This window comes from Paenibacillus sp. FSL H8-0537 (assembly GCF_038051995.1).
Lineage (GTDB): Bacteria > Bacillota > Bacilli > Paenibacillales > Paenibacillaceae > Pristimantibacillus.
This window is the reverse complement of sequence record NZ_CP150290.1, coordinates 4,810,980-4,926,322: the sequence shown is the minus strand read 5'-3', so window position 1 is coordinate 4,926,322 and position 115,343 is coordinate 4,810,980. Positions and strand designations below refer to the sequence as shown.

Below are 115,343 nucleotides of genomic sequence, written 5' to 3'. Positions count from 1 at the left end.
TGTCGGCTCTTGCTTTTTCGCCAATCGTTGGACGGAGCGGCAGCATCAGCAAGCAGCAATTTGGGTTATGCCCGTACAGCTTTCCGCCTGAGAAACAGCAGTTAGAGCAGGTTATTCTTTTTGACGAACCGTTCGCAAGCAATCAATATGTGCTGACAGCAACGAGCGATCATCCGGCCTGCTATGTATGCATTCAAGCGAAGGAGCCGGGGCATGTCATCCTATCCATTAATCGCCGGTTTTTCAGCGAAGCTTTCACCGGTGCCATCAACTGGATTGCAATCGGGCAATAATGGTTGCTTCGAAATGCTATTAACGATTTGCTGATTAGAGTCAATATTTCAACATGGAAAGAGTTCCTCTTGCGCAGGTCGCGAGGGGAGCTTCTTTTTTTCAAAATATAGATAAAGGATATGATGTTCCCATCCTTTATCTATATTTCTCGGATTGAAACGTGCTGCGCCGCCAGAGGATGGCTTTCGGCCGTTTCACCTTGAATTCTAAGCATTTATAAGTTTCATCCTTATATCCGCTTAAAATTCTAAGGCAAAGCTCTTCGCACGTCTCAGAAGGACGACGAAGTCGTTTTTGCTCGGTTAGCAGCCTACTGCTTTTGATATGGGTGCGGGACAGACATCATGGGAGTTGTACATTTGCCGTTGCGCAGATGATGGAGGTACATACAATGAGGTGTAATTACTAAGCAGCACTATTTTGAAATATAGGCGTATACCGAGGTGAACAAAGCGGATGAAGAAAGCGAAGGGTGCGAAGGGGAAAAAAGCCCGGAATTTCCGTGCTGCGAAAAAGCCGCGTTATGCCCAGAGCGGCATGGCCGCAGACGATTATGCCGGAGAAGCGCAGCCGCTGCAGTCTCCAGTCGTCTCCGTTATTATTCCCGTTATGAATGAACGGGCTACCATTCGAAAAATCATTAGGGAAGCAGCAGGCGTCCATCCTCGGACTGAGGTTATCGTCATTGCAAACGGCTCGACGGATGGTTCAGCCGAAATCGCCAGGCGTGCGGGAGCGCGAGTGCTCCGCTATGAGAAGGCGCTAGGTCATGATGTTGGACGAAGCATTGGAGCGCGGGCTGCTTTAGGTCAAGTGCTGCTGTTTGTAGATGGAGATATGGTGATAAGCACCGCACAATTGCGGCATTTTGTCTATGCCGTGCTGCATCGAGGTGTAGATGCTGCTTTAAATGATTATACCGGCCCGGTAGACAAAACCGCTGTGCACAGCGTCGTGCTCGCGAAGCATGCGCTCAATATTGTGCTGGAGCGACCGGAGCTGAAAGGGGCTTCCTTCACAGCGGTCCCCCATGCGATAAGCAGACAGGGTCTATCTTTAATCGGAGCGGAGGCGCTGTGCGTTCCACCGCTTGCCCATGCGAGAGCGATTCGGCTTGGACTGAAGGTTGAGGCGGTGCATACGGTCAATGTTGGCAAAATGAACCGGCGCAGGCCACAGCGCGAACGGCGAAGCCCGCTTGAGCATCTTATTGTTGGGGATCATTTGGAAGCGATCCACTGGCTGATTACACAATCGAATGAACGTGGCGGCTTTGAGGATTACCGTCGCTGCCGCGAGTTTGCGCTTTAAGCTAAGGCTTAAGCGGCATGGAGGTTGAACCGTGAAAGCAGTCATATTGGCAGGAGGGACAGGGACGCGGCTAAGGCCGCTGACCACTTTAATGAACAAGCATATGCTTCCTGTAGGCAAGCATCCCATGATCTTTTATGGCATCGATAAGCTGCATCAGGCAGGCATTCAAGAAATGCTGATAGTGACAGGACGACAGTCGATAGGTTTGTTTGCAGAGTATTTAGGAAGCGGCCGTGAGCTAGGTGTCTCGCTGACTTACCGCATTCAGGAGGAAGCGGGCGGCATTGCGGAAGCGCTGGAGCTGGCGCGCGATTTTATTCGAAATGATGAGAAGTTTATCGTACTGCTTGGCGATAATTTGTTCGAGGATAATTTGGCTCCGTATGTAAGGAAATTTGCTCGGCAGCAGGAGGGCGCGATGGTACTGCTCAAGCAGGTGCCAGATCCCCATCGCTATGGCATAGCCGTGTTTCAGGAAGCGGGACAAATCGCTTATATAGATGAAAAACCGGCAGAGCCGCAATCGGATTTATGCGTAACGGGCATATATATGTACGATTCCAGCGTTTTTGCAGCGATTGATCGGCTGGAGCCATCAGGGCGTGGGGAACTGGAAATTACCGACCTGAACAATATGTATGCGCGGGCGGGAACGCTTGCTTCCCATACGCTTGCAGGATGGTGGACGGATGCGGGAACGTTCGAATCCTTGCATGAAGCCGCGGCGAGGCTGTTGAAGGAGACGGGAGAATGAGGAGAATAGCGGCAAAAAAACGACCCCGCAATACTAGGCAATCCCGCGTACGGCAGCAGGCATCGTATGCGCAGGGTGTCGAGCAAGGCTATCAGGATGGGCGGCAAGCGGGATTTACTAGCTATAATGAGAAGTTTCAAGGAACGAGCATCATTATTCCTAGCTATAATCAGCTCCAGTATTTGAAGATGTGCATTGAAAGCATTATGGACCATACGGATCTTGCCTATGAAATTATCGTCATTGACAACGCTTCGACCGATGGGACGGGGAGCTATTTGGCCCAGCTTGATGGTCAGGTGCGCTACCGGATTTTAAGCGAAAACTTTGGCTTCGCTGGAGCGGTCAACAGAGGCATGATGATGGCTAAAGGCACGATGATGCTTATTTTGAACAATGATACGCTCGTAACCGACAATTGGCTGGACAATATGATGGCCTGCTTGAACAGCAATCCGCAAATTGGCATGGTCGGGCCTGTCACGAATTATATCGGCGGCGAGCAGCTGATAGAGGTTCCTTATACGAATGTTGCGGATATGCCAGACTTTGCAAGGCTGAATAATGTGCCGGATTCTAGACGCTGGCAGCAGGTTGATCGGCTGACGGGTTTCTGCCTTCTGCTAAGGCGGGAGCTGTGGGAGAAAATCGGTTATTTTGATGAAGGCTTTGAAATCGGCAATTTTGAAGACGATGACTATAACATTCGGGTGAAGCTGCTAGGGTATTCGCTTGTCATTGCCCGCGATTCGTTTATTCATCATTTTGGCAGCGTCAGCATCAAAGCGCTAGGTGCGCAGCTTGAGGAAGTTAATAACCGAAACCTGCAGCATTATATGAATAAATGGGGCAATCCGCATGAGCTGGTCAGCGTCATGAAGCATCGCTTCACCGAGCAGCCTGCACTAAAGGCTGAGATCGCTGTGCTTGGGGAAGCAGCCTATTACCCAGACAGCATTGCTGTTACTTCAATAAAAGGTTCAGTGTATTGGATTGAAGGCGGCGTCAGGCGCCCTGTTGAAGGCGAATTTGCTGGAGAAGCCAGTCACATCGGGCAGATTGATATCAGACGATGGGCAATCGGACCGCCAATTTCAAGCGAGGAAGTTCATGCAAGGCGGCAGCAAATGCTGGCGATGGAAGGCAGTGAACTTCATGGCAAAATCGTTAGCGGACTTGATGGTTTTCATTATTATATGCAGCAGGGCTTGAAGCGGAAAATGATAACGGAAGCCGCTTATGAGGGCTGGGCGCTTACGGCAAGGCCGTCAGTCCAGCTCACAATGGAGCAGCTGCAAGCCATTCCGGAAGGCTTGCCGATTATTCCCGCTGTCAAGCTCCGCCAACAACTTTAGAATGGTTATCAAGCCACTGTTCGGCGCCAAGTATCACTGTGTATCGCCGTGCATATGCTGTAAATAGCTGCACCTATTCAAGTGGCGGCACAGGGCCAAGCCATAGCCCGAAGGAGGATTGTTGGCCATGCAGCATATCGTAACCGAAATTATTGAGCATTTATCCCATTCCAACAGCCAGATGGCACGTGTGCTGGAAGCAAAGCGCCATGTCACGGTACGAATGGCCGAAATTGTGAAAAGCCTCCCTGATCATGGGCCGAATTTGGGCGGCGTGGACGATCTGCTTGGGGAATCGCAAGCGCTGCTGGGCAGCGTGATTGCTTATTTAAACAGCATGGCTGAGCTGCAGGAGACGCTGGCATCTCAGCTGTCTTATACGATAAAAGAGCTGAACCCAAGCGAGGAAGAATGACGAAGCGAAAAGGGGAGCGCATGTCATGGACCGAGAGCAAGCCTATATGCGCATGTTGGGCGCTACAGCCAATATGCAGTGGAACGTGGCGCTAATTCTGGAGGCGAAGGCGGAGGAAGCGGAGAAGGCCCGCAACTGGATATGCAATCATATTCATACGGGCACTTTTCCAGGCGACCAGACGCAGCTTAAGCAGACGCTAGGTGTACATGACCAGATGGTCGAGACGATTGAAGGCATTAACAAAATGAGCCAAGGCATCGTATCCGTACTCAAAGCCGTATTGCAGAAAGATGGGGAGGAAGGCCATTCCTCCGGCTCGGATTTCCACTTTGGCGGCGGATTCGGAGGCGGGAATTGAGGGAAATGGTGCGCCGCGAGCGCGAGGTTAAATTGGAGGTGCTGGCTTCGATTGCGCGCAGCCAGCTCGCGCTTGCCCGCATTTTGAACAGCGTGGCTGATGTTGCCGAGCTCGCCCCTCAAACAGCCAAGCGAATTGGCGAAAATGTACGACTATTGACGAACATGCAGGAGCAGTTAGCTGAGAGCGTGACAGGCTGGCCTGTGCGCAGTTACCGGGTAAGGACGGGCAAGCCGCCCGAGCCTTGGCTCCGTAACGAGCTGCGAGGAAAGCAGGTGCGGTGGCACCCGCAAGTGAACAGGAGGAATTGGAATTGAGAATAAAAAAACGCGTGTCCGTCCGCAAGCGGGCGACGAAACGCTCCGCCAGCAAAGCTGTATCGCGTCGCTCAAAAAGCACGCGAACGCGCAAGGCAACAGGGAAAAAGAGAGGGAGCAGCTCATCGCTGCGCCGTCGCAGGAAGGTGATCAGAAAGCGTGTGATCGGGACGGAAACCTTTAATGAGGGCTTCAACCAGACGTATAATACCGGTTATAATGCAGGTTTTGCGAAAGGCTTCGAAGATGGACATCAGCTCGCGTATGAGCAAACGCCGTAGCGGTCATCTTCGTCATGCTTTAGTGAAAAATGCGGATATTATTTTTAAATTAGCTCGGCCTGCTTGATGGTTTATTCAGCCACCCGGCAGGCCAGGGCTATTTTTAAAATAGAGAGGACAAGCTGTGTCCGTATCACGATATGGCAAAAATCTTGGCGGAAACAGCAGGTTAAACGCCAATTTTTGCGATGCAGGGATAAGTGCCGCTTAGACTTGCTGCTTAATGTCATATACATAATGAAAGCGTGTTGTGCAGCGATTGATAACGAAGCAAGGCGGTGCAGCAAATGATGGCCAGAAAAGATAATTCCCGCAAGCAAGTCAGGCAAAGTGGGTATGAAACCGGCTTTCATACCGGCTGGCGAGATGGAGCTTGCGAAGCGGTAAGCGGACTTTTGCCCCCGCCGGAGCTGACACCCGTTCCGCTGCGAATGCTCTATATTCCGCAAGGTTTTGAGGCAATTGACGCAGGCCTCATTGAGGCGCTGCAGGCGAGTGTAACCGAGCTTCATGTTGGAAGCGCAGAACAGCTTGCCGAGCAAGCGGCAGCCATTTCCCCCGACATCGTGCTAGTGATGAATGGGCTGCATACTTTTCCAGCCAATCATCTGCAGCAGATCGCCGCGGTCAGGCAGCAGGGCATCCGCACAGCGGTGTGGTTTGTAGATGATCCTTATATGACGGAGAAGACGGCTATAGCGGCGCCGCATTATGATGTGGTGCTAACGCATGAGCTTGGGACGCTTGAGCTGTATCGCAGTGCAGGCTGCGCAAATGTGCATTATTTGCCGCTGGCAGTGCATACCGGCTTATATCGGCCGCAGCGAACGGATTCAGCTTTTGCCAGCGATGTTTGCTTCATAGGGCAAGGATTTTGGAACCGGATCGGTCTCCTTGATGCCATTAGCGAGCGGCTGCTGGCTAAGAGGCGCAAAATCTTTTTGTCCGGAGGGCTGTGGGAGCGTTTATCGGCCTATAAGCGGCTGCAGCCGTTTATCCATACCGACTGGTTAAGCGCAAAGCAGACAATCCCCTATTATAACAGCGCCAAAATCGTCATCAACATGCATCGAACAACAGAGATAGGCTCAGACAATTTTAATGCTTTTCAAAGCCCAGGGCTCTCTATCAATCCGCGAACATATGAAATTGCCGCTTGTGGCGCCTTTCAGCTAACGGATATTCGTGAGGATTTGCCGCATTATTACACCTTAGGCCAGGAAATTGAAACGTTTCAGCATGCGGAGGAGCTTGCGGCAAAAATCGATTTTTATTTGGAAAATGAGGAAGCGCGCAGCCGGATCGCAGTGAATGGGCTGCGCCGCACGCTGCGGGACCATACTTTCAGATCGCGTGCTGTGCAGCTATTGCAGCTTATTATGAAGGAGGAGGAGCCTAATGGCTAAACGATCGGTTTTGCGAAAAAGGGAGCGGCCGCCTACTGAAGTGGAGCTAGGGAGAGCCGCAGGCTACCATGCTGGCTGGGGGGATGGTTATTGGTTTGGCCAATGCGAATCGGTTATTAGCCGTATTCCACCAGTAGCAGGAGTATGGCCTGTTCATGTCATGTATGTGTCTACGGGAAAGGGATTTCCTTATTCGCCGCTTGATGAGGCGGTTGCCGCCACGTTAACGGGAATGGTAGCTCAGCTAACGGTCGTGCAAACGGGGGAGCCTGTAGCAGAAGTCGCTGCACGGGTGCGGCCGGATTACGTGATTGTGCTGGATGGGCTGCAGTTTGATGTGGCGCAGATTGATGCTATGCGGGCTTTGGATATTCGGACTGCCATATGGTTTACAGATGATCCTTATTATGCGGATATTACAACAACGCTTGCCCCGCACTATGACACCGTGTTTACGCTTGATCGAAATAGCGTGGCGCTTTATCAGCAGCTAGGCTGTGCCAATGTGCATTATTTGCCGTTCTGTGTGATGCCTGCCCAATTCAGGCCGATGAACCCGCAGCGCAGCAAACGCAAGGAAATCAGCTTCATCGGCTCAGGCTACATGAACAGAGTGCACTATTTTAATGAGGTAGCCTCTTATTTAGCTTCCAAGGATACTCTCATATCGGGAATATGGTGGGATCGTCTGGAAAAATTCGACATGCTTAAATCTAAAATCAATCTGGGAGACTGGCTGAGCCCGCAGGATACGGCGCTTGCTTATAATGCTTCAAAAATTGTCATCAACATGCATCGAGCTCACGATGATGTCTTATTCAATAGCAACAGTCTTGGCGTAGCAGCTTCCTCTCCAAATCCGCGAACGTTTGAAATTTCAGCCTGCGCCGTGCTCCAGCTAACGGATGTGCGGGAGGATTTGGCTTCCTTTTACACACCTGGTGTGGAAATTGTTACGTATGAATCGCCGCAGGAAATGGTGGAAAAGCTGGACTATTATTTGAATCATGAAAATGAACGCAAGGAAATTGCGATTCGCGGCATGCATCGCACGCTGAGCGAGCATACTTATGCCCATAGGCTGCATGCGATGCTGTCCATATTATTTGCTTAATGAGGCATGAGGCAAGCTGCTTTGGCTGCGGAGGCTTAAATGGACCAGCGCATAATAACGCCAGATTGCGTAAGTCCGCCGCCAAAGCCGTACAACAGCAGCAGTTGACCCGGCTGCACTCTGCCGTCTTTGACGGCTGCATCGAGCGCTAGCGGAATGGAAGCGGCAGAGGTGTTGCCATAATGCTCAATGCTGGACAGCGCCTGCTGCGCTTCAAATCCGATACGCTCGCATAAAGCATCAATTATACGCTGATTGGCATTGTGTGGAACGAACCAATCAATCGTCTGAGCGGTGTAGCCGCTGCCGTCCAGCAGCTCTTGAACGCCTGCTGCTACGCGGCTTAATGCCCAGCGGTACACTTCCCGGCCGTTTTGGACGAGCATGCTGTTCTGGGAAAGCTCGAAGCTGCCGATGTGCGGCGCCAGGCTGCTGCGGTATACATGATGGCCCTGCTCGCCATCGGTGCTTGCATTCGAAGCCAGTATGTCGCCAGCAGAAAGTATTGAATCAGAGTTAGTCGTGCTAATATCTACTCCTACTCCCGTATCGGTCGATTCAACGAGCATGGCACCTGCGCCATCGCCGAATAAAATGCAGGTCGTCCGGTCTGTATAATCTGTAGCACGCGAAAGGGTTTCAGTGCCAATAATTAAAATTTTGCGGCATAGCTTGGAAAGCAAAAGGCCGTTTGCCATTTGCAGGGCGGAAGTGAAGCCGGCGCATGCAGCCTGCAAATCAGCATTTCCGCAGCCTTTCATGCCGAATGCGGCCTGCACTCGTGAGGCTACACTTGGGACGAAAGTATCCGGTGTAGAGGTCGCGACAATGATGTAGTCGACATCATGAACGTTTTTTTCATATCTATGGATCAAATCATGGACGGCTTCAATGGCCAAATCGCTTGCATATTGCCTTTCTCCCGCAATACGGCGTTCGCGAATGCCTGTGCGTTGAAAAATCCATTCATCCGAAGTATCTACAAGCTTCTCCAAATCTTGATTGCTTAAAATGCGTTCAGGTACATAAGTGCCGATAGCGGTTACTGCTGCATGGGAATGAACGAGAGTGGAAATAGTCATTGAAAACAACTCCTTCACAATTTAGTACCAGATGCTAATACCTGATATTAAATTACTCCTCTCCATACAATTTGTCAAGTCCAACTCGTGCATAGTCTGAATCCCGGACGCCCATCCTAATAACGGGTCATGAGGCCTGTAAACAACAAGGGAGGAATACGGCACATGCGTAAAAAGAATTTTCTTGCTGTCTTGTCCGCAGGCGCCTTGCTTAGCGCTATGCTGACAGGCTGTGCAGCCAATCAAGGGGATTTAGGTAATAAGAACATTCGCACCAAAATGGTAAGGGAAGATGCAAATGGCAACAAAATGTTAAAGGATCGTTTTGCCAACGATCATATGAATGAAAAAAACTACGTAAACGGCAAAAACATTCGGGGCAACAATATTGTCGGGAGTCATAAAAATTATAAAATGGAAATGAGCGAAGAAATTGCGAAGCGCATTGCCAATAAGCATAATGTTAGATCAGCAAATGTTTTGCTGACCGATAACAATGCCTATGTGGCCGTATCCTTTGAGGACAATTTAAATAATGGCGATAAAAAACTGATGAGCCGCACAAACTCCAGCTACATGGGCCGAGATGGCTCCAATTACCAACGCCGCATGAATACGATGAGCACAGGCGAAAATGCGCTGACCTCTCAAATTAAAGCCGACATCGCCAAGGAAGTCAGAAGGGTGAAGCCAGGTGTGGACAATGTGTACGTATCGGCAAACCCGGATTTTGTCGGCCGAATGACCAGCTATATGACAGATGTCCGCAATGGCCATCCGATCCAAGGCTTCTTGGTTGAATTTAATGCCATGGCGGAGCGTCTGTTCCCGGCCAACGCTAACAAAATTGAAACGCGCAATTATGGTGGCGACATGAACTATCGCAGCATGACCGACCGTACAGACCGCGATAATTACACAAATGCGCACAGAAGCAGTCCGATGATTTACGACTAACGTTTAGTGAAAAATAGGGCATGAAGCATTCAGCGTGATTCACGCTAAAGCATCAAAATGATAGCAGCAGCCGGCGAAGTAGAGCCGGCTGCTTTTGTTTGTGTTTATTTAATTTGTCTTTTCTGCATCACTATTATTTGCTATAATAATTCTAAATTTTAGGAGGTGTCTTTCTTGACCCATTCCATGCGTTTACGTTAATTTAAGGTGCATATGTCATAGTCAAAATGAATGAAGGAGACTATATCCATGCAGCTTAAATGGCAAAAAACGTTCGCGATTATTTTCAGCGGACAAATCTTTTCCATATTGACGAGTTCGATGGTACAATTTTCGGTTATTTGGCATCTGACGCAAACGACCGGGTCCGCTTCGGTTTTAATGATCGCGGGCTTGGCTGGATTTTTGCCACAGGCGATTTTAGGGCCTTTTATTGGCGTATGGCTGGATCGCTGGAACCGTAAATTGACGATGATTATAGCCGATAGTGCAATTGCCTTTTTTAGTTTGATTTTAGGCTTGTATTTCTTTTTTGGCGAGCCGAGTCTAGCGTTTGTATACGTTATTTTAATGGTTCGCTCTGCTGCCTCTGCATTCCATGCGCCTGCTTTTCAAGCTGCGATCCCATTAATGGCACCTGAGGATCAGTTGACGCGTGTGGCGGGCTGGCAGCAGATGGTTTATTCCTTTTCCAGTGTAATCGGACCGGCGCTTGGCATTGCTATTTATTCAGCAACTTCGCTCGGAGCGTTGTTGTTCCTTGATGTGGCAGGGGCATTAATTGCCAATGTTATGCTATTGTTCGTGAGGATTCATCAGCCAAAGTCGGAGACAACACAAGCGCCATCCTTTTTCAAGGAGTTTAAGCTGGGCTGGGATGCATTCATTAAAGTAAAGCCAATTGTCGTAATTACGGTAGCTACAGCTATTTTCAGCATCGTATTTATGCCTTTGGCGACATTGTTTCCTTACATGACGTTGTCTCATTTCGGGCGTGGGGGATATAGTGCAAGCCTCGTTGAAGCGATTTTTGGCATTGGCATGATTGCGGGTGGTGTACTGCTTTCGGTCGTCGCTTCAAAATGGAAGGACATTACGTATATGAGCCTGAGCTTGGCCATGATTGGTCTGACCTGTGTGCTGAGCGGTGTGATCAGCAAGGAGGCTTTTGTGCTGTTCGTGATCGTATCTTTCTTTATGGGAGCGGCAGCACCTTTCTTCAATGGGCCTTATATGGCCATGATTCAAAGGGCGTTTGAGCCTTCAATGCTGGGACGCGTTATTTCGCTCGTCACCAGCGTGATGATGCTCTCCTCCCCGATTGGGCTAGCATTAGCAGGACCTATTGTCGATAAGTATGGCGTACAGGTGTGGTTTTTTTGGTCGGGGATAGTCATTATTTTGGCCAGTATTGTCATATTTGCTTTGTTCCAGCGCATGAAGGTGGAATTGCCGGAGGTTTCGGAGGGGTAGTAGCAACATAATGAACCTGTTTTTCAATTCCAATTTCCTACCAATCTCAGCAATATGGTATAATAATTGAAACAAATCAGAGCGAGGTGAAGCCAATGAAATGGGAAGAGATTACTCATTCACTTCCGGAACGTTTTGTTTTGGTGGAAGCGATTAAAGCTAGCTCTAGCAACCGAATTCGCAAACTTCAAGATATGGCGATCATTCAGGATTATGATAACCCTCAGGAAGCGTGGGACGGTTATAAACATTTTCATAAACAATATCCAATGCGTGAATTATATGTATTTCATACTAGCCGGACTGATGTGGAAGAGGTTGAAGAGTTTTTCACAGGAATAAGGCAGCGTTCATGAAGATTCAACTTATAAATGGTCTGCCCATTGTCTCCTTGGCTTTGAAGCATCAAGATCAATTTATCACCTTGTCTAATGTTTTATTCGATTCAGGATGTGCTGCAACTGTTTTTGATACGGATGTGCTTTCTCAAATTGGAATTCACATTGATTTTATGAATGGGAAAGCCAAGCGGATGTATGGGGTGGGCGGAACAAGCGAAATCTGCTACGAGCAGACCATTCCTGATTTGAAAATAGAGCATATTCCCTTGGATTCATTTTCTGTCCAGCTTGGGTCTATTCAGGAAACGTACGGTTTTGATGGCATCTTAGGAATTGATTTTATGATAAAAGCAAAGCTGAAAGCTGACTTTGGAACGATGCAGATTCATCATTAAGCTGGATCTATTACTACTAGAATTGGATAAACAGCAACAAGCAGAAGCCATAAGGACAAGCTGCTTGCTGCTGTTTTTTTAATCACAAAAAAATAAAGACAGCATAGCGCACTATGCTGCCTCGCGAAATACCATAAATGGTAACAACCTATTAGCAAATGGCTTTTGCCAAAGCAATGAAGAAGGGAGAGCCGTGAATTAAATCTGCAGCTCCCCGAGCTTGATTAGCTCGACAACCGCTTGCGAACGACCTTTAACGTTTAATTTTTGCATCACATTAGAGATATGGTTGCGGACGGTCTTCTCGCTAATGAACAGCTGTTGCGCAATATCTCGTGTTGTTTTGTCTTGGACTAGAAGCTCGAATACCTCGCGTTCACGATGTGTCAGTAAAAACTTGCTCTTATGGTCGCTACCTTTCACCTTTTCAGTCACCCCTCCTTGCTTGGGTTTTTATGGTTTAACAAGGTTAAGGGATACAGTCAAAATATAGTATGAATGACAGGTGCCAATGGTGCTGTTGGCGGAGAAAATGGGCGCAATCGGCGGATTTTATGGTATGATAGATGAAAAAATTAACCAATTGACGCCGAAGCTGTTCCACTGAACGCTTGCGGTGTTATTCAGGCATGGGAGGAACGAATGAGTAAAATCTTTTTATTTTTCTTCTTGACTTGGCTCACGGGAAATCCGTTTATTGCGATTATCGTACTGCTGCTTATTTTGTATGCGCTGGATCGCCGATTTGTCGGCTTGACGCCAAGCTTTGTACGGCCTTTGCGCAGATCGAGCCAGCTTAGGAAGCTAAGACGTCATGTTGACATGGCGCCTAACGATGTGTCCTCCAAACAGGAAATCGCGAGAATTTTAATCGAGAAGAAAAAATATAACGAAGCGCTAGGCTGGCTTTCTCCAATGGAGCATACGCTTGAGGATTCCGCTGAATATTGGGATGATCTAGGCCTTTGCTTGCTGCAGGCGAGGCAGATGGAACGCGGCGAAGAGGCCATTAAACGGGCGCTTGCGCTAAACGAACGGGTGAAATACGGCGCGCCGTATTTGCGTTTGGCTGCGCTGTATGCAGGCAAAGATGCATCTCAGGCTATTTACTATATTGAAGCGTTTCAGCGCATTCAATCGTCTTCCTGTGAGGCTTATGAACGTCTGGCGGGCATATATAAGGCGATGGGTAAGGAACAGGATGCGAAAGAGGCAATCGAGGAAGGATTGCGCATTTATCGAACGCTGCCGAAATACAAAAAACGCGGAGAGCGTAAATGGGCGCTTCGCCTATGGTTCAGAAGATGGAGCAAGTAATGGCAAAGATTACAAAGCGGCGTATGAAAAACGTTTATTGTCGTTTGCCTAAAAATCGTACATAATCTAGTTAATAGCGTAGAAGATAGAGGAGCAATACATGCAGCGGAATATATGGTTTATGGCGATTTCAGTTATTGTAGTCATTATTTTATTGAACAACACAGCTTATTATTTTTTAACGAAAGAATCATTGGAGGATGCACTGAATCGGGAAGTTGCCGCCGTAGCCAGGCAAATTGAATTTTCAGTGGAGCAATCGCGATTAGGGGCGGAGCGTTATCAGGATTTAATCGGCGATGAGCTTCGGGTCGTATCGATTGCTGCCCAATATGCCCTTGATCCCGACGTTGATAAAGTCACGAACGAGCAGCTTGTGGAGCTAAGCGAGAAGCTTGGCGTCAATCATATTACGCTGCTTAAGCGCGTGAAGGACGATATTTTACTGTATAAATCGTCCGATGAGACGCAGCTTGGCAAAAGCACGAAATCATGGGATCCTTGGTTTGTCGTGTTTAACCAGCTGTTCGATCAGCGAAATGTGAAAATTGACTGGCTAGGCAAATCGCTGCCCAACTTTTGGAGCGGTCCCTTCGAGGTGGCTTCTACCGACCCAGGTAGCATTTATAAATGGGGCTATTATTTTGACGGGACGACGAATTACATAACCGATCCTTATGTCAGCTACACGAAGCTGGCGGAATATGAGGAGCTGACGGGTGTAGATTCGTTGATTAAGAAGACGATTGAAAGCAATAAGGCGCTGCTAGAGGTCACGGTGCTTAATCCGGAGACGTTTGCGAAAGGGCCCTTCGAGACGGTTCACCCGAACGGCGACGTGCAGGAGCATATTTTGCAGCAGCCGATCTTGTATGGAAGCTACAATTATGTTGCGGACGGCGACGTAGCTAACGTATCGAAGGCCTTCAATACGAAACAAAGAGTAACCGTGGATGAAGTAGTGGGCGGCAAGCATGTTTTCAAAATGTTCATTCCCGTCTTTACCGAGGACAAAGGACTGAATATTGTAGATGAGAACGGCGTGCCTATGGACAGCTATGTGCTGACGCTGGTATCCGATTATCAGGTTATTCGCGACCAGATGTCTACGCAGCTGTTGAATATTGCCATCATCATTGTTCTTGTAACAGCACTAAGTCTGGTGACGGCAGGTGTCGTGATGAACTATTACCGCCGTTCCCGCGAAAATGCGGTGCAGGTCACCCAGCAAACGTACGTCGATGAAATCAATCAGATGTTTCAATCGATTCGGGCTCAGCGACATGATTTTCTTAATCATGTGCAGACCATTCATTCGCTTGCGGAATTAAACAAGCATCAGGAGCTCATTGCCTATACGAAGGAGCTGACGGGTGAAATTCGGCAAATGAACGACATTATTAATATTGGCAATCCCGCGATTGCCGCGCTTATTCGCTCGAAAACATCGCAGGCGGAAAGCTACCGCATTATGTTAGAGTGCACCTTTACGAGCTTTGACAAGCTGGAAATGGGCGTCAAGACGCTCGATTTGAATCGTATACTTGGCAATCTCATTGACAATGCTTTTGATGAGACGATGAGATATCCGGAGAGCATGCGAGTAGTGGAGCTGCAAGGCTTGCAGCGAAATGGCATGCTTGAGTTCACGATTACGAATACTTGCGAGGACGCCGAGAAGGTGGCGGCGATGCCGCTCTTCCAATCGGGCTATTCCACGAAGGATCAGCAGGATCACCAAGGGCTTGGCTTGTCCATTGTGAAGTCGATTGTAGACAAATATAAAGGCACCATACACATTTATGCTGATGGACCAGACCGTCTGACCTTTTTTATCACGATTCCTCATAAAATATAATCGTTTTGCGGCGCTGCAGCTCCTGCTTTCCTTATGAAAGCCGGGAGCTGCTTTATTTTATAAATAAGCCACTTATAAAGAGTATTTGGAGCGAAACGGGGGAAATGCTAACAGTGAAAAATAAGTGCTTGAAAATACATAGACATCTATGTATAATCGCATTATGATAAAACATAACGCCTTATCATTAGTTGCTAAAATTCGAGACAAAGCGAATAAGCTGATTGTCAGAGAGCTGGAAGCCAATCAGATTACAGGAATTGTGCCTTCCCATGGTGATATACTCATGTTTCTCTATCGGGAGAAGCAGCCGCTGTCTGTCAAGGCATTAGCGGAGAAAATCCATCGCACACAGCCGACGACCACCGTGCTCATCAACAAGCTGGAGCAGCTTGGCTTTGTAGATCGGACAAAGGACGAGAAAGACAGCCGCGTATCGCTGATCCTTTTGACCGAGAAGGGCCGGGGACTGGAACCGATTTTTGTAGCTATTTCCCAGCAGGTTAATGACACGATTTATGGCAGCTTAAGCGAAGAACAGAGCTTGCAGCTAGAGCAGCTGTTGGAGCAAGTACACACCCAGTTTTAAAAAATATAATGATTATTTAGGAGGATTTCCCCATGAAACATCTTATCGTATTTGCCCATCCGAATGAAGATAGCTACAACCGTGCCATTTTGAACACAGCGGTGCAAAGCTTGAAGGCAGAAGGCCATGAAGTAACGGTGCGTGACCTGTATGAGCTGAAGTTTCAGCCGGTGCTGACGCCGGAAGACACAGCAGCCATGCGTGCTGGCCAGACGCCGGAAGATATTTTGACAGAGCAGAAGTACCTTACTGAAGCTGATACGGTTACTTTTATTTATCCGATTTGGTGGACGGGTCTTCCTGCTATTTTGAAAGGTTATGTTGATCGCGTATTTGCATACGGTTACGCTTATGCTTACGGAGAAACTGGCATTGACAAGCTGCTTACCGGCAAAAAAGGCTTCATCATTAACACGCACGGCACGCCAAGTGAAATTTATGATCAGATCGGCATGACCGCTGGTATGAAAATCACTTCCGATACAGGCATTTTTGATTTTGTCGGCATTGAGTCTGTTGGACATTTGTTCTTTGGCAGCATTGGCCAAATCGGCGAAGCTGAGCTGAAGGCGAACCTGCAGCAGGTGGAGCAGACGGTTAAAACGGTATTTCAGGGTTAATAAATGGTAGTGAGTATTACCTAAAGGTCTCTGGCACGACTGCTGATTAAGCAGCTCGGCTGGAGGCTTTTTTTATAAGCAATTTCTGAAAATTCGTTCACAAAATCGAAACAATTACAAAATTGTAATTGATGATATATTTAATTTAATATGGTAAAATTTATTTGTTATTTAAGGAAAAATTATGAATATAAAAGGAGATGTTATTTTGAAAAGTTTGTTTAGAAATATTGCCCTTTCATTGTCGTTGGTAATAATGGTTAATTTACTATTGACGGCTGGAGTGTCTGCACAAAACGTAGAGGATCGAACTGTCAAACTAAATAATTCTGCTTTACATGATGAGTTCGAACGGGAAATGCTGCGTGCGCTTCAAGCCAATGCTCTGGAAAATCAAATGAATGCTGAAACTTCCTTTTATCAAAAATCTAATGCAGAGCCTATGGTTGTCGGTGTTATTCTTCATCTACTTAAACTGGTGTTTAAAGATGCAATTAAGACAACAGCATCTGTTACGGTCAAAACAACTGCTAAAAATATTACGACCAAATTAACCTACCATTCTATGGTTAGAGCTGTCGAACGCAACGTTACTAGTGCCGCACTGGATAATTTACTAAGTGAAATTTCCTCAGGTATTAAATTAGTACAGAAATATGACGATCTTGATTTTGACTCTCGTGTCATGTACGATCCTAACAACAAACTGGTTGTTATTTTAGAGAAAAATAGTAATACAGTCATTTCGACTTACACTGAAACAGGTAATGCTATCGAAACAAGAATCTCCAACGGTAGATTGAAAAAGGCAACATGGATTTTCAAGTAAGGGAGGTAACCCGTTGATGAAAGATGTACTTAGGGATGAACAAGAACAAGGGACATGGATTGAGCTTCGTTTTTTGAGTCATGATGCCGAGCCTGACGAGGGAAGCTGGCTATTTGTTGCGTTTGGGCGTCATGACAAAACGGAGCGAGAAAGTCGTTTTGGCTGGACGAATAGAGTCGTACATGCATTTATACATTTGCTAAAGCATTTTCCAGAAGAAAAATATAACAGTTATTTTCTGCATATTGAGGAGGATTTTTTTCTACGATGGGTGCATGAACGGGCTACAGACCGCTATTTGTTGATTTTTGAATATCAGGGTCAGCTTTTCCCTCTAAAAACGTCAAAGAGTGCTCTGTTAAGTTGGGCGGAAGGGCTTGAACTGAGCTTGCTGGAAGCTTCTTCAAAATAGGGATTGGAAAATATACGCTGATTGAAACAGCTATATAAATTAAAACAAGGCGATTCTCCGGCATTGAATGCGGGGTGTTGCCTTGTTTTTTTTCTGTTCGGCATAATCCTACTCTCAGTATCCTCGATTGGAATAGCTGCCTTGTCTAAATGAGATTAAATGGCTAACAAAAGCTGATGAGGGCTTGCAGCTTTTCACAGATGTTGATTGTCTCTTCTCGCTAGGGCTATAGACTTCTCGGAAAGTCGTCTTCTCATGTGTTATAATGGAAAGAATGTTACTTGAGCGGAAGGAAGCGGGTGAACAAAGCTTTGACTAGAAATGACGGTCAGCTATTGAAGCTGTTAGAGGGCAATATCAGGGAGCATATGCAGCAGGTTATTGTCGAGCGAGGCTGGGAATATTTTCGTAAAGGCAATGTTCGAAAAGTAGAGGTGCACGATCAGCATTTGCTGACAGGCGTCGTTGCAGGGTCGGAGCTGTATGCGGTAAGCATTGATGTGATGGATTATGCCTATAGCAGATGTACGTGTCCATATGGCGGTTTCTGCAAGCATATGGCAGCTGTATTTTTTGCTTTTTGCGACCATAACCAGGCGCTGCATGGTACGCCGGAGTCTGCGTATCGCCGCCTGACAGGGCTTCAGCCGGAGCCTGCGCCGCGGGCGGCTGTCGTTGTGGAGCAGCGGGGAAAAACAGCCTCCACCCCAGGCGTGGATGCGTCTCCAGCAGATTGGCAGGCGTGGATGGAGCAGGAGTATGGCGATTCATGGCGCGTATGCCGCCACTCGCTGCATTCCTTGCAGCCCGTGCTGTCTGCACTTAAAGGCACATCCAAGGACTGGGATAAAAAAAAGCAGCGGCTGCACTGGATGAATGTCATATTATTCGTGCTGGATCAGGCAGAGCAAGCAATTAAAGCGGTAGATTCATTCAGCCGCTATTATCACGAAATGTCGTTCGTCCGTATGGCTGAGCCATGGCTGGAGCATTATTATACGCTCGTTCTGGAGCTGGCCCCTGCCGAAATGCTGGAGGACGAACGTGACTGGGCTGATGCGGTTGTTGGATATGCCTATAACCGGGCTCTGCGGAAGGAGCAGCAGCTATTCGACTGGCCTTATATTTATTTGGCGCTGTGCGGGAAGATGTCGGAAAATCGGGACTGGCAGCAGCGCGAGCTGGCCTCGATGCTTGCATCGGCAGGTGAGCAGACGGAAACTGCTGATGAGCAAATAAACGATACGTTTATTCATACGGCGATTGCGATGATGTATTTTTTTGATGGGCAGGATAAGGAAGCTTTGGCCCATTTCGGAGAAACGGATTTTCGCGGTTCGCAAAAAATGGTCTATACATGCGCTGCTCAGCGGCTGGAAGAAGGAGATTGGGAGCCGTTTGAGGCTTGGATGACCTATCTTTACAAGCATATTTATGCGATTCGAAGCGGAAGGACGGTGGGACCGTTCCTGACCTTATGCCGCCGTGCAGATACGGATCAACCGGAGAATTTGAAATGGACGTCCTATATGACGTCACTGCTGCCGCATTCTTATTCGGAGCTTACGGATCACTGGTTTGCGCAGAAAAAATACGAGGAATGGGCTGAGCTGCAAATGCTGATTGGCGCCTTGCCCGATGATTTGCCGATTCAGGATGTACGTGAGGTGTCAAAGGTGAACCCGCGCGTCATGATGCCGCTCTATCATCAGGCGATCGACAGCTGGATCAGCTCGCGCAATCGCCAGGGCTACCGGATGGCGGTAAAGCAGCTTAAAAAGCTGGAGCGTATTTATAAAGCCGAGAAGGAAATGGATAGATGGCAGGTTTATATTACGGGCATCGGTCGTAAATACCAGCGGCTGCGCGCGTTCCAAGAGGAGCTGTGGAAAGGAAAAATTGTGACATGAGAGCATCTATTGGCACTGGAATTTTAACGATGGACGCCTGTTGGTTGAAGGCGGAGAGCGGCGAATACCGGATTGCTCTGCTTGCTGGCGACCAGCAGGAGTCGGCGACGCGTCTGCGTTCCGTGCTATTCGCTTGGCACAAAGCATCCTGGTACGGCACGGAAGTGGAGGACGTCCAGCATGGCGATCGCAAAGCCTTGCTGCTGTCGCCGCTGCTGGCAGTTGATTATTTGTCGCAGCCTAAGTATGCACGGCTGCTGCAGGTGGAGTGGACGCAGCGGGCACAGCGGCTGAGAGAGCTAGCTTCCCTGATCCGGGAGGCGCTTCTGCAAGGCTGGTTTATGCCAGATTGGGGCGGCTGGTCGGAGGAGCAGCGGGCATGGAAGCTGAATGTGCCGGATACAGAAGCAGGCGTCAAGGCAGGCGCACTGTGGGATCGGCTTATTCAGGAAGCGGGAGCTGCGGGAGATGTTGAGCTGCAGCAATGGCTAAGCCTCGCGGTAGAGGAGGTTTTGCAGCAGCCGGATAGCTTGGCTGCGGAAGCATGGCAGAAGGTCGGCACAGCTGCTGGCGGCGAAATCGTCATTCTGCGCAAAGCAGCCGAGGAGGAAGATTGGCTGATTGCGCTTGGGCTGCGGAAAGATTCGCTGCCGTTCAGGGTGGCTTTGCAGCTCGTTGAGCCGGGCGAGCAGCCGCAGTGGACGCTGCGGCCGGCTCTGCAAAGCCGCAGCGGAGGCGGAGAGTGGCTGCCGCTCGTGCGCAGCGCTGCAGGAGAGTGGGAGCTGGCTGCGGACGGAGAGCCTGAAAGGCAGCCGCCGTGGAAGGCGGAGCTGGATGGTTCGGTGCTCACTGAGGCGAGCCTGCCCGAAGAGTGGCTGCCCTTGCTGCCCGCGAAGCTTGCGAAAGAGGAAGCGAAGTGGGTTAGCGCTTTGCCAGATTGGCAGGAGCCTGAGACGGCTGGCCAAATTAAGCTTCGGCTGTCGGACAATGAAGCATGGAGCTTCATGGAATCGGCAAGCTTGACGCTGCTGGAGGCAGGCTGCCCCGTGCTGCTGCCGAGCTGGTGGGAAGCTGTTAGATCGCGCAAGCTGCGGCTGAAGGCGAAGGTGAAATCATCGGTTGGCTCGGATGCGCAGCCGATGTTCGGTCTCGACCAAATCGTGCAATTCGATTGGAAAATGGCGCTCGGCAATGTCGATTTGTCGGAGGCGGAGTTTATGCGCCTGGCCGAGGAAAACCGGCGGCTAATGAAGATTGGCGGCGAATGGGTGCATCTAGATCCGCAGGATGTGGCGCAGATCCGCAGCTGGGTTTCGAAAATTGGCAAGAAGAGCGGCTTGTCCTTCCGCGATGTGATGGAAATGCACCTGTTGGGCGGAGCTGTACTGGAGGATGAGGAGGAGCAGGCACACGACCTTCGGGCCGAAGTAGAGCTCAATGAGCATCTGACCAGATGGCTGGAGCAGCTTCAGCATACGTCGGAAATTCCGCTTATCGAAAAGCCGGAGGCTTTCCTTGGGGAGCTTCGTCCTTACCAGCTGCAAGGGGTCTCTTGGCTGTTGTTTTTGCGGAGGTTCGGCTTTGGCGGCTGTCTGGCAGACGATATGGGTCTGGGAAAGACGATTCAGTTCATGGCCTATCTCGTTTACGTCAAGGAACAGCGCGAGGAGCAGCTTAAGCTGGGAAATTCCCCGGCGCTCGCTCATGCGCCTTCGCTGCTTGTATGCCCGACTTCGGTTATCGGCAACTGGGAGAAGGAGCTGGAGAAATTTGCTCCGCAGCTTAAGGTTCATCTTCATTACGGCCCTAAGCGGGAGAAGGGGGAAGCATTCGAGGACGCAGTCCGTGACATGGATCTGGTTATTACCTCGTATTCGCTGGCCCAATTGGATGAAGAAGACTTAGGTGCAGTAGCCTGGGATGCATTATGCTTGGATGAGGCGCAAAATATAAAAAATATTTACACGAAGCAGTCGGCGGCCATTCGCAAGCTGCCTGCCCGCCACCGAGTGGCGCTGACAGGCACACCGATGGAAAACCGGTTGACGGAGCTGTGGTCCATCTATGATTTTATCAATCCCGGCTATTTGGGCGGGGTGAACGAGTTCCGCAAGGAAGTAGTCGCTCCCATCGAGCGGACGCGGGATGAGAAAATGATTGCAGGCTTGCAGCGCTGGGTGAAGCCGTTCATGCTTCGCCGCATTAAGAAAGACCCAGCCATTCAGCTATCGTTGCCAGAGAAATTCGAAGGGAAGACGTATATTACACTCACGGCAGAGCAAGGCGCGATGTATGAAAATATTGTCTCGGACCTGCTGGAGAAGCTCGATACGTTAGGAGCGATGCAGCGGCGCGGTCTTATTCTGGCTTCCTTGACCCGGCTTAAGCAGCTTTGCAATCATCCCGGCTTGATGGAAGGGGATAATGGCGGAGCGAAGCAGTGGGAAGAAGAACGTTCGAACAAGGTCGCCCGCCTGATGGATATGGTGGAGGAGGTCGCTGCCGAAGGGGAGCGCTGCCTGATTTTTACCCAATTCGTTGAGATGGGCCATCAGCTCAAGAAGCTGCTGGAAGAGCGGCTGGGCACGAGCGTTCCTTATTTGCACGGCGGAGTGCCGAAAATAAAGCGCGACGAGATGATCGAAGGCTTTCAAAATCCCGAGCAGCCTTGCAGCGCTTTCGTTCTATCGCTTAAGGCAGGCGGAACGGGACTTAATCTTACAGCGGCCAATCATGTGTTTCATTTTGACCGTTGGTGGAATCCGGCAGTGGAAAATCAAGCGACGGATCGTGCCTTCCGAATTGGGCAGACGCGCGAGGTGCAGGTTCATAAGTTCATTACGCTAGGCACGCTTGAGGAGAAAATCGATGAGATGATTGAACGCAAGCAGTCATTGAATGACCAAGTCGTCGGCCAGTCTGAGCAGTGGATTACCGAGCTGTCGACAGACGAGCTGAAAGAGCTGTTTGAGCTGCGGAAAAACTGGCTGAAAGGGTGAGTGCCAGATGGCAGAAGAGAAGCTGAGGGATCAGCTAACGAAAGTAATGGCCCAGCGCCGCAAACGAAGCGGCGAAGGGACAGTCGAGACCGAAGAAGGCCAGGGTCAGACAACGGCTCAGGTGCTGGGGGCGGCAGCTAGCGAAGCATGGGATACAGCTTCAAATGCAGTTGGAGGCGAAGCGCCAAACGGAGCGCTACGTGCCAAGGAGCATGAGGAGCTTAGCCCTATGCAGCCATTAGCCGATCAGCTAACGCCATTGCCTGAGGCTAGTTCAGCTGAACAACCGAGTGAAGAATGGAAAGCTTTCTATGAAGCCGTTAGTACTTATGTTTCAAAGATGCGTGACTGAGCTAAGGTTGTTTAGCGGAAAAGAAAAATGGAAGAAAGGACGGGATTTATTCCGTCCTTTCTTCCATTCAGGCTGTCGAGAAAGTCTCGACAGCCATCTTTATAAGCATTTGGTTTAACACGACACCGCGTTACTATGGTATAATAAAGATAACTTATACGAACGGAAGGTGTCGCCCTATGCTGCGTTCTAATCGAGATAAACAACAAAGTTACGAGTTCGTTTCCATAGAAGACTTAGTGCCTGCTGATCATATGCTTCGCAAGATCGACAAGTATATTGATTTTTCCTTTATTGATGAAAAGGTTCGACATCTGTATTCACAAGATAACGGGCGTCCAGCCATTGATCCGCTTGTTCTTTTCAAGATGATCTTTCTGGGCTATTTCTACGGGATTCGTTCCGAACGTCAGCTTGAACGCGAAGTGCAAACGAATCTCGCGTATCGTTGGTTTTTAGGACTGGGATTAACGGATCGTGTGCCTGACCATACAACGATTAGTTGGAACCGGCGTACCCGGTTTAAAGATACTTCTGTTTTTCAAGACATCTTTGATGAGATTGTGCTGCAAGCCGTCTCGCATCGCATGGTTGGCGGCCGTGTGCTGGTTTCGGATTCGACCCATGTCAAAGCGAACGCGAACAAAAACAAATACACGAAAGAACAAGTCAAGCAAAACACAAGAGATTATCTCGATGAGCTAAATGCAGCCGTTGAAACGGATCGTCAAACCCAAGGAAAAAAGCACTAAAACCACGGGAGGAGGTGAACGAGGACAAGGAAGTGAAGGTGAGCACAACGGATCCGGACAGCGGATATATGTTTCGGGAAGGCAAGCCAGAAGGCTTCTTTTATTTGGATCATCGCACCGTTGATGTGAAGTACAACCTCATTACCGATGTTTTCGTAACCGCAGGCAACGTCCATGATTCCGTCCCGTATCTCTCTCGATTAGACCGTCAGCGTAAACGTTTTGGTTTTGAGGTAGAAGCCGTTGCTTTAGATTCAGGCTACATGACCACGCCCATTTGCAAAGGGCTGGAAGAACGTAAAATCTTTGGTGTCATCGCGCATCGCAGATTTCATCCCACGCAAGGGTTGTACCCGAAGTGGAAATTCACGTATGAGGCCGAGCGAAACGTGTACCGCTGTCCCGAGCAGCAGGAACTGGTGTACCGCACGACGGATCGTCACGGGTACCGACATTATGCTTCGGATCCGAAGAGGTGTGCCGCTTGTCCTGTCCTGGAAAAATGTACGCGATCTCGCAACAAGCGAAAGATCGTCACGCGGCACATCTGGGAGAATAGTAAGGAGCAAGTGCGATTAAACCGCCTCAGCAAGTCAGGCAAAAGGCTATACCGAAAACGAAAAGAGACGATTGAGCGAAGCTTCGCGGATGCTAAACAGCTCCATGGGTTTCGCTATTGCCGGTTGCGGGGACTGCGCAATGCTACGGAGCAAGCGCTGATGACCGCAGCCGTGCAAAACATGAAGAAGATCGCCCTCTATCTTGAAAGGAGGGCGCAATAGAGGAATCCTCCTCCTTTAGCTTCGTTTGGATCCCCAAAACAAAGAGAAACCCAAGCGTCTTGGAACAAGACGTAGGGTTTCTCGACAATCTGAATGGAAGAAAGGACGGGATTTATTCCGTCCTTTCTTCCATTTCAGGTATGGAGCAGCCAGGATGAATACGCTTGGATAAGTGTCTCCAGCACGACACAGCCTAGCCCTGCTTAGCTTCAGTCAGACAGCTCATCAAGCGTCATGCCGAGGCTTGGCGCCATATGGGTGAGAAACCATTCAACCTCGGGCATATTTAATGCAGCCAGCGCTTGCTCAGTTTGACCCCGTGCCACGAGAAATTCGCGATTGCCTGCCGATAGTTCATTGAGGCATTTCAAGTAAGCGTCGAGCAAATCAGCGGCCTTCACCATCGCTTGAAGCGTCTGCTCCTCAGAAGAAATGCTGCCGTGGTGCTTGCCCAGCAGCGGGGCATAGGTTTTCTGCATCGGCTCAGGAACCATGGCAAGCAGCCGCTCAGCGGCGAGCGCTTCAAGCTCGCGAAAGCTGGCGAGCATTTTAGGATTATGATGCTTGACCGGCGTAGGAATGTCGCCAGTAAACACCTCCGTCGCATCGTGGAACAAAGCGAGCGTCACCGCGCGATCAGCATTATATTGCTTTTCAAAAAGCGAATTGCCGATTTCGCAAAGCATATGCACGAGCAGGGCGACATGGAAGGAGTGCTCGGCGACGTTTTCCTTTGTCGTATTGCGCATGAGACTCCAGCGCTCAATATAGTTGAGGCGGTACATGTAAGCAAAAAAATGACTATCCATAAGATGCGGACTCCTTTGTGCGATAAAATGGAAATGAAAGCAAAAGACGCTTGCTGTTCTATGCTATTATAAAGGCTGAATGCAAGTGCAGCTAGGCTGCCCCTAGCATCTTGATTTTATTTTTATTGAAAACACCGCTTGTATAGACTTCTAGAACCTAACAAAAGAGGGATGGCTTACGAAAGCATTTGGACTAGCTTTTAACCGTTATTTTGAGCAATGGATGTTTGTTATTATTCCCTTTTCGTTAATTGCTGGCTTTATATTCGCCGATAGGCTTAGCAGCATGGTGGCTGCCGTGCCTTATTTGTTCGCTTATGTGACGCTGACAATGGCGCTTGGCTGCGGGGTGAAGGAGCTTGGAGCGGTTATGAAGAGGCCGGGCGTGCTTGCCTGGACGTTTCTGCTCGCGCATGTGTTCTGTCCAATTATCGCCTATGGCCTTGGCACGCTGCTGTTTGGCGCATCGTCGCCCTATGTGGTGGGGCTTGTGCTGTTTACCATTATTCCGCTGGGCGTGTCTACGGTTCTGTGGGTAGGCATGTCAGGCGGCAGCGTGCCGCTCATGCTTGCGATGGTCGTTATCGATTCGGCATTATGCCCGTTCGTCGTGCCTGCGGGGCTCCATTTATTTTTTCAAACGGCAGTAGAGATCGAGAGCGCACCGCTCATGCTGGATTTGCTGCTCATCATCGTGCTGCCAACGCTGCTCGGCGTGCTGCTTCATCAATTGAGCCGAGGGCGGCTGCAGGAGCAGGTTAAACCGGTAGCAGCGCCGCTTTCAAAGCTGTGCTTTGTGGCGGTAGTTGCGCTGAATGCGGCGGCAATTGCTCCCTATACCGAGCAGCTTAAGGGCGATCTGTTCAAGCTGCTGCCGCTCGTTGTGCTGCTCGTCTCGCTATGCTACGCTGTCGGCTTTATCGGAACGATGCGTGCAGTAAGCAAAGAAGTGCAAATTACGGTATCGTTTGCGACAGGCATGCGCAACATTTCCTTAGGCATGGTGCTGGCGCTCGGCTATTTCAGCCCTCTGGCCGCCGTACCCGTTGTTCTGTCTATTATGGTGCAGCAGCCACTGGCGACGCTCCATCATTTTATTTTGCAAAAGATGCAAAAAAGGAGAGAACACTTAAGGATATAGGAGCACTTGAAAGATTGCATCATGACGCAATTTTTAACCGTTAGTTGTCAGAATTCTCCCTCTTCTAAAGTGGGGGGATGAATGGCAACGGTCTGATTTACATTGACCCTTACAACTTGAAATACTATAATTGTAGTATTCAGTCGTATACAATAAAAGGTTGTAATATCAATGAAATTAGACTCAAATAAGCATTCAGTGTTTTTACTCCATTATCACCTGATTCTAGTCATTCGCGTCCTTATCCCTGGCGACGAGTCGGTGCTAATTGGTCTCCAATCTTGGAAGGTATTTGGTTATTAAAGGTATGAAAAGGCTTTGTAAATCGAATTTACAATAATAATATATTTGCTTTAGAATAGCCATTGCCTTTGCGGAAAAGCGGAGCATAATCCCTATAGGGCTTGCAGTGGGCGAGTTTATCTGTAAAGATAAGCTGTCCGCTGCATCCTTATAGGGTTTTTTTTATGAAAAATGCAGGTGCCATTTTTCTATACCTGTATGATAAGATGTTCAGGATGGACAAGGTTTTTTTAGAAAACAGGTGGACGGTGCGAGCGGAGTGAAAGGTTGGTCTGGAGAAACGAAGTGTTCGTTTAAAGCTTTCCGTAGGAAAGCAGCTTCGTAAGCATCTACTTTTGGTGTTGTTTTTCTTCCGATAGAGTATCTATTGTTCAGGAAAATCAACACCAATGGCGATCGGAAGACCAACCTTTCGCGCAGCGAAGCACCAGTCCCCTGATTTTATAATAAACGAGTGCAATGAACACGAGGAGTGGTTGGTGTGAACAGCTTTCGAAATCGGCTGACGATTATTATGATTTTAATGATTGCTTTATCCGTTACGGCGGCCGGACTTATTATGGCAAATACGTTCAAGCAAAATCATATTAGTGCTTTGGAAGACAATATGGTACGGGAAATGCACATCATTTTGGCGAAAATGGAATGGAAGCAGGGCACGCTGAGCGAGGTGGAGCCTTATTTTACCGAGGAAGCAAAAAGTCTGAAAGGCTTCACCGGCGCACGGGTCACCTTTATTTCCGGTGATGGTATCGTAGTGGGCGACTCGGATCATGAAGTGTCCACGATGGACAATCACAACAGCCGCTCGGAGGTAGCCGAAGCGCGCGAGGACGGCGTCGGCCGCACGATCAGGGAAAGCGATACGCTGCACCAGAATCTGCTGTATGTGGCGATATTGAGCGATAGCAGCAACCCGAACTCCAATGTTATCCGATTGGCGATGAGCCTCAGTGATGTAGAGCAGAGCATCCGCAACGTATGGACGGTGATTGGCGGCGGACTGCTGCTGCTGTTTTTGGCTGCTGCCTTTGTCAGCTACCGTATTGCGCTCAGTCTGACGCGGCCGCTTGAGCAAATTACAAGCGTTGCGAAGCGGATTAAAAATATGGATTATCAGGCGCGCGTGGTGGTAGCCAAGCAGGATGAGATTGGCGAGCTTGGCAATGCGATTAACGCCATGGCAGACAGCCTGCAGGTGCAAATGACGCAGATCCGCCAAAATGAAAGCCAGCTGGAAAGCGTGCTGGACAACATGATCAACGGCGTCGTCATGATTGATCGTACCGGCCGCTTCGTGCTGATGAACAGGCACGCAGAGGAATTGCTTGGCTTCTCGGCACGCGAGCTCGTTGGGCGCCATTACGCCGAAGGCAAACAGCAATTTGAGCTGGCTCAAATGATTCAGGAGGGGCTGGAAACTCGCGAGCATATCCGCGAGGAGGTTACGTTCTATTTTCCCGAGGAGCGGCTGCTGGAGCTGAATCTGGTGCCGATCGAGCAAGAGGGAGAAGAATATGAGGGAATGCTGCTCGTGCTGCAGGATGTGACAGCTATTCGCCGCTTGGAGCGGATGCGCAGCGAATTCGTTGCGAATGTATCGCATGAGCTGAAAACGCCGATTACGGCGATTAAAGGCTTTGCGGAGACGCTGATCGCAGGAGCTGTAGATGATGCGGAAACTTCGCGCTCGTTTTTGCAAATTATTTTTGATGAGAGCGATCGGCTGAATCGGTTGATCGGGGATATACTGGAGCTGTCGAAAATCGAGTCGCGGCGGGTTCCGCTTTATTTTTCACCAGTCAATATGGATATATTTATGGATAAAACGCTCAAGCTGCTGGAGGCGGAGGCATCGCGCAAGGTAATTGAGCTGAAGATGGACCTGGAAGCAGGCCTATATATGGAAGCGGATGAGGATCGGCTGCGGCAAATTGTGATGAATTTGCTTTCGAACGGCATCAACTATACGCCAGAGGGCGGGCGGGTGACCGTGAAAATGGAAGGCATAAACGAGGACCATATCCGCATACGTATCAGCGACACGGGAATCGGCATTCCGAAGAAGGATTTGCCGCGCATCTTTGAGCGCTTCTACCGGGTGGACAAGGCGCGTTCGCGCAGTTCAGGCGGCACGGGACTTGGCTTGTCGATCGTGAAGCATTTGATTGAGCTGCACAAAGGAACGATATCGGTAACGAGCGAAGTGGGCCGTGGAACGACATTTATTATTGAGCTGCCCGTGCTTCAGCAGTAGCGGTTTCACGTTTAGCGCAAAAGGTTTACCACTTCTATATAATTTCATGTTAGAATAGGGATGAATAAATGTAATAATGCTGGAGGTTACCATGTCGCATAAAGTGCTTGTCATTGAAGACGAACCGACACTCGCTAGACTTCTGTCATACAATTTGACGCAGGAAGGCTACGAAATTACGGTCGCCGATCATGGTGGAGAAGGTTTGCAAACTGCGCTGCAGCGCAGTTTTGATCTCATTATTTTGGATATTATGCTGCCGGGAATGAACGGCTTCGACATTTTAAATCGCCTGCGTCAAAATGGCCTGCGGACACCGGTCATTATTTTGACAGCCCGCAATGCCGAGGAAGAAGTCGTGCAAGGTCTGAAGCATGGTGCGGATGACTATATTACTAAGCCGTTCGGCGTTGCCGAGCTGCTGGCGCGCGTATCTGCGGTGCTGCGCCGGACTCAGCTTCAGGACGATAACATGATGCCTGAAACGACAGAGAAGATCATTACAGCGGGCGAGCTGTCGATCTATCCGGATAAATATGAGGTCGTGCTGAATGGGGAATCGATCCCGCTGCGTCCGAAGGAATTTGAAGTGCTGTTGTATCTTGTGCAGCGGCCAGGCATGGTTATTACGCGCGACGATCTCATGAATGTCGTGTGGGGCTTCGATTACATTGGCGGTCAGCGTACCGTAGATGTGCATGTCAGCTCGCTTCGCAAAAAGCTGGAGCTGGGACAGCAGTCGGTGCAAATCGAATCGATTCGCGGCGTCGGCTATAAGCTCGTTATGCACAAAAAGCTTGTCACACCTAAAAGTTAAGGTGGACAAGCTTTTTTTATGGGTTGTTAGGGGTGCGTGTACGCGCGCGGCGGCTCGGTGAGGAAGGGCTGTGCTGCGCTGCGTGAAAGGTTTGGCCTACGATCGCCATTGCTGCCCAATTTCTCTGAACTATGCTCCGCATCGTAGAAATTGGACAGCAAAAGCGAACGCTTCGCTTCTCCAGCTCAAACCTTTCACTCCTCTCCACACCAGCCCCTCCTCTCCTCGCTCCTCCTAAAAAACAATAAAAAAAGCAAAGTCTGAAGAGCAGGAAGAACAAAAGTACAAAAGTACAAAAGACAAAGAACAAAGATTAAGAGCTTAACAACCAAAGACGAAAATGGGAACCTAAATCAGAGGAGCTATTAGCTTTAGCTGCGGTCCCATTCCAGCATTTTGCGCTGGAACTGCTTGGGGGAGCAGTCGTTGTATTTTTTGAAGGTTTTATAAAAATGGGCCATATTCGGCATGCCAATCCGCTCGCCTACGTCGGCAATGCTTAAGTCCTTCGTGAGCAAAATCCGCTCCGCCCATTTAATTTTGCGATAATTAACGTATTCGGTAAAGGAAAGGCCAATCGTTTTTTTGAAAAACTTAACGAAATAATAGTAGCTCATATTTACAATTCGGCACATGTCCTCCACCTGAATGCGTTCGCCTAGATTGTTCTCGACATAATCAAGGACGGGCTTGAGCCGGATATGGTCAAAATCATCCTGCCTGGCCAGGATGCGCTGGCTGTCGCCGCGCAGCATGAGCAGCAGCAGCTGCTTGATCTGGATACTGACGGCAATTTCATAGCCGGTTTCTTTGTGGGTTGCTTCATGCAGCAGCTCAGTAATAGCTTGGCTTGCCTGCTGCCGAATTGCTTGATTTTCACGAAAAATATAGTTGGCGCGGCTCAGCGGATTTTCCGTCTCGGAAAAATAGCGGATATAAGGAATGGTGCTGTTATCGAAAAAATCCTCGAGATTGAATTGCAGCACAATATAGTCCAGCTTGCCAACATTACGGTCGCGATGCAGCTGGCTTGAGCCGAGGACAACGATGTCTCCGCTTTCAAGATCAAGGCTGTCATCCTCAATATCGATCTTGAGACTGCCTTTTATAATATAGATGAGCTCCAGCTGTTTGTGATAATGCCATTTGATCAATTCGCTGGTCGAGCGCTGTGTTCGAAAAATTCGGATAGAAAGCAACGGGTTCTCGTAGGGAACCTGCTCGTTAAAGGCTTCCAAGGCTGCTCCTCCTTCAGGGAACGAAATCGATTGTTGGTACCGGGAGGCAATATGATTTATTGTAGAGTGGATAGGGCTTAAAGGCAAGAGCAGGAAAGCAGGAACATCATGAAATCTGGAAAATGGAGGTTTATAACATGAAACCAAAAGTATTTATTTCGAGCAAAATACCCCCAGAGGTGAAAAACTACCTCGATGAGCATTGCGATACCCGGATGTGGGAGGGCGAGCAGGGGATTACCGGCGCGCAGCTGGCGGAAGAAATTAGCGAAGTGGAAGGGCTGCTTGCTGCGGGCAATGCGATCAGCGAGCGTCTGCTGTCGGCGGCACCGAAGCTGAAAGTAGTCAGCAACATTTCCGTTGGCTACAATAATAATGATCTGGATGCGATGAAAAAACGCGGCATTATCGGTACGCACACGCCTTACGTGCTCGATGATACGGTGGCAGATTTGACGATGGCGCTTATGCTCGCTGCTGCCCGCCGGGTGGCGGAGCTTGACAAGCTCGTTCGCGCAGGAGAGTGGAAGCGCGGCATCGGCACATCCTTGTTCGGCATTGATGTGCATCACGCCAAGCTTGGCATCATTGGTATGGGCCGCATTGGCGAAACCATTGCCAGACGCGCAAAATACGGGTTTGATATGGAAGTCAGCTATTATAATCGTTCGCGCAAGCCAGACGTTGAGCAGCAGCTTGGCGTTCAGTACAGCCCGCTTGATCAACTGCTCCAAGAGTCTGATTTCATCGTGCTGATGACGCCGCTAACGCCGGAGACCAAGCATATGATTGGCAAGGCGCAGTTTGCTATGATGAAGCGCAGCGCCATCTTTATTAACTGCTCGCGAGGGGAGACGGTTGATGAGGCGGCGCTCGTAGAGGCACTGCGAAGCGGTACGATACGGGGCGCAGGGCTGGATGTTTTTGAAAAAGAGCCAGTTACGCCGGATAATCCGCTGCTCCAGCTTGACAATGCGGTGCTGCTGCCGCATATTGGCTCGGCTACTCATCAGACGAGATTCAATATGGCGATGCTTGCCGCCCGCAATCTGGTGGACGGCCTATATGGACGCGAGCCACAATATGTAATTCCGGAGCTGAAGGAGTCATTTTAGTGAAGGATTTATATGCCGAAATGTAAAAGGAATTCATCCACATCATGAAGAAATAGTTATAACAAAGCATATTTTATGGGAAACGAGGGATATCGATATGAAGGATGTTAGTCAAACCATGCTTCGTGAAGGCTTACCGATGCGAAGTTGCGAGACTCGCTCCATGCAAAGTCTATATGACAGTGACGCGGTTGTTTGCATGGAGCCTATTATTACCGTATAACAAGACGTTAACGAAAAAAGGCTGCTAAAACATCGTAAGTCATGTAGGCTTTGCAACTTTCCATCGCTAATTATGAGGAAGGGGCGAAGCCAATGAAAAACTATGTTTCAGCAAGTGACGTTTTACCAGAAAATTTACTATGTGAAATTCAAAAATATATACAAGGCAAGACGCTGTATATCCCCGCACCCAAAGGAAGTAGAAAAAAGTGGGGACATGTTTCAGGACATCGTGAATTTCTTATGAACCGAAACGCAGAGATTCGGAAGCTTTTCCAACAGCGCATAACGGTGGATGAGCTCGCGAGCTCCTTTTGTCTATCCCATGAGAGCATTAAGAAAATTGTTTATAATACGAAAGCCTAACAAAAGGCTCGTGTTGGATAAAACCAACACGAGCCTTTTGTTAGGTAAGAAATGATTGGACGAATACTCTGCCTATAAAGGTTTCGATAGCCACTCTATACTGAGGCTAGGAAAGAATCATGGTATTAGTCATACCAGTGATTTCACTAATATCAATCATTGAGAGTATCGAAACCGGAGGGGTTGCAAAATGGATCGCGTTAATCATGAAATCAATCAATTAAAGGTTACCGTTCGACTATGCGGTATAGAGGAGAAGTTTATTATCAATAACATTTACCCTCTATATTTGCATGATTTATCCGAAGTGTGGAGACACAAAATTAATCGTTATGGAGTGTTTGAAAATGATGATACCCGTACCTTGACTGAACAAAATCGCGTTTTTGATATTTGGTGGGAGCACCCAAACGTATTATTCCCGTATCTTATCACAGTGGATGATCTGCCTGCGGGTCTTGCCTTTGTGGCGACTCCGCCTTTCATACCATGTCCTCCCTCTATTCATTATTACATGAATGAATTTTTCCTATTACGTAATTATCGAGGCAAGGGCATCGGAGAAGAAGCATTTCGGCAGATTATTAAAATAATGCCAGGAAATTGGGAGCTGCAAACGAATTGCACCGACCGAAACGAACGCGCCAAACATTTCTGGCGCAACACCCTTAACACTTGTACCAATGGGAATTACTCCGAAGAGCTTGGACATCATCCTGAAGATGGCGATAAGCTAATCTTTCGCTTCAGTACGAGTTCTAACCAAGTTATCTGATTATGCGAAGATTCAACAGCATTTTGGTGGCAAGCCTGAGTAGGCGGTTTCGATTATTAGGCTATCAGAGAACGTAAATGAATTGACAGCAGCGGTAGTCTAAGACTTACTTTCAAGTCTTAGACTACCGCTGCTTATATTACCGATTTAATTCAAATTTAACGATTGCTGCTCAAACTCCGTTCTAATCCGTGCTAGCAAAGCCGGGTCATTGAACACATCCGCAGCCGTTCCGGCAAGCATTTTCGCGCCGAAAATCATGCGCTCCAGCGCCTGCTCTGTAATGGCTGCATCACGGAACCCTTCCGTATGCAGCAGCAGACGCTCCTCGACGATTTTCACATAAGGATGAATGGCTGGGCAGTGTGTGGACACATTGCCGAGATCGACCGAGCCATGGTCCTTGCCGATTTGAATTTCTTCCGGCTGAATGCCGGAGGCAAGCAGGTTGGCGGAAAATTGCTCCGACAGCGCCTCATTCGTGCGCAGCTCATCATAAGACAGCTCATAATGGTTCGTGCGCAGCTCGCAGCCTGTTTGCAGGGCTGCACCTTCGGCGCAGCGAAGCACCTTCGCTGTCAGCTCGTTCGTATACGTGCGCGAAGCCGAGCGAATATAAAATTTCGCCGAGGCATAGTCAGGGATAATGTTGGGCGCCTTGCCGCCATTATCAATAATGCCATGAATGCGCGTATCACTGCGGGTTTGCTGGCGCAAGGCATTGACGCTGTTGAACAGCTGGATAACCGCATCGAGCGCATTAATGCCCTCATATGGGCTTGCTGCTGCATGTGCTGCCGCTCCAGTAAATTCGAACTGCACAGCGTCCATCGCCAGCGATTCGCCGGATTTTTCAAACGTATGATAAGGATGCGCCATCAGGGCGAAATCGCAATCATCGAACAAGCCGGCTTCTGCCATCGGCACCTTGGCGCCCTTCGTTTCTTCCGCAGGCGTACCGTAGACGCGAATGCTTCCCGCCTCTAAAACCGATTTCAAGCCAACCGCGGCTCCAATGCTCATCATGCAGATAAGATGATGGCCGCAGGCATGGCCGATTTCCGGCAAAGCGTCGTATTCACAAAGAAAAGCGGCGACAGGGCCAGGCTTGCCTGTATCATAGGTAGCGATGAAAGCAGTAGCCAGCCCTAGCGTGCCCCGTTCAACGCTAAATCCTTGACGCACCAGCTCCGCACACAGCGCCGCTGAGGCTTTAAATTCCTCATGCCCAAGCTCCGGATTTGCAAAAATCGAACGGGAAATTGCCTTGAATTCCTCGCTATGACGATCGATTTCCTCAAAAATCGTAGGTTTATTCAATATTCTCTTCATTCCTTTCTAAACAACCACTTGTTACGACATATTAAATAAAGCAGATGCTGGCATTATAACATGACGTGCAGTCCACTAGAAAGCTAGCTGCATTAGTGGGCATGCAAGGCGAACAAGCCAATTAGGCGCAGTACCGAGTGTCTAATAAGCGTCTAGTCTCAGCGAGCGTTATGCGAATAGTTGGGTTAACGCATGCCGTGCATTTTTTTAAACTGTTCGGGACCGACGCCTTCCAGCCGTTTGAAGACGGAGCTGAAATAGCTTGCGCTGTCGAAGCCGGACAGCTTGGCAATTTCCTGCATTTTCAGCGTGCTCTCGCGGAACATCAGCTGCTTGCTGCGGCTGATACGCTCGCGGTTGACGTATTCCATCGGCCGCATGCGCATCGCTTTTTTGAATAGTAGGCATAAGTATTGCGGCGTCACATGAATCGCACCTGCTAAATCCTCAATCGTAATGAGGCTGCCAGCATGTGCTTCAATGTACTGAATGACGGGATGGAGCCGCGATAAGCTTTGATGCGCCGAATGAGAGCTGACACGAACGACCTTCATCAGATCGAGCAGCATCGCATAGAGCAGCTTCGAGCATTCCAGCCCGAGGAAAGGGCGGTCCGACTGCGACATGGCGTAGATGCTGCGCATATGTGAAATCAATACCTCTCCATCTGCTGTTGAATAGACGCCAGATTCAGTAATGCCTGCCTGCTCGAACAGCGTTTCGCATAGGCTGCCGCCAAAGCTTACAAAATGTACATCCCACGGCTCGCGGGTGGCATAATACCGATGCGGTACACCGGGGAACAGACAAAAGCCTTGGCCATTTTTTACCGAATAGCTTTTTTCCCCGATAATAAGCTCGCCTTCACCAGAAGCAACCTGCAGCCATTGATAGTGAGGAAAGCCGTTCATGCGATCGATTGTCTCCTGATTGCCCCAATGTCCGATAATGTCGACGAAAAGCGGCAGCGCAAGCTCGGTATCTGTTACAAGCGGGAATGCAATTGTATCCATTTGCCGCACATCCTGTTTCATATTTTTATAGAGATAAGAATATTGTTAGATTTAGTTTCGATAAATCGAATTATATAATATGAATATAGTTAAAGAATGGGCGTTCGTCAAACGAGAGCCGCTATTACAGGAGGTTAAACAGATGAGCAGCAAATTTCCACCAATCAGCTCGAAAATTCCCCAAATGCTTCATGGCGCGGATTATAATCCGGACCAGTGGCTTAAATATCCTCATATTTTAGAGGAAGATATTCGTTTAATGAAATTATCGCACAGCAATGTCATGTCGGTGGGTATTTTCGGCTGGGTTGCCCTTGAGCCAGAGGAAGGCGTCTTTACCTTTGAATGGATGGATCAATTACTCGACCGCTTTGCGGCTAATGGCATTTATGCACTGCTTGCAACGCCTAGCGGAGCAAGACCGGCATGGATGTCCACCAAATACCCGGAAGTGCTCCGTGTAGATGAAAATGGCATTCGCAATCTGCATGGTGCACGTCATAATCATTGCTTCTCCTCTCCGGTGTACCGCGAGAAAGTGAAAATTATGAATACGAAGCTTGCGGAGCGTTATTCGAGCCATCCAGCTGTTATTGGCTGGCATATTTCCAATGAGTTCGGCGGCGAATGTCACTGCGACCTGTGCGCCGCGGCGTTCCGCGGCTGGCTGCAGCAGCGTTATGGCACACTTGATGCATTGAATGATGCTTGGTGGACGACGTTCTGGAGTCACACCTATACCGATTGGAGCCAAGTCGATACACCAACGCGCCGCGGAGAAAGAGCTGTTCACGGCATGAATGTGGACTGGATGCGTTTTGTTACTGATCAGACGGTGGACTTCTGCCGTAAGGAAATGGAGCCGCTTCGTGCCATTAATCCGGAGCTGCCGATTACAACTAATTTTATGCTCGACTTCGAAGGGCTGAATTATTGGAAGTTTGCGGATATGCTCGATATGATTTCGTGGGATGCTTACCCAACTTGGCACAGCTTGGAAAGCGATAGCGAGCTGGCGGCTTGGATCGGCTTCAACCATGACATTTTCCGCTCACTCAAAGGCGGCAAGCCATTTATGCTGATGGAAAGCACGCCAAGCATGACGAACTGGCAGCCGGTCAGCAAGCTGAAGAAGCCGGGCATGCATTTGCTGTCTTCCATGCAGGCCGTAGCCCATGGCTCGGATACCGTGCAATATTTCCAATGGCGCAAAAGCCGCGGCTCCAGCGAAAAGCTGCATGGCTCGGTCGTTGACCATGTCGGACATGAGCATACCCGCGTATTTAAAGATGTGACCGACGTAGGCCATGCGCTTACGAAGCTTGAAGATGTGGTCGGCACAACGGTTAAGCCGGAAGTCGCGATCATTTACGATTGGGAAAACCGCTGGGCGGTCAAAGATTCGCAAGGCCCGCGCAACTGCGGCATTCATTACGAGGAAACAGCGCGCAAGCATTACCGTCCATTCTGGGAGCTCGGCATCCCGGTAGACATTATTGATTCTGAATGCGCATTGGATTCATATAAAATCGTGATCGCGCCTATGCTGTACATGGTGCGTCCAGGTGTTGGCGAGGCTATTGAGAAGTTTGTTGAAAATGGCGGCACGTTTATTGCGACTTACTGGACTGGCATCGTTAACGAAAGCGATCTTTGCTTCTTGACGGGCTTCCCAGGGCCGCTTCGCAAAACGCTCGGCATTTGGTCAGAGGAGATTGATTCCCTTCATGACGGCGAGACGAATCGCGTAGTCATGTCGGAAGGCAATGCTCTTGGCTTGTCCGGAGAGTACGAAGCGCATGAGCTTTGCGACCTTATCCATCTTGAAGGCGCAGAGGCGCTGGCCGTATACGGAGAAGATTTCTATGCTGGCCGTCCGGCATTGACGGTAAACCGCTTGGGCAAGGGGAAAGCGTATTATGTAGCTTCCCGCAATAAAGAACCATTTTTCACAGATTTCTTCAAGACGCTAGTGGAGCAGGAAGGCATTCGCAAAGTGCTGGATACCGAGCTGCCTGAAGGCGTGACCGCGCAGCTGCGCGGCGATGGGGAGTCAGACTATGTATTCGTATCCAACTTCACACCGCAAGAGCAACAAGTGGCGCTCGATGACCACTCTTATGAGGATGTATTGAATGGTGGTCAAGTGGGGGCTGCACTGGCGCTTGCTGCGTATGATGTTCGGATTTTAAAACGTAAATCTCGTTAATTATTCCAACGTTTGTGCAGGAACCGCGAATGAAATTCGCGGTTCTTTGCATTGAAAAATGCTTTAAATTATACATTAGATACAAAGAATTAATGATATGGTTCTATATACCTATAAATAAATGTGGATTTATTGTCGATTAACGATTCATGTTGTTTTGGAGGGGAGCGGGTAGCATGAGAAAGAAACATCTACATTTATCTTTGACGGTTAAATTGGTATCCAGTGTCATCGTGTGCTTGCTTGCCATCTTCAGTGTCATGATTACACTGAACTTGAATCAGCTGCGGACGCTTGCCGTTACGAAAGGCGAGCAGGAGGGGCAAATTGCTGGAACGGATTTTATGATGATGATTCAAAAGGAAATGACAGCAGTGGAGTCGAAGCTTGAGACTTTGAAGTTTACTCTTCAGGATACACGCAGCGAACAGCAGCTGTCGCGGGAAAACGTCGTGGAGCTGTTGGGAACAATGGTCGAAAATGATCCGCGAGTGCTCGCCTATTATACACTCTGGGAGCCAAATGCTTTTGACCAGAAAGATGAAGTCAACATTAATTTTAAGTCATACGATGATATAACGGGCCGCTTTATCCCTTATGTTTTCCGGAATGGAAGTAGTACAGCAGTTAGTCCACTAACGGATTATACGGTACAAGGGGCTGGCGACTATTATTTACTGCCTAAGGAGTCTAAAAAAACCACCTATGTTGACCCTTATTTTTATGAAATAGCTGGTCAGCAGGTGCTTATTACATCAATCGTTATTCCTATAATGGATCAAAGCGGCGCCTTTCTAGGCATCGTTGGGGCTGACATATCGATTGAAAGCTTTCAAAATGCAGCAGCCGAATATGCTCCGATGGGCGGGCATGTATCGCTTATAAGTGAAAAAGGAAAGTATTTGGCTAATCCCAACGATCCAGCCACTTTAAATCAGCCTTTTGGCGATAATGCCGAAAAACAGGCTTTGCTGGATGATGTGATGAAAGGAACGCGCCTATTGGGCTATACCCCGAATGCAGACGGAGACGAAGTGTTGCGGCTATTCGAGCCAATCGCACTGCCAGGGAGCACCCAGTTCTGGTACAGCCAAAGCGTCATTCCGAAAACAGCGATTTTTGCAGAATTTACGAAGAGCCAAACGAGCCTGCTTATCGTTGCGATAAGTTCAATGCTTTTATTAGGTCTTATTATTTCCCTCCTGATTCGCTTTATGGTCATTCGCAAGCTTCAATTGTTTAATCAGGGCCTTGAAAAAATGGCCGAGGGCGACCTCACCCAGTCGATTGCTATTAAACAGCAGGATGAGCTGGGCAAAATGGCTGCCTCCTTCAATAGCATGACTGAGAAGCTGAGGAGCATGTTCCAACTCGTGACGAATCTCGGAGTAGCCGTCAGTGAAACGTCGGAGCAGCTGACGGCTAGCGCTGACCAGACGAGCAAAGCGTCCGAGACGATTGCCGAATCCATTCAGACGGTGGCGATGGATGCCGAGTCGCAAAATCAGCATGCAGGCGGCACCGCCGAGGCGATGTATGCGATGTCCAGCCTTGTTCAGCGGATAGCTGAATCGAGCGATCAGGTAGCAGCCTCTGCAAATGGCGTCGCGCTCCAGACGTCCGATGGTTATCAACTGATGCAGCAAGCTGTCCGGCAAATGGGACAAATCCAGCATTCGGTTTCCGAGACGGAAGCAGCGATTGTACGTCTTAATGAACGCTCGGCCCAAATCGGACAAATGACAGGCTTGATTACAGCGATCAGCGTACAAACAAATCTGCTGGCGCTGAATGCTGGCATTGAGGCTGCGCGTGTAGGCGAGCATGGCCGGGGCTTTGCAATAGTAGCGCAAGAGGTGCGCAAGCTGGCGGAGCAAACGAAGCAGGCTGCGGATCAAGTATCACAGCTTGTGGATGGCATCCGCAGCGATACGGAGCATGTGGCGCAAACGATGCAAAGAGGGTCCAAGGAAGTGGCCAGCGGCGCGCAAACCGTAGAAGGAAGCGGCGAGCTCTTCAATGCGATTATGAATGAAATGAGCGCGGTGAGCGGTCAAATTCAAGAGGTTTCAGCAGCGGCTGGACAAATGAATGCAAGCTCGCAGCAAATGACCGCAAGTGTTGAGCAAATGGCGGTTATAGCTGGCGATACCGCATCGAATTCCCATAATGTCGCGGCGGCCTCCGAGGAGCAGCTCGCGTCGATGCAGGAAATATCGGCGGCGGCTGAATCGCTGGACCATATGGTTCAGGAGCTGCTGGGTAAACTGTCGCAGTTTAAAATTTAATTTTTTTCTAAAAACCGTTATTCCCCTGCTGATTCAGCAGCGTGAATAGCGGTTTTTTGTCCCTTTTCCTTAAAGTGGAATTTCTGATTGGCGGGCTTGGTCTAATTTGACATTGCGTTAACATAGCAAAGTATTTCCGTTGATGCTAAAGACCTATAGTAAAGGAAGAAGGACTCACGGAAGGATGATGACAAATGACGACTGCTGAGCTAGCGCATCCGATGGATATAAAGCTGGATATGGACGAATTAGAAGCCTGTCTTCCAGAGCAGCAGGCAGAAAATATCTTAACTGCAGAGGCTGCCGGTATGTGGCAGCAGGCAGACGCTCCATTGCAGCAGGCCGCCCAGCTTGCTGATTTTATTCGTCAGGCGCCGTTTATACGGGAGGAGCGGACCTGCAAAGAGACGATAGCTGTCTTCAAGCAGCATCCCGAATCAGAATGTGTCGTCATTTGCGACGCCGCAGGCAGAGTGAAGGGACTCATGATGCGGAATCGTTTTTTTCTAAAGCTGGGCCATCGTTTTAGTGCGGACTTATATTATGAAAAGCCTATTACCGTCATGATGGATGCAGCCCCGCTCATTATAGATATGGATAGTGCACCGGAGCATCTCATTGAGCGGGCGCTTAATCGCCAGGAAAAAGTGCTCTATGATTGCGTGCTTGTAACAGAGGATGATACGTTCACAGGCATCTTGACGGTTGCCGATTTGCTGAAGCTTTCCAAAAGGCTGCAGGAGGAAGCGGAGCAGGCCCAGCGCAGGACGATTCAATCTGCCGAAGAGCGTGTAAAGGAGATCGAATCAGCGATTCAAAGCGTGCGTGGCTCCACGGAGGAAGGCGAGGAGCTTTCGGTCCTGATGGTGGATTTGACGCTAAAGGGGAAGAACGAGCTGGATAAAGTAACGCAAGCATTCGTCTCTATCGCTGCCAATTCACAGCTTCAGGAGAAGCGGATGCGTGCTTTGCAGGCGGAGGCTGGCTCTATTAGCAAGGTGTCAGGGCTTATAAAGGAACTTGCAGAGCAAAGCAATTTGCTTGCGATTAATGCTTCGATTGAAGCGGCGCGGGCCGGCGAGCATGGGCGGGGCTTTGCGGTCGTGGCTGGCGAAGTGATGAAGCTGGCGAACCAGACGAAAACATCGGCTTCTACGATTACATCGCTTATCCAAACGATTATCCAGGAAATCGAACAAACGGCGCAGCTCGCGCAAAGCGGCAGATTGGAGACGGCATCAAGCGAAGCACATGTGCATGAGGTAGGAGGCGCGTTCAATAGCCTATTTCATGCGGCGGCCGACAATCGCAGCAATGCCGGGCAAATTGGAACATTATCTGAGCAGGCGTATTTGCAAGTGCAGCATGTTGCAGACGAGATGAGCAGCCTGCAAAAAAGCAGGTTCTCCTAAATCGTCTACTTTTAACACCACGTTAACATAAATGCAATATAAGATTTACAAACAGTCTGTAACATATAGAAGCGTGGTGGAAAAGGCGTAACGGAATGAAAAGCTTGAGCTGGAGAAGCGTTCGCTTTCGCTTTTACCCTTGAATTTCTCCATTTAGTAGCTTATTCAAAGTAATTCAAGGGTAACGGCGATCGTAAGCCAAGCTTTTCATGCAGTGAAGCATCCTTTCACCACACTTCTAGAACGGAACAGATTAGTTTTGTAATGAATCACATACAACCCATGAATAAGGGCTAAACGGGCAATAGAAAGCAATAAGGAGGAGAACGTTTGGAAGCGCTAATTAACATAGACAAGCTGAACCTGTACTACGGGGCGTTCCACGCACTGAAGAACGTATCGCTAACAATTCCGGCTAAGGCGATTACCGCCTTTATCGGGCCTTCCGGCTGTGGCAAATCGACCTTGCTGCGGACGCTTAACCGGATGAATGACATGATTCAAGGGACGAAGATTGAAGGCAGCATCATGATTGACGGACAAAATATTTATTCTAACGAAGTAGAGGTAGAGGCGCTGCGCCGTAAAATCGGCATGGTATTCCAGCAGCCGAATCCTTTTCCAAAGTCCATTTATGATAATGTGGCTTATGGTCCGCGCCTGCACGGCATTACAAACAAAAAAGAGCTTGATGAAATTGTAGAAACGAGCTTGAAATCCGCGGTGCTGTGGGGCGAAGTGAAGGATTCCTTGAAGCGCTCGGCACTCGGCTTATCGGGCGGTCAGCAGCAAAGGCTGTGTATCGCAAGAGCGATTGCGGTAAATCCGGATATTTTGCTGATGGACGAAGCGACTTCGGCGCTTGATCCGATTTCTACCTTGAAAATCGAGGAGCTGACCCAGGAGCTGAAGGATAAATATACGATTGTCATGGTTACGCACAATATGCATCAGGCGGCTAGGGTATCGGGTCAAACGGTATTTTTCCTGAACGGCGAGGTTGTTGAATATGCGGATACGGAAAAGCTGTTCTCCAATCCGACCGACCAGCGTACCGAGGATTATATTTCTGGACGCTTCGGCTAATGCCGAACACGCGGGCTCATGCGTTTTCCATGTAAAGATTGATCATTTGGGAGGAAAGTTAAAATGATGACAACACGCAAGGAGTTCGACCTCGGTCTCGAGCAGCTTCATGATTTTGTAATAGAGATGGGGAATTTTGTTGAGCATGCATTGGTCGAAGCCATCGAAGCATTAAAAGCCGTTGATGTGGAGCGCGCACAGCAGGTCATCGTCGCTGATCTTTCGCTCAATCAGCTGGAGGAGAAAGTAACGGAGCTTGGAGCAAAGCTCATAGCGACGCAGCAGCCGGTAGCGAAGGATTTGCGCCGTATATTATCTGCCTTCCGCATTGCCAGCGATCTGGAGCGGATGGGTGATCTTTCGGTTGATATTGCCAAGGTCGTATTGCGTATGGATGGGCAGGAACTAATTAAGCCGCTCATCGATCTTCCCCGCATGGCTGAAATTGTACAAATGATGACAACGGAATCTATCCAATCCTTCATCCAAGAAAATGTCGATCTCGCTTACAAAATGGCAAAGGATGACGATCAGGTCGATGCGCTGTACGGGCAAATTACCCGGGAGCTTTACTCCCTAATGATGGAAAACCCCCGCAACATTACGCAGTCCTCGCTGCTTAGCTTTGTTGGACGATACCTCGAGCGCTTCGGCGACCACGCCACTAACATCGGTGAGAGCGTCGTCTACATTGTGACAGGCACAAGACCAGATTTGAACGTTTAGCCTAGTAATCTAGTGAAAAAGCTTCCATTTCCACGCTGCTGTGGAAATGGGGCTTTTTTTGTTTTATAAGCTGATTATTTCAAGCACCTGCTGCATAAAAGCTTGATCCCAGTGCTGGCTTCGCCAGCTTGCCATCATGGCCCACCGCGCTGCTTCATCATCCAGCACAGCAAGCTTTAACCCAAGCTCCTCTAGTTTAGCCGTTTGCGGCAATAAGCATTCGGGCAAGATAGCAAGATCTCCGCAGGCCGCAGCGGTATTTATAAGCAGTTCTACCGATCCGAAGGAGGCATGCGAAGTTAAAGAATACTGGCATTTGCGGCTCCACTCATGAATGCGCTGAACGACGGAGCTGTCAGCAAGCTCGGCAAACTCATATTTTTCGAGCTGCGAATAGAGTGATAGTTCTCCTGACCATTCATATAAAGGATGCTGCTGAGGAATAATAAGCCGGAGCGGCGAGGCACCCATCGTCTGATAGCGGAATTCGCCACCCTCTGCCTGCTGCTTTCCTGCTCCATACAAAATAAAGTCGATCGTTCCAAGATGCAGCCTCTGATAAAGCTCCTCCTCATCATGAACGGCGATGGAGATAACGGCGGCATGGCTGCCTGAGAGTGTCCGCAGCCTCCCCATTGCGGCACTGCTCGTCAGGTAAGCAGTGGTGCTGGTCGTACAGCCGATCACAAAACGATTTTTCTCTGCCGCATGAATGGCACCAAGCCTCGACTCCGCCTCGCTATATAATTGGTCAATTTGCGAAGCATAATGAAGCAGCAGCTTTCCATTTTTCGTGAGCAGCACCTTCCCCGTTCGCATTTCGAACAGCTTGACGCCCCATTCCTCCTCCATTTTCTTCATATGAAAGCTGACGGTGGGCTGCTTGATTTGCAGGGCATTGGCCACCGCGGTGATCTGTTTATAGCGATCGATGAGGACCATTAACTTCATTTTTAACAAACTCATGAGCTGCCTCCTGAAATCTTTCATTTTATCTATATCATATCCACATTCATAGAAAAAATCTATGAGATTTAATTGATAATTTTACAAACAGAAAACATTAGGTTAATGCCCCCGATCTACAATAGGTCTTGTGAAGCAAACAAGGTATTGAGAGGGGAAAATAAGAAATGAAGAAGTCTTTGATGTTGATTATGGCAATGGTACTGACATTTACACTGGCTGCATGCGGCCAAGCAAACAATGGAGGTACAACAGCAGGCAGCGCAACAAGCTCAAGCAGCCCATCGACAGAGCCATCCGCTGAACCATCTGCAGAAGCATCTGGTCTAACAGGCTCGCTTCTAGCAACAGGTTCCTCTGCACTTCAACCATTGGTTGACCAAGCGTCGAAAATGTTTATGGAAAAAAACAGCGGCGTTACGATTCAAGTACAAGGCGGCGGCAGCGGTACGGGCCTGACGCAAGTATCCGAAGGACAAGCAAATATCGGCAACTCCGACGTTTATGCGGAAGAGAAGCTGGATGCAGATAAAGCAAAAGAATTGGTTGACCACCAAGTGGCAGTAGTCGCTATGGCAGCAGTTGTAAATAAAGCAGTAAAAGTAGACAACCTTACGAAGCAACAGCTGGTTGATATTTTCACAGGCAAAGTAACGAACTGGAAAGACCTTGGCGGCGACGATGCAGCAATCGTAATCGTAAACCGTCCTGCAAGCTCCGGTACTCGCGCTACTTTTGAAAAATATGCACTTGGCCAGAAGTCCGAAGATCTTCAAGGCTCGATCCAAGAGGATTCGTCCGGTACTGTTAAGAAAATTATCGGTGAAACTCCAGGCGCTATCGGTTACCTTGCACTTTCATACCTGGACGATTCCATCAAATCCGTAAGCTATGACGGTGTTGCAGCTAACGTTGAGAACGTAGCAAACGGCACGTATCCAGTATGGGCTTATGAGCACATGTATACAAAAGGCGAGCCTGATGCAGCAGCAAAAGCTTTCCTGGAATACATGATGAGCGATGAAATCCAAAACGAAAAAGGCTTGGTTGTAGAACTGGGTTACATCCCAACTAGCCAAATGCAAGTTGTTCGCGATCTCGACGGCAACATCACTAAGAAGTAGTAGCTAATCATTCATAGGCCAGCACAAGAGGCGGATTCGCAATCTGCCTCTTTCTGGCTGTATAGAGGAGATCATTATGGCGCAAACGATACCGAAAAAAACAGCGGGCAATAACCATTTTGTAGAAGAATGGGTCGGTAAAGTATATACAACCTTATGTGTCCTGTTTTTGGTTGCGACGATTATTGCCATGGTGTATTTTGTCGCTTCCCGTGGACTGAGCACCTTTTTTAAAGATCATGTAAACGTATTTGAGCTTTTAGGCGGTTTAAAATGGAGCCCGGAAGGATCTCCCCCATCCTTCGGTGCATTCCCGTTCATCTTCGGCTCCTTCAGCACGTCGCTGCTTGCGGCATTGCTTGCGGCACCGCTCAGCATTTGCGCTTCCATCTTTATGATTGAAATTACGCCGAAATTTGGACGCAAGTTTTTGCAGCCGGTTATTGAGCTGCTGGCGGGCATTCCATCCGTCGTATACGGCTTTATCGGTCTTAGCGTCATCGTGCCTTTATTCCGTGATATTTTTCCTGGACAAGGTTTGGGTGTAGCTGCGGGTGCACTTGTATTGTCCATTATGATTTTGCCAACGATGACGACGGTTGCGACAGATGCGCTCGCTTCCTTGCCTGCTGGACTGAAGGAAGGCTCTTACGCACTAGGTGCCACACGCTGGCAAACGATTTATCGCGTCGTCATTCCGACTACGCTTCCTGCGCTCATGACGGGTGTCGTGCTCGGTATTGCACGGGCATTCGGCGAGGCGCTCGCTGTACAGATGGTTATCGGCAACGCGCCCTTTGTGCCGCGCTCCCTGTTTGAGTCGGCTTCGACGCTGACAAGCGCTATTACGCTCAGCATGGGCAACACGGCTGCTGGCTCCACACATAACAATGCTTTGTGGTCGCTTGCGATGATTTTGATGCTCATGACATTCGTTTTCGTATTTATCGTACGCTGGCTGGAAGGCAGGTCTAAACTATGAAACCAAAAACAGTAGATAAAATTGCCACAGCCGTCATTATTTGCGTAGCTGCATTCATCGTGCTGCTGCTAATCGGCTTGCTCGGCTTCATTCTTGTGCGCGGGCTAGGCCATATCAGCTTCAGCTTCCTGACCTCGGCTCCTGAATCGTTCAGAGCAGGCGGAGGCATTGGGCCGCAGCTGTTCAACTCCTTGTTCCTGCTCGTGCTTACGATGATTATCACCGTTCCGATTGGGATTGGCGCAGGCATCTATATGAGTGAATATGCGAAGCCGAGCAAGCTGACTGATTTTATCCGGCTTGTCGTTGAGGTATTATCTTCGTTCCCTTCCATTATTGTTGGTTTATTCGGCTTACTTATGCTTGTCAATTATCTCGGTCTTGGCTTCTCCTTGCTTGCGGGCGCGCTTGCGCTCACCGTGTTCAATCTGCCGCTGATGGTGCGGATTACGGAGCAGGGTCTCAAAAGCGTGCCAAGAGAGCAGAAGGAAGCGAGCCTGGCGCTGGGCTTGACGAAGTGGAAGACGATAACGTCCACCATGCTGCCCATCGCATTGCCGATTATTGTGTCGGGCACGATTTTAGCTGCGGGCCGCGTATTTGGTGAGGCGGCGGCATTGCTCTTTACGGCAGGAATGAGCTCGCCTAAACTTGATTTTTCGGATTGGAACCCGTTCAGCCCAGTATCGCCGCTTAACCCTTTGCGCCCGGCTGAAACGCTTGCGGTTCATATTTGGAAAATCAATTCCGAGGGACTTGCTCCCGATGCTGCGGAAATTGCTGCTGGAGCTTCGGCTGTACTGGTTATCATGGTGCTGCTGTTTAATTTGCTCGCACGCTGGCTCGGCCGCTTCATGTACCGCAAGTTTACCGCTACGAAATAGGAGGATGGCAGCATATGGCTGAAAATGGCATATCCGTACGCGATTTAAGCGTTTATTATGGCAGCAATAAGGCTGTTAAAAATGTATCGATCGATTTTGAAAATAAACAGGTTACGGCGCTCATCGGACCGTCGGGCTGCGGGAAATCGACTTTTTTGCGGACGCTGAACCGGATGAATGATTTGATTCCGAACGCTAAAATGACCGGAGAAATCTGGATTGGCGATGAGGATATCAACAATCCGAAAACCGATGTAGTGCTGCTGCGCAGACGCATCGGTATGGTGTGGCAGAGGCCGAACCCTTTTCATAAGTCGATTTATGAAAATATTGCTTTTGGCCCGCGCTACCACGGCATCAAAAATAAAAGTGAGCTCGATGAGCTGGTCGAGGAATCGCTGCGCAAAGCGGCGCTTTGGGAAGAGACGAAGGACCGCTTGCATACGTCGGCGCTTAGGCTGTCTGGCGGACAGCAGCAGCGGCTATGTATTGCCCGCTCCATTGCGGTCAAGCCGGACATTATTTTGATGGATGAACCAGCCTCGGCGCTTGATCCTATTTCGACCGCGAAGGTAGAGGAACTGATTACGGAGCTGAAGCAGGACTATTGCATCGTTATTGTCACGCACAATATGCATCAGGCGGCGCGGATTTCGGCCAAAACGGCGTTTTTCCTGTCCGGTGAGCTGGTGGAATTCGAAAATACAGAGAAAATGTTTACAAATCCCAGCAAAAAAGAAACGAGCGACTATATTTCAGGTCGTTTCGGGTGATCCCCCTGCATGCTTGCTTCCTGTATAGCTTCAATCGGGCCTTGTATGCCCCAGCAACAACTTCTGCCTGCTAAGAAAGCTGGTATGGAGTTGTTTTTTTGTACTGAAAAAGGCATGTATGACAGACAGGCACGCTAGTTAGCTGACTGCATCTAGGGCAAAAGTCTTGTGCTTTACAGATAGTTTACATGAAAATGTTACTCTGCTCACATTTGGCTGGTAAGGTAGAAGCAGAACAACCAAGACTAAAGGGAGACTTGGCATGGATGATATGGCAATTGGTCTGATCCATATAGAACTGCTCCAAGTGATGAGGGAAAGCTGGCGGCTTGGGGGAGTTGGCGTCATATATATAAGGGTAACAGAGGAACGAGCCTTGCCCGTAAAGTGGTTGCGGATATGGGAGCGGAAGCTAAGGTCGTTCAGGCTGATCTGGAAGCACGGCTTTGAACAGGAGTATTATTTTATGCTCGGCAGCAATGGCTCGAAGCTTGCGCCTGAACAGGCGTTGAATGACAGTGCAGCGGAGCTGTATAAACTCATAAGCCGGGAGCAACATGTTTTAGTAGGCCATGTGATCGCTTATCCGCCGGCAGGGCAGAGTACTGCTGCGGCTGAACAAGCCGCATGGAAAGCTATCAGGGAAGCCTGGCGGCGAGCGGAACCGGTGTACAGCAGCATAGGGGGTTCAAGCCGTCAGGCTGATGAAGTGGCGATAAGCCCGAGCCTGGAGGTGCAGCGGGAAACAACAGCTGTGCTGGCATTTGCAGATGGGCAAAATCAGCAGGAGATAGCGGTTGCGCTTGAACCGGAAGCGCAAGCAGGTACGGACGAATCGGCAATCGCTTATTATGCAGCCCCTGGCATGAGCATTGGTGAGCAGGCAGCGCCGTTTCCCGTCTTCTCAGCGCAGGCACGCGTGGCGGAAATTGCCGATTTTTTCAATAGGAACGGCAAGGAGCAATGCGTTATTTTACAGGAGCAGGGGCGCCCCGTGGGCTTGCTGATGAAGCAGAAGCTGCATGAGCTGCTGGCGGGGAAATACGGGCTGCCGCTTTATTCTACTCGTCCTGTTGAAAAAATTATGAATGCATCGCCATTAATTGTGGACGCGGACATGCCGATAGAGCTGGTGTCTCAGCTGGCGATGGCGCGGGATATTTCCCATTTGTATGATGTCGTTATCATTACAGCGGGAGGCCAACTGCTTGGCGCAACGACGGTTCGCGATATTTTGGAGCGCATTACGACGCTGCGCATGGAGGCGGCAAGATCAGCCAACCCGCTGACAGGTCTGCCCGGCAATGAGGGCATTCAGCTGGAGCTGGCTCGCAGGAGCAGTGGTGACAAGCCGTTCGCCGTCATTTATGCGGACCTGGATTATTTCAAATGGTTTAATGATTGCTTTGGATTTAGCCAAGGCGACGCGCTTATTCGTTTTTTGGCTGATACGCTAGTCGGGATTAAGGAAGAATACGGGATGGCGGGCGATTTTATCGGGCATATCGGTGGTGATGATTTCATTATGGTAACGGAGGCCTCTTATGCTGAGAAAGTCTGCACCAGGCTGATTGAACGTTTCGACGGCGGGGTAAAACGGTATTACGGTGGAGTCGAAGTCAGCATGGTGGAGGATCGTCACGGCAACACAGTGGAGCAGGAAGGGGTTACCTTGTCCCTATCTTTAATGCTTGCTGCCGGCGGGACGACGCCTAGCCACATATCCACTCTAACAGCGAAGCTCAAGAAGCGTGCCAAGATGCAAAAAGGCAGTGTGTATGTCATGCAAGATATGGCTTTTTGCACACAAGAACGTAATGCTACAGAGGGGATCGAAGTGAGAAGTTAGAGTTGAAGGAGCATATTGTGCATACGCTTGTCCAGCTGGCTGACAAAATGGCCATTGGCATTATCGCCGAAGGCATTGAGCACCAAGCGGAGCTGGACAAGGTAAAGGCAATGGGCGTGCATTATGCCCAAGGCTATTTGCTAGGGCGGCCGGGCGAAATTGCCAGCCTAGTCCAGCAGCGGTGGCGGGATGAGAAAAGCTGTTTCTGAGCGATCCATATGGAGCTTGGAGAGAGCTTTTTTTTCACGAACAGGCAATGTCTTATGGGCATGGCAACCTCGCTTATGCAAGCTGCGGATGCGGGTTTTTAGGAATATTGCGAGCGGGGCGCGAGAAGGAAGCAAAGGCATTTGCAGTTATGGTATGATAACCATTAGAACCGATAAATGAGGTGTCAATAATGGATAAATGGATGTTATTAGATGGCAATAGTATTGCGTACCGGGCATTTTTTGCAATGCCTCCGCTTACGAATTCGGCTGGTTTACATACGAATGCGATATATGGCTTTACGACGATGCTGCTTAAGCTGCTGGAAGATGAAAAACCGACGCATGTGCTCGTTGCATTTGATGCAGGCAAGGCAACCTTTCGTCATGAGGGTTATGCGGAATATAAAGGCGGACGGGAAAAAACGCCCCCAGAGCTGTCGGAACAGTTCCCGGTGCTCAAGGAGCTGCTGCAGGCTTTTCAAATTGCGCAGTTTGAGCTGAACGGATTTGAAGCTGACGATATTATTGGCACGCTCACCCGGCTTGCGGACGAGCAGAAGGTCGAGACGCTTGTCGTCACGGGCGACAAGGATATGCTCCAGCTCGTATCGGAGCATGTGACCGTAGCGCTAACGCGTAAAGGAGTGAGCGAGCAGGAGCGATATTCGCCTGATGCTATTAAGGAGAAATATGGACTGACGCCTAATCAAATCATTGATTTGAAAGGGCTGATGGGCGATGCGTCCGACAATATTCCGGGCATTCCGGGCGTTGGCGAGAAAACAGCGCTGAAGATGCTGCATGAATTCGGCACGGTTGAAGAAGTGCTGGCGAACACAGCCAGCCTGAAAGGCAAGATGAAGGAAAAGGTCGAGCAGCATAAAGAGGATGCGGTGATGAGCAAGAAGCTCGCGACGATTCACCGCGAGGTGCCGCTTGCCCCTGAGCAGGAGCCGGAGGCGATTCGCTACAGCGGCTTTAACGGGCCGGCGCTTGCGGATATGCTGCGCCGGCTGGAGTTTCGATCCGTTCAGGAACGGCTCGGACTGAGTGGCGAAGGAAGTGGTTCAGCAGGCGAAGCGGCCGAGCTGAACCTGACCGCGATTGAGTCTGCTGAGGATGCGCCGAAGCTCGATGAGCTGATGAAGGCGCTTGAAGCGGATGAGAGCGGCTTCGGTCTGTATGTGGAGGCGATTGGTGAAAATCCGCATCAGGCCGAGCTGGTCGGATTGGCGCTGGCAAACGCCGAAGCGGCATATGCGCTGCCTTTCGCGGCGCTGAAGGAAGCGTTCACAGAGCCGCTGCGAAGCTGGCTCGCTGATCCAGGCAAGAAGAAGATCGGCTTTGATACGCATAAAGTCGAGCTGGCTTTGAAGTGGGCGGGCCTATCTTTGAGCGGTGTGAGCTTTGATGTCCAGCTAGCCGCTTATGTCATTGATCCGACGGAATCAAGTCTATTGCTCTCCGGCATTGTCCATCGTTACGACCAGCCTGCTGTTCCTAATGATGAGTCGGTGTACGGCAAAGGAGCGAAGCTTAAAGTTCCAGCTGCGGCCGTGCTGTATCAGCATCTGGCAACGAAAGCCGATGCGGTGCGCAGAGTGGCGCCTTTGCAGCGTGACGAGCTGAAGGAAACAGACATGCTCAGCTTGTATGAAGAGCTGGAGCTGCCGCTCTCCGTTATTTTGGCGCGAATGGAGCACCAGGGCATTAGCGTCGAGAAGGCGGAGCTGGAGACATTGGGCAGCGAGTTGGAGCGCCAGCTTGCTACGCTGGTAACGGAAATTTACAAGCAGGCGGGTATGGAATTTAATTTGAATTCGCCGAAGCAATTGGGCGAGGTGCTGTTCGAGAAGCTGGGCCTGCCCGCAAGGAAAAAGACCAAGACGGGCTACTCGACAGATGCTGAGGTGCTCGAGGAGCTGGCGCCATACAGTGAAATTGTGCCGCTGATTTTGCATTATCGGACGCTTGCGAAGCTGCAATCCACCTATGTGGAAGGGCTGCTCAAGGAAATTCGCGAGCAGACAGGCAAAATTCATACGTATTTCCGCCAGACCATTGCGGCAACGGGCCGTCTGAGCAGTCAATTTCCGAATTTGCAGAACATTCCGATCCGCCTGGAAGAGGGCCGCAAAATTCGCAAAGCATTCGTCCCGTCCGAACCGGGCTGGACCATTCTCGCAGCGGACTATTCGCAAATTGAGCTGCGCGTGCTCGCCCATATTTCCGGCGATGAGAATATGAAGGAAGCGTTCATTCAGGACATGGACATTCATACGAAAACGGCAATGGATGTATTTGGCGTAACCGAGGATCAGGTGGATTCAAACATGCGCCGTTCGGCAAAGGCGGTCAATTTCGGCATTGTGTACGGCATCAGCGACTTTGGCCTTTCCAACAACCTGAACATTACGCGAAATGAAGCCGGACGGTTTATTGAGCAATATCTCGGCGTCTTTAAAGGCGTGAAGTCGTTCATGGATCGAATTAAAGTCGAAGCGGCGAAGCAAGGCTACGTGACGACCTTGCTGGATCGCAGACGGTATTTGCCGGATATTAACCATTCGAACTTCAATAAACGTTCATTCGCTGAGCGAACAGCAATGAATTCCCCGATTCAAGGCACAGCGGCGGATATTATTAAGCTGGCGATGGTGCATATGAATCAGAAGCTGCAAGAGCTGAAGCTCAAAAGCCGCATGCTGCTCCAAGTACACGATGAATTGGTATTTGAGGTGCCGGAGGATGAGCTGGAACAGATGAAAAAGCTCCTTCCCGAGGTGATGGAAGCCGCAATCAAGCTCGATGTTCCGCTTAAGGCGGACGTTAGTTTTGGAGCGAACTGGTATGAAGCGAAATAACCCGCTGGGAGCGGAAATCAGGTATAATAGACGTTGAGGTGAAAGGATATGCCGGAACTTCCAGAGGTAGAAACGGTTAGACGAACATTAATTGAGCTTGTTGCAGGAAAAAAGATTAAATCGGTTACGGTGCGGCTTCCCCGCATCATTCAGCGTCCGGCTGTGCCGGAGCAATTCGAGGATGCGCTTGTCGGCATGACGATCGAGACGGTCGAGCGGCGCGGAAAGTTTCTGCGCATCGTGATGGACGGGCTTGTGCTCGTGTCGCATTTGCGCATGGAAGGCCGCTATGGATTATTCCAAAGCGATGAACCAATCGAGCTTCATACGCATGTCCTGTTCCATTTTGAGGATGGAACGGATTTAAGATATAAAGATGTCAGGCAGTTTGGCACGATGCATTTGTTCACGCCGGGAACGGAGTTCGAGCTGCCGCCGCTGAATAAGCTGGGCCTTGAGCCGCTGGAGCCTGCGTTTACACGCGATGTGCTGCAAACCAAGCTGGCACGGCGCTCTACGAAAATCAAGCCGCTGCTGCTCAATCAGGAATATGTGGTCGGACTCGGAAATATTTATGTAGATGAAGCGCTGTTTCAAGCGGGCATTCATCCCGAGCGCACCGCCAGCTCGCTTGCTTCCGGAGAGTGGGATAAGCTGCATGCAGCTATTTGCTCTACGCTTGGCAAAGCAGTGGAAGCGGGCGGCTCATCCATTAAATCTTACGTGAACGGGCAAGGCGAGATGGGCATGTTTCAGCATCAATTGCTCGTTTATGGCCGGAAGGACGAGCCCTGCCATACTTGCGGAGAAGCCATTGAGAAGTTTGTCGTTGGCGGCAGAGGCACGCATATTTGCCCTAGCTGCCAGAAGGCGCCGGAGCAAGCGGGCGGGCAAAGCGCAGGCTAATCGCGAAAACGAAAGCCAGGCCATCGATGATGAAGCCATTCACCCTAGGCATACAGCTGCATATGCTGTTTATTGTGATGAACAATAGGCAGATGTCCTGTAGGGTGAAATCGGGGCACCTGCATGTGCAGGGAGTGACGAGGGTTGGCTTTGCATCTGGTTTCGTTGATCGTGCTCGCTTTTGCTGTGAGCGTGGACGGCTTCGGCGTTGGCATTACGTATGGTTTGCGCCGTATTCGCATTCCGTTGCTGTCTGTGCTAATTATCGCCTGCTGCTCGGGCTTGATCATTTTATTGTCGATGCAGCTAGGCAGTGTTATCGCAAAATATTTGTCGCCAGGCACGGCGAGCTTGATTGGCGCTATCGTGCTGATGGGTATTGGCTGCTGGGCGCTGCTCCAGCTGCGGCGTAATCGCCATGAAAGCAAGAAGGTGGATGCGGAGAATGCATCCGCAGCTTCTCGTAATAGCACCCTGTTGCCAGAGGAGCGCTCAGGTCTGACTGGTGTAGAGACGACCGCTGCGACCGCTGAGAAGGCAGCAGAAGCAGCCTCCACAGCTTCGGGGCTCTCCGCAGCAGCGGCGGAGGCCAGCCATCCAGTGCTTGTTGTGATTGTTGAGCTGAGGCGCATTGGGCTTGTCATTCAGATTTTACGGACACCGCAGGCGGCGGACGTCGATAAGTCGGGCACAATATCCGCCTCTGAGGCGATCATGCTCGGCGTAGCGCTGTCGCTTGATGCCTTCGGTGCGGGAATTGGGGCCGCGATGATTGGTTTGCCCGCCTTGCTGACAGCAATTGTTATCGCTGCGGCTAGCGCATTATTTTTGCTAGGGGGCATCAGCTTCGGGTTCCGCTTCTCGCATTGGAAGGGCATGCAGGCGCTTGCGGTACTGCCAGGCATTCTGCTTATTATGATTGGAATATCAAAGCTGCTGTAAAGATGAGGTGGAAGGGCATGAGGATCGGATTAACCGGCGGCATTGCTACTGGAAAAAGCACCGTTGCCCACCTATTAGTGGAGCTCGGAGCGCTGCTGGTGGATGCCGATCAGGTAGCAAGAGAAGTCGTTTTGCCAGGGGAGCCCGCTCTAGCGGCGGTCGCCTCTGCGTTCGGACAAGCTGTGTTACATAAGGACGGTACACTTGATCGGGCAGCGCTCGGCCAAATCGTATTTAATAACAAAGCGAAGCTAGGGCAGCTTGAAGCGATTTTGCATCCGGCGATTAGGGCTACGATGCAGCAGCGAATGGCTGATTATGAACGTCAGCATCAGGATACGCTGGTCGTTGCGGATATTCCGCTGCTGTATGAGACGGAGCAAGAGCATTTGTATGAAGGTGTACTCGTTGTGTACGTGCCGGAGCACATCCAACTGGAGCGCCTGATGGCACGAAACAACGTAGATGAACAGGAAGCAAGGCGGCGCATAGGGCTGCAAATGGACATGGAAGAGAAGAAGCGCAGAGCGACTTGGGTCATCGACAACAGCGGAACGCCCGCGCAGACGAGGCAGCAGGTTCAAGAGTTTTGGAAGAGCAAGGTTCTTACATGCTGAGGGCCAAGAGAAGAAAGGTCGCTCGGAGAAGGCTGTTTTTGCTATTATTTATTATCATTGTTGTCATTATTGTCGCTCAACCGGCATGGCTGCTCAAAAAGCTCTATCCCATTGATTATAAGGCTGACATTCGGGCAAGTGCCATTAGCTATCAGGTAGATCCGCATTTGGTGGCGGCTATTATAAGGGCGGAGACGAATTTCCAGACGGGAAAGGTTTCGAAGAAGGGTGCGCTCGGACTGATGCAAATTATGCCGGCCACCGCCGAATGGATCGTCGAGAAGGCAGGCTTCGAGCAGGTTACTGAGGAGACGCTGCGCAATCGTGCTGACGTGAGCATCGAGCTGGGGGTATGGTATCTAGCTTCGCTGCACAAACAATTTGATGAAAATAATATCGTTGTCATTGCTGCTTATAATGCAGGTCCAGGTAAAGTCCGGCAGTGGCTCGATTCGGGGGAATGGGACGGCACGTTCGAAGATGCTGGTAAAATTCCATATAAAGAAACACGCGATTATGTACAAAAGGTCGTGAAGTACTATAATAAGTACAAAGACTTGTACCCGGAACTTGAGCCGTAAACAGGAAGAAGCTTTGGCTGCCCGTCACTTCAGGACTTAAGCAGCCAAAGCTGTCTGTTATTACAAGAGCTATTTATTAATGGGAGCCCCCTGCAAGGGATTGCTCAGCGATTTGTACCAGGCGGCGGGTAATGTACCCTCCGATGGAACCAGCGTCCTTTGTAGCCATGTTACCGTAGTAACCGTCTTGTGGAATCGCGATTCCAAGCTCTTGAGCAACCTCGAATTTCATTTGGTCGAGTGCTGCTGTCGCTTGTGGTACAACCAGTTGGTTGCTGCTGCGGTTTGCGCTCATGTGTGTTCACCTCCTCGCGGTTGGTAAAAGTATTATGTGCGAAAATCCGAACTTCATTACAGGAATTGTTTGGTAATTTTTAGAAATAGCTTAGAAGGGAGGAAAAGAGAATGAAATGTCCATATTGCGACTACTCCGGAACGAAGGTGCTGGACTCGCGTCCCGCTAACGAGAACAAGTCCATCCGTCGCCGCCGGGAATGTGAGAAATGCAAAAGCCGCTTCACGACGTTTGAGATGATTGAGGAAACGCCGCTAGTCGTCATCAAAAAAGATGGCAGCCGCGAAGAGTTCAGCCGTGATAAAATTTTGCGTGGTTTAATCCGAGCTTGCGAGAAGCGCCCAGTTCCCGCTGAAAGGCTGGAGGTAGTCGTTTCTGAGGTGGAGAAGGAGCTGCGCACTACTGCACATGCTGAAGTGGAGAGCCGTGTCATTGGCGAGCTGGTGATGGGTCAGCTTTATCCGGTCGATGAAGTAGCTTATGTTCGTTTTGCTTCTGTATATCGGCAGTTCAAGGACATTGATATGTTCATGAAGGAGCTCAGCAGCCTGCTGTCAAAGGACAGCTCACCGAATGGAATGAAGGATTAAATCTGAGGCGGCATAGCTTCCAAATCAGTGGCATGAATAAATTAGATGAAACAGCGCCGATCAAGGCGTTGTTTTTTTGCGTTAGACACGATAGAAATTCACCAACTAATTGAGCAACTGCTGGAGAAGCAAGGCGGTATCCAGCTTGTTGTTGAGAAGGAGCAGCAGAAGGAGCAGCAGTTGATTGGCTTCGCTACGTTATATTTTACGATTAGTACAATGAAAGCAGCTCGGATTACACTGATGAATGATTTTTTTCTGCTGGAGCCGTACCGGGATACGGAAGTGGAAGCCGAGCTATTTTTGAAATGCAGATCGTACACACAGGAGCAAGGCTTTGCTCATATGTTCTGGATAACATCCCCGCAAAATAAGCGGGCTCAACATTTTTTTGATAAAATGGATGCGGTTCAAGGCAGCTGGGTGAACTATACAATTGTCTAGAAAGCCTGATATACCACAATAGTATCCTTCAAGTAACTACACCACTTTCAAGTGCGTACTTCCTCAAATGGCGGAAAGGGGCTAGACTAATACCTGTAGCAAGAGTAACCTTTTCCAACATTTGATGAAGGAGTGTGCGTATACATGGAATTGCAATTGGCGCTTGATTTGGTGAACATTGAGGAAGCAAAGGTTTTGGTTAAAGAGGTTGAGTCATTTATCGATATCGTTGAAATCGGAACACCTATCGTTATTAACGAGGGACTGCATGCGGTTAAAGCGATTAAAGAAGCTTTCCCTCACCTGAAAGTACTTGCCGATCTTAAAATTATGGACGCTGGCGGCTACGAAGTGATGAAAGCTTCCGAAGCGGGTGCTGATATCATTACCGTTCTTGGTGTTTCCGACGACTCCACGATTAGAGGAGCGGTTGAAGAAGCACGCAAGCAGGGCAACAAAATTATGGTCGATATGATCAATGTGAAAGACATTGAAACGCGTGCAGCGGAAATTGATGCGCTTGGGGTAGACTATATTTGTGTCCATTCCGGCTATGATCACCAGGCTGAAGGCAAAAACTCCTTCGAAGAGCTGGCAGCGATCAAGCGTGTTGTAAAACAAGCCAAAACAGCAATCGCAGGCGGCATCAAAATCGATACGCTGCAAGAGGTTATTTCGGCTAAGCCTGATCTTGTTATCGTAGGCGGCGGTATTACGGGTGCTGAAAATAAATCCGCAACTGCATCGCAAATGCAGCAGTGGATCAAACAGGCCTAAAGCTGATGCGTATTAGTCAGCTTGCAGGAGAAATCGTACAGGAGCTGGAGCGGCTGACGCAGCTCATTCCGGATGATGCCGCAGGCGAGCTGGCAGATGCGATTATGCGCGCTCCGCGTATTTTCGTCTCAGGTGCTGGGCGCTCGGGCCTGATGGGCAAAGCTTTTGCCATGCGGCTTGTCCACATGGGCTTTGATGCTTATGTCGCTGGCGAGACGGTGACGCGTGCACTGGGCAAAGACGACGTACTTGTGCTGGGCTCGGGCTCTGGCGGGACGAGCAGCCTCATTGCGATGGCACAAAAGGCGGAGACGCTCGGCGGCAAGCTGGCCGTCATTACGACGAATCCAGAGTCGGCGCTTGGACGTGCGGCGCATATCGTTGTACCGCTGCAGGCTGCGGCGAAGGAAGAGCAGGATGGGGCCAAGCAGACCGTGCAGCCGATGGCTTCTCTTTTTGAGCAAGGTCTCCTTATTTTCTATGATGCGGTTATCTTAAGCTTGATGGAGAAGAAGGGCCTCAGCGGCAACACCATGTACAGCAATCACGCGAATCTGGAGTAGCAGGCAGCGCACAGCATAGCTGGAAGCTGCTTCATCATGTATACTGGGAAGGAGGGGGAATGGTTATGGCTCAGGAATTAAAGGAACGTATTAACTTACGTGAAATCAACTGCGAGAAGGAGCTTACGCTGGCCGTCATTGGGGGCAAGTGGAAGTTGATTATATTGTGGCATCTTGGTCTTGAAGGAACGAAACGTTTCAGTGAGCTGAAGAAAATGATTCCCCATATCACCCAGAAAATGCTGACGAATCAGCTCCGCGAGCTAGAGGAAGATTTGCTGGTTGAGCGCAAAGTGTATGCAGAGGTTCCACCGCGAGTGGAATATACCTTAACGGCTTACGGCGAAAGCCTGATGCCGGTGCTGCGCATGATGTATGATTGGGGCAAAAACTACGGCGAGGAAGTCGTGTGGAAATAGCAGCTTTAGAGTCAAAATAGGCTGGGGTTAGAAGCAGACGATGCTTCTGGCACCGGCCTTTTTATGTTTGAAAATTTTCAACCGGAGAAAAATATTTGAGTTTCGCTCCGGCTTATCTTATAATAGTTGATATATCAATTGATGCATCAACTATTTACGAGGGAGAGGATTGGAATCGATAAGCAGTGTTCTGACAAAGACCAGCTATTATATGGACTGCATATATTGGCTAAGGAGATGGGACAAGTTTTTTCTTCATCTGTGAAGACTAGCTGCACGAAGCTGGAAATCTTGTGTCATATCCATAGACGCACGGAGATGAATCAGCTGGAGCTGCAGACTTTGCTCCATGTTGATGCTGCAGCTGTAACCAGACATCTCAGAGATTTGAAGGAACATCAACTAATCTTTAGCCGCAAATATGAGAACGACAAACGAAATACGCTTGTTGCTTTGACCCCCCTAGGAGAGTCCGAATTAATAGAGCTGACGCGGAGAAAAGAAATATTTCTGGATAAAATGACGAGGGATTTTTCAGATAAGGAAGTAATGGAAATGACTTCGTTTATAGAACGCATATCGAGCAATCTCAAATAACATAAATAAACGTTTTGCTAAATCAGAAGGAGGCTTGTATACACATGGCTATTCAGGATGTAGCATTATCCATATTAGATTATACACTTGTTATTGAAGGAGGAACGGCTGCCCGTTCCTTCCGCGAAGCTGTTGATCTTGCTGTGCATGCGGAGCAATGGGGTTATCGACGCTACTGGGTTACCGAGCATCACAATATGCAGGGGATTGCCAGCTCGGCTACTTCACTTATTATCGGCCATATAGCCTCGCATACGAACAAAATTCGAGTAGGTTCAGGCGGCATCATGCTGCCTAATCATGCACCGCTTGCGGTTGCGGAGCAGTTCGGAACTTTGGAATCGCTCTTTCCGGGGCGAATTGATCTGGGGCTTGGTCGAGCTTCGGGATCGGACCAGCCTGCGGTTAGGGCACTCCGAAGAGGACTGCACAGTGATGGAAGCCAATTTCCAGAGCTATTGCATGAACTTCGTTCTTATTTTAATCCAGCGCTGAACGGAGCAGTGCCAGGTGTGAAAGCATATCCGGGAGTGGATTTGGATATCCCGATCTGGCTGCTGGGATCAAGTGGATTCAGCGCAGAGCTGGCGGGCAAGCTGGGGCTGCCATTTGTGTTCGCCAGCCATTTTGCCCCAGACTATTTACTGCCGGCTCTTGAGCTGTATCATCGCAGCTTCCTTCCGTCGAAGGAACTTGACAGTCCGTATGTAATAGTCAGTGTGAATGTGGTTGTTGCCGATACCGATGAGGAAGCAAAAAGGCTCTTCACGTCACAAGAGCAGCAGATGCTTAATTTGATACGCGGACGTGACAGCAAATTAATGCCGCCTGTAGACGATATGAACGAGCTTTGGACAGAGCAGGAGAAGGTGACGGTTCGTGATAAAATGATGCGGTATTCCGCAATCGGCAGCCCTGATACGGTCAAGACAAAGCTCGATTCAATTGTCAAGCAGACGAGGGCTAATGAGCTGATGACGACCTCCCAGTTGTATGATCATCAGTCGCGCCTCCGGTCGTTTGAACTGCTTGCCCAAGTTATGCAGCCAGATGCGAAATAACTCGGGTCAGTCCTTATAATGACTAGGAAAAATCACGCTTTATAATTATAACTGTGCTTATAAACTCACAGTATCGAAGAGGCCAGCTTGATATTATGCAGATTGTTAGGGCTGCTTCATCCGATCTCTAAGCTGAAATACCCCGCTCTCTTCTCGAGATGCGGGGTATTCATTAATTTGCGGATAACGTTTTCCCGCATCGATAACCTTCCATTCATTACGCTGGAATGGGATACGTCAATGCACTCACCCGATTTTCTTGGGTAAGCATTTATAAATGTGAGTTCCTCTATTTATTAATGCTTAATAACGGCTTCCGAAGGTACTGCCAGCAGGGGCAATTGCATTCAATCGGGATAGCTCTTCAGGTGTTAAGCGGATGGATAAAGCGGCTGCATTTTGTTGCAAATACTTCACTCTCTTTGTACCCGGAATCGGAACGATATCGTTTCCTTGGGCAGTTACCCATGCCAGCGCGATTTGGGCTGGTGTCACTTCTTTTTGCTGGGCGAGCAGTTGTATTCCATGGACGATATTGCTGTTCTGTTCGAAGGCCTCTTCCGAAAAGCGGGGATTATACATGCGCCAGTCATCCTGTGCCAGTTGGCTTCGACTTGAGAGAGTGCCGGTCAAAAAACCTCTTCCAAGCGGACTATAGGGTACAAAACCGATCCCAAGCTCTCTGCAAGCATGCAATAGACCAAGCTCAGGCTCTCTGGACCATAAGGAATATTCGGTTTGAACGGCTGAAATGGGAAAGACAGCGTGAGCATCGGCCAATTGTTGGGGGGTTACTTCTGAAAGGCCCAAATAGCGGACTTTTCCTTCTTTTACGAGCTCAGCCATGGCTCCAACCGTCTCTGTAATTGGAACATCAGGATCGGCCCTATGCAAGTAATACAGATCGATATAGTCTGTGCCTAAACGCTGCAAGCTGGCTTCACAGGCTTCTTTTACATATTGCGGCTTTCCATTGTATCCTAAGTTCTGTGTTTTATTGCGTAGCAATCCGAATTTTGTTGCGATCTGGACGGAATGACGGTGTGCTCTTAATCCTTTACCAACCAGCTTTTCATTTACCCCGATGCCGTCCTCGTCATAACCGTAAATATCCGCTGTATCAAAAAACGTAATGCCCAACCCCAGAGCGTGATTCAACGTGTTTAAAGACTCAGAATCATCCGTTTCTCCATAAAATTCGGACATTCCCATACATCCTAATCCCAAACGGGATACTTGCAATCCTTGGTTACCCAAGGGCAAAGTTTCCATCGTGTTCAAGCCTCCTTTTAATTTTGCATTTCATGAAAATAACAATATCACGAACAATGCTAAAAAGTAAACTAAAAAGTCGTTAAAAGTTTAATAAGTACAAAAAGTTCAACTTTTTGAACAATTGAGTTATAATTTTAGGCATGAAGAAATAGGAGGCTTTACCCCATGGATACGAAATCCCAGGCATTGGAGAAGAGAAATAAAACCATCCAAAAGCTTATTATAAAGATTATACCTGTGATTCAAAAAAATGGATTTTCTACGCTGAAGATGGATGATGCAGCTAAATATATGGACATCAGCAAGGCGACCATGTATAAGTATTTTGCTTCCAAGGATGAGATCATTGAAGCGGTTGTAGGTCGTTACGTGGAATATATTTCGGAAATGGTGCAGGCTTGGCCACTCACCGATAACAACTCCTATGTCAAATCCTTTGATAAAGTGTTTCAGCAGTCTTTGCTGATGGCGGTGTACTTGTCCGATATTTTCTTGCAGGAGTTAGGCAGCATCTATCCCGACTTGTACGAGACGCTTTCAAGTGAGGTTGAGATGCGCAATGAGCAGGTGAGGGAGTTTTTTGACAGGGGGATGAAAAATGATGTGTTTCAGCACTTGAATCCGGTGATCCTCCTCATTCAAATGGACACGATGCTCAGGAAAATGATTGATCCCAAGCTGCTGATGCTCCATCATTTGTCGCTGAAGCAGGCATTGTCCGATTATTACGAAGTCATGAGGCACCAAATCCTGAAATCGGAATTCATTAACTTAGAAAATAGTTCGGAGATGGATTTATTTTTGAATCAGATGGTTCAAAAATTATCGAGGCAATAGGGAAGAGCCTAGGGGGATTTGCCTCGTTTACCTCGCCAATCCATCAGGGGATGTCCGAATCTTTGATTAAAGGGCTGAAGAAGCGTATTCGGTGAGGATTTTTAGAGGTAGATTCAGACGCCGTGCTCCTCCGCATTCGCTCCGTGTGCGCGGACTGTACCCCTGACCGCATCGTTGCCAGCGATGCGGTCTACCACATAGGAATATTACACACCCCAAAGTCGAAAGATATTATACAATATTTTTGGCTCAAAGCTAAAACCAGTGCTTGATTTACGAGCTAAATGGGATGTCAAAGAATTGGTGCCCCTAAAGTTACCCCAAGAGCGTGTAAGGAAACGGTTTATCCGGCTGTAGCTATCGAGATATGCATATCCTGCGAGATAAGTGGCAATAGCCCGACACTGATGAATTCTGTTGTTTATTTTGAATACACTATTCGTTGATAGGCATTACGATTCGGGCGCTTTTGGCAATACTTCTTATCTCTGTAAGCACAGATTCATCCAGTGTTACTTCGGCAGCGGCCAAAGCATTCAAAATATGCTCGGGCTTACGTACCCCAATAAGAGCACTCGTTAAGGCAGGATTCTCCAGAACATAAGCAATAGCTAATTGGGAAACTGTGATGCCGAGTTGTTCGGCTACGTCTTGGATTTGTTCGACAATAGCGATATTTTGCATGAAACTTTCCCCGGTATGGGAAGGGGATTTCGATCGCCAATCCTGCTCATCGAAGCGAGAGTCGAAAGTATAATTGCCCGAGAGAAGGCCCGATGCAAGCGGACTATAAGCCAGTACACCGATTCCTTTAGCTATGCAATACGGCAGAAGATCGGACTCCACCTGATGAGCAAGTATGGAGTAAGGCGGTTGCAGGGAATCAATATGTCTGACCGCCAAAGCCTCATCAAGAAGTGCGATGGGGAAGTTGCTGACTCCTACATAACGTATTTTGCCATCCTGAACCAACTTCTCCATGGCTCGCAGTGTTTCTTCAAGAGGTGCTTTAACGTCAGTATCGGGCCAGTGCATTTGGTACAAATCGATATAATCGGTGCCGAGACGGCGCAAGGAATCTTCCGCTTCGCGAATGATCGAACCGTATGTTCCGTTGCGGGTTATATTGTTTTTACCGTCCCAGACTAATCCAAACTTAGTAGCGATGATGGCTTTGTCGCGACTGTCTTTAAGCGCCTTACCAAGCACTTCTTCTGAATGACCCATTCCGTAAACAGCAGCCGTATCAAAAAAGTTAATGCCAGCATCAAGCGCAGCACGAATACTATTTTGCGACAATTGATCGTTTTGTTCGCCCCATGAGAATACCCAGTCTCCGCCGCCAATAGCCCAAGTTCCAAAACCGATCACAGAGATTTCCGGTCCGTTTTTCCCTAATTTCCGATATTTCATGTTTATCATCTCTCCTATATGATTGAATTGTACTTAGCCACCTGTGCTAAGATTATGCCACAGATACAATTGGGTAACGATGAGTTTAGTTATCATAGGTGCAGTAACACCAGGTTATAGGGACATCCTTACCTTATAAGGGGCCATTCCTGTTTAATTTCCAAAAAAACGTTAGTGTTTGGAACAGACTTTGCGAAAGAAACCCACGTGGCTAGAGCCATCGACTTTCAAGAGAATTTATTAATAAATAGTGGGAGTGGATTAAATGAGTGCGAACAGTCGGCGTTCGGAATTGGGAGACTTTTTAAGGACGCGCAGAGAACGTCTGGATCCTTCGGAACACGGGTTTACGATAGGGACAAGACGAAGGACGTCAGGGTTAAGAAGAGAAGAGTTGGCGCAAGTTGCCGGAGTTAGCGTTTCTTGGTATACGTGGCTGGAGCAGGGGCGTGATATAAATGTCTCGACGCAAGTGCTGGAGAGCATCGCTAGAGCGCTGCGATTGGATTGGATGGAAAGAAGGCATCTGTTTGATTTGGCGTTGGACACGGTTACGATTCAGCATTTAACTCAACAGTCATTGGAGTATGATAACCTGCTTCAAAGCGTATTGGATTCTTGGGATACCTGTCCGGCGTATGCTGTTGATTACAAATGGAATATTGTTGGGTGGAACTCTTTGGCGAACCGGGTGTTTGGTGATTATTCAAAACGTTCTGAGAGGGATATCAACTTAATATGGTATGTTTTTACCAATCCATCACAGCGTATGCTGCTTATAAACTGGGAAAGAGAAGCAAAAAACGGTCAAGCCTTGTTTCGAGCGACCAGCGACCAATACGCAGATGACCCGTGGTTTAGCCAGTTTATACACGACTTAAGCGAAGCCAGCTTGGAGTTTCGGGAATGGTGGGCTTTGCACGATATCCAGATCACTCATGGCAACAAAGAGCTGAACCATCCTGTTGTAGGAAGTTTGTTCCTGAGACAAACAACGTTATTGATCGCTGAGTTCCCTGAGCTGAAAATTTTGCTATACACCCCACTTCCACTGGGAAATACGTTGGAGAAGCTCAATCATCTTGCTTCATCTACGTACGAAACTGAAACAAAGGAATTGTAAATGGGAGTACCTCGTTGAAGTATGGATTGTTCATAAAACTTCAGCATACATCAGAGAAATGCTTCAGGTGCCATGCACTTCATTCCGTTGCTGCTTGCAATGAAAGTTAATTTAATCAAGCCCTTGTTTTGTTACTTCATGCAACAGAACAAGGGCTTTAGTGCGTAAAGTGCTTTATTAGTGCTAGGAATGCTCAACGCGAAACTGACGAAGGAAAACAATACCCCGTTGGATGATTGGATTATCAACAGTAAATCAGACAGCTTTTTTAAGGGCTGCATGTCGATACTGAACAGGTGTCATGTATTCCAGTGTTCCGTGAATCCGATGCTTATTGAACCAGTTGACGTAAAAGGACAGCCTTTCATGCTTAGAGATCGGGCGATTTCAGGGGTACGACCACATAGCCATCCAGCTAAGAAATTAATACACCCCCAAAACGAAAAAAAGCTATTTTTCTTAAATAAAGGATAGCTTTTTTCGTTTTAGGGTAGTCGAAGATTTTAGCTTGATGGGCATGTGGCGGTACTCCTATCTGAATGGATGGGGGTAGTCCCCATCACATTAGAAGTTTGGCTAACGTTCCTTGAGACTCCGACATGCAAAAAGGAATACCATTCTATTTGTATGAAGCTCGGTAAAGACGGCGAATCTTCGGTCCAGAAGCTGCGGAGGGAATTTACGGATTGTAACGGTGAAGAGGGGATGTCTTGGAAGTAGGTTCTTCTACTTTTAAGTCATCCCCTCTTTTTTTATTCCTGGTTTTTCTTGCGGTGGTAGTGCTGATTTACTTTGACGCGATTCCCGCACTTGTCCATGCTGCACCAGCGGCGCTGCTGATTGCGGCTGCTATCGTAGAAGAACAGGATGCAGGCATGATTCTCACACTTCTTGAGATTAGCCAGTTTGAATGTCGTGAAGAAGAGGCAGGCCTCTTCCAGGAACAAGGCGGGCAGCTGCGTGATCTCGTAGTTTCTGACAGTGGTGAATGGACGTTCCTGATCGCCTGCCTCGATTTGATAATAACTGCGGTAACGCGCCAACTCTTGATTGAGAAAAGTGACGATCGAGGCCGGAATGGATTGTTCCTGAATGATTTGGGTAAATGCCTGTTCAATCCGGCTGCGAATGATCAGGATCTTTTGAATGATGGTGTCCTGCTCGTCAGGGGTAAGCTCCTCTCGATCACTTATCACCCATTTCCGTCTGTCGGCCTGCTCCAGCCAGCTCATCAGATGACCCCAAGACTCGATGAGCTCTGTCTGGATTCCTTTGACATTCTTGCGGGTGTTCACAAAATCAGTTGTAAAGTGATTGCCTACAAAAACAAATGCGGGCTTATCTATGGTTGATCCAACTCCTTCTCTGTGCTCCTGTTTTAATTCTAACCGCTAAAATAGCTATTTACAAGTTATATAATATTGTGTATTGTAATGCCTGTAAGATATTTTTGGTGGTTAGGGGATATGGAAAATGAGATTGGGACACATTGGTTTGAATGTATCGGAAATAGAAAGATCGGTTCGATTCTATACGGAGGTATTGGGCTTTACACTGCGGAATCTATCGGAGGAACCCGGAAGAAAATTCGCACTGCTTGGCGATGATCAGAAGAATCTGGTCACCTTATGGCAGCAAAGTGAAGGAAGCTTCTCCCCACGGCTGCCGGGTCTGCATCATCTGGCCTTTGAAGTGGATTCGGTTGATACCATTAAAGGATATGAGGAAAAATTGAGAGCGAACGGAGTTCCCTTCATCTATGATGGGATGGTTGCTCATACGGAGGGCGGAGACTCCGGCGGGATCTTCTTCGAAGATCCGGACGGGATCCGGTTGGAGATTTATGCGCTGCTGGGTGTGGGCTGCCACGCGCACACGGCGACGGAAGGGAAAGCTTGTGGTTTCTTCTGATGCACTATCATCCGGGCGAAATTCAGGTTCAGGAACGGGCGGGTGTAAGGGACATCGCAGCACGCAAAAATAACATTTACAGTGAGATTCCGCTAGCGGCGAAGACGTTCCTCGAAAGCCAGCCTTTTCTGATACTTGGCGCAGCAGATGACGATGGGGCAGTTTGGGCTTCCGTATGGTTCGGAACCCCCGGATTCATCAAGGTAGAAGACTCTCAGCATGCCATTATTAACGGTGTTCCTAATTCTCAGGACCCCATCTCACTCTGCCTGTACCCCTCCAATCCGATCGCAGCCATTGCAGTCGACTTCGCCACCCGGCGCCGCATGCGCTTGAATGGCCGAATTGGGGAGATCCAACCGAACGGGTTTCAAGTTAGGGCAGAGCAAGTCTACTCCAACTGTCCGAAGTACATCCAAGCGCGTGAATGGACCCTAAGAGAAGGACCGAGCGTTGAACTGGTAGCTCAGGCACTGGAGACGCTCTCTGAAGAAGTGGTGACCCTGGTGAATAAAGCGGATACCTTCTTCATTGCAACTCAACATCTTCAGTATGGTACGGATGTATCCCACCGCGGGGGTATGCCGGGATTCGTAAGAGCCGAGGATGACCGGACGTTGGTGTTTCCGGATTACAGCGGCAATGCGATGTTTAATACGCTTGGGAATGCAGTCTGTTACCCGCAGGCAGGGCTGTTATTCATGGATTTTGACTCGGGCAGCCTTATTCAATTGACGGGAACGGTCGAGATTCTATGGGATGTGACTCCATTCGCCCACTGGTTCCAGGATGCCCAGCGGATCATCCGATTTCATCTGGAACGGGGAATTATTACGAGTCATGCGATGTCTCTAAGCTGGAGAACCGTACAGTACTCCCCTGCTAATCCGAGCGTAGTTGTGGAATCCTAGTTGATCGGCATGAACTTTCACACCCCAATTCTGCAGCGTCGCCTTACCTTCCACGCTTAACACATAATCTTTTCCTTGTTCCTCTAAATAGTTCATATCAAGTAACCGATGCCTCAATTTTGTACTTATGTCAGTCAGTTATTCGGCGGTCTCCTTCTGTTATTGCTGAGTGCCGTTATGGAAACGCCGCAGCTTACGTTCAATCTAACTTCTGTGTCGGTTGTATTGTACTTGGCCATTATGGGTTCCATTGTGCAATTTGCAGCATGGTATTACTTGCTAAGTCATGGCGATCCTGGGAAAACAAGCGCCTATCTGTTCTTAGCCCCGTTCTTTGGTGTACTCTCGGGGTTCATCACATCCATAACGAGACTATACATACGTATGTTTATTTAGGGGGATTTTGCATTGGCATCGGAATATTTCTTGTGAACTGGACTGCATTCGGCAAAAAGCATTCGCATGAATAGGAAGGATAAAGCGAGTTGAATAACCAGAGAGCAGACTTCGTGGCAGCTGCTCCTGTTCGAAGAAAATTAAGTTGTAGATTGAATATAAAGTGAGACAATCCTGGTTAAAACCGGCATGCAGCCTATTCTTAGTCCCGCCGCTCACGTTATAGTATAATTTTTCCATTCCGAAGAGGGGAAGTATTTGAATGACTGAACAAACAATAGCAAGCAGATTAGAAGTGTTAGGAATCGTTTTACCAAGTGCAAGCGAACCAGCAGCTAAGTATGCAAACTTCGTAAAAGTAAACGGGTTATTGTTCGTATCAGGTAAAGGGCCCACTGGAAACCCGAAAGGTAAGTTAGGTCAGGACTATACTACAGAAGAAGGTTATCAGTTTGCACGACAAACTGGGATTGAAATTTTAGCTGTACTGAAATCAGCTTTAAACTCGCTGGAGCATGTGAAAAGGGTGGTTAAAATTCAGGGTTTTGTTAATGCCGACGCTAAGTTTGAAGAACATCATAAAGTGTTAAATGGTTGTACTGATCTTATGCTGGACGTGTTCGGAGATAAGGGCATTCATGCACGTTCAGTGTTTGGAGCTGTTTCCGTTAGAGACAATCTTCCAATCATAATTGACTCAATATTTGAAGTTGATGAATAGAAAGGTGTTTTAAGACGGGAGTTCAATAAACCGCCTGTTCAGTTAAGGCGGTTTTCTTATGGTAAAATATCAATATTAGAATTTAACAAAGCCATGAAAATAGAAGAATTCCTCACTTGATTCCAAACTAAGGTTCTTAGCTTGATGGGCATGGGGTACGACCAAAATCCTTGTGTTTAAAGGCTTTTTTCTTTATGGAGCCTAGGGGGATTTGCCTTGTCTACCTCGCCAATCCATCCTGGGATGTCCGAGTCTTTGATTAAAGGGCTGAAGAAGCGTATTCGGTGAGGACTTTTAGAGGTAGATTCAGACGCCGTGCTCCTCCGCATTCGCTTCGTGCGCGCGGACTGAACCCCGGGGTTCGCCCCCTGGCTCTCCATATAAAAGAAACGCCACCACATGAAAAATGTGATGGCGCTTCTTTTATATGGAGCCTAGGGGGATTTGCCTCGCTTACCTCGCCAATCCATCATGGGATGTCCGAATCTTTGATTAAAGGGCTGACGAAGCGTATTCGGCGAGGACTTTTAGAGGTAGATTCAGACGCCGTGCTCCTCCGCATTCGCTTCGTGCGCGCGGACTGAACCCCGGGGTTCGCCCCCTGGCTCTCCATATAAAAGAAATGCCACCACATGAAAAATGTGATGGCGTTTCTTTTATATGGAGCCTAGGGGGATCGAACCCCTGACCTCATCGCTGCCAGCGATGCGCTCTCCCAGCTGAGCTAAGGCCCCGAGTGACACTTTTATTATTATACATAGAACAGTCACTCCGCGCAAGATGGTTGGGAATAAATTATAACAGAAAAGCCCGGTGCTACTAAAGCAAATCTCAATCTCCTCTTAATTCTTGGTTTTCAGCAATACGAAAAACCTGCATCAAATTTTATTTCGAAAGAAAGTAAGGCATTGTCACAAAAAACACTCTCTTATCGTTATACAGACAAATAACCAAATGAACTTAAGGGAGTGGTTGTAATGGAAACATTGACCTGTATCGTAATTGGAGCGGGATATGCTGGTATTCATGCGATGAAGGAATTACGCAAAAATTTAATTAACGGTAAAAGAAGCCAGTCTATCCGATTTGTATTAATTGACAAAAATAGCTATCACTTGCGCAAGGTCATCCTTTTTAAGCCAGCGGTAACAGATGAAAATATTTGCATACCTCTTGCCGAAATGTTCCCAGAAGGTGTGGAGCATATTGAGGCAACCGTCACAGAGGTTAAAAAGGCAGAAAAAAAACTGCTGCTGCGCAATGGGAATGGGGAAGAGCAGACGATATATTACGATGTGCTGGTAGTAGCTATTGGCAGCATCATTCGGCAGCATGACGAGGAAAAAGGCGGATTGCCGCTTGCTACTTTGGAACATGCGAAGAACATTCGGACAGCATGGCGAGCTAATTTACAGCAGGCTGCTATCGAAGCCAATCCGGCCGAGCGAGAGCGCCTTATGACGATTGCTGTAGCGGGAGCTGGCATAAGCGGCATTGAAACAGCGGCCGAATTAGCCCATTATGTTAGGGCAGATGCAAAGCAGCTGGGATTGGAGCCGAATCAAGTACACATTCGCTTGTTTAATGCGCATGAAAGATTATTTTTGGATGGGCCAGGCAAAGTGGCCTCGAAATTAGAGCAGCTGCTAACGGATAACGGAGTAACAGTCGTTCATAGAAGCCGAGTGCTGTTGGAAGCAGCCGGGCGCCTACATTTGTCCAGTGGTGAAGAGCTGCCCGCTGGCTTGCTCATTTGGACATTAGGACTTATGCCAAACCCGGCTTTAAGACAGCTGGGCTTACCGATAACAGAGGGCGGGTTTGTCAAAATAGATGCAAGCTATCGGGTTAAGGCTGCCAGTGGTATATACAGTATTGGGGATTGCGCAAAAGTGATCGATCCGGAGACGGGACGTTCAGACGGCCTGACCTGCAAGGAGGCCATTCCGCAAGCGGCTAGACTTGGCAAGGTGATAGCAGCTGATCTTGAAGGGAAGACGGCTCCAAGGCATACAGGCTATATAGATAGCTTCAGCATCGGACTAGGACCAGAAAGGGGATTAACATGGGTGCACAAATGGGGAATGGATATAATGATTACTGGGAAAATGGCGTACCGAATTAAACAATTTACATGGAATATAGCCAGCTCCATTAAGTAATTCCGTTAAGTTATAAAGAGACTATTATCTTTTTTGGGACATATGTCCTTTCCAATATACAGCGTTCTGCCGTTTAATTAAGGAAATGAAAAGGACGGGGAGAGCGAGCATGAAAGGGATTTTGTTTGCGATATTAGGAGGGGCATGTATTACGCTGCAGGGAATAGCAAATACCAGAATTAGCGGAAGCATAGGAACGTGGCAAGCCGCAACACTTACCCAATTTACAGGCTTTTTCGTGGCCTTTATTATTTTAATGTGCGTAGGTGCTGGAAAATGGCGTGAATTTCGACAGGTAAAGCCTTTATATTTGGCAGGAGGCTCTTTTGCAGCTATTATTATTTTCAGTAATGTAACGGCCATTCAACAGATTGGCGTAACGCTGATGGTATCGATGCTGCTGATCGCCCAGCTCGGCATGACCTTTATAATTGAGACGAATGGCTTTTTTGGCTTGAAGAAGCAAAAAATAAATGGGGCGCAATTGATCGGCATTGGCATGATGATAAGCGGTGTGTTTTTATTAAAAGGCTGATGCCGAAAGCGAGCTACGCTATGAAAGAAGTGGGGAAATGATTGAAATCAAAGACCGCGAGCTGCTCGGTCATTATTTGCAGCTGCACCAGCTGGAGTCTGTATTTAATGAGCCGCTGCGTTCTTATTTAACCTTGTACAACTTTGAACAAGAGGAGCTCATATGCGGTCAAGGGGAAACGCCTCAGCATATGTATGTGCTGGTGAAGGGGAAAATTAAAGTATACACGAACTCGCCGGAGGGAAAGACGCTCATTATTTCTTTTAAGACGCCGCTTGAGGTCATTGGCGATGTGGAATATATTCGCGGCACGGAGTTTCTCAATACAGTAGAGGCCGTATCTCCCGTAATTATGATAGGGATTCAGCATCGCTGGCTAGATAAGCATGGGAAGGATTATGCGCCGCTGCTGCGATTTTTATTGGAGAAAATTACGCGGAAGTTTTATTTTAAATCTAATTCCATGAGCTTGAATGTCATGCAGCCTGTGGATGTACGCCTGGCAAGCTATTTGCTGTCGGTTTCCTACGACGAATCCGATGAGCAGTTTAAAGGGGAGCTCAGCACGGACAATTTGAAGGATGTCGCGAATTTGATTGGCACAAGCTATCGGCACCTAAACCGGGTCATACGGCAGTTTTGTGAGGAAGGCCTCGTCGAGCGTACGAAGCAATGGATTGTTATTAAAAATAAGGATGCCTTAAGCAAACGGGCCAATCATCATAATTATACATTAACGGATAAGAAGGGAGAGCAGGGCCAATGATGACAGGCATATTGTTTTCGCTTATGGCGGGCGCGCTCGTCAGCATACAAGCGATTTTTAACAGCAAGGTAAATGAACGGGCTGGAACGTGGGCAACCACGACGCTCGTATTGGGACTCGGATTTCTGGCCTCTTTGACCATTGGATTTATTTCGGAAGGGAGGCAGCTGTTTGCATGGCAGGATATGCAGACTTGGTTTTGGTTCAGCGGTTTAATCGGGGTTGGGGTTGTCATGAGCCTGATGCAGGCAATGAAGCGGCTTAGTCCGACAATAACGATTGCCATTGTTATGACTTCTGAGGTTTTATTTGCTCTATTATGGGATTCGCTTGGCTGGATGGGGCTTGCCCAGGTACCGTTTACAATCAACAAGCTGCTTGGCGTGCTGGTCATTATCGGTGGTATTTTTGTATTGAAATTTGGCGGCAGGCGTGAGCGGCAGGAAGTGTCTGAGGCGGCTTAGTCTCCAACGGTATTTTTGAGAGAGCAGTTCTCTGCAAAGAGGAATGCTCTTTTTTCGTTTGAAAATCTGTGCGTATAAAACAATAATAATATATTAATTAGAATTAAATTTTTATTGTAAAACGATAAATATTGTGTTAAAGTCGAATTAAATTTAATCTTAAGTGAGGGGCTTTTTATGGAACGAGGAACAACACTCTTTTTAAAGGCAGCGGTTATTGTGATGGGCATCCCAGTTCTTGCTTTGTGTATATTTATGGTGCCGGAAATTGCGAATTTTATAGCAGAGTTATATCCAGATCATGCTTATTTGAAATATCTCGTTTTCATCGATTTATATGCAGCAGCGATCCCTTTTTACTTTGCCCTGTATCAGGCTTTAAAACTTTTAAGTTATATTGACCACAATAAAGCTTTCTCGGAATTATCTGTACGTGTTTTAAAAAACATAAAAATTTGTGCAATCATGATCAGCAGCTTGTATGTGGTAGGCATGCCGCTATTCTATCTGATAGCGGAGAAAGACGATGCTCCAGGAATCATCGTAATCGGATTGGTCATGATTTTTGCCTCTTTGGTGATCGCCGTGTTTGCTGCTGTTCTCCAGAAGCTTTTGAAAGAGGCTATTGATATAAAATCAGAGAATGATTTGACAGTCTGAGGTGAATAACATGGGGATAATCATTAATATTGATGTGATGTTGGCTAAGAGGAAAATGAGTGTAACAGAGCTATCGGAGAGGGTTGGAATAACGATGGCTAACCTTTCTATATTGAAAAATGGAAAGGCAAAAGCGATAAGATTATCCACTTTAGAGGGGATTTGTAAGGCTTTAGAATGTCAGCCTGGCGATATTTTAGAATATAAAAGCGACTGAAGCTAAAAGTTTAGAGGGATAATGAATTGAATTGCAGTTAGGGAAACGATAATTGAATCATAAGGGAACAAGAAAGCAGCCGGTCGAAATGATCGGCTGCTTTGCGTTGAAACAACAGTTTGTGTCCAGCATTACCCAAGGGCACGAAAAAAAGATTGAACACAAAATAACACTATGATATACTCGATAGCGTTATTGACAAATTCAATCAAGGTATGTATTCATTTTTATCCCTACTGTAATTTTACATCTGGAAATTCGATTTGTCAATGCTCTTTTTATTCCCAAAAAACGGAAAAAGGAGTGTGTTCACCAAAGATGGATACGAAGGATTGGCAGCAGGAACAGGTGCGGATAGAACAGGTCAGAAACAAGCTGCAGGCGAGAATCGATGAACTGGAGCCAGAGGTTGCTGGTCTGCACGATCAGGCTGTGGACATCCGGAAGCGATTTTGGGAGGAGGTTACGATCAATACAAGCACGTATGAAGATTTCGAAGAGACCTTCTACACGATTAACCAGCAGTCAGCGCTATTGGCCGAACGGGAGCGCGGATACAAGCTGTTGACGAAGCAATGGAAAAGCATGAACCGTCTGCTTCCGTCTCCTTATTTTGGACGCATCGACTTTCAAGAGGACGGTCTGAGCCTCAGCGAACAAATCTATATCGGCGTAACTTCCTTCGTCGACAATGACGGATTAACCTTCCTAGTCTATGACTGGCGTACGCCAATCGCAAGCTTGTACTACGACCACTCCCCTGGAAGGGCATCTTATGTCACGCCAATCGGACGAGTCGAAGGGACGATGGAGCTTAAACGGCAGTTTCAGATTCAAAATGGGCAAATTCAGAGCATGTTTGACACAAGCGAAACGATTGGAGACGAATTGCTGCAGCAAGTGCTCGGTAAAGCTGCGGACCCGCAAATGAAGAGTATCGTGGCAACCATTCAGAAGGAGCAAAACACCATTATCCGCAATGACAAAAGCCGGATGCTTATCGTACAGGGGTCGGCCGGCAGCGGTAAGACTTCCGCGGCATTGCAGCGAGTGGCGTACTTGCTGTACAAACACCGCCAGACGATCAGGGCTGATCAAATCGTGCTTTTCTCACCGAATCCGATGTTTAACAGTTATATCTCCACCGTCCTTCCGGAGCTAGGTGAAGAGAATATGCAGCAGACGACTTTTCAAGAATATCTCGACTATTGGCTTGGTTCCTCGTTGCGGCCGGAGGATGCCTTTGATCAGATCGAATTTGTACTGACCTCACAAGGAGCGCCGGGGTATAAGGCTCGTCTTCAGGGGATCGAATATAAAACTTCCGAGGCTTTCCTGAAAGCCCTGCAGAACTATGGAATGTGGTTGGGAAGGGAAGGCATGCGATTCAACGGTATTTGGATTCGGGACCGCGAGTTGATCACCGCGGAGCGAATGAGTGCAAAATTTTACGGTTATGACCGTTCTCTGCCGCTAATCAATCGTGTCGCACTCTTGCAGGAATGGCTGCTCGATGAGCTGGCCTTGCTGGAACGCATGGAACGGCAAGCGCCTTGGGTACAGGAAGAGCTTAGTTATCTAGACACCGAGCATTACGCGGAAGTTTTCGAAATGCTGCATAAGGAGAAGGAAGTATTCGACCTTACGGAGCAAATTGCGCAGGTTCGCGAGAAAATGAACAACAAGCGCCGGGAAGATGAAGGAGACTTTAACTTTGGGCTGAGGGAGGAAGAGCTGCTTCGCCGAAGAATCGTGAAAGAAAGCTTTAAGCCGCTAAGGAAAAGTGTGAAAAAATTCTCGTTTGTAGATGTCAAAGGCATATACGCCCAATTGTTTGTTGATGAAGCGGCTTATCGGGAGCAAACCAATGGGACGGATATCCCCACGCTATGGCCTGAAATATGCAGCCAAACCAAGGAAAGGCTGCTTCGAAGCGAGTTGTTTCATGAGGATGCGACTCCGTACTTGTATGTAAAAGAGCTGATCGAAGGTGTTCGGACGAACACGGATATCCGCTATGTCTTCGTTGATGAAGGACAGGATTATTCGATGTTTCAATATGAATATTTAAAAAAGCTGTTTCCCCGTGCCCGGATGACGGTGCTAGGCGATTACGGGCAAGCGATCTTCATGCAGGCTACAAGCTTGGCTGCATCCGATTCGCCGCTGGTCCGCCTTTTCGGCGAAGCCGAAACAAGCCTTGTCTGCCTTGTACGCAGTTATCGTTCAACGAGGGAGATTGTTGAATTTACGAAATCGATGCTTCCGGGCGGAGAAGAGATTGCTCCTTTTGAAAGGGGAGGTCAAAAGCCTCTCCTGACGACACTCGGCAGCGGGGAGAAGCGTGCTGCGCAAATTGTGGCGGACATTGCGGCGCTCAAGGCGGAAGGCTTCGATTCCATTGCCGTCATTACGAAGACCACAGCCGAAAGCCGGTTGGCCCATGAAGCGTTGCGGATTCAAGGATGCGAGGCTCTGCAGCTCATTACGAAGGAGACGCTAGGCTTTGAAAAAGCGGTGATGGTCATTCCTGTGTATCTCGCCAAGGGTGTCGAGTTCGATGCAGTTTTGGTCTACGATGCTTCGCCTGAAGCTTACGGCCGGGACAACGAACGCAAGCTTCTTTATACGGCTTGTACGCGGGCCATGCACCGGCTTCATCTTTACACGACGGGCGATTGGTCGCCGTTCGTTCAGGCATTGCCTGCGAATTTGTACGAGAAAGCTTGAAACGCTTATCACATTTTTTACTCCATATAATGAATGGTTAGGAGAGATAGAGTATGAGTTCTTTCGTTCTGGGTTTTCAGGAAATGGAAAAGACGCAGCTGTTGGCCGTTGGCGGAAAAGGGTTGAATTTAGGGGAATTATCAAAAATGGAAGGCATACAAGTACCCGAAGGATTTTGTGTTACAACAGTGGGGTATCAAAAAGCCATCGAACAAAACGAAACGTATCATGCTTTGCTCAATCGACTAGCCATGCTAAAGGTAGAAGATCGAGATCAAATTGGTGAAATCAGCAGGGAAATTCGGCAAATCATTATGGAAATCGAAATTCCTTCCGATGTTGTGCAAGCAGTTACTCACTATCTCTCTCAGTTTGGTGATGGGCATGCTTATGCAGTGCGTTCTAGCGCGACTGCAGAAGATTTGCCACATGCCTCCTTTGCTGGTCAGCATGACACCTATTTAAATATCATCGGCAAAGAAGCCATTTTGCAGCATATCAGCAAATGCTGGGCTTCCTTATTTACAGATCGTGCGGTAATCTACCGCATGCAAAACGAATTTGACCACAGCCAAGTGTATTTATCTGTTATCGTTCAAAGGATGGTTTTCCCACTGGCTTCAGGCATTTTATTCACCGCAGATCCGATTACTTCCAATCGAAAGCTTCTATCCATTGATGCCGGTTTTGGACTTGGAGAAGCATTGGTCTCTGGCTTGGTATCCGCCGATTGTTATCAAGTACAGGAAGAGGAAATCGTCGATAAGAGGATAGCGACCAAAAAAATAGCTATCTATGGACTTAAAGAAGGCGGAACAGAGACACAGCAGATTGATCCTGATCAGCAAACGACTCAAACCCTTACTGAACAACAAATTCTACAACTCGCACGCATAGGAAGAAAGATCGAACAACATTTCGGCTGTCCTCAGGACATCGAATGGTGCTTGGATCAGGATACCTTCTATATTGTCCAGAGCCGGCCAATTACTACTTTATACCCGATACCTGAAGCGAATGATCAAGAAAAACACGTCTATGTATCGGTCGGTCATCAACAAATGATGACCGATCCGATCAGACCATTGGGCTTGTCTTTTTATCTGTTAACGACTCCTGCACCCATGCGTACAGCTGGTGGAAGATTGTTTGTTGATATTGCACCTAGGATGGCTACATCTGTCGGCCGGGAAGCTTTATTAAATGCCTTGGGATCCGATCCGCTAATAAAAGGCGCACTCATGACCCTAATAGAGCGCGATTTTGTAAAATTGTTGCCAAATGATCAAACAGCACCGATTCTGGGCAGAAGTCATACCGATATGCTGGCACAATTCGAGAATGACCCTACAATCGTTTCTGATTTGATTAAGAGTAATCAGACATCGGTAGAAGAGTTAAAACAAAATATCCAAACAAAATCGGGATCGAATTTAATGGATTTTATTTTGGAAGATTTTCAGCAATTAAAGAAGATTTTATTTGATCCAAAAAGCTCGAGTGTGTTTATGGCTGCTATGGAAGCTTCATCATGGATCAATGAAAAAATGAACGAGTGGTTAGGTGAAATAAACGCAGCAGACACGCTTTCGCAATCGGTGCCCGGCAATATTACTTCGGAAATGGGTCTGGAGCTAATGAATGTCGCAGATGTCATTCGTCCTTACCCAGAAGTAATTGATTATTTACAGCATGTAAAAGAGGATAACTTTTTGGATGAACTCGTTAAGTTAAATGGAGGACGGGAAACGCGAGATGCTATCTATGCTTATCTCCATAAATACGGAATGAGATGTGCCGGGGAAATCGATATGACTACAACGCGTTGGAGTGAAAAACCAATTGCACTTGTCCCGATGATTTTGGGTAACATCAAAAACTTTGAGCCTGATGCTGGCAAGCGGAAATTTGAGCAAGGGCGGCAGGAGGCTTTAGAAAAAGAACAAGAGTTATTAGACCGATTGAAGCCATTGCCGGATGGTGAACGAAAAGCTACAGAGACAAAAAGAATGATCAGTCTCATCCGAAATTTTATCGGCTATCGTGAATATCCAAAATACGGCATGATCAATCGCTACTTCGTATATAAGCAAGCTTTACTGAAAGAAGCCGAACAGCTCGTACAAGCGAGCGTTATTCAAGAAAAAGAAGATGTATACTATCTCACTTTTGAAGAGCTTCGCAATGTCGTACGCACCAATAAATTGGATTACCCGATCATCAGCAAACGAAAAGACGAGTACCGCTTATATGAAAAACTAACTCCTCCACGTGTGATTACGTCTGATGGTGAAATCATTTCAGGCAAGTACGAACGAGGAAATCTTCCAGCCGAAGCTATTGCAGGCCTGCCAGTTTCTTCCGGAGTGATTGAAGGGAGAGCGCGTGTCATCTTACGAATGGAAGATGCTGTTCTAGAAGAGGGAGATATATTAGTCACCGCCTTTACCGATCCTGGGTGGACACCATTGTTTGTATCCATTAAAGGACTAGTCACCGAGGTTGGTGGACTGATGACTCATGGCGCAGTTATCGCACGTGAATATGGCTTGCCAGCAGTTGTAGGCGTGGAGAATGCTACCAAACTGATAAAGGACGGGCAGCGAATTCGCGTGCATGGAACAGAAGGGTATATCGTAATATTGTAATGGCTGAGATTAAAGCAACTGTGATAATAAGCTAATTGAATGGCAAAAAGGCTGCAGCTAGTTCGTTGCTGCAGCCCCCATGTTCGTATCCATTAAATATCAAGGTTACGGGTGCCGAGCCATTTCACCATCTCAGGATCGCGATGTGAAAAGAACAGGCTCTGTTTCGTATCCAACCTACTTATCGCTTCCATATCCTCTTGTGTTAATTCGAAATCAAAGCAGTTGAAGTTTTCGATCAATCTTTCTTTGCGAACAGACTTTGGAATCACAACAACGTCTCTTAGTGTCAACCAACGTAAAACCACCTGAGCAACGGATTTATTATATTTTTCAGCTATAGATACCAATACCTCATTTTGGAACAGATTATTTTTTCCTTCAGCAAATGGGGCCCAGGATTGAATCTGTACATGGTTCTCTTTCATGAATGCTGCACTTTCGATTTGCTGGTTGAACGGGTGCGTTTCAACCTGGTTGACGGCAGGAGCTACTTCATTATGAATAATGAGATCGATCAGACGGTCCGGGTGGAAATTGCTTACGCCAATCGCCCTACTTTTACCTTCACGATTTAATTCCTCCATCGCACGCCATGAGCCATGCACATCGCCAAATGGCTGATGAATTAAATACAAGTCCAAATAATCCAATTGCAATCTTTCCAGTGACTTTTCGAAAGCTCGTTTTGTACGTTCATAACCAGCATCCTGAACCCAAAGCTTTGTAGTAATAAACAATTCCTCTCTTGCTACGCCACTCCGTTTAATCGCTCTGCCAACGGCTTCTTCATTTAAATAAGAGGCGGCTGTATCAATCAGTCGATAGCCTGCCGTAATAGCATCATAAACGCTTTGTTCACACTCCGTTTGATCTGCAATTTGAAATACACCAAAGCCCAATATAGGCATCTCAACACCATTGTTCAAAATGACCTTTTGCATTTAAAACCCTCCAGTTTTTTATAATTAGACATCTATTTCATACAGCTGTATCTTTCCCGAAAAAATAAGTGGAGATTTAACCATAGTACTCTGCGGCATAACTTTATTATGCATTTCTGAACATATAGCTGATATCTAAATAATCTTAAATGGTTGCCTATTCCTCTCACTGCCAATCGTTATTTGCAAACTAATAACGTATAATAAAACAAATTAAAACTTAACATCCATGAACCTTCCAGTGATCGGACAGGTTGTTAAGGCATCACCTGATGCTCCATATTTGAGCATAAAACTTGATTTTAGCCAGAATGAAATTCTAGAGGTTTTGAAAGACGCCAAGATTCATGCGAATTTAAAGGTTGATGCTTCACGAGCTATGTTTGTCGCTCAGATCGAATCTTCTATATTGGATGCTGTGCTGCGATTGGTTCAATTGCTAGATTCCCCTCAAGATATTCCGTTTCTTGCCCCTATTCATAAGAAAGAGATCATTTATAGACTCCTTCAAGGGCAATATGGAACTGCACTGGCACAAATTGCATTGGAAGGAAGCAACACCTACCGCATCAAGGGGGCAATCGACCAAATCATCCGACATTATGATCAACCTTTAACAATTGAGAAACTGGCTGATGTCGCTTGCATGAGCATTTCTTCGTTCCACAGACTCTTTAAAGAAATCACAGCCATGAGCCCTCGTTCAATCTTCGCAACCGATAAGCGTTCATTGCGGCTTCTCCTAGCTCCTCGAGAATGGTGTAATTCGCCCAAGCCCCCGCCACTGCTCCAATCCCCGGCACCATTTGCAGCATTTTCCGAAAGTCGATGGAGTCGCGGTATTCCTTCTGGAACGTCTCCCAGTCCATGTTTTTGGAGTACTCGGTTTCCGAGAAGAACAATTCTTTTTCAGTATCCCAGCGTTTAATCGAGTGTAACAGCTTGGCACGTTGCTCGGCTCCGGAGAATGCCATTTGGAATACTTTAAGAATGAAAACTCGCTCGGAAAACTGCTTCGTATCATACCCATAGACATGTGCCAGTTCAAACAAAAATTTCATCTTGATTGCAATTAACGCAGGGAAGTCCACAATGCTAAGCGCAATACCACCCGCTCCGGTGCCTGCTCCTTCGGCGGTCGCAATTTTTTGATATAAGGAAAACAATTGTTTCGCTTCTTGATCAGCGAGCTCTAGAGAAAGGCCTTGCAGCACCGATCTCTTAGGCGTATATTCCGCGCCGAACAGCGCTGTACGCACGATCGATTTTATAGTGGCCGTAATGACGTTGTGCACCTTGGGTGGAATTAAGTCGTTAATTCGCTTTCCAATCGTCTTTGATGTTTTCTCCAGCCATCCGGGCGGTTTGAAAAACTGGCGCTCCCAAGCGGCGATTTCTTTGTGCACGTTATGCTCGTAATTCATTGTCATTCGCTCCTACAACAGACTTGGCTATATTGTACAGGAGGTTGCCGTGATTTGGAACAGACTGCAGCAGGTGGCGGAGCCCGACGAAAGTCGTGGATGCGCTTAAATCTTAGCTCGTCTACCACTGTGGAAGCATTAAACTTTTAAATTAACGGCAGAGATGAACATCTACATGCAATTCCATTGAAAAATGGCTTATTTGCCTTGTTCAACTCATGTAAACCACGCTCCTATTTATGTAAACTTAAAGCAGCAAAACGATGGATGGCTTTGCTGGCAAGTTCACATTTTATTTAGGGAGTGGTTTTACATTGAACAAGCATCATCATGCTTCTGCTCGCAGTGCAGAAGCCATTGCTCCAGCATCTGATCGTCTGCCTTGGGCCGCATTATTAGCGCTCGCTATGGCAGGGTTTATATGTATTTTGACGGAGACGATTCCCGCGGGCCTGCTGCCGCAAATTGGGGAGGGGCTGCACATTTCAGAGGCGCTAGCGGGTCAACTAGTCACTGTTTACGCGCTGGGCACCTTATTGACTGCTATTCCTTTGACTGCGGCTACGAGCAGCTGGCGCAGGCGTCCTCTGCTGCTGCTATGTATGGTCGGTTTTCTGTTGTTCAACAGCGTAACGGCGTTTTCCTCCAGTTATGGGCTGACGATAATTGCCCGTTTTATGGCGGGAGTAAGCTCCGGCATATTATGGGGCATGTCAGCTGGCTATGCTCGCCGGATGGTGCCTGATGCACTGAAGGGCCGCGCAATGGCTATAGCGATGCTTGGGGCACCGATCGCGCTTGCACTTGGTGTTCCTGCGGGTACTTTCCTTGGTGTGTTTGCGGGCTGGCGGTTTGTTTTTGGAATGATGTCGCTGCTTGCCGTGCTGCTCATCTTATGGATCATGTGGAAGATGCCGGACTTTGCAGGACAAGCTTCGGCCAAGAGACGCTCCCTCTACAACGTATTTATTATCCCAGGAGTAAGGCCCGTCTTAGCCGTTGTCCTGGCCTGGGTGCTTGCACACAACATTCTTTATACGTATATAGCACCTTTTTTGGCTGTGATCGGGCTTGTGGAACGCGTAGATGTCGTTTTGCTGGTTTTTGGAGTGACATCGGTTGCGGGCATCTTATTCATTGGCCTGTTAATTGACCGCATGCAGCGGGCTTTGGTCATCATAAGCCTCGCGGGTTTCGCCGTCGCATCCGTCCTGCTGGGCATAGGCAGCAGCCAGCCTATGCTCGTCTATTCAGCCATTGCTTTGTGGGGGTTGACCTTTGGCGGGGCGGCGACGCTGCTGCAGACAGCGGTGGCCGAAGCCGCTGGCGATCATGCAGATGTGGCGCAATCGATGCTGGTGACGGCCTGGAATTTGGCGATTGGCGGGGGCGGATTAATCGGTGCGATTTTGCTTGAAACGCTTGGTGTGATTTCCTTTCCATGGGTACTGTTCCTGTTGGTAATCGTAGCTCTGCTTCTCGCGTGGCTTGCCAAGGGGCATGGTTTTCGTGCAAACAGAAGCTGAGCTGTATGAGCATCAGCCTAAATCGGTTAGGTAAGGTGCTTCCTCAAGAGCGGGGAAAAGCTGCCTATGGTCAATGGGTGACGACATCACAATCAAAATCGTATATGTACCATATTTATCACATTGATTGCCGAACTCTTCAAGGGAGCGGGTGGAGTCGGTCAGCACTTTCAATAAGTAATTGTGCTGGCCGCTGATGCGGTGGCACTCCATAACATCGGAAGAGGAATGGACAAAATCAAGAAAGGCATGGCAATCTCGCGTCTGAAACAGCATATAGGCGATGGATTGCTTGCCGATCTTTTCCGGAGAAATGATCGTACGATATTCCTCGATAATGCCTTTTTCCTCCAGCCGTCTGACTCTTTCCGTTACAGCAGGTTGAGACAGGCCCACACTTTTGCCAAGCTCCGTCATGGAAATTCTCGCTTGATTTTGCAAATGGAATAAAATTTGTTTGTCCACATGATCCATGAAAAATGCCTCCTCTAAATTTAAAGCTTCAACTAATGTAAGCAATGAATTTATAAGTATTATAATTTTTTTCCTAATAATTATAGGTGATTAAGCCATTAATACGACTATCATAAACCTATAAGCTTACTTTAAGCAAGTGACAGCTCCTCTTTAATAAACCGCATCAATTGATGCTTCGATGTGGACGCATAGGCCTCATTGCGCAGCTGCAGCAGGCCAATGGGAATGGAAGCATCCTTGAGCTGTACATCAAGGGCAACAAGATTCGGCGCCAGCTGTGTCGAAGCAAGAACAACGCCTATAGCGGCTGTCTGCTGGATAAATGCCGGAATGGCAGAAATTTGGCTGATCGTATGCAGGAGGGGAGCATTGTCATAGCGTGAAAACTGCTTGGATAATCGCAAATAATACAGGCATGTAGCTCCTCCAATAAGGAGAGGATAAGCAAGCAGCTCGGCAAAATCTATGCCTTTCCTGCTCGCAAGGGGATGGTCGTTGGTTGCCACAAAAGCGATACTCTCTTCAAATAAGGGCTCAAAGCGAAAGGCAGCCGAATCAGCAGGTTCCCCGCAAATGGCAAAGTCGAGGCTGCCTTGCAGCACTGCGCGAGACAAAGTATCGGTGTTGCCTATAACAAAATGGCAGGAAACACGGGGCTTAAGCTCCTGAAACCGCCGGAGTGAGGCAGGCAGTACCTGCTTTGCAAGTGATTCTAACGCTCCTATGCTGACCGTCCCAATCTCCTCCTGCTGCAAAGCCTTCGCCTGCTCCGCTACATAATGCCAATGTCCAATTAGCTTATCTACCTCGGCGGCGAACAGCTGCCCTGCGGCCGTAAGCTCGGCATCCCAGCCCCGATTGAACAGCTGAATGCCAAGCTCCTTCTCCAGCCGCTGCACCTGACTCGTGACAGTAGACTGGGCATAATGCAGCTTGAGGGCGGCTTTGGAAAAGTTGCCTTCTTGAACAATCGTTTGAAACGTCGTTAACTCCTTCAAATCCATGCTGAACAGCTCCTTGTATAAATAGCTAACCATCTTATTCGATAAAATTGAATAAGAATATGATTTTATTCAATTATACAAATAATTGAGGAAGGCGTACAATAAGGGCATCCAATTGAAGGAGGAAGCCAGCATGCCATTCGTCAGAGTCAGTTATTTGGAAAATAAATATGATGAGCCGCAATTGTCGGCTATTAGCCAAGTTATTATGCACGCACTGATGGAGCATTTCCATGTGCCGGAGGACGATTTTTTTCAAGTATTCCATGGGCATCGGGCGGGCGAGTTTTATTATAGTCCCCATTATTTAAACATAAGGCGAACCGATGAACTGCTCTATATCCAAATTACTTTGAAATCGGGAAGAAGCACGTTGCAGAAGCAGCATTTTTATAAAAGGGTAGCGCAGCGTTTGGCAAGCGAGCTAGCCATTCGAGAGGAAGATGTATTCATTATGCTCGTCGGGACGGAGCTTGCGGATTGGACATTCGGCAGTGGAATCGCGCAAATGATTGCGCCTCAAGATACGATTGCTTCAAACGTTCGGCAGACGTTCGGGGATATTGCGCCCGCATTTGTCCAATATTCGGAGGAAGTGCTCTTCGGAGAGGTTTGGAAAAGAGAGCAGCTGTCGCTTCGGGATCGCAGCCTGCTCACGATATCCGCATTAGTGGCGGGCGGATCGACGGAGCAGCTGCCCTTCCATATTCGTCTAGGGCTGCAGCATGGCTTGACGGAGGAGCAGATCGTAGAGGCATTAACCCATCTTGCCTTTTACGCGGGGTGGCCGCGTGCCGCAGCTGCAATACAAGTAGCGAAGCAGCTGTTTCAAGAAATGAGCTGACCCCCCCAAATGGGGGATTTTCTTATCGCTTGCTTCATATTATGATAAACAAGCATACAGCACTTTTTTTTTCAGTGACACAATAAGACGCAATTTGCCTCTCAAGGCATCAGCCGAGCTGCCAAGCTCCAATGGTGCCAGCCTATACTACAGATGGCGGCAACGCTTCCGCTGGGAGGCGCTGTCCATCTGTGGGAAACCTCAATACTTGTTATTTCATATGTTAACCATTCAAATACGGTGGATACTGGTCAAACAGTATGGGCCGTATTTTTATTGCCCGATTTTCTGCTATACTAGGGGGTGGTCTGACATAATGAGTATAGATACATAGGCATTTTCGGAGGTGTCCATCAGTAATGGCAAGCATTAAACTTCATGTTCCTCCCATTCGCAGCTCTTTGGTCTTTCGGCCGAAGCTGATGAGCAAGCTTGACGAGGGGATGAAAACGAAGCTGACCGTCGTTTCAGCCCAAGCTGGCTATGGGAAAACGACAGCCTTAAGCGGTTGGGCAAAAGGATGCAGCTCGCCAGTGGCATGGGTTTCATTGGATGTGCATGATAATGACTGGATTACATTTTGGAGCTATGTGGCAGCTTCCATTCAGACCTCTATGGCTGGCTTTGCTCCTTTGCTTCGATCCTTAATCGACAAAGGGCCAGCGGTGTCTGCAGAGCCTGCGATGGGCATGCTGCTGGATGAGCTGGCTGCACTGGAAGGCGAGCTAGTCATCATTCTTGATGATTTCCACTCTATTGAACTGCCTGCCATTCAGCATTCTTTCATTTATTTGCTGGAGCATCTTCCTGCTCACATTCATATATATATCGCTAGCCGAAATGAGCTGTCCATTCCTACAGCAAGGCTGCGGGCGAAAGGCGAATATCATCAAATCAAGATGCATGATTTGCGGTTCGAGCTGGAGGAAGGGTTTGTTTTTTTTCGGGATATGACGGAGCTGCATTTAACGAAAGAACAGGTGGCACTGCTGTGTCTTCAGACAGAGGGCTGGATCAGCGGATTGCAGCTGGCTGCCATTTCCTTGAAGCAGAGCCGCAACATAACGGAATCGATTGAGCAGTTTAAGGGGCATCACCATATTTCCGACTATTTGCTGGAGGAAGTATTTAGTCAACTGCCCATTCAGCTGCGTGATTTTTTGCTTGAAACGTCTATTTTACAACGATTAAATGCTTCGATATGCGAGGCGGTAACCGGCTTTGCCAACAGCCAGGAGCAATTGGAAAAAATCGAACGTTTGAATTTATTTATAATTCCGCTGGACGACCAGCGCGACTGGTATCGGTATCATCATTTGCTTTCGGATTTTTTGCAGCAGCAGCTGTTGAGGAACGCTCCGGTTAAAAAACGGCAAGCCCATATTCGTGCCGCCCAGTGGCTGGAGAGCCGGGGGCTTGAGCAGGAGGCGGTTGAGCATTTTCTGCAAGGGCAGCAGTATAACGATGCCGTACGTTTAATAGAAAAAAATCTGATAGCCTTTATGCAAACCAAAAGCGTTGTATTAAATAGATGGCTATCCGTCATGCCGGAGAGCGCCTTTGCAGACAAGCCGATGGTCGAAATGTTTTACATTTCAGTCCTGCTTGGGGTAGGTGAATGGAAAGCTGCTTTTCGCAAAATAGAGCAAGCCCTAATTCGATTTGCAGCGCTGAAAGAGCAATTAAACGAAGCGGATTGGAAGCGGGCGATGGGCAATATTTATTTCTTTTGCTCGATCGTTTCCTATTTACATAAAGATTTAAATTTGACGTCGGATTATTTGGAGCGAGTGGAGCAGTACATGCCCGAGGGCAGCTTTTTTCAAACGATGGGACGCAATCGCTACCAAGGCTATGATGCTTTTGACGACCATTTGGCGTTTATTAACGACCTTCATGCGGCGGATGCTTTTTTGCGGAGATGGATTACAGCCTGGGAGCATAAAAAACAATATCCGTTCATCGGCTTCCTCAATGTGTCTTACAGCAAATTGCTTTATGAATGGAATCGGCTGGAAGAAGCTTCGTTTTATGCGAATCAGGCACTTGAACGCGACGATATTAAGCCTTTTGCCCGAATTATGATTCATTTAGCGGTTGGCGCTTCGCAAATCGAACAGGCCAAGGGAAATAACGAGCGGGCGACGGAGCTGCTTGTGCGGCTGAAGTCGCATATCGATTCTCCCGATGCGGTATTGTTCTATTTGCGAATTGAGGCCGAGCAAGCTCGTCTCGCTCTGCGGCAAGGCTTTATCCAAGAAGCGCAAAATTGGCTTGATCATTGCGGCATGCTGCATACAGACGAGGTGTCGCTAAACCGCGTGCCTGAGCATCTCATATTGGCCAGAGTGCTTGCTGCCTGCGGCAGACCGGAGGATGCGCTGCATTTGCTGAAGCGGCTTAGCCATCTATTAAGCAAGGAGGATCGGCTGCGCGACCGCATAAAAAGCATCATTTTGCAAAGCTTGATCGTTGAGCAAATAGGCAAAATGGATGCCGCGCTTGCCCATCTGGAGGATGCGCTGCGGCTCGCTGAGCCGCAAGGCTATATTCGCAGCTTCATTGATGAAGGCGAAAGGATGACTGCGCTGCTCGCCGCTTATAAACAGACCAGGCATACAGCTAAGGAGACTATAGAGCAGCGGGAACCCGTTGTAACGATGGAATATGTACAGATGCTGCTCCTTGCTTTGTATGTAGAACCAGAAGAGCTGCAGCAGTCGAAAGTAAGTTTGACGGAGCAGGAAATACGGGTGCTGCGGCTCATTGCTGACGGCTTAGCCAATAAGGAAATTGCCGCGAGGCTCGGCAATGCGAACGAAACGATAAAGTGGCACATTAAGAGCATATACAGAAAGCTCGGTGTGAGCAATCGCGTTCAAGCGCTTCAGGTAGCAAGGGAATCTAATATTTTGCTGCCCTAGATCGGCCGATTCCGCATGAATACGAATGCAGCTTTGTAAGTCTTGCCATGGGGCAAGGCTTTTTTTGTATGAATATAGGAAAGGATAAAATTTTTCTATCCCTTCTCTATATTTCTCGGAATGAAACGTGCTGCGCCGCCAAAGGAAGGCGACAGCCGTTTCACCTTGAAATATAGGAAAGGATATGATGTTTCTATCCCTTCTCTATATTTCTCGGAATGAAACGCGCTGCGCCGCCAAAGGAAGGCGACAGCCGTTTCACCTTGGTAAACAAAGATTAATTACAATTTTTTCTGTGTAAAAAGTCCTATTTCTATAACAATTTATTTATAAATCTGCGATTTAATCAGATTCTAGTGCTCTATCAAAAATATTAGCAAATGTCTTATAATAGAATGTGAAGTAAATTATAGGAAATGAGTAGGGAGGAATCTTTTTTGCTTGAAATTTCAGCATCCTATGTCGATTCGCTTGCTCCGAATGCTGCCGCTATTAAGAACGGGCAAGGACTCGTTAAGAAAAAAAGCTTTGTGCAGTTACACCGTTCCGAAGTAGGGGAGCTATTATTTGGGCAATGCTCAGGCAGCGGCAAGTCCAACTATGAGTGCTCGGTTGACTTTATCGTCCCAGAGAAGCCGACCTTTCGCTGTACATGCCCCAGCCGCCAATTTCCTTGCAAGCATGGCTTAGGCTTGTTGTATGCATACACAGACGGGTTGTCCTTTGAAGTGGCACCGATTCCTGAAGATATTATAAGCAAACGCGAAAAAGCAGAAAAACGCGTTGAAAATAAAGCGCAAAAGGAAAATAGCGATGAGCCGCCTAAACCGAAGAAGGTGAACAAGACGGCGCTGAAGAAAAAAATAGCTGCCCAGCTGGAGGGGCTTGATGTGCTGGAAAAGCTGATTCTTTCACTTATTCGCAGCGGTCTTGGCACCATCGACAGCAAAATGCTTAAAGCGATCCAGGAACACGTCAAGCAATTGGGCAACTATTATTTGTCCGGCGCCCAGATTGAGCTGCGGCGGTTTGCGCTGCTGCTTGCAGGTGATCATGACCGTGACCGTGAAGCGAGTTATACCTATGCGGCGGAACAACTGACTACGCTGCATGCTTTTATTAAGAAAGGCCGAGCTTATTTGCTCTCCAAGCTGGAGGACCCAGAGCTCGCGCTAGATCATACGTCAACGATTGAGGAGTGGCTGGGCCATGCCTGGCAGTTGACCGAACTGAAGGAATTTGGCCTTGTTACGGAAAAAGCAGAGCTGCTGCAGCTGGCCTTCTACAGCTATGACGATGACGCCCGCCAAGAGTTCGTAGATGTTGGCTATTGGCTTGAAGCGGCCAGCGGCGAAATTCACCGCACCGTGCAATATCGTCCTCACAAAGCAGCAAAGCATATGCGCGAGGATGACAGCTTTTTTGAAGTCGCCCAGGTGCCTTACCTATACAAGTATCCAGGAGATATGAATGTACGGGTACGTTTTGAGGAAATGCTGCCGAGAGCAGTAGCAGCAGCTGATTTAGCGAACGTTTCTTCGAAGGCGATCACTTCTTATCCGGAAGCTGTCAAGAGCGTAAAGAACCAGCTGAAAAACCCGCTCAGTGACAAGTCGCCCGTTATGCTGCTGCACGCCGCCAAAGTCGGAACAACAGAAAGCGGGCAGTTTGCGCTAATAGATGAAGCCGGAGGACAGCTTGTGCTCGAGGATATTTCAGCGCTGCCGCAAGGCACCGTATCCCTGCTGCCTTACCTGAATGACGCTCAGCTTATTGACTGCTGTGTTCTGGTCATGTTTGAGCACCGGATGGACCAAGGGCGGCTTGTTGCTCAGCCGCTGACTATTATAAAGGGTGAAGCCATAACTCGGCTTTTATACTAGGGCATGTCTGAGAACGCTGAGGACAGCAAATTTTGCCGAATTTTCGTTCCATGCAAGGCGTGCTTGTGAAGGCGTACCGGGGGTGCGTCAAGCAAACGGAACGAAGCAGGGGGCGAAAAGGCGGTGAAAGGTGCCACTGAACGGGTTTTCAGACACGCACTAGCTTCTATCATAATTTTAGGGGGACAGCCCATGAGTACAGCATTATTGCAAGAGCTTCATCAGGAGGTAAGGAGGCTTTATATTGCCGGGAGCGATCTGGCTCCGGGAGATTTTCGCCTGAAGCGCCTTCAGCCGCAATTCCAGCAGCTAGGCGAGCGGGCAGCGATTTTTAAAAGATTGGGAGAAGGCCTTACAGCGCTTCTTGAATCCGGCGAAGGAACGGAAACATCCGTGAAGCTGCAAGAGCTGGCCACGCTGCTTGGCTCTGTGCTTTACACGCAAGGCCAAACGGCAGTGGATGGCGAGGTTTTGGATATCGCAGGCGGAGGCGTTCCGTTATCCACAAGCTACTCCTATCGCAAGCTGGCCGAGGTGCAAAAGGCGCTTTCGACGACAGGCAGCGGCCGCTACGAAATCGTGACCGCTGCTTTTGCTGAAGGGCTGTTCAACGATTTGCGACTTTTTCCATTTGCGATTCGCGCACTGGAGGACCCCTATTCTGAAATGGCCGAATTTGCTATGGATAAAATTTTGCCCTCCTATGGCGCGGCTGTAGTTCCGTATTTAATCCGGGGCTTTAATCGTTCCGGCGGCAAAAGTGATGTGCGCAAGCTGCGTGTTATTTATAAGGCGGCTGGTGCAGCGGAGCTGGGTCTTATCTATGAGGCGGCCGAGCATGGGACAGATGAAATTAAGGTCGCTGCTATCGAATGTCTTGCCCTTCATGAGGGATATACCGATGCCTTAATAGGCTGGACGCTGGACAAAAAGAAGCCCATTCGGGAAGCGGCTTATGCCGCATTGGCCGCAGGAGCTTCTGCGCAGGGCATTGAGCGTATATTTGCGGCATTTTCTGGAAAGGACAAGGAGCTCGCGGCGGAGGCGCTCAACCGCTTTCCATCTGAGCCGTTGACGGAAAGGCTTATTCCTTTGCTCAAGGCAGAGCTGGATCAGGCTCCTGTGAACAATAAGGATGAGAAGGCTAGCGAAAAAGCATGGGGAAAGGTCGAGCCGTTTTTGAGAGCGTTCGAATATGTGCGCATGCCGCAGCTTGAGGGGCTTTTTTATCAGATCGTACGCGAAGCGGACCGTTTCACCTCTTTAAGCTGGATTCCGCTGCTGGACAAAGCAGCTCAATATTTGGAACAAACAAATTCCATAGAAGTATTAAGCCTGCTGCAGGAGCTGGATAACAAAAATCATCGTTTTTTGCCATATTCATTCCGCATGGCGAAGCGTCTATTGCCTGCTGAGGAATTATACATGCATTATGTGGGTTCTATTGGGAGCGAGCTGAAAAAAGTCGTCACCAGAGCAACCAGCGCTCGTGATCGTCAGATGCTGGATACGATGGAGTATATGGTAGCCAGCTATGACTATTACAATGGGGAGATCAATACGGCAGCGCCGCTGATTGAAGCTTGGGATACCCGCTGGCTGGACTGGCTCATTGATCGTAAGCATTGGAAGCTGATTTCTGTTTTTGCACGGCCTGGTCACAAAAGGGTAGAAGAATTTCTGCTGCAGAGTCTGCAAGAGTGGAAGGAGGAGGAGAAGAAGAAAACCAGTTTAAATACAATTGGCGTACATGTTTTTAAGGGATTGGAGCATGCCGGAGTGGAGGAAGCTAGGCGTCTTGAGCTGTTAATGGAGATTTTGGAGGTTTCAAAGGACAGAAGCCTGTACAGCTTCTCCGTTTATCTGTTCCATTTAATGCTTTGTTTCCCTAAGAGCTATGCAGACCGCTTGGAAGCCATTCTTCCGAGCTATAGATACGACTGTGCGCGACAGCTGGAAGAAATAATCGGCTTATTGCGAAAATAAGGGCTGCCATAACGCTGAAGGTTCAACAGCCTATTGAAACTTAAAGGAGATGGACAAATGAGTACAGATCAAGAACAGCTTCAGGATATGATGCGGCTTCCGGCGGAGGTTTTATACAGTCACGAGCTGGAGGCGCTGCGCAAAGCAGAGAAAGGGAAAATTCCGGCAGGCTGGCAAATGTCGCCCCGCTCGGTGCTGACCTTCATCATTGGCGGCAAAGCCGGCAAGACGGTCATTACGCCCAAATACATTGGCAATACCCGTTTAATTGAAATGGCGATTGCAACGCTTGTTACGGACCGCGCATTGCTGCTAATTGGCGAGCCGGGCACCGCTAAATCATGGCTGTCGGAAAATTTGGCGGCCGCCATCTATGGCAATTCCGGGCTCGTCGTGCAGGGAACCGCCGGAACGAGTGAGGAGCAGGTTCGCTACTCTTGGAACTATGCGATGCTGCTGGCTAATGGGCCTACGCCGGAGGCACTTGTGAAAAGCCCGATTATGCGGGCGATGGAGGATGGGGGCATTGCCCGCTTTGAAGAAATTTCCCGCTGTGCGTCGGAGGTTCAGGATGCGCTCATTTCAATCCTTTCCGAGAAGACGATATCGGTACCCGAGCTTGGAAAAGAAACGAGTGCCCGCAAAGGCTTCTCGATTATTGCGACAGCGAATACCCGGGACCGCGGAGTCAACGAAATGTCGGCGGCGCTTAAACGCCGGTTTAACATTATTGTGCTGCCGGCACCATCGGATCTGGAAACAGAGCTTGAAATAGTGAAAAAACGGGTCGGCGAAATTGCGGCATCCTATGAGCTTGAGGCCTCTCTTCCAGCAGATGAGGCGCTGCTCAAGGTCGTTACGATTTTCCGCGAGCTGCGCAGCGGCATGACGCTCGACAAGAAAGAGAAGCTGAAATCGCCAGCAGGTGTCATCTCGACCGCGGAAGCGATCTCTCTGCTGACCAACAGCATGGCGCTGGCCGCGAGCTTCGGCAGCGGGGAGCTGACCGATAGCGACTTGGCGGCCGGGCTGCAGGGCGCGATCGTCAAGGATGATGATAAGGACAAGCTCGTCTGGAAGGAATATTTGGACAACGTCATGAAGAAGCGGGGAGCAGAGTGGCGGAATTTGTATCAAGCCTGCAAGGAGATGAACGAGTGAATGTAAATGCTGAGGATCAGGTGTTTATTTTCGGAGTGCGTCATTTGTCCCCTGGCGGGGCGAAGCATTTGCTGGAGTACCTGAATGAGGTTCAGCCGACAGCGGTACTTATTGAAGGGCCATCCGATGCTACTGGCGAGATCAAGCACTTGACACATGCTGCTACTAAATTGCCAGCAGCCCTATTAGCTTTTACCGAAGAGCTGCCCGTGCGTACGGTGTTATGGCCCTTTGCTGTCTATTCGCCGGAGTTTCAGGCGATGAAATGGGCTAAGGAGCATGGCGCGGCTGCGGCATTTATCGATCTTCCTTCGTCGGTGACGCTGGCGCTGCAGGACGCGCTCAGATCAAAGGAAAAGGAGCCTTCTGCTGTACCCGAAGGGGAAGAGAAACGTTCCATTTACAGCCGAATTGCCGAGCTTGCCGGTGAAAGCGATTATGATATGTATTGGGAGCGCAGCTTTGAGCATAATGCCAATCCCGGCGCGTACCGGGAAGCCATACTCGCATTTTCAGCGGAGATGAGAGCCCTTGGCGAGGAGAAGGAGCAGCGCGAGCGCCCGGCCGAGCATGCCTATAATGCTTTGCGCGAGTCCTATATGCGGCGGCAGATCAAGGAAATGATTGATGCCGGCCATCATCCACAGCGTATCGTGGTCGTCTGCGGCGCCTATCATGCGGCTGCATTAGCGAATTTGACCGAGGCGATGAGCGATGAGGCGGCAGCGGGACTGCCTTCCCGCAGCACCAAGCATACGCTAATGCCCTACTCCTATTATAAGCTGTCGACGATGTCGGGGTATGGTGCCGGAAATGATGCGCCCCACTATTATCAATTGATGTGGGAGGCGCTGGAGCGCGGAGCGCTGGATGATCTTCCTCATCGTTATCTCGCCTCGGTTGCCAGATTGGTAAGGAGCGGCGGCACTCACCGCTCTACCGCTGAGGTAATTGAAGCTGTACGGATGGCGGAGTCGCTTGCTGCGCTGCATGACGGCAGCGCGCCTACTTTGCGCGATCTCCATGATGCTGCACAAACGCTGCTGGGGCACGGGGAGTTATCTGCTGTCGCAGAAGCGCTCGCTAGAGTTGATGTGGGAACGGCTATAGGCAGCTTGGCAGAAGGAGTAAGCCAAACCCCTATTCAGGATGATTTGAATCGGCAGCTAAAAAGATTAAAGCTGGAAAAGTACAAGACGACGGTCGCCAGCACCCTAACGCTTGATCTCAGAGAAAATCGCAGGGTCGCTTCTGCGGAGGCTGCTTTTTTGGATTTAAACCGTTCCATTTTATTTCACCGGCTGCTTCTGCTCGGCATATCGTTTGTAAAGAGCCAGCCAAGCGGTCAGGAAGGAGCTACCTGGGCGGAAAATTGGCTTATCCAGTGGTCACCGGAAGCTGAAATTCAAGTCGTAGAAGCGACGCTGCTTGGGGAGACCATTGAAGTGGCTTGTGCTTATATGCTTCGTGAGAAGCTTCTTGCCTGCCGCTCTATTGATGAAGCCTCGGCGCTCATTCATATTGCCGGCTGCTGTGGCATGACCTCGCAGATGGAGGAAGGCAGCAGGGTGCTGCAGATGCTGGCCGCCGACAGCCGCGATGTCGTGAAAATAGCAGCAGCAGCGCGGGAATTAGCGATGATTATTGGCTATGGCGACATTCGCAAGGTAGATACTGAGCCGCTCATTCCGCTGCTTGTGCAGCTGTTCCACCGCGGCTCCTTATATTTGCTGGATGGCTCGGGCTGCAATGATGAAGCAGCTGGCGGCATGATTACGGCGATAAATGAGCTAAACCGCATATCGCAGGACCAGAGCGAAATCATTGATGACCAGCTATGGGTGCAGGAGCTGCTGCATTTATCGGAGCGAGACGACCGCAATCCTAAATTGTCCGGTTTCGCCTGTGCTATCTTGATGGAACGGGGTGCGATTACCGCTGAGCAGTGTGCTGCGGAAGTTTCACGGCGCCTGTCCCCAGGCATTACGGCTGATCTTGGTGCAGGCTGGTTTGAAGGGCTGTCGATGCGCAATCGCTACAGTCTGCTCTCACGGACAAGCTTATGGGAACAGCTGAACCATTACATTAATTCGCTGCAGGACGATGAGTTTAAACGGGCGCTTGTCTTTTTGCGGAGAGCCTTCAGCTCCTTCTCTTCAAGGGAGAAGACGATGATTGGCGAGCTGCTGGGCGAGCTGTGGGGAGTCAGCGGCGAGCAGGCGGCGGAAATTATAACAGGTGAGCTAATGGAGGAAGAGATAAAAATGCTGGACGATCTGAATGATTTTGATTTTGAGGACCTTTAGCGTATGGAGGACAATCGGAAAGAAAATACAGTCTCGCGCTGGCGGCTGATTTTAGGGCAAGAAGCGGAGGGCCAATTGGCTAGCTGCAATGAGGACGGGCGGCTTGCCCTTACGGAGGAAGAGCTTATTATGGATGCGGCGCTGGCAGCCATTTATGATGAAAGCGGCGCGGCTGGCAGTACGAAGGGCGGCTCTGGCACTGGAGCCGGAAGAGGGTCAAGCGCGGGGCACGGATCGCTTAACCTGTCCAAGTGGCTCGGCGATGTGAGGTCGTTTTTTCCAGAGGATGTCGTGTCTATCATTCAAAATGATGCGATGGAACGCAAAGGCTGGAAGCAGCTGCTGTTCGAGCCGGAACTGCTCGCCTCCGTCAAGCCGGATATTCAGCTCGTAGGCACGCTGCTTTCGCTTAAGGGGAAAATCCCTGAGAAAACGAAAGATACGGCGCGACTGCTTGTGAAAGCTGTAGTAGATGAGCTGGTAAAGCTGCTGGAAACCGATATTCGCCGTGCGGTGACGGGGGCGCTCAACAAGAGACAGCATTCGCCGCTGCCATCCCTTAGCGGGCTGGACTGGAAGCGGACCATTCAGCGGAATTTGAAGCATTATGATACGGAGCGGCGGGTAATCATTCCTGAAAAATTTTATTATTTTGACAGGGCGCAGCGCAGCCGAGAATGGACGGTCATTATCGATATTGATCAGAGCGGCTCGATGGCTGATTCGATTATTTGGGCTTCGGTTATAGGTTCGATTTTTGCAAGCATTCCGGCTCTAAATACTAGAGTAGTGGTGTTTGATACCGAGGTTGTGGATTTGACCGAGCAATGTGCTAACGATCCCGTTGATATGCTGTTCGGCATTCAGCTTGGCGGTGGTACGGATATTCATAAGTCGGTCAAATATTGTGAGCAATTTATTGAAGAGCCGAAGAAAACGCTGTTCATTATCATCTCGGATTTGTATGAAGGCGGCAATCAGTCCGGGCTTATACGCCGAATGCGGGAAATGCGAGAATCGGGTGTGCGTACGATGTGCCTGCTGGCTTTGTCTGACAAAGGCCAGCCGTTCTATGACGAAGGGCTTGCGAAACAGCTGTCCCGCGATGGCACGCCGTGTTTTGCCTGCACGCCCGCGTTGCTCCCTACCCTAGTGGAAGGCGCACTGAAGGGGCAGGATTTGGCGGAGCTGGCGAAGCGGATGGGGACTTTGTAAGGAAGCTTATTTTATTTGATGCTGAAAGATACGGAAGGCGGACTTCCGTGTCTTTTTTTGATTAGGGCGTGTCTGAAAACCCGTTCAGTATAGAAAATATATTTATTGCGCCAATTGCTCTAAATCCGGCTGGAGTTTATTCCGCAGCACATAAAGCATGAGCGCCCCGACGAGGAAGGCAACAGCATCCGCTATAACGAGCGACCAGACAACACCATGGAAGCCATTCATGCGATTAGCGAGATACAAGACAGGGATGAGCGTCACACCTTGCACGATGGCCATTGCGAAAGCCGCTTTTACTTGACCCGTCGCTTGGAAAATGCCCGTGAAGAGCGTTGTCGTCCCCGAAATGAACAAGGATAAAAATGTGACATGCAGAATATAGCTGCCTAACTCAATTAATTGCGAATCGTTCGTGAAGAAGCCAATCAAATGATCCGAAGTTAAATACACGATAACACCGAAGATCGTAGCCAAAGCAGCAACCATCTTAATCGTAAAGCTGATCGTTTTTTTCATCCGAAGCTTATTGGCCGTGAAGGAAAAGGCGATGAGTGGTACAACCCCTTCACATAGCCCCATCAGGATAACTTCAGGAAATTGCAGCAGTCGTGATGAAATGCCAAATCCAGCAACGGCTTGATTCCCATATTCAATAAGGTAGTGGTTGAAAATCAGTCCCATTGCACCTAGGAACATGCTCATAATAAATACGGGTGTGCCAATTTTGAAAATGTTACTCGTAATTTCTTTAGATGCTTTGAACCATTTCAACGATATGCTGAGGAACTTGCTTTTTCTCCCTATATAGATAGCGAAAAAGATACTTGCTGCTGCGTTGGAAATGACCGTTGCTGCTGCAACTCCCATCACATCCCCGTGTAATACAAAAATAACGATTGCATCAAGAATAATATTAACGATAACGCTTAGAATCATCCCAATCATGGAGGTCATTGCGGCCCCTTCGGAGCGGACAATGTTCTCCAAGGAGAAAAATAAGACGACAAACGGCGAACCAATGAGCATCATGGTGACATAGTCTTTTGTGAATGCGAAGGAGCTAGCCGTTGCCCCGAGCCCATGAACAATTTGGTCAATAAGTGGTAGTCCCACAATCATCAACAATAAACCGAGGACAAGACTTGTGTAGAAGGAGAAGGAGGATACATGCTTCACCACATCATAGCTTTTTTCACCTAATAATCTGGAGATGAATGTACCTGCGCCTATGCCAATTAGATTACCCAGCGCCATAAAAGCTGCGAACAATGGTAGGGTAAGCGCTAGCGCCGTTAGCATTTCGGTATTGTGCAGGGTGCCAAGGAAATATGCGTTAAGAATGGAGTAAATAACACTCATCGACATGCCGAGCATCATAGGAACGGCGAAATGAGCGATAGCTTTATAAATCGGTGCTTTTTCAAAATAATGGAGGTTTTCAGCATCCATGTGGGTCACCACTTTCTCATGTATGGTTTGCAGTTAATTACTTAGAGTTCTAACTATATGAGGATCATAACCCCTTCCCTTCATGCGTAGGAGGGGGTTACGAGAGTTGTGAAAATTACTATCTGCGCTCAAAAGAGTTCGTTGTATCTTCATCGATATTGGCTTCGATGCGTGCAAGGAACCTGAACAGTAAGTTGGTTTCATCGTCGGTGAAGCCTTCCAGCAGCGTAAGTTCAAAATCTTCAAAATATTGATTGAATGAGCCAAGAAGCTCTTTCGCAGCTGGGGTTACACGCAATAGGTTGCGGCGCTCATCCTTCGGATCAGACCTGCGAACAATAAGGCCTTTCTTCTCCAAATTGTTGACCAGACTGCTGATAGAGGAGCCTTTACGGTTAAAGGTGATTTCTAGATCCTTCTGGGAAAGTCCCCCTTCTTCATGTTCATTAATATACCGAATGGCATGCCCTTGCTCTACCGTTAGCCCGTACGCCTCCAACTTCTTATTGACGTTGAGCTTCATCATTAGTCCGATCATACGAAATTTATGCTGCAGGTTGCGGTCTTGCTGCATGCTTATCACCTTCTGTTAAAATGAATTAGAAATCTAATAGTTAGATGTCTAATTAAATATATCGTGATGGATTTCGGTTGTCAAATCGTTTTTATTATTTTTTAATTCATCGATTATGGTATGATAACGGTCACGAGTCAGAGCGACTAGAAGATAAGCTTTCAGACAAAAAGGAGATTAAAATCATGTCTAGCATTACAGCCAAACCATTTGATAAAGAAATGCAGAACACACTCGGCGAGATTACGACGACCTACCATGCAAGCGAATTGAGCCAGAAGGACCCATCGGAGCTGCCGGAAAACGTTTATGTGATTGAAGCAGAAGAGACGATGGTCGGCTACGGCGTTATTTGGGAATATGCAAGCGGCAAGCAGCTCATTGAAAAAGCCGAAAAGGATTATTTTAGCGATGACGAAAAATATTTGGAAAAGGACTTTTATATCGACATTAAAAATAAAAAGGATTTTGTTTTTATAGAAGCGCTGGATGTGCTGAAGGAATATGAAGGCAAAGGGCATGCGGCATCCTTTATCAACTGGCTTAAAGCGAAATATCCGAAGCAGAGAATGTATGTGTACACACTGGATAAAACGCGCAACTTCTGGTTTAAGCAAGACTTTGAAGTGCTCGGCACGACAGCCTGGATGACCTATAACTAGCCGATGAACATTGAATTTGAAAATCAAACGATATCGTTTCATGTTCAATATGGCAATCGTGAAAAGAAAATATCGATTCAAATCGAGCCATCAGGCTTCATTACGGTAAAAGCGCCGAAAGCAGCAAGTGAAGAGGTCATTAAACGGGCAGTCGAGCGGCATGGGAAATGGATTTTGCAGCAAACGCAGCATCTTGCGGAGGCTACTAAAGCGCCGCAAACGAAGCAATACCAAGATACAGAGAAATTTCTCTACCTTGGCAAAGAGCATTTGCTGCATGAATTAATCAAGACAGATGGCTTAACTGAGGAGGAGCTTCGGAAAAACCTCAAGAAGTTTTATTTTTCAAGCTGCAAAAAATTAATAGGGGAACGTCTGCCTATTTATCAGGCGCAGCTGAGGATAAAGCCCAAAACGGTTGAGATCGTAGAGTCCACGACGAAGTGGGGAAGCTGCAGCTCCAGCAAGCATTTAACCTTTAACTATCGTTTGGCGATGGCTCCAATTGATGTGATTGATTACGTCATTATCCATGAGCTTTGCCATCTGTTTCATATGAATCATGACCGATCCTTTTGGCGGCGCGTAGGCAGCCTTATGCCGGATTATAAAGAAAAAGAACAGTATTTGGCCAGGTATGGCGGCTTCATGACGCTCTGACGCTGGGCAGTCAAAGAGAACGTCCTAATGGTTGTCGAGTCCGAAGCGTCTGGGGTGCGCCAGCCCCAGCCCCAGCCCCAGCCCCAGCCCCAGCCCCAGCCCCCAGCCCCGAGCCCCTGACCTGGTTTCATCGTTACCCCTCTAATCTTACTTATGCAAGCTCCTCTATATCCTTCAAGTTCTCCGTTGATTGCAAAAAAACCTTTCATTGGCTCATCATCACTGTATTTTTTGGATAAATATGTAAGTTTTGAAGAGTTCTAATAAAAAAATAATGTGTAACTATAAAAGTTCAGTGTCATTTTACCGATATTCTTTTCTATAAAGGCGAACTCGCTGAAAGGCGGGGACGCAGAGCTTAGGATCTAATGAGCTAAGCGTGATGATAGCCGGGTCGCCGAATAAGGAAGGGGTATGTGTACACAAATCCAGTCTATTCAGCCCGGATTTTTTTCGTATTCAAAAATTTATGAAGGAAAAAGAGTGATTACCATGAAACTAACCATCAAAAGCAGCCTGATTACCACTCTATTAATGACACTATCGCTAAGCTGTGTGTCTTTCCTTGGCTATGATAGGGCCAAAACGACATTGGAGGCAAACTTTAAGGAACAGGCGGAGCAGCAGCTGACGGTTGTTCAAAACTACATCGATATCTGGATTCAGGGCACACAGGCCAAATACAAGGCATTAAGTCAGTCCGATGACGTGAGAAACAGAGATATTCCTGAAATTCTCGCTTACAGCAACCGAATGACGGAGATCACTGATAACCCGGACGAATTTGCATTTATTGCCCCTGACGGCACGCTTTATTTGCCGGGAGCAACGGTTAGTGTAAAGGATTACCCGCATTTTCAAAGGGCGATCAACGGTGAGACCGTCACCATTGATCCGGTAGGCTCAAAGTCTCCCGGGGTGGAGGGAACTCCAATTGTGCTTACGGCTACTCCTGTAAGGGACGACCAAGGAAATATCGTTGGAGTCGGCAATGGAGGTCAGCCTATTCAGGACTTGATTGATCTCATCTCCAAAGTGAAATTGGGACAAAGCGGTCATGCGATTGTTTATACAAAGGATGGCACGGTTGTGGCCAGTGAAAAACCCGAAGAGACCCTACAGAAAAATATGGCCGATTACGAGAATGAGACGCTAAATAAAATTGTAACGGACAGCACGAATGGCGACACGGGTTTGGCTGAAGCCGTCATTAACGGCTCGGAGCATATGATCGTTTATGGAAAATCTGGCATGATGGATTGGGGCATTGCGATTTTGGTTCCCAAAAGCGAAGCCTATGCTGAAGCCGAAGCCTTGTTGCGGTTTTCGATTTTTGTAACAATCGTGTGCCTTCTGGTTTCCGCAGCAATCATCTATACGGTCATGCGCAAAACGTTAAAGCCGCTTTCCGTCATGAACGAAAAGCTGCAAGGGCTCTCCGCCAGCGAAGGCGACTTGTCCTCCAGGCTGACATTTGAAACGAAGGATGAAATCGGCGAGCTTTCCAGAAGTTTTAACGGGATGCTTGAAAATCTGCAAGGTCTGATCATTTCTATTTTGGATAAAGGACAGATTGTTGCCAGCTCATCGTCACATCTATTGGGCAATCTGGATCAAATATCATCTACCGTTAAGCAAACCACCACCAATATTCAGCAAGCAAATGTCGGATTGCAGGGCCAAATGATGGGATATGAAAGGAATTTGGGGTTAATTGGTGAAATCGGTGAAGGGGTATATGGCATTTTGAATACATCCAACCAAACCTCCGGCATAGCCGCAGAGGCTTCCCAAGGAGCAAAAACAGGCAATGAAGCCGTTGGTGGCTTGGCCAATCAGATGGATTCCATCCAACAGACGGTTAATGAAGCCGCAGCAGTCATTAAGCAATTGGGCGCGCGTTCGGAGGAGATTGGAGACATTACGTCCGTCATTAAATCAATTGCTTCCCAAACAAACATTCTGGCGCTCAACGCTTCAATCGAGGCTGTCAGAGCGGGAGTCCATGGAAAAGGGTTTGCGGTAGTGGCGGAAGAAATTCGCAAGCTTGCGGAGAAATCTACAGAATCCTCCAATCAGATAGCGAATCTCATTCATCAGGTACAAGCTGACACTACCCATGCAGTGGGGACAATGGACAAAGGTACAGGTGAAGTTGCGCTTGGTTTGGAGCAAGTGGGGAAGGTTGGCGTTTTATTCCAGACGCTAGTGACGACAACGACGGACGTATCCATTCATATGGAGAGGATTGCCGCCGCCGCCGACCGGTTAAATGCAAATACGGAGCGTGTGGAATCCGAGATTAAAGAAAGTGTGCAAATCGGCAAAAACTCATCCCAAAGCTTTGAGACGATTGCCGCCATGTCGGAAGAGCAGCTTGCCTCCATTATGGAAATAAACAGCTCTGTGGAACAACTGACACGAACAGCGGATGAGCTAAAAACGATGCTTAACCGGTTTAATGTTTAGTTGAGTTACAACGAGGCTATGTCCAAAGCTGACATCCTGTCGCTATGGCAGGGCCTTTTTTTTGCCCCTGGAAAGCTAACGATCGTTAGCTTTCCAGGGGCAGGGATGCAGCGTGGTGGCATTGTTGATTAAGAAGCGAAATTTTGAGAATGCGGACACGGGGATAGGTTCGGTTTAGCGGGTACAGCGGCTTCATGACGCTCTAATTTAGTAGGAGACAAGCACGCCATATTGTTTGAAAAAGCCGATAATCGCAGCTGCGTCCATCCGCGAATCCGGCAGCTCTTCTGGATAATAAACGCCGGGAGCGAGCGGTTCGTTGTCAGGCCTTAGCAGCAATTTCTCGGCTTGGACAGCCGCTCCAAGGGCGGTAAGGTGAGTCTGACCGAGCGGGTCCGAAATGGCGATTCGCCGCTCGACCGAGCGGCCATTATGGTCATTTCCCTTTAGGTGAATAAGCACATGATGGGCGCTGCCGGTACCTGGATTATAGAGCAGGCGCTGCCTGAATGATCGGAACCTTTTTCCGCTGATCATTTTCCATATCCCGCTGTTAACGAGTCCCACGAGCAAAGAGGTGGTTGCCTTGCTGTCGAAGGTGATGCGGAAGCTGGCAGTATCAATATGGCTGGCCTTTAGCAATGTCACATGATCGGGGGTGTCAAGCCGATAGCATTTTGCTTTATAGCCATTGGGGAACTGAACTTTCACCGGATCGGTCATCGGATGTACTAGTCGGCTTTTTCCCGCTTCCGTAATATGAAAAGGGATCGTCATCCGATCCATATAGGCGGTAGAATCTGGGCCCGCTTTATCCTGCAGGGAGTATAGAGCATGGATATCAACAGCTACGTTCTCAAGCGAATCGGCATGCAGCATAGCGAATAGAGAAGCTGTCCCCGCCATCCAGCCGGAAGACAGCACGACAGGAGCATGGAGCTCCACCTTTCTCAATTTAGCAGAGGACTGCTCGAATAGCTCTGTCCAGCGCGTCACATCGATGAATGGGATTTTTCTTCTCACGGCAGCTAAAAGCAGCTTATCTTGCAAATCGTTGACAGCGCTGATGATGAGCGAGATATGCTCGCCTGCATGCTGCAGCGGATCTTCCGCATTCGTATCTACAACCGCAGTATGTACACGTTCAGACTCAAAGGCAGCGGCTTTCCCCGGCGATCTTCCTCCCAAAACAATTTCCAAATCCGCATGCCGATCAAGTAAAATGTGGGCGATCTGTCTGCCAACTTCGCCATATCCTCCAACAATAAGAACCTTGTTTTTATACATAAAATAAACCTCCGATTAAATGTTTATATGTTTAAGTTTTTCGACCTATAGCCGTTTGAAAAAGGAATGTCTGTATGCTAGCCTGTATATTGGCACTAGCATTGGCATTCCTCTTCTGCGAATTGGACGAGCTGTTTCATCAGCGCAATAGCGTCATTGAATTCAAGCCGGTAGTACATTTCAGTTCCTTTTTTCTGAACGGTAAGCAGCCCTGCCTGGCGCAATATTTTCAGATGATGGGAAACGGTAGGCCGCGACATCGGAATATGCTCAGCAATTTGCGTTACATTCATGCTGTCTTTGCCGATAAGCAGCGATATAATTTGCTGGCGAACGGGGTCCCCCAGGCCTTGAAAATAAGGGCTTAAACTTTCAAAAATATGAATCGCCTTCTGATTGCCGATAAATTCGCTCATGGCTCCACTCCGCTATATGGTTTAATTGTTTAAACGTTTTGCTAAGTATAAGTGATTTCCTGAAAAAAATCAAATCAACACGAAATGTCACAAAAAACAGCGACTCCTCGTTTCATGGGTACAGGGATCAAGAAGGAGACAGAAGAGACAAAGTGCCTGCTTAATAAGCATATGGACGCCTAATGGGAAGCTTGATATGATCGATCATAACAAGAAATGCCAGTAAGCATAGATGGGGGCATGCGAAGTGACTGAACTATATGAACGGTACAAAAATCTTCTATTCCGGCTGGCGTACCAGCTCACCGGTTCGGTATCTGACGCCGAGGACGCTGTGCAGGACGTATTTATTAAGCTTCAGCGGGTGGAGCCGGAGCGGCTGCAGGAGCCTAAGGCGTATTTATGCAAAATGATGACAAATCATTGTTATGACCTGCTCAAATCGGCGCGTAAACGCCGGGAGCAGTATATCGGACCATGGCTGCCCGAGCCGCTGCAATTGACCGCTGATGATGGATTTGAAGCTGTCGTGCGTGGTGATCTGTTATCTTATGCGATGCTTGCCTTGTTAGAGCGGCTATCGCAAGCCGAGCGGGCGGTATTTGTGCTAAGAGAGGCGCTTTCGTTCGATTACGCTGCTATTGCAGAAATGACAGGCAAAAGTGAAATGAACTGCCGCAAGCTGCTTAGCCGGGCCCGGGGGAAAATGGGTGTTACGGAGCAGGAGCTGGCGGGAGCAGGAGCGGTTAGCGACGAGTGGGCGCAGCAATTTCTCTCCGCTCTGTCCGAGGGCAAGGTGGATACCGTGCTGTCGATGCTTGCCAGTGATGCTGTACTGCTATCCGATGGAGGCGGCAAGGTGAGTGCCGCTATTCGTCCGATCCAGACGAGCGAGCATGTGGCCCGTTTCCTGCTTGGCGTCATTCGCAAGGCGAGCGAAGGAGAGGGCGGTCGCTTCGACATCAAGATAACACAGCTGAACGGCCAGACTGCCATCATGTTCAAGCAGCAAGAGCGCGTAACCTCCGCCGTATTCCTTCATATCAAAAAAGGGCTGCTGCAAAATATTTATATTATCCGCAATCCGGATAAGCTGGAGCGAATGAATTGATTAAATATAGGAAAGCTGTGCTGAAAAGTACAGCTTTTTTGTGTTCAATTTGAATGAAATTAGTTTTTAATTTAATTATTCATAAATTTCTAATTTTTAGAGGAATTTCAAATGAGTTGGAGAATATTTTAGTTATATTGAACTACATAGTGGTACTAAATACACATTAGGAGAAATCAGAAGAATGGATGAACGCAGTATTTTAATTATCACAAGCAAGGGTGATAAAACAGCAAGCATTGAAGAATACAGCATATATAATGATCAAGTACATATTCGTTATAAAAATCAGGGGCAGTCATATAAGTATTTATTGCGAAACATCAAAATAAAGAAAAATCCGATCATTTTTTCTGGGAATAATAACAGAGTATATCATAAGAATGAGAATCTTAAAAATGTGCATGAAATTTTGAAATTTGATGAATTCACTAAAGTTATATTTCGCAATAGCAAACCTCAAATTTACCTTTCTGAATTTATTCGTGTTGAAAAAATTATCATTACAAATAATGAAAAAAAATTCATGGAATACTTAAATGATATTGCTCGATATACAAATACTGAGGATGAAACGGAGGCTTTTTTAAAAAGAGAAATAGGGAAAATAAATAAAGTTAATGCAGATAGTGTGCTTGGCACATATGTAAACCAGGCTCCGATCATTCAATTTGAGCCAAATACAGAGCCAATAATATTTCCTTTTCGTTTTAATTTGAGTCAGAAAACAGCACTTGAACAGGTGTTATGTAATCAGATTTCAATTATAGAGGGCCCTCCGGGAACAGGGAAGACACAGACTATTTTAAATATCTTGGCCAATTTGGCTATTATGAGAGGTAATACAGTTGCAGTAGTATCGGGAAATAATGCTGCGGTACAGAATGTAAAAGATAAATTGGAGAAGGCAGGCTACGGTTTTATTGTTGCGGATTTAGGTAATAACAAGAAAAAAGACGTCTTTTTTCAAAATCCTCCTCATTATAAAAAATTACAAGACACAAAATTAATTCATGAGGAACAGCTTGTAAAACAACTTTCTGAATTATCGGATAAGCTTAATCATCTACTGGAAACTTCCAATCAGAAGGCGAAAATTGAGCATAAACTTTCAGCATATAGATTGGAGCAAAAGCACTTTCAAGTTCACAATGTACAGAATGATATTAGCAACATCCAACGGTTATTCCTTAAAAGGCAAACTCCAGATACAATAATTTCTTTTTTAGCAGATGAATATTTTGTGGGGAATCGCTCTGTGCGATTTTTGAGAAAAGCGAAACTTTTATTTAAGTATGGATTTATTGATTTTAAAAAATTGAAGGAAAACCGTACAGAATTAATTTCAACCTTGCAAATGCGTTATTATGAATCCAAAATAAAGGAATTGGAGGATGAAAAAAACGAGCTGCAATGTCAATTAGATCAGGAATCTTTTGTGAACTTGTTGAAACAGCATGAAAGTATTTCATCAACTTTGTTTAATCACAAACTTGACACTAAGTATAGTCTTGAAAGTCCTTATTTTGGGGATGTTACTAACTATAAAAATACATTTAAACATTTTATTGGTAAATTCCCAATAATACTGAGTACAACGCACTCTATACTTACATGTATTCCTCAAGATTTTTTATTCGATTACATTATTGTTGACGAAGCTTCACAAGTAGATTTATTAACAGGGGCACTCGCTTTATCATGCTGCAAACGGGTTATTATTGTTGGAGATACTAAACAATTGCCTCAGATAGTGGATACCACTATTAAAGATAAACTCAAAAAAATGGATATACCGGACGCCTATGATTATTTTAATCATAATTTACTTTCTACAATGCTTGCTGTATATGACGAGCAACTTCCAAAAGTTATGTTAAGGGAGCACTATAGATGCCATCCTAAAATAATTGGTTTTTGTAATAACCAATATTATGATAATGATTTAATTCCGTTCACAAATGAAGGAGTATCGGATGTCCCGATACGATTGCATTATACGTCACCAGGAAACCATATGAGAAAAGTAACAGTGAAAGGGAAGGAAGGTAGTTTTAATCATCGGGAAATTGATTCAGTAAAAGAGGAGATACTAAGAGAACTTCAATTAGCTCATATTTCAGATGATGATATTGGATTTACTACTCCTTACCGTCTACAGGTTGAGGAGGCCAACATGATGCTAGAGAAGAATATTGAAATTGATACGGTTCACAAATATCAAGGCCGTGAAAAACCGGTTATGATTTTATCAACTGTACTAGATCAGAGTAAAATAGGGAAAATTGGAAGGAAATTTGTAGAGAATCCGCGTTTAATTAATGTTGCTGTGTCAAGAGCGCAAAATCAATTTATTCTAGTGACAGATCACGAATTATTTCGAAATTCTCGAAAAGATGTAGGAAATTTAATTCGATATATAGAGTACAATTCCTTGCACGAGCATATTACAAAAAGTGATCTGATTTCAGTATTTGATTTGCTTTATACTGAATATTCTACAAAGCTTAATCATTTGCAAAGTAGGTTGATTTCGAAATTTAAATATAAATCAGAAAACATCATGTGGCGTGTTTTGAAAGACTTATTAGACGAAGAACCTTATAAAGGTGTTATTTTTGGTACACAAATTTATCTTAAAGATTTATTAAATGATACTGAGCGCTTGGATGAAGATGAGATTAAATATGTGAAAAATAGAGCTTCAGTGGATTTTGTTCTATACGATTCACTTAATAAACAGCCTCTGTTAGTTATAGAAGTAGATGGATTTGCTTCTCATCGTAATAACAAAGACCAATCCGCAAGAGATGTGAAGAAGAACAATATATTAGAAAAGTATAATTTATGTTTGCTTAGATTACCTACTACCGGATCAAATGAAGCTCAGAAAATTAGAAGCAAGTTAGATGAAATTCTGGGTCATTAAAATGGATAAAGTCTCTAAATTGTGAAGAGGAAATTAAAATGAAATTGTTTGAATTTTATAATAGTAGTGTCGTCTTTTTTATTAGGATCCTGGATATTAGTCTATCTGGGATTTTTATTGGAAGTATTGTTGGTTATCTCACGAATTATTATTTCACAAGCAAGAAGCAATTATCATACCAATACTATAATACAACATATATTATAGACGAGAAGTTCCCACTTTCGCATAATGATAATTTTAGTAGAATCCGATATAGGAAGAAAAATGAACTAATAAGAACTTTTTTAGTAATTTGGAATTCAGGAAATAGTATTCTTGAGGAAAAAGATATTTCTAAGTCGATGCCGCTCGTAGCAACAGGTTTTTTAATAAAGGGGATATCTCCTGTGAGCATGACTAGACCTTCAAACAATGTTGAAGCCATATTGAGAGATAGTGAAGTGAAATTTAGTTTTGAATATTTTAAACCAAACGATGGTTTTGTAATTCAAATTATTCATTTATCAAAATTTTTAAAGGTGAAGGGCGATGTCAAGGCGTCAAAAAGCTATGTTGTAAATTGTGGACATATTAAGCACTTTTCAGGAAAAAGGGCAATGAGAATTACGAGTATATTTTTGTTTGGAGTCGCCATTTTATTTGCTGAGTTTTATTTGAAGTTCGGTCATATACATGCCCCCTGGATGAAACTTCCACCTGATCAAAGTTATTTGGGTATTTATGCAAATCTATTACTAGGAATGTATTTTTGGAGAGAGGCAAAAAGATCTTTTCCTAACAAACTAAAATTTGATAAGCACAAAATTTATTATTTAACTTCCAATGAAACTGAAATTTATAAAAAAGATTCTTAAACCTAATATATTTATCCGACTTGCTAAAACAAGAAGGATGATCCTCAGCTACTTGACATTATGGTCATAGTAGCTTTTTTATTGACAGTTTGCACTAAGTTAATTACTCTAATTAAAGTATATAAAACAAAGTATAAGGTGGAGTGGAGCATGAAAGCATTTTTGAAAAACAAAATGGTAATCGGCGGCATTTTTATGATGGTTTTTTATCAGATTGCGATGATCGGGATGTTTATGTATGGGTACAGCGCGGTACCAAAAAACCTGCCTGATCTCACGGTGGCGATTGTAAGCGAGGACGAGCAAACCGGAGCGAAGATGGTTGAGCAGTTGAAAGAACAGCTGCCATTCCATATCAATACGGGGCTTAGCTTGGAACAGGCAAAAACCGAGCTGGACAATCGCAGTGTTCATTTAATCGTTCATATCCCGCAAAATTTCACGCAGCAGCTTTCCCAGCAGGGTGAACAAGCGCAATTGGATTTTTTCATGAATGATTCTAATCCGGCGACGACAAGCAGTGCGATGCAAAGTGTGGCTGACCAAATTTCCAGCAAAATGGTTGCCCAAATTCAGACGCAAAGCTTTGAAGGGCTTTTGCAAAATATGCAGCTGCCAGAGGAGCAGGCGCAGCAGATGGTGGAAGGCATCATGACCAAAGTATCTGCCAATATGGTTGTGACGAACCCGAAGCCTGCCGGCATGCACAACCAGATGGCTCCGATGTTTCTGGCAATGGCTGGCTATGTTGGGGCAATGATTTATTCGATGATTAGTGTTGGCGCTTTGCAGCAAATGAAAGGACAGCTGGGCAAATGGAAAGCCTTCCTCGGTTTGCAGGGGCTTAATGCGCTGCTGGCCTTAATCGTTCCGCTCATTGGCTTGACGATTTATTTCTCTATCCATGGCTATGGTGCCGAGACGTTTCTAAAAGTCTGGATGTTACACGCCCTTGAATTATTTACAGCTATTTCGTTTACGAGCATCTTCTGTATGCTGGCCGGCCAAGCGGGCATGCTGCTTAATATGCCGCTGCTGCTGTCGCAGACCATCGCCGGCGGAGCAATGATGCCCCAGGAAATGATGCCGGGCTTTTTCAAAGCAATCAGCTACATCTCCCCGATGTTTTACACGATTCAGCTGGATTACAATCTGCTCTTCGGCGGGGGGCAGACGCCCAAGTATTTGCTGGGACTCGCGCTAATTGGCGCTGGAGCACTGCTGATCAATACGCTGATTCACCAATTTAAAGGCGTTAAAGCTACGAATGAGGAAAATACGCCTGCAGCTCAGCCGCAATTCATGTAAAATAAAAGGGTTGGCAGGCTCCCTAGCAGCTTGTCAGCCCTTTAAGCTAGTTATGGAGGCGATGCAATGACCTTGCAAATTTTTATTCTTGGAACGTTGAGCGAAGCGGAAAGCCATCCGTATGATATAAAAAAGCAGGTGCTCAAGTCGCTCGGCAATACGATTCCCATAAACGATGGAACGCTGTATTATCAATTTGATGTACTGCAGAAAAAAGGGCTCATTCAAAAGCTTGAGGTCGTTCAATCAGACAACCGTCCAGAAAAGACGACCTATGGCATTACCGACAAAGGCCTCAAAGCGCTGGAAACCGAAATTTATGCCGCTTATCAAAACGTGACTAACATAACAGCTCTATATGCTACGCTTTTTTATTTGGACAAGATCGATAGAAGCAAGCTGGCTTATTTGATTGAGGAAGCAATTGACAAGCGCCAGGATAGACTCAAAATGATTGAAGGGACGGACCTGGATACGCTGCCAATTTCGCAGGAGAAGCACAAGCCGCTTGAGCTGCTGGCCGACCACGCCTACCATATGATTCAGAGCGACGTCGCTTGGCTTCAAAAGCTGCTCGTTTATGTGCGAAGCGAATAGGCCCATCGTGGATAAAATTCAATATTTGTCGCAATTTAATCTGCTTCATTCGTTGTCGATGGAAGATTTAATCGAGATGGAGGAGCTAACCGTCATTACGCCTTTTCCGAAAAATACCTTTATTCAGACGCCGGCGACATTTGCCGAAGGACTTTATTTTGTGAAAAAGGGTAAGGTGCGCTTGTATAAGCTTAGCGCGGAGGGCAAGCAGTTCACTTCGGATATTTTAAGCGAAGGCAATGTATTCGGGGAGATGGCGATGATTTCGTTTGGAACGCGGAACCATTACATTGAAGCAGCCGAAGACAGCGATATTTGCTTGATGGACCCGAAGCGCTTTGAAAATTTTCTGCTTCATCGGCCCCGGTTCATGCTGTCTTTGCTTGAGGTATTAAGCGATCGCTTGAACGGCATGAGCCAGTTGACGGAGCATTTGGCGCTCGGAAACCTGCATGATAAAATTTTACATGCGCTGATGCGGCTCGGCAAGGACTTCGGACTTACTCGCGCGGGCGAATTCGATAAAATAAACTTTCCGCTCTCGCATCAGGAAATTGCCCATCTCGTTGGCGCGAGCCGGGAATCCGTAACGATCGCCCTTCAAGAGCTCGTTAAAGAAGGCTTCATCAGCACCGGCTTTAGAACCATTTGCATCCACCAAGGTAAGCTTTTGGAGCGTCTGGCAACTTAGCTGCAAAACGAAACAAAACAAAGCTGTAAGCTGCCTTACAGCTTTTACGATCCCTTATCGCGTATTTTATAAATAGCAGCTTGCTTGGAAGGCATTATCGGCTATTGCCCGGCGATGCGTACTGGCATGCTGCTATTTTTAAAAAGGAAAGGGAGAGTTTTATGGATACCGAAATGCTGATACCGGATGTTATTTTGCACCGTAAAGGTGCTCGAAAAATAGACGATATTCCGCCAAAGGTTGCCAGTCTGCTCAATGAGGGCAAGCTTGAAAGCGCCAATTTGACCGAATGGCTGGCCGTTGACCATAAATCGCTGCTGCGTGCCGTAACAGGTGGGCTGTGCCTTGGACAGGATGCTGAGCCCATGCTGCTGCGGATGAACGCATTCAGCGAGTGTAAAATCATGAAGATCATTCCAGCCATTGCGGGAGAGTGGCTCGCATGGTTGGAAGGCAAAAGTGCTGCGGAGCGAACCGGCCTTTATGAGGCGCTGGAGGGCCATCGCTCGGATAGTGTCCGCTGCTGGGCCGCATACATGATCGGGCTCGATGCCCAATTGAGCTTGGAGCAGAAATTGGCTGGCATTCGCCCGTTTGCGGCAGATCATCATTTTGGCGTGCGTGAAATAGCCTGGATGGCTGTAAGGGAGCCCATTATTCGCGAATTAAGAGAAGCATTGGTTTATTTCGCAAGCTGGGTAATAGATGCTGATGCCAATATTCGGCGCTTTGCTATTGAAGCCACGCGTCCGGTAGGCGTATGGGCCAAGCATATTGCGGCTTTAAAGGAAAATCCTGCTCCTGCATTGCCGCTATTGGAGGCCGTATGCTCCGACCCGGCAAAATATGTGCAGGACTCTGTGAGCAACTGGTTGAATGATGCCGGCAAAACGAATCCGGATTGGGTGCTTCAGGTATGCAAGCGTTGGCAGGAGCAGTCCGATACGAAGCAAACCAAGCGGATTGTAACGAGGGCAAAGCGCAACCTGCTGAAATAAGCATAAAAGGCACCACAGCATATAGCTAAATGAATAGTGTGAAAGAAGAGCATGTGCTTTGGGCATATGCTCTTCTTTTTAACTTTAATTGAGAAGTTTTATCATTTATAATAGTGAAAAGGGGTTTAGCTACAGTAGGAGAGAAGCAGCATGAAGCTGGGTGAGCATATAACCGTATGGAATCATACGGCGGTGAAAATATTTGATATAAGGCATATTATCATGAATGCTGGGGAACGGCTGAGTGATTATCGTTTTCCGGCTAGCGGTTTTTTGTATGGGGTAAAAGGAGCGGCGAATTTGCGCCTGGACGGCCATTTTTATCAGTCGCGACGATTTTATTTGCTGCATGGCGCAAAGGGAATGCAGCTGGAAGTCGAAGCGCAGGAAGAATTTGAATTTTATTTGCTGTACTATCGGGCAAAGCTCGCTTTCTCGGGCTGGAGGGAAATTCGCCAGCTGCTGGAGCGCCGAAGCCCTTTTGAAATTCAATATGGGTTTGAGCCCGATGAGCCGCTGGCCATGCTCGTGCTGATGTCAACGATGAATCAGACGCTCCGAAATGACGGAAGTCTCGGCAGCGTGCAAATTAAGGGGTTGTTTTACCAATTTGTACACGAGGTGCTGGGCCAGCTGAAAACTACGGAGATGGCGAGCGGCGAGCCGGATCTTGTCACTCAGGCAATACGTTTTCTGCATGAGCATTATCAAGAAGGGATATCACTGGACGAGCTTGCCAATCGCTTTAACTATAGTCCGCGTTATCTGTCGATGAAATTTAAGAAGCAGACGGGCGCAAGCCCGATTGATTATCTCATTCAAATTCGCATTAAGGAAGCGAAAAAGCTGCTGCTGGAGTCGGGAGCGACGCTTCGGGATATCGCAGCGTATGTCGGTTATACGGATGAATATTATTTCAGCCGTTTATTTAAGAAGCAGACGGGCCTATCGCCAGCACGTTATCAGGCCAAGGAGCGAGGCGGCAGCATAAAGGAAGATAGTCCATTGGGCAGTGCCAAATTGTCCATTGGATCGTACGAACGGCAACGTTATAGTATGGATGGTGGTGATAATCATTATCAATATTATAACGGAGGGTTTACAGATATGAAAAGAAATAAAAATTCAGCGCTCGTATTGAGCATGCTGCTCAGCTTGACATTAGTGCTTGGCGCTTGCTCTACTGGAGGAACCAATGCGGGTTCAAACACATCCCAGGCTGCGACGAATGTAACCGCAGCTACTGCGGCTAATGCCGATACTGCTAGGGAAGCGAGTACACGGACCATATCCACGATAAAAGGTGATGTTGTTGTTCCAGCGGAGCCAAAGCGTATCGTTGTGCTGTATATGCTCGGTGATGCAGTTGCTCTTGGCATTAAGCCAATCGGCATTTCTGAAGTTTATGATGGCGCAGCCTTCTCAGAGCAATTGGAAGGTGTGGAATCGCTGGGCCACTGGAATGAAACGAACCCGGAGGCGGTCATGGCGCTTGATCCGGATCTGATAATCGCCAATTCCGAGGATAATTACAGGGTGCTTAAGGATATTGTGCCAACCGTGCTCATTCCTGCCGATCAAGTATCAACAGTGGAGCGGATTACGAAGCTTGGTGAAGTGTTTGGCAAGGAAAAGGAAGCGCAGGCGCTGCTGGATAGCTTCCAGAGCAAGGTGGAAGAGAGCAAAGAAAAGCTTCGCTTGGCTGGCTTGCTGGACAAGACAATTACGATTATTGAAGGCGGCACGAAAGAAATGCTGATCATTGAAAGCAAGGAATATGGTCGGGGCTCGCAAATCGTTTATGATTATTTAGGCATGAAAGCACCGGAAATCATTCAGCAGAAGCTGGAGAAGACGAAAATGGTAGAAAGCGAAATGGTATCTATGGAAGTGCTGTCGCAATTTGCGGGCGATTATGTGATACGCTCCTCTTGGGAGGGGATGGATGATCTGTCGGGACATCCGGTTTGGAGCAGCTTGCCTGCGGTGAAGGCCGGGCATGTCATCGATGCGGATTTCGGCTTGTTTTATT

Annotated in this window: 104 protein-coding genes, 1 tRNA gene, 2 pseudogenes and 1 riboswitch (2 of these 108 cut by a window edge); of the genes and pseudogenes, 87 read left to right on the top strand and 20 right to left on the bottom strand. The window is 47.9% G+C overall.

The annotated features are described in order from the left end of the window. From MHB80_RS20760 to MHB80_RS20715, 10 genes are all read left to right on the top strand, one after another. On the top strand, window positions 1-293 hold the final stretch of the coding sequence (locus MHB80_RS20760; RefSeq protein ID WP_341278753.1) for a WIAG-tail domain. The gene continues 6,223 nt to the left of window position 1, outside the view; only the last 293 of its 6,516 coding nucleotides appear in the window; its start codon lies off the left edge, out of view; the stop codon is at window positions 291-293. Window positions 294-750: 457 nt separating this feature from the next. Next, window positions 751-1,605 (top strand): glycosyltransferase, encoded by an 855-nt coding sequence (locus tag MHB80_RS20755; RefSeq protein ID WP_341278752.1) that lies wholly within the window; start codon window positions 751-753, stop codon window positions 1,603-1,605. A 31-nt stretch (window positions 1,606-1,636) separates the two neighbouring features. Then, window positions 1,637-2,362 (top strand): sugar phosphate nucleotidyltransferase, encoded by a 726-nt coding sequence (locus tag MHB80_RS20750; protein WP_341278751.1) that lies wholly within the window; start codon window positions 1,637-1,639, stop codon window positions 2,360-2,362. Then, window positions 2,359-3,717: a glycosyltransferase family 2 protein gene (locus MHB80_RS20745; RefSeq protein WP_341278750.1), complete on the top strand. Its 1,359-nt coding sequence runs from the start codon at window positions 2,359-2,361 to the stop codon at window positions 3,715-3,717. Before MHB80_RS20750 ends, MHB80_RS20745 begins: the two co-directional genes overlap by 4 nt. A 127-nt stretch (window positions 3,718-3,844) precedes the next feature. Next, complete coding sequence (locus tag MHB80_RS20740; RefSeq protein ID WP_341278749.1) at window positions 3,845-4,132, top strand: nucleoside-diphosphate sugar epimerase; 288 nt, start codon at window positions 3,845-3,847, stop codon at window positions 4,130-4,132. Window positions 4,133-4,157: 25 nt separating this feature from the next. Then, on the top strand, window positions 4,158-4,493 hold the full coding sequence (locus MHB80_RS20735; protein WP_341278748.1) for a restriction endonuclease subunit S: 336 nt from the start codon (window positions 4,158-4,160) through the stop codon (window positions 4,491-4,493). Further along, entirely contained in the window at window positions 4,490-4,810 is a 321-nt protein-coding gene (locus tag MHB80_RS20730; RefSeq protein ID WP_341278747.1) for a hypothetical protein, read from the top strand. The genes MHB80_RS20735 and MHB80_RS20730 overlap by 4 nt, the downstream gene beginning before the upstream one ends. Continuing rightward, complete coding sequence (locus MHB80_RS20725) at window positions 4,807-5,091, top strand: hypothetical protein (protein WP_341278746.1); 285 nt, start codon at window positions 4,807-4,809, stop codon at window positions 5,089-5,091. The genes MHB80_RS20730 and MHB80_RS20725 overlap by 4 nt, the downstream gene beginning before the upstream one ends. 287 nt (window positions 5,092-5,378) lie before the next feature. Further along, window positions 5,379-6,497, top strand: coding sequence for a glycosyltransferase (locus MHB80_RS20720; RefSeq protein WP_341278745.1), 1,119 nt, complete (start codon window positions 5,379-5,381; stop codon window positions 6,495-6,497). Further along, window positions 6,490-7,611: a glycosyltransferase gene (locus tag MHB80_RS20715; RefSeq protein WP_341278744.1), complete on the top strand. Its 1,122-nt coding sequence runs from the start codon at window positions 6,490-6,492 to the stop codon at window positions 7,609-7,611. The genes MHB80_RS20720 and MHB80_RS20715 overlap by 8 nt, the downstream gene beginning before the upstream one ends. 35 nt (window positions 7,612-7,646) lie before the next feature. Here the strand turns inward: MHB80_RS20715 and MHB80_RS20710 are convergent, their stop codons facing one another. After that, on the bottom strand, window positions 7,647-8,693 hold the full coding sequence (locus MHB80_RS20710; protein WP_341278743.1) for a ketoacyl-ACP synthase III: 1,047 nt from the start codon (window positions 8,691-8,693) through the stop codon (window positions 7,647-7,649). 165 nt (window positions 8,694-8,858) lie between these two features. Between MHB80_RS20710 and MHB80_RS20705 the strand changes: the two genes are divergently transcribed. The 4 genes from MHB80_RS20705 (at window position 8,859) to MHB80_RS20690 (ending at window position 11,859) form a co-directional block, all read left to right on the top strand. Continuing rightward, on the top strand, window positions 8,859-9,650 hold the full coding sequence (locus MHB80_RS20705) for a YhcN/YlaJ family sporulation lipoprotein (RefSeq protein WP_341278742.1): 792 nt from the start codon (window positions 8,859-8,861) through the stop codon (window positions 9,648-9,650). Window positions 9,651-9,899: 249 nt separating this feature from the next. After that, on the top strand, window positions 9,900-11,123 hold the full coding sequence (locus MHB80_RS20700; protein WP_341278741.1) for an MFS transporter: 1,224 nt from the start codon (window positions 9,900-9,902) through the stop codon (window positions 11,121-11,123). 95 nt (window positions 11,124-11,218) lie between these two features. Continuing rightward, entirely contained in the window at window positions 11,219-11,479 is a 261-nt protein-coding gene (locus tag MHB80_RS20695; protein WP_341278740.1) for a hypothetical protein, read from the top strand. Continuing rightward, window positions 11,476-11,859 (top strand): aspartyl protease family protein, encoded by a 384-nt coding sequence (locus MHB80_RS20690; RefSeq protein WP_341278739.1) that lies wholly within the window; start codon window positions 11,476-11,478, stop codon window positions 11,857-11,859. The genes MHB80_RS20695 and MHB80_RS20690 overlap by 4 nt, the downstream gene beginning before the upstream one ends. Window positions 11,860-12,057: 198 nt before the next feature. Here MHB80_RS20690 and MHB80_RS20685 read toward each other — a convergent pair whose 3' ends face one another. Further along, window positions 12,058-12,282, bottom strand: coding sequence for a LuxR C-terminal-related transcriptional regulator (locus tag MHB80_RS20685; protein WP_006040330.1), 225 nt, complete (start codon window positions 12,280-12,282; stop codon window positions 12,058-12,060). A gap of 219 nt (window positions 12,283-12,501) precedes the next feature. On the opposite strand from MHB80_RS20685, the gene MHB80_RS20680 reads away from it, so the two are divergent. The 10 genes from MHB80_RS20680 (at window position 12,502) to MHB80_RS20635 (ending at window position 24,279) form a co-directional block, all read left to right on the top strand. Beyond that, window positions 12,502-13,176 (top strand): hypothetical protein, encoded by a 675-nt coding sequence (locus MHB80_RS20680; protein WP_341278738.1) that lies wholly within the window; start codon window positions 12,502-12,504, stop codon window positions 13,174-13,176. Between the two features lie 100 nt (window positions 13,177-13,276). Continuing rightward, window positions 13,277-15,034 (top strand): GHKL domain-containing protein, encoded by a 1,758-nt coding sequence (locus MHB80_RS20675; protein WP_341278737.1) that lies wholly within the window; start codon window positions 13,277-13,279, stop codon window positions 15,032-15,034. Between the two features lie 163 nt (window positions 15,035-15,197). Next, window positions 15,198-15,623: a MarR family transcriptional regulator gene (locus tag MHB80_RS20670; protein WP_341278736.1), complete on the top strand. Its 426-nt coding sequence runs from the start codon at window positions 15,198-15,200 to the stop codon at window positions 15,621-15,623. A gap of 32 nt (window positions 15,624-15,655) precedes the next feature. Next, complete coding sequence (locus MHB80_RS20665) at window positions 15,656-16,243, top strand: NAD(P)H-dependent oxidoreductase (protein WP_341278735.1); 588 nt, start codon at window positions 15,656-15,658, stop codon at window positions 16,241-16,243. A gap of 208 nt (window positions 16,244-16,451) precedes the next feature. After that, on the top strand, window positions 16,452-17,072 hold the full coding sequence (locus MHB80_RS20660) for a hypothetical protein (protein ID WP_341278734.1): 621 nt from the start codon (window positions 16,452-16,454) through the stop codon (window positions 17,070-17,072). Between the two features lie 13 nt (window positions 17,073-17,085). Continuing rightward, window positions 17,086-17,484, top strand: a complete 399-nt coding sequence (locus tag MHB80_RS20655) for a hypothetical protein (RefSeq protein WP_341278733.1) — start codon at window positions 17,086-17,088, stop codon at window positions 17,482-17,484. A gap of 299 nt (window positions 17,485-17,783) precedes the next feature. Then, window positions 17,784-19,394: an SWIM zinc finger family protein gene (locus tag MHB80_RS20650; protein WP_341278732.1), complete on the top strand. Its 1,611-nt coding sequence runs from the start codon at window positions 17,784-17,786 to the stop codon at window positions 19,392-19,394. After that, a complete protein-coding gene (locus tag MHB80_RS20645; RefSeq protein WP_341278731.1) occupies window positions 19,391-22,393 on the top strand; it encodes a DEAD/DEAH box helicase in 3,003 nt (1,000 codons plus the stop codon). Before MHB80_RS20650 ends, MHB80_RS20645 begins: the two co-directional genes overlap by 4 nt. Before the next feature lie 7 nt (window positions 22,394-22,400). After that, the gene (locus MHB80_RS20640; RefSeq protein WP_341278730.1) at window positions 22,401-22,745 is read left to right on the top strand and encodes a hypothetical protein; all 345 of its coding nucleotides are present in this window, start codon (window positions 22,401-22,403) and stop codon (window positions 22,743-22,745) included. A 179-nt stretch (window positions 22,746-22,924) separates the two neighbouring features. Beyond that, window positions 22,925-24,279 (top strand): IS1182 family transposase gene (locus tag MHB80_RS20635; protein ID WP_341278729.1). Its coding sequence is split into 2 segments (ribosomal slippage): window positions 22,925-23,492 and window positions 23,492-24,279, totalling 1,356 coding nucleotides; the frame shifts between segments, so codons are not numbered across the junction. 209 nt (window positions 24,280-24,488) lie between these two features. On the opposite strand, the gene yfbR is transcribed toward MHB80_RS20635, so the two are convergent. Continuing rightward, complete coding sequence (yfbR, locus tag MHB80_RS20630) at window positions 24,489-25,088, bottom strand: 5'-deoxynucleotidase (RefSeq protein WP_341278728.1); 600 nt, start codon at window positions 25,086-25,088, stop codon at window positions 24,489-24,491. A gap of 223 nt (window positions 25,089-25,311) precedes the next feature. Here yfbR and MHB80_RS20625 point away from each other — a divergent pair, with 223 nt between their 5' ends. The 3 genes from MHB80_RS20625 (at window position 25,312) to MHB80_RS20615 (ending at window position 29,606) form a co-directional block, all read left to right on the top strand. Further along, window positions 25,312-26,229: a bile acid:sodium symporter family protein gene (locus MHB80_RS20625; protein ID WP_341278727.1), complete on the top strand. Its 918-nt coding sequence runs from the start codon at window positions 25,312-25,314 to the stop codon at window positions 26,227-26,229. A gap of 784 nt (window positions 26,230-27,013) precedes the next feature. Next, entirely contained in the window at window positions 27,014-28,789 is a 1,776-nt protein-coding gene (locus tag MHB80_RS20620) for an ATP-binding protein (protein ID WP_341278726.1), read from the top strand. A gap of 91 nt (window positions 28,790-28,880) precedes the next feature. Beyond that, window positions 28,881-29,606: a response regulator transcription factor gene (locus tag MHB80_RS20615; RefSeq protein ID WP_341278725.1), complete on the top strand. Its 726-nt coding sequence runs from the start codon at window positions 28,881-28,883 to the stop codon at window positions 29,604-29,606. Window positions 29,607-29,977: 371 nt separating this feature from the next. On the opposite strand, the gene MHB80_RS20610 is transcribed toward MHB80_RS20615, so the two are convergent. Further along, a complete protein-coding gene (locus MHB80_RS20610) occupies window positions 29,978-30,844 on the bottom strand; it encodes an AraC family transcriptional regulator (RefSeq protein ID WP_341278724.1) in 867 nt (288 codons plus the stop codon). A gap of 137 nt (window positions 30,845-30,981) precedes the next feature. On the opposite strand from MHB80_RS20610, the gene MHB80_RS20605 reads away from it, so the two are divergent. From MHB80_RS20605 to MHB80_RS20595, 3 genes are all read left to right on the top strand, one after another. Then, window positions 30,982-31,959 carry a D-glycerate dehydrogenase gene (locus MHB80_RS20605; protein ID WP_341278723.1) on the top strand — a complete coding sequence of 326 codons (978 nt, stop codon included), beginning with the start codon at window positions 30,982-30,984 and terminating at the stop codon, window positions 31,957-31,959. Window positions 31,960-32,274: 315 nt separating this feature from the next. After that, a complete protein-coding gene (locus tag MHB80_RS20600) occupies window positions 32,275-32,547 on the top strand; it encodes a CD3324 family protein (protein WP_341278722.1) in 273 nt (90 codons plus the stop codon). A 190-nt stretch (window positions 32,548-32,737) separates the two neighbouring features. Continuing rightward, on the top strand, window positions 32,738-33,322 hold the full coding sequence (locus MHB80_RS20595) for a GNAT family N-acetyltransferase (protein ID WP_341278721.1): 585 nt from the start codon (window positions 32,738-32,740) through the stop codon (window positions 33,320-33,322). 147 nt (window positions 33,323-33,469) lie between these two features. On the opposite strand, the gene MHB80_RS20590 is transcribed toward MHB80_RS20595, so the two are convergent. Together MHB80_RS20590 and MHB80_RS20585 are read right to left on the bottom strand one after the other, a co-directional pair. Continuing rightward, a complete protein-coding gene (locus MHB80_RS20590) occupies window positions 33,470-34,654 on the bottom strand; it encodes a M20 family metallopeptidase (protein ID WP_341278720.1) in 1,185 nt (394 codons plus the stop codon). Window positions 34,655-34,839: 185 nt separating this feature from the next. Beyond that, window positions 34,840-35,667, bottom strand: a complete 828-nt coding sequence (locus MHB80_RS20585; RefSeq protein WP_341278719.1) for an AraC family transcriptional regulator — start codon at window positions 35,665-35,667, stop codon at window positions 34,840-34,842. Window positions 35,668-35,809: 142 nt separating this feature from the next. On the opposite strand from MHB80_RS20585, the gene MHB80_RS20580 reads away from it, so the two are divergent. From MHB80_RS20580 to phoU, 5 genes are all read left to right on the top strand, one after another. Then, window positions 35,810-37,876, top strand: coding sequence for a beta-galactosidase (locus MHB80_RS20580; protein WP_341278718.1), 2,067 nt, complete (start codon window positions 35,810-35,812; stop codon window positions 37,874-37,876). Window positions 37,877-38,052: 176 nt separating this feature from the next. Beyond that, entirely contained in the window at window positions 38,053-40,164 is a 2,112-nt protein-coding gene (locus MHB80_RS20575) for a methyl-accepting chemotaxis protein (RefSeq protein WP_341278717.1), read from the top strand. Between the two features lie 194 nt (window positions 40,165-40,358). After that, complete coding sequence (locus tag MHB80_RS20570) at window positions 40,359-41,576, top strand: methyl-accepting chemotaxis protein (protein WP_341278716.1); 1,218 nt, start codon at window positions 40,359-40,361, stop codon at window positions 41,574-41,576. A gap of 330 nt (window positions 41,577-41,906) precedes the next feature. Beyond that, window positions 41,907-42,662, top strand: coding sequence for a phosphate ABC transporter ATP-binding protein PstB (gene pstB / locus MHB80_RS20565; RefSeq protein ID WP_338552248.1), 756 nt, complete (start codon window positions 41,907-41,909; stop codon window positions 42,660-42,662). 66 nt (window positions 42,663-42,728) lie between these two features. Beyond that, window positions 42,729-43,388 (top strand): phosphate signaling complex protein PhoU, encoded by a 660-nt coding sequence (phoU, locus tag MHB80_RS20560; RefSeq protein ID WP_341283040.1) that lies wholly within the window; start codon window positions 42,729-42,731, stop codon window positions 43,386-43,388. 63 nt (window positions 43,389-43,451) lie between these two features. Here phoU and MHB80_RS20555 read toward each other — a convergent pair whose 3' ends face one another. Further along, on the bottom strand, window positions 43,452-44,354 hold the full coding sequence (locus MHB80_RS20555; RefSeq protein ID WP_341278715.1) for a LysR family transcriptional regulator: 903 nt from the start codon (window positions 44,352-44,354) through the stop codon (window positions 43,452-43,454). Window positions 44,355-44,521: 167 nt separating this feature from the next. On the opposite strand from MHB80_RS20555, the gene MHB80_RS20550 reads away from it, so the two are divergent. The 11 genes from MHB80_RS20550 (at window position 44,522) to MHB80_RS20500 (ending at window position 56,088) form a co-directional block, all read left to right on the top strand. Next, window positions 44,522-45,478, top strand: coding sequence for a phosphate ABC transporter substrate-binding protein (locus MHB80_RS20550; RefSeq protein WP_341278714.1), 957 nt, complete (start codon window positions 44,522-44,524; stop codon window positions 45,476-45,478). A gap of 76 nt (window positions 45,479-45,554) precedes the next feature. Continuing rightward, window positions 45,555-46,460: a phosphate ABC transporter permease subunit PstC gene (gene pstC / locus MHB80_RS20545; protein ID WP_341278713.1), complete on the top strand. Its 906-nt coding sequence runs from the start codon at window positions 45,555-45,557 to the stop codon at window positions 46,458-46,460. Further along, window positions 46,457-47,344 (top strand): phosphate ABC transporter permease PstA, encoded by an 888-nt coding sequence (gene pstA / locus MHB80_RS20540; protein ID WP_341278712.1) that lies wholly within the window; start codon window positions 46,457-46,459, stop codon window positions 47,342-47,344. The genes pstC and pstA overlap by 4 nt, the downstream gene beginning before the upstream one ends. A 14-nt stretch (window positions 47,345-47,358) precedes the next feature. Further along, window positions 47,359-48,117 carry a phosphate ABC transporter ATP-binding protein PstB gene (gene pstB / locus MHB80_RS20535; protein WP_341278711.1) on the top strand — a complete coding sequence of 253 codons (759 nt, stop codon included), beginning with the start codon at window positions 47,359-47,361 and terminating at the stop codon, window positions 48,115-48,117. A 262-nt stretch (window positions 48,118-48,379) separates the two neighbouring features. After that, the gene (locus MHB80_RS20530; protein ID WP_341278710.1) at window positions 48,380-49,966 is read left to right on the top strand and encodes a GGDEF domain-containing protein; all 1,587 of its coding nucleotides are present in this window, start codon (window positions 48,380-48,382) and stop codon (window positions 49,964-49,966) included. A 2-nt stretch (window positions 49,967-49,968) separates the two neighbouring features. Next, window positions 49,969-50,175: an EAL domain-containing protein gene (locus tag MHB80_RS20525; protein ID WP_341278709.1), complete on the top strand. Its 207-nt coding sequence runs from the start codon at window positions 49,969-49,971 to the stop codon at window positions 50,173-50,175. A gap of 191 nt (window positions 50,176-50,366) precedes the next feature. Continuing rightward, window positions 50,367-53,042: a DNA polymerase I gene (gene polA / locus MHB80_RS20520; RefSeq protein ID WP_341278708.1), complete on the top strand. Its 2,676-nt coding sequence runs from the start codon at window positions 50,367-50,369 to the stop codon at window positions 53,040-53,042. Window positions 53,043-53,090: 48 nt separating this feature from the next. After that, window positions 53,091-53,948, top strand: coding sequence for a DNA-formamidopyrimidine glycosylase (gene mutM, locus MHB80_RS20515; protein ID WP_341278707.1), 858 nt, complete (start codon window positions 53,091-53,093; stop codon window positions 53,946-53,948). A 144-nt stretch (window positions 53,949-54,092) separates the two neighbouring features. Further along, window positions 54,093-54,890 carry an MntP/YtaF family protein gene (locus MHB80_RS20510; RefSeq protein ID WP_341278706.1) on the top strand — a complete coding sequence of 266 codons (798 nt, stop codon included), beginning with the start codon at window positions 54,093-54,095 and terminating at the stop codon, window positions 54,888-54,890. Between the two features lie 17 nt (window positions 54,891-54,907). Further along, complete coding sequence (gene coaE, locus MHB80_RS20505; RefSeq protein ID WP_341278705.1) at window positions 54,908-55,507, top strand: dephospho-CoA kinase; 600 nt, start codon at window positions 54,908-54,910, stop codon at window positions 55,505-55,507. A gap of 38 nt (window positions 55,508-55,545) precedes the next feature. Continuing rightward, window positions 55,546-56,088 (top strand): lytic transglycosylase domain-containing protein, encoded by a 543-nt coding sequence (locus MHB80_RS20500; protein ID WP_341278704.1) that lies wholly within the window; start codon window positions 55,546-55,548, stop codon window positions 56,086-56,088. A 76-nt stretch (window positions 56,089-56,164) separates the two neighbouring features. On the opposite strand, the gene MHB80_RS20495 is transcribed toward MHB80_RS20500, so the two are convergent. After that, a complete protein-coding gene (locus MHB80_RS20495; protein ID WP_046230244.1) occupies window positions 56,165-56,383 on the bottom strand; it encodes an alpha/beta-type small acid-soluble spore protein in 219 nt (72 codons plus the stop codon). A 110-nt stretch (window positions 56,384-56,493) separates the two neighbouring features. Between MHB80_RS20495 and nrdR the strand changes: the two genes are divergently transcribed. The 7 genes from nrdR to MHB80_RS20460 all read left to right on the top strand — a co-directional run bounded on the left by nrdR (window position 56,494) and on the right by MHB80_RS20460 (window position 60,834). Beyond that, complete coding sequence (gene nrdR, locus MHB80_RS20490) at window positions 56,494-56,973, top strand: transcriptional regulator NrdR (RefSeq protein WP_046230243.1); 480 nt, start codon at window positions 56,494-56,496, stop codon at window positions 56,971-56,973. 45 nt (window positions 56,974-57,018) lie between these two features. Continuing rightward, window positions 57,019-57,417 carry a GNAT family N-acetyltransferase gene (locus tag MHB80_RS20485; RefSeq protein ID WP_341278703.1) on the top strand — a complete coding sequence of 133 codons (399 nt, stop codon included), beginning with the start codon at window positions 57,019-57,021 and terminating at the stop codon, window positions 57,415-57,417. A 144-nt stretch (window positions 57,418-57,561) separates the two neighbouring features. Next, complete coding sequence (hxlA, locus tag MHB80_RS20480) at window positions 57,562-58,194, top strand: 3-hexulose-6-phosphate synthase (RefSeq protein ID WP_341278702.1); 633 nt, start codon at window positions 57,562-57,564, stop codon at window positions 58,192-58,194. Window positions 58,195-58,199: 5 nt separating this feature from the next. Further along, entirely contained in the window at window positions 58,200-58,757 is a 558-nt protein-coding gene (gene hxlB, locus MHB80_RS20475) for a 6-phospho-3-hexuloisomerase (protein WP_341278701.1), read from the top strand. 65 nt (window positions 58,758-58,822) lie between these two features. Continuing rightward, the gene (locus MHB80_RS20470) at window positions 58,823-59,176 is read left to right on the top strand and encodes a helix-turn-helix domain-containing protein (RefSeq protein ID WP_046230239.1); all 354 of its coding nucleotides are present in this window, start codon (window positions 58,823-58,825) and stop codon (window positions 59,174-59,176) included. A 237-nt stretch (window positions 59,177-59,413) separates the two neighbouring features. Continuing rightward, window positions 59,414-59,773: a MarR family transcriptional regulator gene (locus MHB80_RS20465; RefSeq protein ID WP_341283039.1), complete on the top strand. Its 360-nt coding sequence runs from the start codon at window positions 59,414-59,416 to the stop codon at window positions 59,771-59,773. A gap of 44 nt (window positions 59,774-59,817) precedes the next feature. After that, window positions 59,818-60,834, top strand: coding sequence for an LLM class flavin-dependent oxidoreductase (locus tag MHB80_RS20460; RefSeq protein ID WP_341278700.1), 1,017 nt, complete (start codon window positions 59,818-59,820; stop codon window positions 60,832-60,834). 303 nt (window positions 60,835-61,137) lie between these two features. Here MHB80_RS20460 and MHB80_RS20455 read toward each other — a convergent pair whose 3' ends face one another. Next, window positions 61,138-62,106 carry an aldo/keto reductase gene (locus tag MHB80_RS20455; protein WP_341283038.1) on the bottom strand — a complete coding sequence of 323 codons (969 nt, stop codon included), beginning with the start codon at window positions 62,104-62,106 and terminating at the stop codon, window positions 61,138-61,140. Window positions 62,107-62,274: 168 nt separating this feature from the next. Here MHB80_RS20455 and MHB80_RS20450 point away from each other — a divergent pair, with 168 nt between their 5' ends. Continuing rightward, window positions 62,275-62,946, top strand: a complete 672-nt coding sequence (locus tag MHB80_RS20450) for a TetR/AcrR family transcriptional regulator (RefSeq protein ID WP_341278699.1) — start codon at window positions 62,275-62,277, stop codon at window positions 62,944-62,946. 435 nt (window positions 62,947-63,381) lie between these two features. Here the strand turns inward: MHB80_RS20450 and MHB80_RS20445 are convergent, their stop codons facing one another. Continuing rightward, window positions 63,382-64,359, bottom strand: a complete 978-nt coding sequence (locus MHB80_RS20445) for an aldo/keto reductase (RefSeq protein WP_341278698.1) — start codon at window positions 64,357-64,359, stop codon at window positions 63,382-63,384. Between the two features lie 265 nt (window positions 64,360-64,624). On the opposite strand from MHB80_RS20445, the gene MHB80_RS20440 reads away from it, so the two are divergent. After that, window positions 64,625-65,482, top strand: a complete 858-nt coding sequence (locus MHB80_RS20440; RefSeq protein ID WP_341278697.1) for a helix-turn-helix transcriptional regulator — start codon at window positions 64,625-64,627, stop codon at window positions 65,480-65,482. Between the two features lie 752 nt (window positions 65,483-66,234). Here MHB80_RS20440 and MHB80_RS20435 read toward each other — a convergent pair. Next, window positions 66,235-66,828 carry a CGNR zinc finger domain-containing protein gene (locus MHB80_RS20435; protein WP_341283037.1) on the bottom strand — a complete coding sequence of 198 codons (594 nt, stop codon included), beginning with the start codon at window positions 66,826-66,828 and terminating at the stop codon, window positions 66,235-66,237. A gap of 127 nt (window positions 66,829-66,955) precedes the next feature. On the opposite strand from MHB80_RS20435, the gene MHB80_RS20430 reads away from it, so the two are divergent. The 4 genes and pseudogenes from MHB80_RS20430 (at window position 66,956) to MHB80_RS20415 (ending at window position 69,421) form a co-directional block, all read left to right on the top strand. Further along, window positions 66,956-67,393 carry a VOC family protein gene (locus MHB80_RS20430; RefSeq protein ID WP_341278696.1) on the top strand — a complete coding sequence of 146 codons (438 nt, stop codon included), beginning with the start codon at window positions 66,956-66,958 and terminating at the stop codon, window positions 67,391-67,393. Further along, the gene (locus tag MHB80_RS20425) at window positions 67,378-68,304 is read left to right on the top strand and encodes a pyridoxamine 5'-phosphate oxidase family protein (RefSeq protein WP_341278695.1); all 927 of its coding nucleotides are present in this window, start codon (window positions 67,378-67,380) and stop codon (window positions 68,302-68,304) included. Before MHB80_RS20430 ends, MHB80_RS20425 begins: the two co-directional genes overlap by 16 nt. A gap of 138 nt (window positions 68,305-68,442) precedes the next feature. Continuing rightward, window positions 68,443-68,774, top strand: a pseudogene (locus MHB80_RS20420) (DMT family transporter); the annotation flags it as partial. A gap of 188 nt (window positions 68,775-68,962) precedes the next feature. After that, the gene (locus MHB80_RS20415) at window positions 68,963-69,421 is read left to right on the top strand and encodes a RidA family protein (protein ID WP_056038557.1); all 459 of its coding nucleotides are present in this window, start codon (window positions 68,963-68,965) and stop codon (window positions 69,419-69,421) included. Between the two features lie 661 nt (window positions 69,422-70,082). On the opposite strand, the gene MHB80_RS20410 is transcribed toward MHB80_RS20415, so the two are convergent. Continuing rightward, window positions 70,083-70,155 (bottom strand) — tRNA-Ala (locus tag MHB80_RS20410). 243 nt (window positions 70,156-70,398) lie between these two features. Between MHB80_RS20410 and MHB80_RS20405 the strand changes: the two genes are divergently transcribed. From MHB80_RS20405 to ppsA, 8 genes are all read left to right on the top strand, one after another. Then, window positions 70,399-71,583: an FAD-dependent oxidoreductase gene (locus tag MHB80_RS20405; RefSeq protein ID WP_341278694.1), complete on the top strand. Its 1,185-nt coding sequence runs from the start codon at window positions 70,399-70,401 to the stop codon at window positions 71,581-71,583. A 109-nt stretch (window positions 71,584-71,692) separates the two neighbouring features. Then, complete coding sequence (locus tag MHB80_RS20400) at window positions 71,693-72,118, top strand: DMT family transporter (RefSeq protein ID WP_341278693.1); 426 nt, start codon at window positions 71,693-71,695, stop codon at window positions 72,116-72,118. Window positions 72,119-72,155: 37 nt separating this feature from the next. Continuing rightward, complete coding sequence (locus tag MHB80_RS20395) at window positions 72,156-72,884, top strand: cyclic nucleotide-binding domain-containing protein (RefSeq protein ID WP_341278692.1); 729 nt, start codon at window positions 72,156-72,158, stop codon at window positions 72,882-72,884. Beyond that, entirely contained in the window at window positions 72,881-73,348 is a 468-nt protein-coding gene (locus MHB80_RS20390) for a DMT family transporter (RefSeq protein ID WP_341278691.1), read from the top strand. Before MHB80_RS20395 ends, MHB80_RS20390 begins: the two co-directional genes overlap by 4 nt. Before the next feature lie 177 nt (window positions 73,349-73,525). After that, window positions 73,526-74,008 carry a DUF2975 domain-containing protein gene (locus tag MHB80_RS20385; protein ID WP_341278690.1) on the top strand — a complete coding sequence of 161 codons (483 nt, stop codon included), beginning with the start codon at window positions 73,526-73,528 and terminating at the stop codon, window positions 74,006-74,008. Between the two features lie 10 nt (window positions 74,009-74,018). Beyond that, window positions 74,019-74,225: a helix-turn-helix transcriptional regulator gene (locus MHB80_RS20380; RefSeq protein ID WP_341278689.1), complete on the top strand. Its 207-nt coding sequence runs from the start codon at window positions 74,019-74,021 to the stop codon at window positions 74,223-74,225. A 318-nt stretch (window positions 74,226-74,543) separates the two neighbouring features. Beyond that, window positions 74,544-76,955, top strand: a complete 2,412-nt coding sequence (gene helD, locus MHB80_RS20375; RefSeq protein WP_341278688.1) for an RNA polymerase recycling motor HelD — start codon at window positions 74,544-74,546, stop codon at window positions 76,953-76,955. A 53-nt stretch (window positions 76,956-77,008) separates the two neighbouring features. Next, the gene (ppsA, locus tag MHB80_RS20370) at window positions 77,009-79,603 is read left to right on the top strand and encodes a phosphoenolpyruvate synthase (protein WP_341278687.1); all 2,595 of its coding nucleotides are present in this window, start codon (window positions 77,009-77,011) and stop codon (window positions 79,601-79,603) included. A 92-nt stretch (window positions 79,604-79,695) separates the two neighbouring features. On the opposite strand, the gene MHB80_RS20365 is transcribed toward ppsA, so the two are convergent. Then, window positions 79,696-80,547, bottom strand: coding sequence for an aldo/keto reductase (locus MHB80_RS20365; RefSeq protein WP_341278686.1), 852 nt, complete (start codon window positions 80,545-80,547; stop codon window positions 79,696-79,698). A gap of 229 nt (window positions 80,548-80,776) precedes the next feature. Here MHB80_RS20365 and MHB80_RS20360 point away from each other — a divergent pair. Further along, window positions 80,777-81,061 (top strand): annotated as a pseudogene (locus MHB80_RS20360) (AraC family transcriptional regulator); the annotation flags it as partial. A 169-nt stretch (window positions 81,062-81,230) separates the two neighbouring features. Here MHB80_RS20360 and MHB80_RS20355 read toward each other — a convergent pair. After that, window positions 81,231-81,971 (bottom strand): EcsC family protein, encoded by a 741-nt coding sequence (locus tag MHB80_RS20355; RefSeq protein WP_341278685.1) that lies wholly within the window; start codon window positions 81,969-81,971, stop codon window positions 81,231-81,233. Between the two features lie 407 nt (window positions 81,972-82,378). On the opposite strand from MHB80_RS20355, the gene MHB80_RS20350 reads away from it, so the two are divergent. Beyond that, window positions 82,379-83,497 (top strand): MFS transporter, encoded by a 1,119-nt coding sequence (locus MHB80_RS20350; RefSeq protein WP_341283036.1) that lies wholly within the window; start codon window positions 82,379-82,381, stop codon window positions 83,495-83,497. Window positions 83,498-83,509: 12 nt separating this feature from the next. Here MHB80_RS20350 and MHB80_RS20345 read toward each other — a convergent pair whose 3' ends face one another. Together MHB80_RS20345 and MHB80_RS20340 are read right to left on the bottom strand one after the other, a co-directional pair. Further along, entirely contained in the window at window positions 83,510-83,971 is a 462-nt protein-coding gene (locus tag MHB80_RS20345) for an Lrp/AsnC family transcriptional regulator (protein WP_341278684.1), read from the bottom strand. Between the two features lie 131 nt (window positions 83,972-84,102). Further along, complete coding sequence (locus MHB80_RS20340) at window positions 84,103-84,978, bottom strand: LysR family transcriptional regulator (protein WP_341278683.1); 876 nt, start codon at window positions 84,976-84,978, stop codon at window positions 84,103-84,105. Window positions 84,979-85,111: 133 nt separating this feature from the next. On the opposite strand from MHB80_RS20340, the gene MHB80_RS20335 reads away from it, so the two are divergent. From MHB80_RS20335 to MHB80_RS20305, 7 genes are all read left to right on the top strand, one after another. Next, complete coding sequence (locus MHB80_RS20335; RefSeq protein ID WP_341278682.1) at window positions 85,112-85,822, top strand: tautomerase family protein; 711 nt, start codon at window positions 85,112-85,114, stop codon at window positions 85,820-85,822. A gap of 359 nt (window positions 85,823-86,181) precedes the next feature. Next, window positions 86,182-88,746, top strand: coding sequence for a LuxR C-terminal-related transcriptional regulator (locus MHB80_RS20330; protein WP_341278681.1), 2,565 nt, complete (start codon window positions 86,182-86,184; stop codon window positions 88,744-88,746). Between the two features lie 437 nt (window positions 88,747-89,183). Continuing rightward, on the top strand, window positions 89,184-90,629 hold the full coding sequence (locus MHB80_RS20325) for an SWIM zinc finger family protein (protein WP_341278680.1): 1,446 nt from the start codon (window positions 89,184-89,186) through the stop codon (window positions 90,627-90,629). A 192-nt stretch (window positions 90,630-90,821) separates the two neighbouring features. After that, window positions 90,822-92,615, top strand: a complete 1,794-nt coding sequence (locus MHB80_RS20320; RefSeq protein ID WP_341278679.1) for a HEAT repeat domain-containing protein — start codon at window positions 90,822-90,824, stop codon at window positions 92,613-92,615. A 57-nt stretch (window positions 92,616-92,672) separates the two neighbouring features. Next, on the top strand, window positions 92,673-93,776 hold the full coding sequence (locus MHB80_RS20315) for an AAA family ATPase (RefSeq protein ID WP_341278678.1): 1,104 nt from the start codon (window positions 92,673-92,675) through the stop codon (window positions 93,774-93,776). Next, window positions 93,773-96,082: a DUF5682 family protein gene (locus tag MHB80_RS20310; protein ID WP_341278677.1), complete on the top strand. Its 2,310-nt coding sequence runs from the start codon at window positions 93,773-93,775 to the stop codon at window positions 96,080-96,082. Before MHB80_RS20315 ends, MHB80_RS20310 begins: the two co-directional genes overlap by 4 nt. A 3-nt stretch (window positions 96,083-96,085) precedes the next feature. Further along, on the top strand, window positions 96,086-97,297 hold the full coding sequence (locus MHB80_RS20305) for a VWA domain-containing protein (protein WP_341278676.1): 1,212 nt from the start codon (window positions 96,086-96,088) through the stop codon (window positions 97,295-97,297). Window positions 97,298-97,399: 102 nt separating this feature from the next. On the opposite strand, the gene MHB80_RS20300 is transcribed toward MHB80_RS20305, so the two are convergent. Together MHB80_RS20300 and MHB80_RS20295 are read right to left on the bottom strand one after the other, a co-directional pair. Continuing rightward, window positions 97,400-98,752: an MATE family efflux transporter gene (locus tag MHB80_RS20300; protein WP_341278675.1), complete on the bottom strand. Its 1,353-nt coding sequence runs from the start codon at window positions 98,750-98,752 to the stop codon at window positions 97,400-97,402. Window positions 98,753-98,870: 118 nt separating this feature from the next. Beyond that, window positions 98,871-99,326, bottom strand: a complete 456-nt coding sequence (locus tag MHB80_RS20295; RefSeq protein ID WP_341278674.1) for a MarR family transcriptional regulator — start codon at window positions 99,324-99,326, stop codon at window positions 98,871-98,873. A gap of 185 nt (window positions 99,327-99,511) precedes the next feature. On the opposite strand from MHB80_RS20295, the gene MHB80_RS20290 reads away from it, so the two are divergent. The 3 genes from MHB80_RS20290 to MHB80_RS20280 all read left to right on the top strand — a co-directional run bounded on the left by MHB80_RS20290 (window position 99,512) and on the right by MHB80_RS20280 (window position 103,117). Beyond that, the gene (locus tag MHB80_RS20290; protein ID WP_341278673.1) at window positions 99,512-99,988 is read left to right on the top strand and encodes a GCN5 family acetyltransferase; all 477 of its coding nucleotides are present in this window, start codon (window positions 99,512-99,514) and stop codon (window positions 99,986-99,988) included. A 3-nt stretch (window positions 99,989-99,991) separates the two neighbouring features. Then, complete coding sequence (locus tag MHB80_RS20285) at window positions 99,992-100,648, top strand: SprT family zinc-dependent metalloprotease (protein WP_341278672.1); 657 nt, start codon at window positions 99,992-99,994, stop codon at window positions 100,646-100,648. A 316-nt stretch (window positions 100,649-100,964) separates the two neighbouring features. Further along, a riboswitch (cyclic di-GMP riboswitch) is annotated at window positions 100,965-101,050 on the top strand. Window positions 101,051-101,140: 90 nt separating this feature from the next. Then, window positions 101,141-103,117: a methyl-accepting chemotaxis protein gene (locus tag MHB80_RS20280; protein ID WP_341278671.1), complete on the top strand. Its 1,977-nt coding sequence runs from the start codon at window positions 101,141-101,143 to the stop codon at window positions 103,115-103,117. A gap of 207 nt (window positions 103,118-103,324) precedes the next feature. Here MHB80_RS20280 and MHB80_RS20275 read toward each other — a convergent pair whose 3' ends face one another. Next, complete coding sequence (locus tag MHB80_RS20275; protein WP_341278670.1) at window positions 103,325-104,404, bottom strand: saccharopine dehydrogenase NADP-binding domain-containing protein; 1,080 nt, start codon at window positions 104,402-104,404, stop codon at window positions 103,325-103,327. Window positions 104,405-104,499: 95 nt separating this feature from the next. Beyond that, window positions 104,500-104,820, bottom strand: a complete 321-nt coding sequence (locus MHB80_RS20270; protein WP_341278669.1) for a metalloregulator ArsR/SmtB family transcription factor — start codon at window positions 104,818-104,820, stop codon at window positions 104,500-104,502. Between the two features lie 247 nt (window positions 104,821-105,067). Between MHB80_RS20270 and MHB80_RS20265 the strand changes: the two genes are divergently transcribed. From MHB80_RS20265 to MHB80_RS20230, 8 genes are all read left to right on the top strand, one after another. After that, window positions 105,068-105,931, top strand: coding sequence for an RNA polymerase sigma-70 factor (locus MHB80_RS20265; protein ID WP_341278668.1), 864 nt, complete (start codon window positions 105,068-105,070; stop codon window positions 105,929-105,931). Window positions 105,932-106,115: 184 nt separating this feature from the next. After that, a complete protein-coding gene (locus MHB80_RS20260) occupies window positions 106,116-108,860 on the top strand; it encodes an AAA domain-containing protein (RefSeq protein ID WP_341278667.1) in 2,745 nt (914 codons plus the stop codon). Between the two features lie 38 nt (window positions 108,861-108,898). Further along, window positions 108,899-109,717, top strand: a complete 819-nt coding sequence (locus MHB80_RS20255; RefSeq protein ID WP_341278666.1) for a hypothetical protein — start codon at window positions 108,899-108,901, stop codon at window positions 109,715-109,717. A 150-nt stretch (window positions 109,718-109,867) separates the two neighbouring features. Further along, window positions 109,868-111,025 carry an ABC transporter permease gene (locus MHB80_RS20250; RefSeq protein WP_341278665.1) on the top strand — a complete coding sequence of 386 codons (1,158 nt, stop codon included), beginning with the start codon at window positions 109,868-109,870 and terminating at the stop codon, window positions 111,023-111,025. Between the two features lie 66 nt (window positions 111,026-111,091). Next, entirely contained in the window at window positions 111,092-111,622 is a 531-nt protein-coding gene (locus tag MHB80_RS20245; RefSeq protein ID WP_341278664.1) for a PadR family transcriptional regulator, read from the top strand. A 7-nt stretch (window positions 111,623-111,629) separates the two neighbouring features. Further along, on the top strand, window positions 111,630-112,313 hold the full coding sequence (locus MHB80_RS20240; RefSeq protein ID WP_341278663.1) for a Crp/Fnr family transcriptional regulator: 684 nt from the start codon (window positions 111,630-111,632) through the stop codon (window positions 112,311-112,313). Window positions 112,314-112,474: 161 nt separating this feature from the next. Further along, entirely contained in the window at window positions 112,475-113,311 is an 837-nt protein-coding gene (locus MHB80_RS20235; protein WP_341278662.1) for a DNA alkylation repair protein, read from the top strand. Between the two features lie 150 nt (window positions 113,312-113,461). Beyond that, window positions 113,462-115,343 carry the 5' portion of an AraC family transcriptional regulator gene (locus tag MHB80_RS20230; RefSeq protein ID WP_341278661.1) on the top strand. It continues 77 nt past the right edge of the window, so only the first 1,882 of its 1,959 coding nucleotides appear in the window; the start codon lies at window positions 113,462-113,464; its stop codon lies off the right edge, out of view.

What these genes read in the sequence shown, in the direction of transcription:
- MHB80_RS20415 (WP_056038557.1), top strand. Translation starts at nt 68,963, where the DNA reads ATGACTGAACAAACAATAGCAAGCAGATTAGAAGTGTTAGGAATCGTT.
- MHB80_RS20670 (WP_341278736.1), top strand. Translation starts at nt 15,198, where the DNA reads ATGATAAAACATAACGCCTTATCATTAGTTGCTAAAATTCGAGACAAA.
- helD (WP_341278688.1), top strand. Translation starts at nt 74,544, where the DNA reads ATGGATACGAAGGATTGGCAGCAGGAACAGGTGCGGATAGAACAGGTC.
- MHB80_RS20350 (WP_341283036.1), top strand. Translation starts at nt 82,379, where the DNA reads ATGGCAGGGTTTATATGTATTTTGACGGAGACGATTCCCGCGGGCCTG.
- MHB80_RS20755 (WP_341278752.1), top strand. Translation starts at nt 751, where the DNA reads ATGAAGAAAGCGAAGGGTGCGAAGGGGAAAAAAGCCCGGAATTTCCGT.
- MHB80_RS20330 (WP_341278681.1), top strand. Translation starts at nt 86,182, where the DNA reads ATGGCAAGCATTAAACTTCATGTTCCTCCCATTCGCAGCTCTTTGGTC.
- hxlB (WP_341278701.1), top strand. Translation starts at nt 58,200, where the DNA reads ATGCGTATTAGTCAGCTTGCAGGAGAAATCGTACAGGAGCTGGAGCGG.
- MHB80_RS20590 (WP_341278720.1), bottom strand. Translation starts at nt 34,654, where the DNA reads ATGAAGAGAATATTGAATAAACCTACGATTTTTGAGGAAATCGATCGT.
- MHB80_RS20735 (WP_341278748.1), top strand. Translation starts at nt 4,158, where the DNA reads ATGGACCGAGAGCAAGCCTATATGCGCATGTTGGGCGCTACAGCCAAT.
- MHB80_RS20600 (WP_341278722.1), top strand. Translation starts at nt 32,275, where the DNA reads ATGAAAAACTATGTTTCAGCAAGTGACGTTTTACCAGAAAATTTACTA.
- MHB80_RS20365 (WP_341278686.1), bottom strand. Translation starts at nt 80,547, where the DNA reads ATGCAAAAGGTCATTTTGAACAATGGTGTTGAGATGCCTATATTGGGC.
- MHB80_RS20485 (WP_341278703.1), top strand. Translation starts at nt 57,019, where the DNA reads ATGAAACAGCGCCGATCAAGGCGTTGTTTTTTTGCGTTAGACACGATA.
- MHB80_RS20605 (WP_341278723.1), top strand. Translation starts at nt 30,982, where the DNA reads ATGAAACCAAAAGTATTTATTTCGAGCAAAATACCCCCAGAGGTGAAA.
- hxlA (WP_341278702.1), top strand. Translation starts at nt 57,562, where the DNA reads ATGGAATTGCAATTGGCGCTTGATTTGGTGAACATTGAGGAAGCAAAG.
- MHB80_RS20640 (WP_341278730.1), top strand. Translation starts at nt 22,401, where the DNA reads ATGGCAGAAGAGAAGCTGAGGGATCAGCTAACGAAAGTAATGGCCCAG.
- MHB80_RS20355 (WP_341278685.1), bottom strand. Translation starts at nt 81,971, where the DNA reads ATGAATTACGAGCATAACGTGCACAAAGAAATCGCCGCTTGGGAGCGC.
- MHB80_RS20715 (WP_341278744.1), top strand. Translation starts at nt 6,490, where the DNA reads ATGGCTAAACGATCGGTTTTGCGAAAAAGGGAGCGGCCGCCTACTGAA.
- MHB80_RS20745 (WP_341278750.1), top strand. Translation starts at nt 2,359, where the DNA reads ATGAGGAGAATAGCGGCAAAAAAACGACCCCGCAATACTAGGCAATCC.
- MHB80_RS20235 (WP_341278662.1), top strand. Translation starts at nt 112,475, where the DNA reads ATGGATACCGAAATGCTGATACCGGATGTTATTTTGCACCGTAAAGGT.
- MHB80_RS20345 (WP_341278684.1), bottom strand. Translation starts at nt 83,971, where the DNA reads ATGGATCATGTGGACAAACAAATTTTATTCCATTTGCAAAATCAAGCG.
- MHB80_RS20315 (WP_341278678.1), top strand. Translation starts at nt 92,673, where the DNA reads ATGAGTACAGATCAAGAACAGCTTCAGGATATGATGCGGCTTCCGGCG.
- MHB80_RS20550 (WP_341278714.1), top strand. Translation starts at nt 44,522, where the DNA reads ATGAAGAAGTCTTTGATGTTGATTATGGCAATGGTACTGACATTTACA.
- MHB80_RS20340 (WP_341278683.1), bottom strand. Translation starts at nt 84,978, where the DNA reads ATGGATTTGAAGGAGTTAACGACGTTTCAAACGATTGTTCAAGAAGGC.
- MHB80_RS20665 (WP_341278735.1), top strand. Translation starts at nt 15,656, where the DNA reads ATGAAACATCTTATCGTATTTGCCCATCCGAATGAAGATAGCTACAAC.
- polA (WP_341278708.1), top strand. Translation starts at nt 50,367, where the DNA reads ATGGATAAATGGATGTTATTAGATGGCAATAGTATTGCGTACCGGGCA.
- MHB80_RS20555 (WP_341278715.1), bottom strand. Translation starts at nt 44,354, where the DNA reads ATGAGTTTGTTAAAAATGAAGTTAATGGTCCTCATCGATCGCTATAAA.
- phoU (WP_341283040.1), top strand. Translation starts at nt 42,729, where the DNA reads ATGACAACACGCAAGGAGTTCGACCTCGGTCTCGAGCAGCTTCATGAT.
- MHB80_RS20445 (WP_341278698.1), bottom strand. Translation starts at nt 64,359, where the DNA reads ATGAAATATCGGAAATTAGGGAAAAACGGACCGGAAATCTCTGTGATC.
- MHB80_RS20305 (WP_341278676.1), top strand. Translation starts at nt 96,086, where the DNA reads ATGGAGGACAATCGGAAAGAAAATACAGTCTCGCGCTGGCGGCTGATT.
- MHB80_RS20720 (WP_341278745.1), top strand. Translation starts at nt 5,379, where the DNA reads ATGATGGCCAGAAAAGATAATTCCCGCAAGCAAGTCAGGCAAAGTGGG.
- nrdR (WP_046230243.1), top strand. Translation starts at nt 56,494, where the DNA reads ATGAAATGTCCATATTGCGACTACTCCGGAACGAAGGTGCTGGACTCG.
- MHB80_RS20625 (WP_341278727.1), top strand. Translation starts at nt 25,312, where the DNA reads ATGTTTGTTATTATTCCCTTTTCGTTAATTGCTGGCTTTATATTCGCC.
- mutM (WP_341278707.1), top strand. Translation starts at nt 53,091, where the DNA reads ATGCCGGAACTTCCAGAGGTAGAAACGGTTAGACGAACATTAATTGAG.
- yfbR (WP_341278728.1), bottom strand. Translation starts at nt 25,088, where the DNA reads ATGGATAGTCATTTTTTTGCTTACATGTACCGCCTCAACTATATTGAG.
- MHB80_RS20460 (WP_341278700.1), top strand. Translation starts at nt 59,818, where the DNA reads ATGGCTATTCAGGATGTAGCATTATCCATATTAGATTATACACTTGTT.
- MHB80_RS20270 (WP_341278669.1), bottom strand. Translation starts at nt 104,820, where the DNA reads ATGAGCGAATTTATCGGCAATCAGAAGGCGATTCATATTTTTGAAAGT.
- MHB80_RS20390 (WP_341278691.1), top strand. Translation starts at nt 72,881, where the DNA reads ATGATGACAGGCATATTGTTTTCGCTTATGGCGGGCGCGCTCGTCAGC.
- pstA (WP_341278712.1), top strand. Translation starts at nt 46,457, where the DNA reads ATGAAACCAAAAACAGTAGATAAAATTGCCACAGCCGTCATTATTTGC.
- MHB80_RS20395 (WP_341278692.1), top strand. Translation starts at nt 72,156, where the DNA reads ATGATTGAAATCAAAGACCGCGAGCTGCTCGGTCATTATTTGCAGCTG.
- MHB80_RS20465 (WP_341283039.1), top strand. Translation starts at nt 59,414, where the DNA reads ATGGGACAAGTTTTTTCTTCATCTGTGAAGACTAGCTGCACGAAGCTG.
- MHB80_RS20705 (WP_341278742.1), top strand. Translation starts at nt 8,859, where the DNA reads ATGCGTAAAAAGAATTTTCTTGCTGTCTTGTCCGCAGGCGCCTTGCTT.
- MHB80_RS20405 (WP_341278694.1), top strand. Translation starts at nt 70,399, where the DNA reads ATGGAAACATTGACCTGTATCGTAATTGGAGCGGGATATGCTGGTATT.
- MHB80_RS20585 (WP_341278719.1), bottom strand. Translation starts at nt 35,667, where the DNA reads ATGGATACAATTGCATTCCCGCTTGTAACAGATACCGAGCTTGCGCTG.
- MHB80_RS20595 (WP_341278721.1), top strand. Translation starts at nt 32,738, where the DNA reads ATGGATCGCGTTAATCATGAAATCAATCAATTAAAGGTTACCGTTCGA.
- MHB80_RS20385 (WP_341278690.1), top strand. Translation starts at nt 73,526, where the DNA reads ATGGAACGAGGAACAACACTCTTTTTAAAGGCAGCGGTTATTGTGATG.
- pstB (WP_341278711.1), top strand. Translation starts at nt 47,359, where the DNA reads ATGGCTGAAAATGGCATATCCGTACGCGATTTAAGCGTTTATTATGGC.
- coaE (WP_341278705.1), top strand. Translation starts at nt 54,908, where the DNA reads ATGAGGATCGGATTAACCGGCGGCATTGCTACTGGAAAAAGCACCGTT.
- MHB80_RS20740 (WP_341278749.1), top strand. Translation starts at nt 3,845, where the DNA reads ATGCAGCATATCGTAACCGAAATTATTGAGCATTTATCCCATTCCAAC.
- MHB80_RS20690 (WP_341278739.1), top strand. Translation starts at nt 11,476, where the DNA reads ATGAAGATTCAACTTATAAATGGTCTGCCCATTGTCTCCTTGGCTTTG.
- MHB80_RS20250 (WP_341278665.1), top strand. Translation starts at nt 109,868, where the DNA reads ATGAAAGCATTTTTGAAAAACAAAATGGTAATCGGCGGCATTTTTATG.
- MHB80_RS20680 (WP_341278738.1), top strand. Translation starts at nt 12,502, where the DNA reads ATGAGTAAAATCTTTTTATTTTTCTTCTTGACTTGGCTCACGGGAAAT.
- MHB80_RS20245 (WP_341278664.1), top strand. Translation starts at nt 111,092, where the DNA reads ATGACCTTGCAAATTTTTATTCTTGGAACGTTGAGCGAAGCGGAAAGC.
- MHB80_RS20255 (WP_341278666.1), top strand. Translation starts at nt 108,899, where the DNA reads ATGAAATTGTTTGAATTTTATAATAGTAGTGTCGTCTTTTTTATTAGG.
- MHB80_RS20710 (WP_341278743.1), bottom strand. Translation starts at nt 8,693, where the DNA reads ATGACTATTTCCACTCTCGTTCATTCCCATGCAGCAGTAACCGCTATC.
- MHB80_RS20645 (WP_341278731.1), top strand. Translation starts at nt 19,391, where the DNA reads ATGAGAGCATCTATTGGCACTGGAATTTTAACGATGGACGCCTGTTGG.
- MHB80_RS20580 (WP_341278718.1), top strand. Translation starts at nt 35,810, where the DNA reads ATGAGCAGCAAATTTCCACCAATCAGCTCGAAAATTCCCCAAATGCTT.
- MHB80_RS20440 (WP_341278697.1), top strand. Translation starts at nt 64,625, where the DNA reads ATGAGTGCGAACAGTCGGCGTTCGGAATTGGGAGACTTTTTAAGGACG.
- MHB80_RS20300 (WP_341278675.1), bottom strand. Translation starts at nt 98,752, where the DNA reads ATGGATGCTGAAAACCTCCATTATTTTGAAAAAGCACCGATTTATAAA.
- MHB80_RS20495 (WP_046230244.1), bottom strand. Translation starts at nt 56,383, where the DNA reads ATGAGCGCAAACCGCAGCAGCAACCAACTGGTTGTACCACAAGCGACA.
- MHB80_RS20290 (WP_341278673.1), top strand. Translation starts at nt 99,512, where the DNA reads ATGTCTAGCATTACAGCCAAACCATTTGATAAAGAAATGCAGAACACA.
- MHB80_RS20675 (WP_341278737.1), top strand. Translation starts at nt 13,277, where the DNA reads ATGCAGCGGAATATATGGTTTATGGCGATTTCAGTTATTGTAGTCATT.
- MHB80_RS20700 (WP_341278741.1), top strand. Translation starts at nt 9,900, where the DNA reads ATGCAGCTTAAATGGCAAAAAACGTTCGCGATTATTTTCAGCGGACAA.
- MHB80_RS20260 (WP_341278667.1), top strand. Translation starts at nt 106,116, where the DNA reads ATGGATGAACGCAGTATTTTAATTATCACAAGCAAGGGTGATAAAACA.
- MHB80_RS20455 (WP_341283038.1), bottom strand. Translation starts at nt 62,106, where the DNA reads ATGGAAACTTTGCCCTTGGGTAACCAAGGATTGCAAGTATCCCGTTTG.
- MHB80_RS20470 (WP_046230239.1), top strand. Translation starts at nt 58,823, where the DNA reads ATGGCTCAGGAATTAAAGGAACGTATTAACTTACGTGAAATCAACTGC.
- MHB80_RS20280 (WP_341278671.1), top strand. Translation starts at nt 101,141, where the DNA reads ATGAAACTAACCATCAAAAGCAGCCTGATTACCACTCTATTAATGACA.
- MHB80_RS20380 (WP_341278689.1), top strand. Translation starts at nt 74,019, where the DNA reads ATGGGGATAATCATTAATATTGATGTGATGTTGGCTAAGAGGAAAATG.
- MHB80_RS20335 (WP_341278682.1), top strand. Translation starts at nt 85,112, where the DNA reads ATGCCATTCGTCAGAGTCAGTTATTTGGAAAATAAATATGATGAGCCG.
- MHB80_RS20320 (WP_341278679.1), top strand. Translation starts at nt 90,822, where the DNA reads ATGAGTACAGCATTATTGCAAGAGCTTCATCAGGAGGTAAGGAGGCTT.
- MHB80_RS20275 (WP_341278670.1), bottom strand. Translation starts at nt 104,404, where the DNA reads ATGTATAAAAACAAGGTTCTTATTGTTGGAGGATATGGCGAAGTTGGC.
- MHB80_RS20530 (WP_341278710.1), top strand. Translation starts at nt 48,380, where the DNA reads ATGGATGATATGGCAATTGGTCTGATCCATATAGAACTGCTCCAAGTG.
- MHB80_RS20295 (WP_341278674.1), bottom strand. Translation starts at nt 99,326, where the DNA reads ATGCAGCAAGACCGCAACCTGCAGCATAAATTTCGTATGATCGGACTA.
- pstC (WP_341278713.1), top strand. Translation starts at nt 45,555, where the DNA reads ATGGCGCAAACGATACCGAAAAAAACAGCGGGCAATAACCATTTTGTA.
- MHB80_RS20615 (WP_341278725.1), top strand. Translation starts at nt 28,881, where the DNA reads ATGTCGCATAAAGTGCTTGTCATTGAAGACGAACCGACACTCGCTAGA.
- MHB80_RS20285 (WP_341278672.1), top strand. Translation starts at nt 99,992, where the DNA reads ATGAACATTGAATTTGAAAATCAAACGATATCGTTTCATGTTCAATAT.
- MHB80_RS20400 (WP_341278693.1), top strand. Translation starts at nt 71,693, where the DNA reads ATGAAAGGGATTTTGTTTGCGATATTAGGAGGGGCATGTATTACGCTG.
- MHB80_RS20575 (WP_341278717.1), top strand. Translation starts at nt 38,053, where the DNA reads ATGAGAAAGAAACATCTACATTTATCTTTGACGGTTAAATTGGTATCC.
- MHB80_RS20430 (WP_341278696.1), top strand. Translation starts at nt 66,956, where the DNA reads ATGAGATTGGGACACATTGGTTTGAATGTATCGGAAATAGAAAGATCG.
- MHB80_RS20570 (WP_341278716.1), top strand. Translation starts at nt 40,359, where the DNA reads ATGACGACTGCTGAGCTAGCGCATCCGATGGATATAAAGCTGGATATG.
- ppsA (WP_341278687.1), top strand. Translation starts at nt 77,009, where the DNA reads ATGAGTTCTTTCGTTCTGGGTTTTCAGGAAATGGAAAAGACGCAGCTG.
- MHB80_RS20695 (WP_341278740.1), top strand. Translation starts at nt 11,219, where the DNA reads ATGAAATGGGAAGAGATTACTCATTCACTTCCGGAACGTTTTGTTTTG.
- MHB80_RS20450 (WP_341278699.1), top strand. Translation starts at nt 62,275, where the DNA reads ATGGATACGAAATCCCAGGCATTGGAGAAGAGAAATAAAACCATCCAA.